This is a genomic window from Bacillus sp. T17B1, assembly GCF_026796395.1.
Classification (GTDB): domain Bacteria; phylum Bacillota; class Bacilli; order Bacillales; family Bacillaceae; genus Bacillus; species Bacillus spizizenii_A.
Map to the genome: position 1 here is coordinate 1 of NZ_JALAYA010000043.1, position 115,343 is coordinate 115,343.

The window sequence follows — 115,343 nt, forward strand, 5'->3', positions numbered from 1 at the left end:
TAGTCGGGGGTTTCCCCCTGTGAGAGTAGGACGCCGCCAAGCAATTTGAAAAAAGGGCAGCTCATATGAGCTGCTCTTTTTGTATTCGGGTTTACCGGACGGTATGGAATGGAACGAGCCACTTTAATTGAGCCGCATTCCTGTGTGTTAAATGGACAGAGCGGGCAGCAATAAAAACCTGCCGATTCTGGATTGGTGTTAGGGTCGGGGCCGATCAGACATCAGATTGCTTGTTCAAATGATGATGAAATAACTATTAAGGCTGACCGTTAGACTGAGGTTGATTGGACGTATCCGTTAATAGACAAGGGCGGAAGGCATGTGCCCATGGATTTGATGATATGTATCAGATGAAAATTAGGCCTTTCCAGCTGGCTTCTCATGGTAGTGACGATTGTTGGAACCGTAGAGGCTCGCAAATTATGGAGGACATGCCTCAGCTTTCTAAACCAATTACGGGCGAGAAAAGATATTACAGCAGTTAAAACGAATCTTATTTCTCATCGCAGCGAAATAGCTCAAACTAAGTTTGAGCCATTATTTTCTTTAGCATGCATCTTGCGTATTTGATCAAAATTTAATATGATACTCTTTGTATAATAACTCCTTGCCTCAATACAAAATACTCAACGTGTCCTCTTTTTCTCCGGTCATTTTCCTTTCATTTTCTCCCGTAAAATAAAGAAAGCTCCCAATACAACAAATACGGTGCGGATTTATTTTTAAAAAAAAGGAGTCGTTATATTTGAATAATAGTTTTACATTAAAGCAGCAATGGTTTGGAAATATCCGAAAAGACATTCTTGCTGGCATTTTAGTTGCGTTAGCATTAATACCTGAAGCAATTGGCTTTTCTATTATAGCTGGTGTTGATCCGATGGTCGGTCTTTATGCGTCATTTTGTATAGCCATTATTATTTCTATTTTTGGCGGCAGACCAGGCATGATTTCAGCGGCAACTGGCTCAATGGCAGTCGTTATGGTGTCTCTGGTTGCTGATCATGGGCTTCAATATTTATTTGCGGCTACGATTTTGACAGGAATTATTCAGGTGATTTTAGGTATCAGTAAAATTGCGAGATTAATGAAATTCATCCCGCGTTCTGTGATGATCGGGTTTGTGAATGCGCTGGCGATCCTTATCTTCTCTGCGCAGCTTCCTCAGTTTGAAGGTGCTTCTTGGAGCATGTATGCGATGCTTGCCGGGTCGTTGGTTATTATTTATGTACTGCCGAGGTTTACGACTGCGGTTCCGTCTCCGCTTGTAGCGATTATTGTAATGACGATTATTGCGGTCACTTTCCATGTGGATGTGCGGACGGTAGGGGATATGGGCAATATTTCTAGCTCATTGCCTCATTTCTTAATTCCTGATGTTCCGTTTACCTTTGAGACGCTGCAAATCATTTTTCCATATTCAATTGCTTTAGCGTTTGTTGGATTGCTGGAATCTTTGCTGACAGCACAGATTATTGATGAAATGACGGATACAGACAGTGACAAAAATAAAGAGAGCCGTGGACAAGGAATTGCAAATATCGTAACTGGGTTCTTTGGCGGCATGGCTGGCTGCGCTATGATCGGACAATCTGTCATTAATACAAAAGCAGGCGGACGCGGGCGCTTGTCAGCGTTTGTTGCCGGTGCTTTTCTGATGTTTTTAATTGCCGTCTTAAGTACTGTCGTCGTGAAAATTCCGATGGCTGCGTTGGTGGCTGTTATGGTTATGGTATCTGTTGGCACATTTGATTGGTCATCTTTAAAAGGCCTCAAAAAAGCACCGCTCACAGACTCAATTGTCATGGTTGTGACTGTGATTACGGTTGTTGTGACGGACGACTTATCTAAAGGCGTATTCGTCGGCGTTCTCTTAAGTGCCGTGTTCTTTGTGGCAAAAATCTCGAAGCTGAAAATTGTTTCTCATGCAGAGGATCAAAAACTGAGAACGTACCAAGTGAAGGGGCAAATCTTTTTTGCGTCAGTGACTGAACTTACGAATGCGTTTATTTATCAAGAGGATATTGAGCGAGTCGTGATTGATTTAACTGAGGCCCACGTATGGGATGATTCAGGAGCTGCGGCGCTTGATAAGATTGTAGCGAAGTTTAAAGAGCAAGGAATTGAAGCTGAAGTAAAGGGTTTGAACAAAGCTAGTAAAGCTCTTATGAAGCAAATGACATAAAGTGTGAAAGCCCAGATTGATGAGATCTGGGCTTTTTTATATAACATATGACTGAACAGCATTGATATAATAGAGTGAGATAGAAATATTTAATAGGAGACTTGTATATGACGCTTCAGAAGCTGAACCGTGTATTGGGGAAAGTCATGCCGCTTTTAACGCCTACTAGTGTTGTGCTGGGCGTGCTGCTGTCTCAGTTTTTAAATGGATATGAAAGCGCTGTGCCTTGGATATTTGCTTTTATTACGTTTGCTGGCAGTTTGAGCGCTAATTTTCAATCTTTGAGGCATGCATTGTCTCATCCTCTTCCTATGATTCTTGCATTATTTGTTCTTCATATTTTTATGCCGCTTTTTGCTTGGGGCAGCGGCCATCTTATCTTTAAAGGCGATCCTTTGACGATCACCGGCTTAACATTGGCTGTTGTGATTCCTACGGGGATTACAAGCTTGATTTGGGCAGCGATGTACAAAGGGAATGTCGGTTTGACACTTTCAATTATTCTAGTTGATACGGTGCTGTCGCCGTTGATCGTTCCGCTGAGCCTTTCATTGCTAGCCGGCGCTCAGGTTCATATGGATGTGTGGGGGATGATGAAAGGGCTGATTGTGATGGTTGTGATACCTTCTTTTCTGGGTATGCTGTTTAATCAGATCTCATCTCCAGAAAGAACCGCATCTGTAAGCAGTGCGCTGTCGCCTTTTTCAAAGCTTTGCCTGATGGCTGTGATTGCGATTAACAGTTCTGCGATTGCCCCTTATTTCAAAGCCGTTGATTTGAGATTCGTAGGTATAGCGGCGACGGTATTCTTTATCGCGTTAACAGGCTATGCAGCTGCTTGGCTGATCGGTAAATTGATGAAAAGACGCCAGGAGGAAATTGTATCTCTTATTTTCACGGGAGGTATGAGAAATATCAGTGCCGGCGCAGTTCTTGCCGTGACGTTCTTTCCGTCTCAGGTTGCCGTTCCGGTGGTGATCGGCATGCTGTTTCAGCAGATACTGGCTGCTTTGTTTGGCTATATGCTGAATCGTTTTGAATTAAAACCTGTATTACAGAAAGCATGAAAAAAACCGTTCAAATTTATGAGCGGTTTTTTTCTCTGTATAGCCAATCACGATGATGAACTGTTTGCAGAAGAACTTGCGGCGGTGCACTGATACTCATCTAGCAGGTTTTCGGGTTCAATACCGATCAGCGCGAGTTCAGGCAGCCTATGGTCTTGAAACAAAGAACTGATATCTTGCACGTAATCAGCAGGGTATCTCTTGCTGCAGGCTGGCTGTAGGAAGGGGGAGGTGCCGGCGTTATGCCCTGAAAGAGTTCTGTTCAATTTTTTTGCTGAAAAAGCAAATATAAAAAATAAGGTACACCGAGGATCGCCAATATGATGCCTGCAGGCACTTCCGCGGGCTGGAAAAACAGTTTTCCGGCAAAGTCTGCGCTTATCACTAGCAGCATGCCGATTAAACCGCTCAGTGGCAGGATGTCGCGGTGTTCGACACCAGCCAGTCTCCGTGAAATATGGGGAGCGATTAAGCCGACAAACGCCATGCTGCCCGCTACGGAGACACAGGCGCTGATGATTGCTACACAAGCGACGAGCAGGATCGTTTTTTCTTTATTTGATGAAATACCCAGGCTTCTGACTGTGTCTTCATCAAAACGAATAGTGTCGAGCAAGCGGGACTTGGCGATAAGGATAGGTATAAACACTAGCATCCATGGGAGAACGGCTGTGATATACGTCCAGTTGGCAGACCAGATGCTTCCGTTTTTCCACACCATGGCCATTTGATAGTCTTGCGGATCCATTTTTAATGATAAAAACAACGACAGGGCGCTGAATCCTGAATTAATTGCGATCCCTACCAGAATAATTCTTCCTGAATCTAAATTGCCTCTGTGCCATGCAAATATGTAAATCAGGATCGCCGCGATCAGTCCTCCTATCAATCCGAAGAAAGGCATTCCCATCGCCGCAGTTATGGATGTCACTTCCTTCTGGCCCTGGAACAAGAGCATAAAAGCCACAATTCCGGCTCCCGCCCCCGCGTTGATTCCGAGAATTCCCGGGTCTGCAAGTCCGTTACGTGTGATGGCTTGGATGACTGCGCCTGCAATGCCAAGACCGAGTCCGATAATAGCTGCCATGACAACCCGCGGCAGTCTTAAATCGAACAGCAAAATTTCATACTGTGGATTTGGATCAATCTGAAAAAGAGTGGAGAGCAGTTCAGCAGGACGAACAGAAAATGATCCGCTTGTTAAGCTGAAATAGCTGACAATGAGAATCAAAGTGATGAACACGGCATATTTTTTAGCCATTTTGCTCCCCTCCTTTTCGTTTAATCAAATAAAGGAAGAAAGGGACGCCGATAATGGATGTCACGACTTCAATCGGTGTTTCGAACGGATAATTGATAAATCTGCTTGCGAGATCACACAAGGTTAAAAAGATACCCCCCAAGATGCAGGAACACGGAATCAGCCTGCTGTAATCAGAGCCGACGAGAAATCGTGTGATATGAGGAACAACCAATCCGACAAACGCGATTTTTCCGGCCAGCGCTACTGCACTGCCGGTTAAAATGATGACTGAAAGCATTGCCATGATTTTAACGGTCTTTTTCTTTTGCCCCAGACTTTTAGAAATGTCGTCCCCTAATGATACGGCGGTCACCTTTTTGCTGAGAGAAATGGCCATTACAATGCCAATTAAGAAAAACGGAGCGGCTAGTTTCAGAAAATCTGGACTCATTTGGTGAAGTCTGGCACTGTACCAGAAACTGAGATCCTGTGAAATTTGAAAATATATCGACATGGCCGCTGATAAACTGCTGAGCAGCATGCTTGTGACTGTGCCGATGATGGCAAGCTGTACGGGGGAAAACCCGTTAGGCATCATGGCGGCAAGGCTGAATACCAACACAGCTCCTAGTGCTGAGCCGATAAAAGAGTAAATGATCATCTCAAACGAAGACGACTGCGGAAGCAGAACCATACAAAGCGTGATGATAAACGCGGAACCATCTGAAACGCCCATAATGGAGGGCGAAGCTAAATAATTGCGCGTAATGCCTTGCATAAGCGCTCCAGAAACAGCAAGAGCTGCCCCTATGAGCAGAGCGCCGGCAGCCCTTGGAATCCGGGAATGCCATATAATTTGATGGTCTGTGTTTCCCGGATCGAAATGAATAAGAGATGTAAAAACGATATCTGTGCTTAGATGCTTTGCGCCATATAGGATCGAAAGCAGCAGTGACAGTGCAATAGCAAATGGAGAAGTAATCAATATGATACGTGTCCACTGTTTTGAATACATACAAAAACCTACTCTGAATTAGTTTTGTGTCAATTTTTCAGCAGCCGCTTTCAGGAAGCGGACTTTGCTCCAAGCTGTGCCGCCTTGTGCAAGAGGATTTACCGAGTTGACGTACACATGATCTTCTTTGACTGCTTTCAGGCTTTTCCAGATTGGATTCTTCTCTAAGTCTTTTAAGGCATCAGGTTTATCTGCATTTTCATCATCAGAAAATTGGACGAAGATATGGTCCGGATTCATTTCACTTAATTTTTCTAATGAAATCAGTTCTTGTGCTTTTGCAGCTTTTACTTCGTCCGGCGCTTTAAGGCCTAAATCACCATAAAGTGTGGAGTTGAAGTATACCTGTTCAGGGTAAATGTAAATGTTGCCTTGTCTGATTCTGATGACCAGAGCTTTTGAATCTTTTGCTTTTTCGTTAATTTTTGTTTTCGTTTCTTTTAAATCCTGTTCATAGTCTGCAATGATTTTTTTCGCTTTTTTCTCTTTTCCAGTCAGCTGGGCAAGCAGCATCATGTTTTCCTTCCAGTTTGAAGAGATATGAGAAACTGGGATCGTTGTGCCGGCTGTGCTGATTTTTTGCAGCGTTTTTTCCGGGAACTTTGTTGAAGCAAGGATGACATCTGGCTTCATTTCAAGAATCTTTTCAATGTTTGGCTCCATTTTTTCTCCGGTTGCTTCGGCTTTATCAGTGATGTCTTTGAACATATCAGGGAATTTGCCGGAGAATGAAATCGCGCCTTGCGGATGAACGTCAAGCAGTTTCGCGTCTTCCATCGATTCTACGCTTCCCGTAATGGCAATTTTGTCTGTCGGTACAGTTACTTCATATGTTTTATCCAGGTATTCAATGTTCTTCTTCTCAGACGCTGTGCCGCTTGCCTTGCTGGAAGTCGATTCATTTTTGCTGCCGCAAGCTGCCGCCGTCAGCGCGAGAAGCAAGATTAATAAGGTAAGAGATAACTTTTTCATCTATAGAGCCTCCTGTTCAATTGATAACTATTATCAATTGGAATTATAGAGAATGAACAGGTATAACACCATGGACAAATTCCATATTTATCATGGACTATCACCGGAAAGTAAAGAAATGGTTTGCTGGACAATCCGTTTGTGCCCGCAAGCTGAGTATTCATTCCAAGGATCAAAGGATAGAAGATAAACACGGTTATTTCGTACCGCACTTAGGTTTTGCCACGCCTCTGTCTGTTGCAATTGCTGGTAATAAGCAAGGGTTTCTGGCTCTTTAAATAGAAAAAGCATGATGCAGTCAGCTTGGTCATTTGCGATATTTTCTAACGAAATAGCTTGATCTGAAGATGTTTCTTCCGTTTTTGCCGAATGAAATCCTAAATCTCCGAAGAAGACTTCGCGGACGCTTCGATTATGTGCCAGATAGAAGTTTTGCTTATGCAGCCTCAGAAAGAGAAAACGCAGCTTTTGGGCGTGCTGAAGTGTTTTTTTGCCGGCCGCTGCCTGCTGGTCATAAGCTGCGAGCCATTTTTCTGCTTCTGACTCTTCCTTTAAGAATGAGGCAGTTTGCAGAAAGTGAGTTCTCCAGCTTTCTTCTGAAGGAAGGTAAATGACTTCTGCGATGCGATTCAGGCAATTTTTTTCTGCTGGAGAAATAGAATCCATGCTGAAAATCACATCTGGTTCAGCCTGAGATAACGTGTTCAGGTTTTCTTCCCACCTTTCATTAAACCGGTATGCGCTGAGCTGGACGGGTATATCTGCCGAATAATGCTGATAGTAGTAAGATGTCCATTTCGGATGCAGCGCGGCCGCAAACGGTATGTGATTCAGGGGGATGAGATGGCCCATTGTGCCCCTTCCGTATGCGGCAATTTTTTTTCGGCGTTTTTTCATATAGCTTGTAGGTGAACAGCCTGTATGCTTTTTAAAGATTCTGCTGAAATAAAATTCATCTTGATAGCCGGTTTGGTGGGCTATTTCCTTCAATTTGCAGTTTGACCTTGCCATGAGCTGTTTTGCTCGGGTGATTCGCGTTTTTGTGATGAACTCTGTTACGCTCTGACCTGTCCATTTTTTAAAACTATCGCTGTAGTGTTTGGCACTGATTCCTGCCATTTGCGACAGCTGGGCAAGTGTCATTTTTGTATCGGCGTGGGTTTCGATGTACTGTTTTGTTTTTTCGATTGCTGAATGTGTATCCGTCTGGTTAGATAAATTGGCAGTAAAGAGGTCATAAATCAGGCTTTGAACTTCAATCACACATTTTAGCTGAGAAAGCTGAGATGATTCATTCCATAGCGCTATAAGCTCTTGAAGCCGGACTGCAAGGTTTTCGATATGTGAAACATTCACAAGCTTCAGGTTGGATAGTTCGGTTTCTGTGCAGGGTGTTAAGATATCTTGCCCGGTTTCCTTGACATAACTTTGGAGCCTGATTAGATAGGCATCTATATGCCCTTGGGCTGCGGGCGTAAAGCCAAAGGTCTCGTTAGGCGGACAAACATAAAGTGTCTTTTTTTGCAAAGGACTGATGTTTGTTCCGATTGAAATATGGCCGTTTCCTTTTAAATGAAAGATTAGCACGGATGAATCGGCTAATTGCTGTTCTGAGAAGAGATCACTTGTTTTTTTTAGATATTCAATTTGTATGGGATGATAAATCACTGTATTTTGCAAGAGTAGACCACCTTTTCAGAAACATTCAATTGATAATCATTTTCAATAAGATTGTACCAAATAAATGAAAGTTTTCCTATATAAAGCGGACGGGTTTTTGTCATAAAAAAAGCCCTTACTTAGATATAAAAGTAAGGGTCTTTTGTTCGGTAAGATAATGTTACACGTGTAACATACGATGCTTACGTCTTAATAGATAAGATATTTTTTTCTTGTTTTGCTGAATTGTTGGAGTGGTTTTTCATAGCTATTTATGATGTCTTCAATAGATGCACCGCTTTGAATTTTTGTCCTGATCCAGCCGTTGCCTGCCAGTTTATCAAATGAACCTGTTGATAGAAACTCAAAATGTTCAGGATAGAGGTCATGTATTGTTTTAATGAGTGACAGACCTGTTTTAACTGCTTCAAACTTTTCTCTGTCTGTCACATAGAGCTGCACACCGTGGCAAAGCGTTCCTTGATGTTTAGAAAACGTCGGCGTAAAGGAGGCTGCCCTGAATGTCACGCCCGGCAGATTGAGGCTGTTTAATGTTTCTTCAAGCTCTGTGCTTTTGATAAAGGGAGCTCCAATGAATTCGAATGGCTTTGTTGTACCTCGCCCTTCGGATAGATTTGTTCCTTCAATCAGCCCGGTTGCCGGATAAACAAATGTGCTCTCCACCGTCGGCATGTTAGGTGAAGGGAGAACGAAAGGCAGTCGGGTATCGTTAAAATCCATTTTTCGTTTCCAATGTTTCATTTTCACCACTGTCAGATCGGCATCGATGTCAAATTCCTTGTTGAACAGTAAAGCCAATTCGCCTATGGTCATTCCATGCTTTAACGGAATGGGGTACAGTCCGACAAATGAGGCGTATTCAGGTTCTAAGACGGGTCCTTCAATATGACTTCCCCCTTGGGGATTCGGGCGGTCCAGCACCATAAAAGGAATGCCGTTTTCTTTAGCAGCTTCCATTGCGTATGCCATTGTATAAATGTACGTGTAGTAACGGGTCCCGACATCCTGAATGTCAAAGATAAGAATATCTACATTTTTCAGCATCTCTGGAGTCGGTTTCTTCGTTTTTCCGTATAGGCTATATACGGGAATTCCGGTTTTTTCATCAATGTAAGAGCCGACTTCGTCTCCCGCCTGAGCATCGCCGCGAACGCCGTGCTCAGGGCCAAATAAAGCTGTCAGCTTAATATCTGGATTCTCGTAAAGAATATCGACACTGCTTTTCAGAGATGCGTTTACGCCGGTTGGATTGGTAATTAATCCGATTCGTTTTCCCTTGAGCTGTTTTTTATAATCCGGGAAAAGCATGTCTATGCCGGTCTGTACTTTAGGTTTTTTAGCCGTTTGATTCTTAGAATTGGGTGATGCTGAGGCCGCTGTTATCGTTCCAATCATCATGAGTACTGTGAGAAAAGTGAATATGGTTTTTCTCATGTGTCCCTCCTTATTAGAGCGGTTTTCCCGTTTTGATATTTAATCCATAGCCATATGGATAAAGGGTGTCTTCCGGTTTCGTGACTGACGGAATGTCAACTGGAAGTGTGCCTTTAGGTTTTGCCTGGCCGAATATCGCCATAACTCCAGCGGGAATATTGGGTTGAAGATAACGGCCATTCGCGTAGCCTTTGAAGCCGTAGACAGCAATGAGTGCCTTAGCTTCTTCAAAATTAGCGGCATCATATGGGTTGCGCAGGCTCATTAAGACAAATGGTTTGTTGTGCTGCAGTGCTGCTTTCATCACAGCTCTCGGAAATACGGTCGCCCATTTGCTTGTATCTGATATGGTGTCGTCAATGACACCGTCGTTGACGACAGGATCGTTTCTCACGACGTAGGAGCCGGTAATGATATGGTCAGCCTCTTTTACTTGTCTTTCATGCTCGGCATTAAATACTTGGTTGGCAAAATTCATTTTGATGAGAGACACGGGTTTGATTTTCTTTCGCTTGACGAGATCGCGAATGGTTTGTTCAATCGAAGCAGTTTGTTCTTCGTAAGGCGCGACAATTAAGATTCGGCTGTCTTTTTTAGGCTTGAACGGCAAGGTATGCTGTTCATTTTTTAATACGGTCACTGCTTTTTCAGCTATTTGTTTCTCCACTTTCAGGTGACGCTTGCTTCCTACAATTTTCTGGGCTTTGTCTATTTTTTCTTTTATGCTGTCGTCGTTTCGAGCTGGATATATACCACGTTTTATTTTCAGAGAAATGATTCGTTCAACCGATTTGTTGATTTGATGCTCAGGAATGTCTCCGTTTTTTACGGCTTCTTTTAAAGCTTGAATAACACGTGCGAATTTCTGTTCTTCTTTCAGTGAAGTGACCGAGGCTGGCATTAGTGCAATAACGACACCGGCTTTTATAGCCATGACCACCGCCTCTTCCTGGCCGAAATGATCTGCGATTGCTTTCATATTGAGAGCATCGGTAACGATGACGCCATCAAAGCCCATTTCCTGCCGAAGAAGACCTGTCATCACGTTTTTCGAGAGTGTAGCAGGAACCAAAATGTCCGATCCATCGAGTTTACTTTTGTATGTGGTGTCGTCAAAGGCAGGAAATTGAACGTGAGCTGTCATCACCATATCAGCACCAGCATCAATTGCTCTTTGAAAAGGATAGAGCTCGACCTCACGAAGCCGTTCTTGGCTATGAGAAACGAGCGGCAGTCCGTAATGGCTGTCAACGTCGGTGTCTCCATGTCCCGGGAAATGTTTGAGGGCAGAGGCGATATCTTGCCGCTGCAAACCTTTCATCGTATATAAACCGAGTCGTGCTGTCAGTTCTCGATTAGAGCTGAATGACCGTACGCCGATTACCGGATTATGAGGATTATTATTAATGTCTACGACAGGGCTGAAATCGGTGTTAATGCCTAAGGCAGAGAGCTCCTTTCCAATAATGGTGCCGGTCTGATAGGCGTTGATTCTGCTTCTGGCTGCGCCTAGCGCCATATTCCCTGGGAAATTAGTACCCTCCCCTAATCTCGTTACGATGCCGCCTTCCTGATCAATGCCCAGCATAAGCGGAATTTTGGGGCTCGCCTTTTGGTAAGCGTGAGTCAGCTGTACAGTTTGTTGTGTTGTTTTTACATTTTCTGCAAAAAGAATGACGCCGCCGAATTGATATTTATTGATAAGGCCGGCGATTTCCTCATTCATTTCTGTGAAGGCTTGTGGAGAAGACTCGCCCTCCTTTTGCCAATTTCTGAAATCAGGCATCAGCATCTGGCCGAGTTTTTCATCTAATGTCATGCGATTGACAATCTGCTTGGCATCGGCTGAGCTGCTGGATGAAGCAGCTTTAGCTTGGCTGCCGCCGAGAAAACATGAAAAAAAGAGAACGGCTGAAAGGATAAGCGGAAATACAGGTTTCATATCAACTTCCTCCTATCGTCGAATCATTCATTCCATCGCTTCATAGATCGCGGTGATGACGCTCCCGTAACTGCCTGTTGGGAATTGATCACCCTCAAACACATTTGGATTTTCCACTGGATCAGCAACTGATGAATGCTTTTTGTTTGTTAATAAAGCAATGCCTAAATTGAATGTTGGATCAATGATTGTAACTGTCCCTGTCCAGCCGGTGTGTCCGTAAGCATTTTCACTGGCATGAGGGCCAAACATCCATTCCATGCTTTTACTTCCGTTTCGACGCCAGCCAAGAGCGAATGTCGGGTCTGTTGCTGAAGATGCTGTAAATAGTTCTGCTGTTTTCTGATCAAATAAAGAAACGTTTCGATATGATCCTTTGTTTAACATGACCTGCAGCAAAATGGCCATATCATCTGCATTTGAGAACAATCCGGCATGGCCAGACACACCATCCATTGAGTAAAATGCTTTTTCGTCATGAACTTCTCCTTGCAGCGTGTGTGTACGGATGTTAGGGAAATGAATAACGCCGTCCCGTGTATTACCCATACGCTCAGTAGCTGCGAACTGTTTTGGTTTAAAGCCTTTTAGCAGCGGATTGTACAAAGTATGCTTCAGCTTCAGCGGCTTGTAAAGCTCTTCCTCTGCGTAGACATCAAGCGGTTTGCCGGTGAGTTTTTCGACAATACAGCCGAGGAGCATATAGCCGATGTCACTGTATACGTGTTTTGTCCCCGTTTCATAATCGAGCGGAATTTTCGACAAATACTCAATCGTTTTGTCTCGCTCCTGAGAATAATACATGCCGGCTTTTTCCGGCGTATAAAAGTAAAAGCTTGAGGGGAGTCCTGATTGGTGCTGGAGGACATCAATGACACGAATCTTGTCTTTTCCTTTAATCAGGTCTCCCGGCTGATCCTTGAAATCAGGCAAATATGCAGAAACCTTTTCATGTACATCGAGTTTTCCTTGGGTGACTAAGCGCTGCAATGCAAAATTCGTTGCATACATTTTTGTATTTGAGGCTAAGTCAAACATCGTGCGGGTTTTCATTTTGGCCGGGCGGCGCAGGACTGCCGATCCTTCGTACTTTTTACTGTAGCCGTATGCTTCTTTTTTTATGATGCGGCCATCCTTCACGACGACGAGAACGGCGCCTGGAAATCCTGCTGCAATATCCCGTTCTATCATCTGATCAACCTTCCTTAGTTTCTTCGGCGAGAATTGTGCAGTCTCTGCATTTATGGTTTTGGCCCCCACTTGGTAGTCTGCTGTTTGTGCGGAGGTTCCGGTTGGCAATATAGATAGAGTGAGAATGGCACTGAATAAGAACAGAAATTTTGTTTTCACTGGCTTGCTCCTTTCCGTGCTTCTATCCGTTTACTATCCCTGAAACAGAAACCATTTAATCGAACTGAGAAGCCATTTCTTCTTTATATCCGAATGCATAGGTTAATAAAAAGCCGGCCGCGTAGGAAATAAAGAGTCCGATGATATACAGAATGATTTGCGAAGATAGGACGAGAAAGGAAAGCGGCAGCCCGGAGACACCAATCGCAATGGTGGCTACCTGAAAATAAGCTTGAAAGGCGCCGCCAATTCCAGCTCCTAAGCACGCTGTTAAAAACGGACGGCCAAGTGGCAGCGTGACTCCGAAAATAAGCGGTTCACCAATACCGAGCAGCCCCGACGGAAGCCCGCCGGCGATTGCTTTTCTCAATGTTGATTTTTTCGTTTTCACAAAGATGGCAAAGGCGGCGCCTACCTGTCCTGCACCTCCCATAGCCAAAATAGGAAGCAGAGGATCATTGCCGATTGAATTGATCAGTTCCATGTGCACAGGCGTCAAGCCTTGATGCAGTCCGGTCACGACGAGAGGTAGGAAGGCAGCTCCCAGAATAAAGCCTGCAGCGATGCCGCCGATGTCCAAGATGGAAAGAAGGCCGGATGTAATAGCATCAGAAATGAAGCCTCCTAAAGGCATAAATACGACATACGTTACGATTCCGGTGATTAACAGTGAAACGGTTGGGGTGACAATGATATCGAGTGATTGAGGAATAAAACGGCGGATAAATTGTTCGGTGTAAGCAATGAATATGGCTGCGAAAAGAACTCCAATCAAACCCCCCCTGCCCGGAAGAAGCTGTTCTCCGAATAAACTGATCTTTGCGATTTCCGGATTTATAATCAAGATCCCCGCCAGAGCTCCAAGAGCGGGTGTCCCGCCAAATTCTTTCGAAGCGTTAATGCCGACGAGAATGCCGAGATAAGTGAACAATCCTGATCCGATGACTGTCAGGATAACAGCAATTTGTGATTCTGCAGAGAGCCAGCCGGCTTGAATAATTGCTTTGGTAATCCCAATGATTAAACCGGAAGCGACAAGTGCGGGAATAAGAGGGATGAAAATGCTGGCAATTTTACGTAAGAAAAGTTTAAAAGGAGTGGCGTTTTTTCGGTTTATGTCAGCTTTCTTTTTGGCCGCAGTTTCTTTGACGTCAACACCTTCTTCTGCTGACACGAGTTTTGAGAAAGCGGCTGTGACATGGTTGACGACTCCTGTGCCGAGGATGATTTGTATGGTTTCAGCTTCGACGACCCCCAATACGCCGTCAAGCTCTCTTAAAGCTTGAGCATCTGCTTTGTTTTCATCATAAGGCGTGATACGCAGGCGTGTTATACAATGCGTATACGAGGAAATATTGGATTTTCCTCCGCATAGCTCAAGGATTTTCTTTGCAAGATGATTGTAGTTATTTTCATTGCTCATCAAAACCCCTCCTCTTCCAGATGCCTTATTTTTTTCTCATAGATTGTATGGCTGCTTTCGTTTTATCAATATAGCCTGTTGTTTCTTCATACTGCTCAGCCGCCATGCCTAAAAACAAAACATCAATCATAAAAAGCTGGGCGAGGCGGGAGGAAGTGGCTGCACTTCGAATCAGGGCTTCGTTGGAGTGCGTTGTGTACAATGGGACATCAGACAGCACGGAGACGGATGTTTGGCTGAATTGTGTAAGACTGATCGTTGTAATGCCTTTTTCCTTAGCCATTGTGAGCAGTTCAATGATTTCCTGCGTCTCTCCCGAAAATGAAATCGCGAATACAATGTCATCCTTATCTGCATTTGCGATTAATGATGCCACAAGATGAGTGTCTGTGAACGCTGTTGCTTGTTTATGAATGCGAAGCCACTTTTGCTGGGCGTCCTTGGCGACAATGCTGGAAGCCCCGACGCCGATAAAATGCACGGTATGTGCTTTGAGAAGCAGAGAAACCGCTCGTTCAAGCTCTTTGTAGTCCATCAGGTCTGAAGTATCCTGAATGGCTTGAATGGCGTTGCCGGCCGCTTTTTCAGAAATAGAGGAAAGAGGTTCGCGAGGCGCAATGTCCCGATAGCCTTGTACAGCAGGTTTTGCCAGATCGCCTGCCACTCTCATTTTTAAATCTTGAAATCCCTTTAGCCCGAGTGATTTGCAGAGCCTGATGACGGCAGCGTCACTTGAATTGGCTAAGGCACTGATTTCGCTGACAGTGCTTTCTATAGCTTTGTGGGGTTGAGCTAGGATGTAATCTGCAAGTTTACGCTCGGATGGAGGGAGCTTGTGCTTCATTGATTCGATAATCGCTAGACCGCCTGTTGCCATTCTTGGTCTCTCCTTATCTTGAATGGTAATGTTCAATTGCTTTGTCTATAAAACCGTTTGTTTCGTCAATCAATTCTTTAGCTTGTTCCTGATCTGTGTTTGTTTTGAGCATAACGATTGCTGTTTTGACGTGATGATTGGCTTTTTCCAGAGTGTGTCTGGCTGTGTCGTATGAAGCGTTTGTGAGGCTTTGGATGATACTGATGGCGCGTTCTTTTAGTTTTTTGTTGCTGACATTGACGTCCACCATCAAGTTTTCATAAACCTTGCCGATTTTGACCATTACAGCAGTGGATATCATGTTTAGAATCATTTTATGAGCAGTTGCGGCTTTCATACGTGTTGATCCTGTAATGGCCTCAGGTCCGACGACAACCTCAATGCTGTGATCCGCCTCCTTGCTGATGACGGAATTTTCATTACAGGTAAGCGCGATGGTGTGTGCTCCGACTTTACGGGCGTATGTTAGGGCGCCTGCGGCATAAGGTGTGCGGCCGCTTGCTGCGATGGCAATGACGGTGTCGTTTGAAGTGAGCTGTATGTTTTTTAAATCTTCGGCTCCAGCTTTTTCACTGTCTTCAATTCCCTCTGCTGCCTGCAAAAATGCTTTAGGTCCGCCAGCCATGATTCCGATGACCTGATCTGGGTTGACGCTGTAGGTGGGAAAACATTCAACAGCATCCATGACACCGATTCTGCCGCTTGTGCCGGCGCCTGTGTATATAAGCCGGCCACCATTTTGAAACGAGTCATAGGCGCAGTCTACAGCTGTTTTGATATCGGGGAGAACCTGCTGAACGGCGGCTGCGACTTTCAAATCTTCGTTGTTGATCATTTTGAGGATGCCGAGTGTGTCTGCTTTGTGGATTTCAGCTGTTTGGCTATTGCGTGATTCCGTTGTAAGGCGGTGAAGGTTTAATGGTTTTGACATGAGGAGGCCCCCTGTTTAAAAATAATATATCTCAATATTCAGTATATTCGTTCCTGTTATGACATTTCAACTATGTTTTAAAATCTTTAAAATTCTATTTCATCCTAGACTATAAGAAGTAATGAAGGAGCAGCTGCTCTCCAATCGGTCCGATTCTTCGCCGTCCTTTATCAAGAAACCCGCTTTTCATATAAAGGTGCTTTGCACGTGTGTTCAGTTGATTAACGGCTAAAATAATTTCATCGCACCATGGGAAATAACTGCTCACAAAAGAGGGAAGCTGAAACATTGCTTTTTTTGCATAACCTTTTCCCTGATGCACTGCGTGTATAGACAGAGAGCTGAGCAGTAAAGCAAATGGATTGTTAGAATATGGAGCAAGCGTTTCTTTTGATGTATGTAAAATGAAAAAACCGACTGGCAAATCGTCTTTTAAAATGACTACTGGATACCGGTCCCGTATGCTCAGGGCCTGAGTCAGCACCTCTTTCGGGAGTGAGGTAAAGCGTTTGTCATCGTTTTTTAGCGTAAATGATTGGAGCTCCGGCAAATGTTCAGGCTTATAGAAGGATAAAGAAATGTCTTGAGTCATGTGATGCCCTCCTTACAATATGTTGTCTAGCTGGTTTTCCGAAATGACATGGTAGCCCGCTTGTTTTAACAGTGCGGCGGTCACTCCGCTGCCGGCAATTTTTTGGCTGGAGAATGTACCGTTATAGATAAAACCGCTTCCGCACGACGGACTGTTTTTCTTTTAATATGATGGTAGAGGCATTGACTTCTTTTGCGTAAGCTAATGTGTTAGCGGCGCCTTCTATATATAATTCTGTGACATCTTCTCCTGAAGCTGTCACGACTTTAGCGGTTCCATTAAGAACATCCTCGCCGGTGCCTCCGATGATTTCTGCAGGTTCTCGGGGAGTTGAGAAGCCGCCGAGAAGCTCAGGACAAGCCACAACTGCTTCATTTTCATTGATGAGTTTTCTGATTTTCTCCGATGCGGCATGAGAGCCGTTATATCTGCATTCAATGCCGCCAAGGCAAGAGCTGACAAGTATCATATTGGTTTCTCCTCTCTTAATTCGCTTGTCTCTATCATAAAAGAAATGATAAATGTTGGGAGGCTTTTTCAGTTAAAAAAGGAGTTAAAAAGTTTGAAAATAAAAAATTTAATTTTTCTCTTTACAAAGGGGGTGTAACCTGTATATAATAACTTTTGTCAGCTCGACGAGAACACAAACGGCCCGTTGGTCAAGCGGTTAAGACACCGCCCTTTCACGGCGGTAACACGGGTTCGAATCCCGTACGGGTCACCATTTGGAGGATTAGCTCAGCTGGGAGAGCATCTGCCTTACAAGCAGAGGGTCGGCGGTTCGAGCCCGTCATCCTCCACCATTTTGCCGGTGTAGCTCAATTGGTAGAGCAACTGACTTGTAATCAGTAGGTTGGGGGTTCAAGTCCTCTTGCCGGCACTCTTTTCTAACATTAATATGGAGGGGTAGCGAAGTGGCTAAACGCGGCGGACTGTAAATCCGCTCCCTCAGGGTTCGGCAGTTCGAATCTGCCCCCCTCCACCATTATTGGGCTATAGCCAAGCGGTAAGGCAACGGACTTTGACTCCGTCATGCGTTGGTTCGAATCCAGCTAGCCCAGTCACAGACACCTTTGATCAAAAGGTGTCTTTTTTTCTTTTTAAAATCATTCCAACTTCTAACTGTTCAGTCTGTATAATAATTTTAAAAATATGTTAAGGTAGTTTATTCACGAATTACCATCTACACCCTGCCAAAAATTTGATAAACTTATTTTATAAAAAACTTGAAACCTTTTGAAACGAAGCTCGTATACATACAGACCGGTGAAGGCAGAGGTTAATTAATATGGAAATAATGATTAAAAAGAGAATTAAACAAGTCAAAAAAGGCGACCAAGATGCATTTGCGGACATCGTAGATATTTACAAGGATAAAATTTATCAGCTTTGCTACCGTATGCTTGGTAATGTGCATGAGGCAGAGGATATTGCACAGGAGGCTTTCATCAGAGCGTACGTTAATATCGACAGTTTTGATATTAACCGGAAATTTTCAACATGGCTTTATCGAATCGCGACCAATTTGACGATTGACCGCATTCGCAAAAAGAAGCCGGATTATTACCTTGATGCAGAGGTGGCTGGTACGGAAGGCTTGACCATGTATTCACAAATCGCCGCAGATGGAGTTTTGCCTGAAGATGCAGTTGTGTCGCTGGAACTCTCAAACACGATTCAGCAGAAAATTTTAAAGCTTCCTGACAAATACAGAACAGTGATCGTATTAAAGTATATTGACGAACTCTCATTAATTGAAATCGGCGAGATTCTCAACATTCCTGTGGGGACTGTGAAAACGCGGATTCACAGAGGCAGAGAGGCTCTCAGAAAACAATTAAGGGATCTTTAAGTGGGGTGATGAAATGAGCTGTCCTGAACAAATTGTGCAGCTTATGCATATGCATCTTGATGGAGATATCCTTCCAAAAGATGAACACGTATTAAATGAACATCTGGAGACATGCGAGAAATGCAGAAAGCATTTTTATGAGATGGAAAAATCTATAGCGCTCGTCCGGAGCACATCGCATGTCGAAGCCCCCGCGGATTTTACCGCTAATGTCATGGCAAAATTGCCTAAGGAGAAGAAAAGAGCTTCTGTGAAAAGGTGGTTCAGAACCCATCCTGTTATCGCAGCTGCTGCGGTATTCATCATTTTGATGGGCGGAGGTTTTTTTAACAGCTGGCATAATGACCAAAATTTCAGCGTGTCCAAGCAGCCCAATCTTGTGGTCCATAACCACACTGTGACCGTGCCAGAAGGTGAGACTGTCAAAGGTGATGTTACTGTCAAAAACGGCAAGCTGATTATTAAAGGAAAAATAGACGGGGATGTAACTGTCGTAAACGGCGAAAAATATATGGCCTCTGCTGGACAAGTCACCGGTCAGATTGAAGAAATCAATCAATTATTCGATTGGACATGGTACAAGATGAAGTCTGCGGGGAAAAGTGTAGTCAATGCTTTAAATCCAAAAGGAAAAGAGTAAAGCGCGTCAGTCGCTTTGCTCTTTTTTTACGGGCTGATAGAGCAGGCACATTTCACTTGCTAAATCGATATGTGGTATAATGGGCTCGCTATGTAAAGTACATATGCGTAACACGTAAAACACAAAATGCGAAATACGAAATGACTGAAATCTTGGAGGACGAGGAAATGGCTTTTGAGGATATCCCTTTTTTGCAGTACCTCGGCAATGCCGTTGATATTCTCCTTGTTTGGTATGTGATATATAAATTGATTATGGTGATACGCGGCACGAAAGCGGTTCAGCTGTTAAAAGGAATTGTCGTGATCGTGCTTGTCCGTATGGCCAGCCAATATTTGGGCCTCAGCACGCTTCAATGGCTGATGGACCAAGCGATAACATGGGGATTTTTAGCAATTATTATTATTTTTCAGCCTGAGCTGAGAAGAGCGCTTGAACAGCTTGGCCGCGGCCGCTTTTTTTCAAGGAGCGGCACGCCTGTGGAGGAAGCGCAGCAGAAAACAATTGAAGCTATTACAAAAGCAATCAATTATATGGCGAAACGCCGTATAGGCGCCCTGCTGACCATTGAGCGGGATACCGGAATGGGAGATTATATCGAGACCGGCATACCTTTGAATGCCAAAGTCAGCTCTGAGCTGCTGATCAATATCTTTATTCCAAACACTCCGCTTCATGATGGTGCAGTAATTATGAAGAATAATGAAATTGCCGCTGCCGCCTGTTATCTGCCGCTTTCAGAAAGCCCGTTTATTTCAAAAGAACTGGGTACGCGGCATAGGGCGGCTGTCGGCATCAGTGAAGTAACAGACAGTTTGACGATTATCGTGTCTGAAGAGACCGGCAGCGTCAGTGTGGCGAAGAACGGAGACCTTCACAGAGAGCTGACGGAAGAAGCACTGAAAGAAATGCTTGAAGCCGAGTTTAAGAAAAACACCAGAGACACTTCTTCTAACCGCTGGTATTGGAGGGGCAAGAAAAATGGATAAATTCTTAAACAACCGCTGGGCTGTGAAAATGGTTGCTCTGCTTTTCGCGCTCTTGCTTTATGTGGCGGTTAACAGCAATCAAGCACCGACTCCGAAAAAACCGGGTGAATCTTTCTTTCCAACATCAACAACTGATGAAGCAACACTGACCGATATCCCGGTCAAAGCGTATTATGATGATGAAAATTACGTCGTGACAGGTGTTCCGCAAACGGTGAATGTCACGATAAAAGGCTCGACAAGCGCTGTGAAAAAGGCTAGGCAGACCAAAAATTTTGAAATATATGCCGACATGGAAAATTTAAAAACCGGCACACATAAGGTTGAGCTAAAGGCCAAAAACGTGTCGGATGGGCTGACAATCTCAATCAATCCGTCTGTTACGACAGTTACCATTCAAGAACGGACGGTCAAAAGCTTTCCCGTAGAAGTGGAGTACTACAATAAAAGCAAAATGAAAAAAGGTTATTCTCCAGAGCAACCGATTGTCAGTCCGAAAAATGTGCAGATTACCGGATCTAAAAATGTGATTGATAATATTTCTCTTGTAAAAGCTTCAGTGAATTTGGAAAATGCAGATGAAACGATTGAAAAGGAAGCGAAAGTGACTGTCTATGATAAAGACGGAAACGCGCTTCCTGTCGACGTAGAGCCCTCGGTCATCAAGATTACCGTTCCGGTAACAAGCCCGAGTAAAAAAGTGCCCTTTAAAATTGAACGGACAGGAAGCCTCCCTGACGGTGTCAGCATAGCGAAAATCGAATCCAGTCCCAGTGAGATAACGGTTTACGGCTCACAGGATGTGTTGGATTCTCTTGAATTTATTGACGGCGTCAGCTTAGATTTAAGCAAGATTAACAAGGATTCCGATATCGAGGCAGATATTCCGCTTCCTGACGGTGTCAAAAAAATCTCGCCGTCAAAGGTGACTTTGCATATAGAAGTAGATAGTGAAGCGGATCAGAAGTTTGAGAATGTCTCTATTAAGACTGTAGGGCTGAGCAGCTCGCAAAATATTGAGTTTCTAGATCCTGAATCGCAAGCGATAGACGTGACGGCTAAAGGCTCTCCCGCCAATATAAAAAAACTGAAGAAATCAGATATTGAATTGTATGTCAATGTTTCAGATTTAGATGACGGGGAGCATAGCGTGAAGCTTGAAGTAAACGGGCCTCAGAATGTAACCTGGTCCTTGGGGCAGAAAAACGCCAAAATCAAGCTGTCATCAAAAAAAAGCAATATATCAACTAATGGCAACAGCAGCAATACATCAGGAAACCAGGATGACACAGATAAGCAAACGAATGATCAAAAGAACAGCCAGAAAGAAGATACAACGAACACTGATAAAAACAGCAATGATCAAAAACAAGACGAAAATAAAGATCAAAACCAAGATCAGGATGAGGACAAATCCAATGCGGCTTCAAAATCCTCATCGGAATAAAAAAGGAGCGATTATAAAATGGGCAAGTATTTTGGAACAGACGGTGTAAGAGGTGTCGCCAATAGTGAGCTTACACCTGAGCTGGCCTTCAAAGTCGGACGTTTCGGCGGATATGTGCTGACAAAAGACAAACAACGTCCGAAAGTGCTGATAGGCCGCGATACACGCATCTCCGGTCATATGCTGGAGGGAGCCCTTGTCGCCGGACTTTTATCCATTGGCGCAGAAGTCATGCGTCTGGGTGTCATTTCTACACCTGGTGTATCTTATTTAACAAAAGCGATGGATGCAGAGGCAGGCGTCATGATTTCTGCTTCTCACAACCCAGTGCAGGATAACGGCATTAAGTTTTTCGGGGGAGACGGATTTAAGCTATCTGACGAACAGGAGGCTGAAATTGAGCGCCTGATGGACGAACCGGAGGATAAGCTGCCAAGGCCGGTCGGTGCCGATCTCGGGCTTGTAAACGACTATTTTGAAGGTGGACAAAAATATCTACAATTCTTAAAACAGACTGCTGATGAAGATTTCACAGGCATTCATGTGGCACTGGACTGCGCACATGGTGCTACATCGTCCTTGGCGACACACCTGTTTGCTGATTTAGATGCAGATGTTTCAACAATGGGGACTTCCCCGAATGGATTAAACATTAATGACGGCGTCGGATCAACTCATCCGGAAGCGCTCAGCGCGTTTGTCAAAGAGAAAAACGCCGATCTCGGCCTTGCGTTTGACGGTGACGGCGACCGCCTGATTGCTGTCGATGAAAAAGGAAATATCGTTGACGGCGACCAAATCATGTACATATGCTCAAAACACCTAAAGTTAGAAGGCCGTTTAAAGGATGATACAGTGGTTTCGACTGTAATGAGCAACCTCGGCTTCTATAAGGCGCTCGAAAAAGAAGGCATCAAAAGCGTGCAGACAGCTGTCGGTGACCGTTACGTAGTAGAAGCGATGAAGAAAGATGGCTATAATGTCGGCGGTGAGCAGTCAGGACATCTTATTTTCCTTGATTACAACACGACAGGGGACGGATTATTGTCTGCTATTATGCTGATGAATACATTGAAAGCGACAGGAAAGCCGTTGTCAGAGCTTGCTGCTGAAATGCAGAAGTTCCCGCAGCTGTTAGTCAATGTGAGAGTCACTGATAAATATAAAGTCGAAGAAAACGAAAAAGTAAAAGCTGTTATTTCTGAAATTGAAAAAGAAATGAACGGCGACGGCCGGATTTTGGTCCGTCCTTCAGGTACTGAACCGCTAGTCCGTGTTATGGCTGAAGCGAAGACGAAGGAGCTATGCGATGAGTATGTCAATCGCATTGTTGAAGTCGTCCGGTCAGAAATGGGATTAGAGTAACGAAGTCTATTATCAGAGAGTGAACAAGACAAGCGAGTTTTACATATGATAATTGTGAGACATACGGCAAAGTTGTTTAAAAAACAATTGACCGTTTTATGCCACATGCTGTAAAATCAAGCTTGTCTTGTTCTTATTTTCTCTACAGGAAAGAAGACGGGATTATTATTTCACCTATAATTATAGCGCCCGAACTAAGCGCCCGAAAAAAGGCTTAGTTGACGAGGATGGAGGTTATCGAATTTTCGGCGGATGCCTCCCGGCTGATATGCAGATCACAGCCGTAAGGATTTCTTCAAACCAGGGGGGTAACTCCTTGAACAAAGAGAAATCACATGATCTTCCAAAAACATGTAGGAGGGGACGATTGAAAGTCCCCTTGAAATTTGACTTTCTTCGTCTCCTTTTACAATCTTAGGAGGAAGAAAAATATGTGTGGAATCGTAGGTTATATCGGTCAGCTTGATGCGAAGGAAATTTTATTGAAAGGGTTAGAAAAGCTTGAGTACCGCGGATATGATTCTGCTGGTATCGCTGTTGCCAACGAACAGGGAATCCATGTGTTCAAAGAAAAAGGACGCATTGCGGATCTTCGTGAAGTTGTGGATGCCAATATAGAAGCGAAAGCTGGAATTGGCCATACTCGCTGGGCAACACACGGCGAACCAAGCTATCTGAACGCTCACCCGCATCAAAGCGCACTGGGCCGCTTTACACTTGTTCATAACGGCGTGATCGAGAACTATGTTCAGCTGAAACAAGAGTATTTACAAGGTGTAGAGCTCAAAAGTGATACCGATACAGAGGTAGTTGTTCAAGTAATTGAGCAATTTGTCAACAGAGGTCTTGATACAGAAGAAGCGTTCCGCAAAACACTTACACTGTTAAAAGGCTCTTATGCAATTGCTCTATTCGACAACGAAAACAGAGAAACGATTTTTGTAGCGAAAAACAAAAGCCCTCTATTAGTCGGTCTTGGAGATACATTCAATGTCGTAGCATCTGATGCGATGGCAATGCTTCAAGTAACCAATGAATACGTAGAGCTGATGGATAAAGAAATGGTCATCGTCACTGATGATCAAGTTGTCATCAAAAACCTTGATGGTGACGTGATTTCACGTGCTTCTTATATTGCTGAGCTGGATGCCAGCGATATCGAAAAAGGTACGTACCCTCACTACATGTTGAAAGAAACGGATGAGCAGCCTGTTGTCATGCGCAAAATCATCCAAACGTATCAAGATGAAAACGGCAAACTGTCTGTGGCTGGTGATATCGCTGCCGCTGTAGCGGAAGCGGACCGCATCTATATCATTGGCTGCGGAACAAGCTACCATGCAGGGCTTGTCGGTAAACAATATATTGAAATGTGGGCAAACGTGCCGGTTGAAGTGCATGTAGCGAGTGAATTCTCTTACAACATGCCGCTTCTGTCTAAGAAACCGCTCTTTATTTTCCTATCACAAAGCGGAGAAACAGCAGACAGCCGTGCCGTTCTTGTTCAAGTCAAAGCGCTTGGACACAAAGCGCTGACAATCACAAACGTACCGGGCTCAACGCTTTCTCGTGAAGCTGACTATACATTGCTGCTTCATGCGGGCCCTGAAATTGCTGTTGCTTCAACGAAAGCATACACGGCACAAATCGCTGTTCTTGCTATTCTTGCATCTGTAGCAGCTGATAAAAACGGCATCGATATTGGATTTGACCTTGTCAAAGAACTCGGTATCGCAGCTAACGCAATGGAAGCTCTTTGCGACCAGAAAGACGAACTGGAAATGATCGCCCGTGAATACCTGACTGTATCCAGAAACGCTTTCTTCATTGGGCGCGGCCTTGACTACTTTGTATGTGTCGAAGGCGCACTGAAGCTGAAAGAGATTTCTTACATTCAGGCAGAAGGCTTTGCCGGCGGAGAACTGAAGCACGGCACGATTGCCTTGATCGAACAAGGTACACCAGTATTTGCACTGGCAACACAAGAGCACGTAAACCTAAGCATCCGCGGAAATGTCAAAGAAGTTGCCGCTCGCGGAGCCAATACATGCATCATTTCACTGAAAGGCCTAGACGATGCGGATGACAGATTCGTACTACCGGAAGTAAACCCAGCGCTTGCTCCGTTGGTATCTGTTGTTCCATTGCAGCTGATCGCTTACTATGCTGCACTGCATCGCGGCTGTGATGTTGATAAACCGCGTAACCTTGCGAAGAGTGTTACTGTGGAGTAATGAATGTTTAACCCCTTTGGATATTAGCCAAAGGGGTTTTTTGTTAGAGTGAATTATTTGAGCAAGCTTACTTTTACTCAAATGGTAGCTATTACTTACATCTCCGTATGCTAAAAGAATTCTTCCTGCTGATACTATGATGGTGCTTGAATAGATATAGAAGATGCCCTGCTGTTGTTAGCTCCTTTTCTCATGCTAAAAAGATGATTCTTTGGTAGAGAGTTTTATAACGATACGGAAAACGAAGAAGCTATGAATGTACCGTAAATGGATTCATTGGCATTCCTCTTCGCTGAACTCTGTTGGAGTCTACATATAGTCATCAAGATCGCTATCTTCCAGATTGAGTAAGATACAAACAACAAAAGTGCAAATGATATACGCTTTATAAGGAGAACAAGATAAATGGCAGCCTCGTTATGCTAGGAAGCAAATACCCTTGCTATTTTTTTATTATACGAATACAGGAGAAACTCTAGAACATACTCTAAAGGATGAATTATATAAACAAAAACAACAAATAGTAATGGAAGGCTAGATGCGTTATTGACCGATACTAATTGATTTAAAGGAGAAGGGGTTTGCTTATGAGTAATAAAAACTTGTTGTTTGAAAAAGTGACTTTAGGTAGTACAGCTATAGACAATCGGGTAGGTGTAGCCCCAATGACACGAACGAGTGCGACACCGGATGGGTATGCAACCGAACAAATGGTTTCGTATTATACATCATTTGCCCGCGGCGGGTTTGGATTGATTATTACTGAGGGAATTTACCCGGATGATAAGTATAGTCAAGGATATTTGAATCAACCTGGTATTGTCTTCGAAGAACAAGTCAAAGCTTGGAAGAAGGTAGTAGATTCTGTTCATCAAGCTGGAGCTAAAATATTCGCACAGCTCATGCACGCAGGGGCGCTGTCACAAGGAAATCGTTTTGTGAATGAAACGATTGCACCTTCTTCTGTTCCTCCAAAAGGAGAGCAGATGGAATTTTATGGAGGTGAAGGGCCGTTCCCGATACCAAGAGAAGCGACAAAAGAAGACATAACAGAAGTGATTAAGGGGTTTATCAGTGCGGCTAAAAAAGCCAAAACAGCTGGTTTCGATGGGATTGAAATTCATGGGGCGAATGGTTATCTATTAGATCAATTCCTAACAGATTATACCAATCATCGTACGGATGAATATGGCGGTTCTACAGAAAATCGTGTGCGTTTACTGGTGGAAGTGTCGAAAGCTGTTCGGGAAGCTGTCGGACAGGATTTCACCGTTGGGATCCGGATTTCACAAGGGAAAGTTAATGACTACACACACAAATGGCAGGGTAAAGATAAGGATGCTGAAATGATCTTTGGTCAGTTAGGTCAAGCTGGTCTCGATTTTATCCATGTCACGGAGTATGAAGCATGGCAACCAGCATTTCCGGAAGGGGAAGGGACAACTGCAACCGATTCGGCTTTTGGTGATGGTGGGTCCTCAATGGCACGTTTAGCAAAAACATACAGTAATTTGACCGTAATTGCCAATGGGCATCTTGAGGATCCTGCCAAGGCTATAGAAATAATTGAAAAAAGAGAGGCAGATGTAATTACTTTAGGTAAAGGTGCTCTTGCGAATCATGACTGGGTAGAAAAAGTAAAAAACGGGGAGCGTTTAGCCGAGTTCCAGCCTGAAAAAGTATTAAGCCCGAATGCTCAAATTAAAGAATTTGAGCTATAGACGTCGCCTAAACAGCTGAAACGAAGGTTATCAGGTTCAAATTGATCTTGAGAATTTTTTTATATCCTTCCGTTCATCCTCAAGAAAATATGACGAAAATTGTCCAATATGATAAAGGTGCTTTAAAGGAAAGAGCCTTTGCGGTTTGGGCTTTATCTTCTCTGCGTTAATGGGTTATGAAGTAGTGAAGGCGCTTGAAAAATAAATAAGGGAGAAGAGAATAAGATGAACGAAATGTTTGATTTAAGTGGCAAGGCAGCAATCATTACAGGAGCAGGCAGAGGTATTGGTAGAACACTTGCTGAAGGTTTGGCTAACGCTGGAGCAGATGTTGTCCTAGTTGCTCGAACAGAAGAAGAAGTGAATAATGCGGCAAATGAAATATCTAAAAACACAGATCGTAAAACACTAGCACTGGTTTGTGATGTTACTGATGCAGAGGCTGTAAATAATACCGTGAGCACGGCGTATGAGCATTTTGGACACCTTGATATTTTAGTCAATAATGCCGGGGTAAGTGTCCGTGAAACAACATTTAATTTATCTGAAGAAAACTGGGATAAAGTGATGGACGTTAACTTTAAATCAGTTTTCTTGATGTCCAAAGCCGTTGGAAGCTATATGATGAAACAAAAATCAGGAAGAGTCATAAATGTAGCCTCAGTGGCATCTGCATTAACGTTATCATCGGGAACACCATACGGACCAAGCAAAGCAGGTGTCGTTCAATTAACTCGGCAATTGGCAAATGAGTGGGCAACACATGGGATTACGGTTAACGCGATAAGCCCTTGGTTTTTTAAAACATCATTAAATGCAAAAGTGTTAGAAAACGAGGAATTTCGTAGTCTATTAGAAAGTAGGACACCGATGAAACGTCTTGGTCAATTAGAAGAAGTCATTGCTCCCGTTGTCATGTTTTGTTCAGACCGTGCAAGTTATATTACTGGTCAGAATCTTTTTATTGACGGTGGAGTAACTAATTACGCGTTTTAACTCCAAAGAGTGGACCAGACCGTGCGATGTTATGAGACAACTGGCTGAAGTCTAACGAATGCGTATAAACGAGACTTCTATCTATCGGTTGGACTAGCTGTTGTCAATTGTTGTAGCTATATATGTTTATCAAGGAGGAACCGTATTCATTTATTTTAACTGCTCAGTTATTTGCTAAGAAAGAATATAAAATGTGGATATCTCAGCATATCAATTCATAGGGAAAGGAGGGTTTGATACTTCGTTCCTGTATTCCAAGCAGCAACATTTATTTCTATTAAATTAAAATATGAGTTTCTATTGACAACTTTTAAAATTTATCATATCTTATACATAACTAAATAATCGTACAGATGTCTATTTACACCCTTCTGCATCATGAAGCCTTTAGCATTCTTTTAATATTAATATTTTAATCTTGACGGGATGAAAAAGCATTCTAATGTAGAAAGGGAAGAATAACATTCATCCGATTTATTCTATAATTGGATTGGACTAAATTAAAGTTGTAACGATGATTCCTTTAAAGGAATTGAAAATATAGTATATAATAAATGACCAATAATAAAGGTAGCTCTTCAAAAAACTTCCCAGAAGTTAGTTGAAGTGAAACCGACAATGTTCAAGATTCAGTGATCTAACATCATCATTGAAATTTTGAGGTTGTCGGTTTTTTTGTTGGAAAAAATAGAGATACATAAAAATATGTATTAAATTATAGAAAAATATCATTGGATTTAAAGGCCTTTTGAGCAATAACGATATTTAAAAAGGGAGAATTTGAAATGTTAGTTTCACTGAATTTATCTTCATTGTTAACATTATTTTTTATTATGCTGATTGCTTCTGGGATAAGTGGACTAGTGTTTTTACATCCACGCGTACCCTTGCGTTTTGTTCGCATTCATATTGGTATCTTGGCTTTTCCGCTTTTGGTTTCTTTACTGATGCTTGCCAATAGGAGTGTGAATGGAAATGTTGGCCCTTGGCACTTCGATTCCTTAGCTGGGTTAATGACTTTCTTTGTTTTGGCAATTGGTCTAATTATTCAGCGTTTTTCTGTACGTTACTTAATGGGTGATCGGTCGTACCGAAAATATTTTACGCTTTTTACTTTCACTACAGGATCTGCTTCAGTTGCATGGTTAAGTGGCGATCTCCGCTTGATGGTTATATTTTGGGGAGCAACTCTTGCCGGTTTAACTTTACTTATAAAGTTAAACAGTGCTTGGCAAGTGGCTAGTGAAGCGGCCAAGGTTTCCGGTCGATTATTTTTGTTAAGTTGGTTTTCATTGTTTTTCGCGATGATGTGGCTTTTTCAAGCCACAGGTCAATGGCAGTTATCATTGGTTTTAACAAATGAAAGTTTAACCCAACTGGGAGGATGGGAGAAAACAGGGATTAATCTATTGATTGTATTAGCAGTGATCATTCCTGCAGCTCAATGGCCATTCCAAAGATGGTTAATTGATTCTATTGTTGCTCCAACTCCTGTTTCTGCGATTATGCACGCAGGTTTAGTAAATGCAGGCGGGATCATACTGGCTCGATTTTCTCCTCTATTTAATGGAGGTATCGCTTCGATTATTTTGCTTATGCTTGCTAGCATCTCAGTATTGATTGGAACTGGTATTAGTTTAGTTCAGGTTGACTATAAACGCCAGTTAGTAGGCTCCACGATTGGACAAATGGGGTTTATGCTCATCCAGTGTGCATTAGGAGCCTACATCGCAGCCATTATTCATCTTATTTTACATGGTTTATTCAAGGCTACGTTGTTTTTACAGGCTGGTTCGGCAGTACGGCGTCATGAAGGATCAGCTCGCGCTAATGAAGGAACATCCTATTTATGGATTATAGCTGGTCGGATTTTATCCTTAGTTATAGGCGTTGCTTTTTGGCTCGTTGCTCCTGGAGAGGGTTATCGATTCATTAGTGCCCTAATTTTAGGGTGGTCACTGTCCGTTTCTTGGACTCAGCTCGTAGCTTTTGGAAAGGGAAGAATGGGTCGAATTGCCGGCTTAACATTTTTAGGCGGAGCAGCCTTTGTATATTTTATCATTCATAACCTCTTCTATAAGTGGCTGCATACGAGCGTTTTTCAAAGTGTTCAACCTCCAATGTCAGCTGTCATCATTGTCGTCTGTCTTTTACTATTTGGCAGTGCTTTAGGTACGTGGGTTGCTCGTCATCGTTCTTCAGTTTTGTTCGCAGTACTCTATCTTCGGTTAGTACGATTAGGTGAAGCAAAACCAAAGACAGTAGAGAGTCATCCAGACTACCTTAAACAATATTTATCATAAGGAGGTAATAAGTGTTGGGCATGACATCCGTATTAACGAAAGAAAATGTAAAAAAGAAAAATACAGAGATTGATTTTCAAGATAGAGATATTAACGTTCTAATTGAATCAGCCAGCCGAGTCATTGCGCCACTTTGGCCTATTTCAACATTTGCTGCACGTAACCCGTGGATGGGACTTGAAAACCAACCTTTTGACAAGGTTGCTGGTTGGTTGAAAGATACTCGTGATGTTGATATATACCCTAGTGCGTCTATGATCCGTTCGGCAAAAAATAAAGGTGAGATTGATGAAGATTTTGTAAAAATGGGGCTGCAGCGTTGGCTTGATTCACACTCCTTTAACATCCCGCGGGACGTGGCAGAACGCTTTTGTCAGGCTGGATTAAAATTAAATCCACTTCCTTCCACCCTTTTATCATCACATAAGCTGGAACAAATGGTGAATGAATGTAGTGGACTGAATACCGATCATATCGAGAACTTTTTTATGCAGCCAATCAGTTCGTATATAGAGCATCAAGACGGAGAAAGGTTAGTTAATATACTTGATCATCATGTTATCAAGTGGTGTAAGTTATATCTGGATGACTCTCAAGCAGGTTGGAAAATGCCTAATCGTGAGGAGGGTTTCTATCGTGCCTGGCAGCAACTCATTCAATATGATTCAGCACTTAGTAAAAAGCAGCGTGAAAGGTTAAAAGGCTGGCCGCAAGAGGCACATATCGCTTTACAAGAAGCCTTATTCGCACTAGAAATCCCAGAATCAGAAATCCAGACTTATCTTGAAGGTCATTTACTTTCCTTACCTGGATGGGCAGGAATGATGCTTTGGCGTTCCCAACAATCAAGCCATGAACATGCACTCCTTACAGAATATTTAGCGGTTCGGATATCCATGGAGTGGGCCCTTATAAAGCCATTTTTACCTTTGAATAATCAACGATCTCAGAAAGAAATTTCGATTACTCCCCTTTTAGCGGCTTGGATTCATTGGGGAGGCCTTACATTAGAGGAATGGTCACAGATGTCGGCCAACGAACAAAACGAATATTTATCATTTGCCTATAGCTTTGATGAGAAGCTTCGCAGGAAACTTTGGCTAGAAGCTTGGGAACAAACACACACTGATCGATTAAGTCAGAAGATCGTCACGAAACAGCGTGAAACCAACGGTAAAAAATCTGCAATAGCTCAATTTGCATTCTGTATCGATGTACGATCAGAACCTTTTCGTCGTCAACTAGAAAAAGCAGGGCCGTTTGAAACGATTGGTGTTGCTGGTTTCTTCGGGGTGCCGATTGCAACTTGTGAACTTGGCAGTAAACACAGTCATGCCTCTTTGCCAATCATACAAAAACCGCAACATAAAATAAAAGAGTTCGCAGATGAAGATGCACTTGAAAAATACAACCAACGCAAGCAAGCATTCCATTCCGTAAGCCATACATTTAAAACGATGAAACAGAATGTACTGACGAGCTTACTTCTCCCTGAGTTAAGTGGACCTTGGCTTAGTCTGCAAATGGTGGCGCGTAGCTTTGTACCAAGAAAAGCTGATCGTTTCATTCGTCATCTCCGTGAGTCGTGGTTACGTAAACCAGATACAAAACTCTCTCTTCATGCTGATTATGTAACGGAGGCAGAAATACCTGTAGGTTTTACTGAAGAAGAGAAAGTGAACTATGCTCGGCAAGCACTAAAAATGATGGATTTAACAGAGAATTTCGCACCATTAGTCGTGATTTGCGGGCATGGCAGTCAAAGTACCAATAATCCTTATGCCGCGGCTCTTGATTGTGGTGCCTGCGGTGGAGCGGCCGGTGGATTCAATGCAAGAGTTTTAGCTGCTTTATGTAATCTTTCAGAGGTAAGAGAAGCTCTTTTAACTGAAGGTATGGAAATCCCTGAGGATACGGTTTTTGCCGCCGCTGAACATAATACAACGATGGATGAACTACATTGGATTTATGTACCAGAACTATCTGAAGCTGCTCAAGAAGCATTTAATCGAATCGAAGCCGTTATGCCGACAGTGAGCCATCATGCAAATGCAGAACGTCTAGCCCAATTACCGAATTTCCAATCGAAACTTAAAAATCCGAAGGCAGAGGCGCACCGATTTGCGGGAGATTGGAGTGAGATACGTCCGGAATGGGGATTGGCGCGTAACGCCGCTTTTATTATCGGCCAACGTGAACTAACTAAGGATTGTGATTTGGAAGGAAGAGCCTTTCTTCATAATTATGATTGGAAGCAGGATGAAAGCGGTGAGCTCCTAGCAAATATTATTGCAGGGCCTGGAACTGTGGCCCAATGGATTAATCTACAATATTACGCATCAACGGTAGCACCTCATTATTATGGCAGCGGAAGTAAAGCAACTCAAACCGTTACTTCAGGTCTCGGAGTTATGCAGGGGAATGCAAGTGACTTGTTAGCCGGACTGCCTTGGCAATCCGTCATGCAATCAGATCATGAGGCTTATCATTCTCCTCTTCGGTTGTTAATCGTCATCCAAGCACCTAAAGAATTTGTAGAACGATTATTAAATAATGATTCAGCATTTCTAGAAAAAGTTCAAAATGGATGGGTTCGACTGGCTAGTGTTGATCCAGAAGGACATTGGGAAAACTGGTAACTGCTAAAATGATTTCAAATATATTTGTTACTAAATCAAAAAGAGGTGGGCAATATGAGTGTAGATAAAAATAAAAAAGTATTATTTTTGACGGACATGGAAAACGGGCTGGAGCCCATTCTACAAGAAGTGACTCATACTCCAGCAGAAAATATGTTGACGATACAAAGCTATGGTGCCGATATCTCACATCCTTACGGAGAAATCATGAGGTCTGTTATTATTGCAATTTATCAGGAAGATGTTGAGGAGGTTTTTGTTGTAGGAACAAAAGATAAGAGAACTTCCACAGATCATGTACGAATCCAACTTGAAACAATGAAAGATAAACTACAAACACTGGATTATCTTTTTCAAAATTGCAGGCCTGAATTTTCAGGCGGTACATTCGATGAATGGCTAAATGGAAATGAAAATAGCAGTGACGCTATTGAAAAAAGTGTTGATATCATTCGTCATCATCCATTAGTGCCGTCATATGTTAAAGTTCGAGGTTTAATCGTTAATCAAAAGGATGGACAATCCTCAATTGAGGAGGTCCCTGCTATTAAAACAGCGTCAAGCGTTACCTGATCATTGCTTGTTATGATGAAATGGAAGATGTGTACCCATATATGGAATAAAAGCAGCAAGGAGAAGGTATGAACGCTAATTTAACTGATTTTGTCGCGAAAACAATAGAGGAAATGAGCTCGTTTGATCGTGAAAATACGGATTGTATGAAAGAAATTATCAGAAAAGCCATTGATTATTATCATTTAAAATCTTATGAAGAAGTTGGGGAAATCGATTTAGGAAGCGTTCAATTTTTGCATGTTCACTCTATGGTGGAAGAAAATATGTTATCCAAAATGGTAGAGGTCATAAGAAACGGTGAAACTGATTTGGATATTGAAGGTGTATATGAAGGACATGTTGTAAGAGAATATTAATGAGACGAAATAACAATAGAAGATGCTAATTTTCACCAGGAGATGTTTTATATATGAGAAAGTCGAAGGGTTCTTTTGAATCAGAGATCAGTAAGTCCATTACTCAATGGGAAAAGGATTATCTAGGGCGTGGTTCTGTATCTGTTAAGACTGATATACTGCGGGATATGATCATCGTTAATTTAAAAGGAATTTTAACACCAGCTGAATATGCAGTTTGTGGATCAAAAGAGGGGCTGTTATCTATCAAACAAACTCGTTCGGAGTTAGTTGAATCAGGGGTAGAAGGTCTTAAGGAAATTATCTTAACGATAACTGGAGAAGAAGTGAAAAGTTTCCACACCGATTTAAGCTCTCGGACAGGTGAACGAGTGATGGTGTTTAAATTAGGTAATGATCTAGAGAAAAAATTAGAAAAGATCTTATAATATAAAAATTGGAAATGCTTAAGAACACTATGATTCAAATGCCGTAAAATTCAACATTATTAACTGCCGCTTCTTTTGTTTTATAGTTATGGCATCAACTTAAGCAGCCGTAAAGAGAGATTAATTCATACGCTGTCTTGTTATTCATGAAGATTCAATGGTTCCATTTCGTATCCTTTCCATATCACGTGAAAGGAGCATCATATGAAAACATTATGGAAACTAAAGGTACAATAGTGGAGGTTGATGGGAACAAGATGAAAGTGTATGAAGAGGGAAGGATACGGTTTGTATTTATGCTCGTCGAGGATTTCTGGGCCTATATGTTAAGTATTCAAAGGCTGAACAGGTTGGCGTATTGGTTCAACATGGCAATGTTTTTATTCGTGATTGACGGAATTGAATTTGATCGAGATGAGAACAGTGAAGGGTTGGGTAAAGATTATTGACGATATATGCAGGCTGCTTGCGATTACTTATGAACTGCAGACAAATGAGAAAGGAACGGGGTTCTTGTTTTCAAAAGAGTGACCCCGCTGATGTTTTTCTTTCGCCCATAAACTCTATATAATAGGTAGAAAGAAATGGGGTGATCAGCATATGTTTAAAAAAATCATTAAAACGATCAAGCGCCTCTCAAGCAGCTCTAGCGACCGATATCGCAGACACCGGCATTACAGCAGCAGCCGGCGCAGACATTATCGCAGCTACAGCAGCAGCTCAGGCAAAAGAAGACACTACGATCGTTATGGCGGCAGTCATCGTTACAAACGCCGGAGCTACAGCAGCAGTTAATCCAAAAAAGTTCTTGTTCCGCTTTTGGGACAAGGGTTTTTTTATGTGACCGATTGAATGGCCCGGTTTAGATCCTCGCGAATAGAAGCGGTGTGCTGATACTCTTCATCAATGCCCAATAATTTTTTCAGCAGCAAGGTTACTTCTTTAGTCAGCGTTAATTCCTCCAGCCAGGTGCCGTTTTTCTTCTTTTTTCCTTTATATTGAGAGTACAGCAGGAATAACAGCGTTTCTCCGAGATCGAAGAAGTCATCCTGTTTTCTCACCTTTACTTCCTCTGTTTCTTCAGGAGTCAATTGTTTGGCAAGGCCGAAATCGATGAGGCAGAGCCTGCCGTCATTAATGATGATATTAGGCGTTCTGATGTCGCTGTGGAATATTAGGCGATCATGCAGATATTCCACAATATCAAGCAGCTGTGAAATCAACTGTAACGCCATAAGTTCTGTAAACGGCTGTTTTTGAAAAAATAATAATTCCTCTATATTTTCTCCATCAAAGAACTGCATGACATAGTAAGCCTGTCCGCCTATGATGAAATCATCCTTGAAGGCCGGGATTTGCGGGTGGTGCATGCTTTTTAGCAGTTTCATTTCCTGCTGGAACCGGACTCTTTCTTTTTCCTTCTTCGCTTTTGTCGGACGGAGCTGTTTTAAGACATAAGGTGTACGGGTATGGACATCGGTGCACAAATAAACCAAGCCATAGCCGCCCATTCCTAGGCATTCTTCGATTCTGTATTGATGATTAAGAATAACGCCATCCTTTAGAGGGCGGTCAAAAAGTAGCTTTTTTAGCTGTATGAATGCCATGTCTGCACTTCCCTTGGTTGTACTGATTATAGTTTATCAAAACAATTGCAATCTAGGCTAAGTCAATGGAAGCTAAGCATAAAAAAAGAGCTGGATCATGGAATCTGAGCCAGCTCAATATGACATTAAAACTGCTTTGTGACATCGTATTGATAATCTATTTTTGCTTTTACATTACTCATCGTCGATCTAGCAGTTGCTAATGTATTATATTTAAAACTCCATACCTTAGCGACACTGAGTTGATCTGACAATGATATGTCATAAGACCCTGACGTCGAGCTATTCACAAGTGCACGGCGCCATTCGTTATTTTCGCTCGTCATGATGAAGTGGCGTGTATTTCCCTGGCTTGGTGTTTGAGTGGCGGTTGTTTGTACTCTGGTAACAATGGCATCGCGCGGTATTCCTGATTGGTTTGTTAAATCAACCTTGATCACGCTGGAGTCAGAACCTGAGGGGCTCAGGGTAGTATTTCCTATATTTTCAGCAGCGCCGCTGAATTGGAATGTTCCGCTGCCGGATTTGATTCGGTCTTCAATTGAAAGTGTAAAATACATGTTCCCGGTATAGGTGCCGCGTGACACTTTCACATAGAAGGTATCCGTCGTGTTTTGGGCGTCAGCATTGGCATAAATAAAAGAAGAGTACGTATTAGGATTAATGACTTCTGTGCCTTGCGAAACAGGCACTCTGTTTCTATTGAAAATTTCTATTTTCATCCCTGTGTACGTGCTTTGATATGTACTTCTCACATAGACTTTTTCTCCCTTATTAGCTGTAAACGTGAAATAGGCTTCATCTTGCCCAGCTTCTAAAACCGTTGTATCGATATTCTTATATTTCCAATAACCGATTGGCGCTGCGGTATCGAATGAATTGTTTCCTGTAATCGCAGTAACCCCGGCGGCTGATGCCGAATAAGTAAAGGTGAATAAGACAGACAGTATCAACGCGAATGAGATAAGCCATTTTTTGGTCATACAAACAACCTCCTTTTATTTCCATCATACATAATAATGTTTTAAGTGTAAATAAATGTTTTTCAAGGTTAATATATACATTGGCACTGCCGATAAAAAGGGTAAGAGAGAATTGTTCAGGAGGGAACGCAATGCGTCTGAATCGGCAATTTATCCGTACTCAGCTGATGGTACAGAACATATTGAACAGAAATGCGGCTGCTACGCGCAAGAATACGTCTGAAAATAAACCAGCGGTGCTGGAAAAGGCATACAGCAGGCTTGAGTCACCATTTTCAAATGAGGGAATCAATCAGTTCAATTATTCTAAAGCCAGTGTGGCGGGAAACAGCGGGACTTTCAGCAAGGTGTATCAATCAGCGAATGATCGAACAGTGACAGATACAGGGGAGGAAACAGTGATTCAATCCCAAAACCCCTATGAATCTGAGAGTGATATCAGAAATAAAATACTAGATGAAAAATACAGCAGAATGAATGCGATTAACAAAACGAAGTCTGATCCATTAGGCTATATAAAGGATAAGTACCAAAATTCAAAGTCTCCTTATTTCAGAAGTGATCTGTCTGCTGCAGAAAGACAGGCTGCTTACGATAATGAAACAGAATGGCTATTCAAAGGAAAGGCGCAAAACTATAATCTGCAGGATGCCGCATTTCGCAATGTCACATTTCATGGGGAAGTGGAGGCTGAGAATGCGAAAGTGTATCAGCGAAGCCAGGTGAACCAGCAGCTGCAAGTGCTGTTGAATCGAAACGATATTCACATTCCGCAGGGGATAGAGCTGACATTTACGATTACGCCGGTTGACTATAAGGTACAGGTGAGCGGGACAGACGATCAGGCACTGATAGAGCAAATTGAGCAAGTGCTGCAATCTGGAGACAATAGCAAAGAGCTGTTTTTACATATTATGAAAAGCCTAAGCAGTGATTCAGCACAATTTTCCGAAGAGGCATATCAAAAGTATCAAGCTGCTCGTGAGATGTACGAAGTCACAGGCTATCATTTGAAGGATTTAGAAGTGATTGATGGGCGGTTCGTAACGCCTGATGGACGTGACTTATTAGACGTATATAAAGAAGAGCTTGAAAAAGATCCTGTGCAAAAACAAACGGCTTCTTATGCTATATCCCACTATCGTTCAGAGCTCAGTAAAATGGTGAAAGCCGGGGGGTATGATGCTATTCCGGATTTTATCCTATCGATTGATTACAGCAATGGTTCTTTGAGAGATGTTGGACAAAGCAAGAGCTATGGCACCGGAGATACCGGGTGGCTTGAAAGATTAAAGCGTCAAACTGGCGTAAATTATGAGGTAAGCTGTTCATTGTGAGCAGCTTTTTTTTATGGGAATATAAAGGAGAAAAGAATTTTAATACTCACATACTTTCATTATATTTATATAAAAGATTGTAACCAAAGTTCTGATCAAAAACTTTGAGTAAAGGTGTTTACCTGAAAAAAACATTTGTGTTTTCCAGAGAAATTTATTATGATGAAATAAGTAATTTTGGAGATTATATAACCGTTCTATGTTCGAATTTTCTGATTGTTATAACTGATTGGTGAGAAAGATATGGGGGCAAGCAGGCCTGATGCTATCTCATTTTCGAGTATTTTGGAAGAGGGGGAAGAGAAGTGGCAAATAAAGAATTAAAGAGGGGCCTGGGTGCGCGTCATATTCAGATGATCGCCTTGGGCGGTACGATCGGTGTTGGCTTGTTTATGGGTTCTGCCAGCACGATTTCATGGACTGGCCCGTCTGTCCTTTTGGCTTATGCAATATGCGGAATATTTATCTTCTTTATTATGCGTGCAATGGGTGAAATGCTGTATGTCGAACCGAGTACGGGTTCTTTTGCGACATTCGGCCATAACTATATTCATCCTCTGGCAGGTTATATGACAGCATGGAGCAACTGGTTTCAGTGGATTATCGTCGGCATGTCTGAGATTATCGCTGTCGGTTCATATATGAAGTATTGGTTCCCGGATTTGCCTGCTTGGATACCTGGTATCGTGGCAATGGTGATTCTTGGTGCCGCGAACTTAATTTCTGTTAAGTCATTTGGTGAGTTTGAGTTTTGGTTTGCGATGATTAAAATCGTGACAATTATCTTGATGATTATTGCGGGTATCGGGATTATTTTCTTCGGGTTTGGAAACGGCGGAGATGCGATCGGCTTGTCGAACCTGTGGTCTCATGGAGGATTCTTTGCAGGCGGTTTCTCTGGATTCTTCTTTGCGCTGTCTCTTGTCATTGCGGCCTATCAAGGGGTTGAACTGATCGGGATTACAGCCGGTGAAGCGAAGGACCCGCAAAACACGCTAAGAAGTGCGATTCAAAGTATTATCTGGCGTATTTTGATTTTTTATATTGGCGCTATTTTTGTGATCGTGACCGTGTATCCTTGGGATGAGCTCAACTCACTCGGAAGTCCGTTCGTATCCACGTTCTCAAAAATCGGAATTACGGCAGCGGCAGGTATTATTAACTTTGTCGTCATTACTGCGGCAATGTCCGGCTGTAACAGCGGTATTTTCAGTGCGGGACGCATGCTTTATACATTAGGCGTCAATGGACAAGCGCCGAAATTCTTTAAGAAGATTTCACGCAATGGTGTGCCGTTGTATGGGACAATTGCGGTGATGATCGGTTTGGCTGTCGGTGTTGTTCTGAACTATATCGCGCCTCCGAAGATCTTTGTCTATGTATACAGTGCAAGTGTACTCCCGGGCATGATTCCTTGGTTTATCATTTTGATCAGCCACATCGGATTCAGAAAAGCGAAGGGTGCCGCATTAGATAAACATCCATTCAAAATGCCGTTTGCTCCTTTTACTAACTATTTGACGATTGCTTTCTTGCTGATGGTTCTGGTTGGCATGTGGTTTAACGATGATACTCGTATCTCTCTGATTGTAGGCGTAATTTTCTTAGCGCTTGTGGTCATTAGTTATTATGTGTTTGGGATTGGCAAACGTACGCAGGTCAATTTGACAAAAAGCGGCCAAGCGGCTGAATAACCATAGAAAAAGAGACATTCACGGATGTCTCTTTTTTTTATTTTTCGCGTATGGATTATCTCTATTTTAGCAAGCTATAGGGTAAGGATAGCAGAAGGAAAGGTGTGCATAAAATGGATGTTACACTCGGTTATTTGCGTGAATCACTTTCGAATCATCTTGAAAATGAAGTCTGCCAGCAGATTTGCAAGAAAATGCTGGCGAAGCGGTATGTGAATGAAGAGGAATTTGTAAAAGACTTAGATGACAATGAAATGTCTTTTTTGAACCATGTATTAGAAAAAGAAATTAAGTATGCGCAGAATGAACAGGATCAAAAACGCGCCAAGGAATTAAACGAGGTGTATGAATTACTGCTTTGAAAGGCGGGGAAGAAATGGGAGCAATTGAACGAAGCGGATATACATTTCAGCCGGAGTTTAGCATCATCCGACAAAATGGAGCCATCCATGTGTACCATCACGGAGAGTTTGTGGAAGAAATCGAATTTGAATGTAATGGGGAATATCCCGATCATGATTTGATTGAAGAGCTTGTGAATCACTATTGTTTTGAGCATGATATTTAGAGCCCTGCCTATTTGCAGGGCTCCTTCATTTATGATGTAATCAGGCCATGCTTTTTCAGGATATCCACTGTGATGTTTTTGGCTTTTGTACCTGAATCATTGACATTGGTGACAAAAATATACGAGCCATGCTCTGTTTTGATGAATCCGACAAACCAGCCTAATCCCATATCTGTCAGGCGGGTTCCGGTTTTTCCGTAGAGCGTGTAGTGATCTCCTTCCTCTTGAATCATCATGCGCTTGACGGTTTTCATCACCGATTTGTCAAATGGAAGCTCCTCTTTTACAAGCTTCTCCAAAAAGGCCTCTTGTTCCAGCGGAGATATTGTTAGCGAGCTTTGCAGCCAAAACTGGTCGATCCCCCCGCTGATATCCTTATTGCCGTATGACAGAGTATGAAGCCAGGTTTTCATCCTTTCATCACCGATATCTCTCGCTAATGCTTGATAATACCAGATGGCGGATTCCCGCATGGCCGAGCCTAGCGTATGGTCGCGGTTCCATGATTCGAATTCGCGCCTGACCCCGTCCCACCGTTTGACATCGTATTCATCCCGAACAGCTTTTACCTGTAACCCGATTAAGGCGTTCACGATCTTAAAGGTGGAATGCGGAGTTTGTCTTTTGTTTGCCCGTTCTCTGTTGTAGACAAAGGTCTTGTCCTGTTGCACATCGTGAAGAATGAAGGTTCCATCCGTATCCTTGAATTCGTCATCGACATTCATTTTGCTGACATTTAGATGTTTTTCATGGGCAGACGATGATGCGTGAACGGAAAAGCCGAAGAACCCTGCAATACTCAGCATAAGCACAACATATATCCATTTCTTCATTTTGTTCTCCCCTTTGTTTTGATCAATAACCTTTTCTCTATTTCTTCAGTTCTTCCTTTAAAAAAGCTCTTATAAATGCTTAAATTTGCTTCTGTAAACAAATACTGTTATTGGGTTTATGCTCGCAAGATAACGTGAAAATAGATGGTAAAAAGGAAGGCAGGGTATGCGGATGTATGAACAGATTCCACATGACAAAAGTCTCGATAACAGTGTGGCCTTGATGCGGGAAGGATATTTGTTTATAAAGAATAGAAAAGAGTATTACCATTCAGATTTGTTTCAGGCACGTTTGCTGGGAAAAACATTTATTTGTATGAGCGGGGCAGAGGCTGCGAAGGTATTTTATGATACCGAACGATTTCAGCGGCAAGGTGCTGTCCCGAAACGAGTGCAAAAATCGCTGTTTGGCGTCAATGCGATCCAGACGATGGATGGCGATGCCCATATTCATCGGAAGCTGCTTTTTCTGTCATTAATGACACCGCCGCATCAAAAACGTTTGGCTGAGCTGATGACAGAGGAGTGGGAAGCGGCAGTCACGAGATGGGAGAAGGCAGATGAGGTTGTGTTATTTGAGGAAGCAAAAGAAATCCTATGCCGGGTAGCGTGCTATTGGGCAGGTGTTCCGCTTAAGGAAACGGAAGTCAAGGAGAGAGCGGATGACTTCATTGATATGGTTGACGCGTTCGGTGCTGTGGGGCCGCGGCATTGGAAGGGTAGAAGAGCAAGGCCGCGTGCGGAAGACTGGATTGAAAGAATGATTGAAGATGTTCGTGCCGGCTTGCTGAAAACACCTGCCGGAACAGCGCTGCATGACATGGCATTTCACATTCAAGAAGATGGCAACCAGCTGGATTCCCGGATGGCCGCCATTGAGCTGATTAATGTCCTGCGGCCTATCGTTGCCATTTCTTACTTTCTTGTGTTTTCAGCTTTGGCGCTTCATCAGTATCCGAAGTATAAGGAATGGCTGCGTTCTGGAAGCAGCCGGGAAAGAGAAATGTTTGTGCAGGAGGTCCGCAGATATTATCCGTTCGGCCCGTTTTTAGGGGCGCTTGTTAAAAAGGATTTTGAATGGAATAATTATGAATTTAAGAAGGGCACATCTGTACTGCTTGATATATATGGAACAAATCATGATCCTCGCTTATGGGACAACCCTGATGAATTTCGGCCTGAACGATTTGAGGAGCGGGAGGACGATCCATTTGATTTGATTCCTCAAGGTGGAGGTCACGCGGAGAAAGGGCATCGCTGTCCAGGGGAAGGCATTACGATTGAAGTCATGAAAGCAAGCCTGGATTTTCTCGTCAATCAGATTGAGTACGACGTTCCGGAACAATCACTGCATTACAGTCTCGCAAGAATGCCGTCATTGCCTGAAAGCGGCTTTGTGATGAGTGAAATCAGACGGAAAAGGTAACATATAAAAGCTCTCTTCCTGATGAAAGAGAGCTTTTTGGTCACTTCTTTTTTTCATCGTAGTATTGGACGGGATACATGGAGCCTTCTGATACCATTTTGTTATCCTCGATATCTTGCGGGTGCGGGTGGCCGGCTTTATCGACTGGGAACGTTTCCATGTCCGGCTGTTTGGTCATTTTCATTTTCATGCTGTGAATGAATTCTCTAGCTTTTTGGCGATTTGACGGGTCTTTTAATAGATAAGAAGTGATGCCGACAGTTGAAACAGCGAGACCTGAAAGTAAGAGCTTTTGTTTCATGTTGATACTCCTTTCTATTTTAAGAGTGGTGTTTCCTGTATCATTCCCGTTTTGATTATGGCTAAACCTTTGCTGATTGTCTGCCCGTTATTCTCTGCGGCTGGTATACTGAAAGCTCTATGGGAAAGAATAACTGTGATGAGAAAACCTTGCGCTATCACGCAAGGTTTTTTGTAGTCGATTGGTCATGTTCATCGAGGAAATGTTACATCAATGTAAATATATAATAGGGCCATAAGACTTATTGTTAAGTTATTGTAAATTAAGCGGATGTTTTATTTACAATCATCTGAACTTGAAACATAATCGAATAGAGTTTGCGGAATAATGTCTAAACAGAGGTGAACATGTTGGCGATTGATATACAAACATTACTGTTCGAATTTCTCGGGGGTCTCGGTATTTTCCTGATTGGGATTAAGTTCATGGGAGACGGACTTCAGAAATCGGCTGGAGATAGATTAAGAAATATTTTAGACCGTTTTACAAGCAATCCGCTAATGGGCGTATTGGCGGGGATTATTGTGACGGTTTTGATTCAAAGCAGTTCCGGAACCACGGTTATCACCGTTGGGCTTGTCAGTGCGGGCTTTATGACGCTTCGCCAGGCCATTGGCGTCATTATGGGAGCCAATATTGGAACGACGGTTACCGCGTTTATTATCGGAATCGACATAGGGGCCTATGCGTTGCCGATTATTGCTGTTGGCGGATTTCTACTGTTTTTCTTCAAACATAAAAATATACAAAATGCTGGTCAGATTGTGTTTGGATTCGGGGCCCTGTTTTATGGGCTGGAGTTAATGAGCGGCGGCATGAAACCGCTCCGTTCACTTGAAGCGTTTCATGATTTAACGGTTAGTATGAGCAACAATCCGGTTCTAGGTGTTGTCATTGGGACTTTGTTTACGGTACTCGTGCAAAGCTCCAGCGCCACGATTGGCATCCTGCAAGGTTTATTTTCAGATGGTCTGATTGATATTAACGGTGCGCTGCCGGTGTTATTCGGTGACAATATTGGAACAACGATTACCGCGATTCTTGCGTCTCTAGGGGCATCTGTTGCCGCGAGACGTGCTGCGGCTACTCATGTGCTGTTTAACCTTATCGGGACAGCGATTTTCCTGATTTTGCTTAAGCCGTTTACTTCTTTGATCTTATGGTTGCAGGCTTCAATAGGGCTTGATCCAAAAATGACGATTGCCTTTGCGCATGGAATTTTTAATACGTCCAATACACTCATACAGCTTCCTTTTGTGGGGATATTGGCTTTGATCGTAACAAAACTGATTCCCGGCAAGGATTCAATGGTTGAATACAAGTCGCACCTTGATCCGATTTTTATTGAGCAATCTCCATCTATTGCTCTCGGACAAGCAAAAGAAGAAGTCCTGCAAATGGGGAACTTTGCGGTACAGGGTTTGGAGGTTACAAAACAGTTTCTAGTGACAAAACAGCCAAAATACGCGGCAAATGCTTATCAGATAGAGGATGCGGTTAACAATCTTGATCGGAAAATTACCGATTATTTGATCGAGCTTTCTTCAAGTTCTCTTTCAGAGCACGAGTCTGAGGAGCATCATATGCTGATGGATACAGTCAGGGATATTGAAAGAATCGGCGACCACTTCGAAAATGTGATTGAACTGATTGAATATCAGCAGGCGCATCGTGTGGTTATTACTGAATCTGCCATGTCGGATTTAACGGAAATGATGGATTTGACGATTTCTACTGTGAAGGCGTCCATGGATGCATTGCACCACAATGATGTGAAGATAGCTGAACAAGTCATTGAAAAAGAAGATGAAATTGACAAAATGGAACGGAAGCTTCGCAAAAAGCATATTATCCGTCTGAATGAAGGGCTGTGCACTGGACAAGCGGGCATCGTCTTTGTTGATATGATCAGTAACCTGGAGCGTATCGGCGATCATGCGGTGAATATTGCAGAAGCTGTTATTGGTGAAAATCAATGAGAAAAAGCTGAGAATCTTAAGATTCTCAGCTTTTTTTGTAGTCTTTTTTAACGTGCTGGAAGATATCAGGGTAATTTGTGAACACTCCTGTCACTCCCCAGTCTAGCAGGCGGCGCATATCTGCTTCTGCATTGACTGTATAAGGATGAAGCAGGAGGCCGTGGCTGCGGATCATGCTGACGTTTTCGGCATTCAGCGCTTTGTAATCGGGACCCGCACCGACAGCGTATGTTTTGATCTCTTCTAGATCAGCATCTGTCATTGACGCTATTTGTTTAGCTTGCAGTAATTGAACGGTTGGCAGGTTTGGCTGTAATTGATGGATTTTCACTAGACTTTCTTTGCTGAATGATTGAATCATCACTTGACCGCGCTTAGCATGTTTGCCTAGTAGTTTATGTTTCTGTAAAGAAGCGATCAGTTTTTCTTCCATGCCTGGGTAGGTGTCAGGCGATTTTGTTTCAATATAGTAGTTTGCGTGTTTTCCGAACCGGTCTAATACTTCGTCTAATGTAGGAACCTTAAGGCCAGCGTACTGCGGCTTTGCTTTCTCCGGATAGGCTTTATTAAACCAAGAACCGGCATCAAGTTTCTTAATGTCTGCGAGCGTATGGTCTTTCACCCAGCCCGTTCCGTTTGTGGTACGGTCCAGTTTTTCATCGTGCATGACAATCAATTTGCCGTCTTTTGTCATTTGCAGATCCAATTCAATATAATCTGCTTTCATTTTCTGAGCGGTTTCGTAAGAAAGGATCGTGTGCTCAGGCACATATCCGGAAGCCCCTCTGTGCGCGACCGTCAGGATACGGTCAGGTGACAGCAGATTCCCTTTTGACACTGCCGACACTGGTGTTACCATAAATGAGAGTAAGCTCAGCGACAGAAGCACCAAGGCTAGTATTCTATTTATTTGCATGATTTCTCCTCCTTATAGATAAGCAGTACCTACCTGTCTTTTATATTAAAAAAATGATGTAAACGACGTGTTGAAAAAAGATTAATCTTTTATGTTTCTTTCTTAAACGTGCTCCGCCCGTTTTCCTGTATTCCACGTCAGAGCCAAGAAGACGATAGCAAGAATGCAGGAGGTAATCAGCATGATAAAGCCGCCGTTCCAATCAAACCGGTCTACGACAAAGCCCATAATGGCGTTTGCGAAAGCAGATCCACCGATATATCCGAAAAATCCGGTTAAACCGGCAGCAGTTCCTGCCGCTTTTTTCGGTGCGAGATCAATTGCTTGCAGGCCGATCAGCATAACAGGCCCGTAAATTAGAAAGCCAATGCTGATCAGGGCGATGTTGTCTACGAGCGGATGGCCCGCGGGATTCAGCCAGTACACCAATACGGCAACGAATACGCCCGCCATAAACAAGACGCCTGCCGGTGCCCGGCGGCTTTTGAAGAATCGGTCACTGATCCAGCCGCACAGGATCGTTCCCGGTATGCCGGCGTATTCGTAGAGAAAATACGACCAGCGTGAATCTTCAGGAGAAAAGCCTTTTGCTTCTGTTAAGTAAGTAGGCGCCCAGTCCACTACGCCGTATCGCACGAAATAAACAAATACATTAGCAAACGCGATGTACCAAAGAAATTTATTGTTCAGCACATACTGAAAAAGAATTTCTTTTGTTGTTAATTCTTTTTCCTGATTTTTAAAAGCATGTTTTGGATAGTCATTCCGATAATCTTCAATTGGCGGGAGGCCGCAAGATTGGGGCGTATCGCGAACCAATAAAACAATCAAAAATGAAATGATAATGGCAATGATGGCTGGGAAGAAAAACACGCTTTTCCAAGTTACGAACATCGCAATGCCAAGAGTAACAAGCGGTGCTAGAATCCCGCCGCCTATGTTATGGGCGACATTCCAGATCGACATTTTGGTGCCCCGTTCACTAATGGAAAACCAATGGGCCATCGTCCTTCCGCATGGCGGCCAGCCCATTCCTTGAAACCATCCGTTGATAAACATAAAGATAAACATGATGGTAACGCTCGAAGTCACCCAAGGCATTGAAACGAAAAGAATATTAACGATTGCTGATAGAAACAGGCCTGTCGCGAGGAAATATCTCGGATTGCAGCGGTCAGATACCATGCCCATAATGAATTTGCTGAAGCCGTATGCAATGGACACAGCGGCCAGCACCAATCCCAGTTCCGTTTTTGAAAACCCCTGTTCCTGAAGATAAGGAATGGCAAAGGCAAAGTTTTTTCGCAGCAGGTAGTAGCCTGCGTAGCCAATGAAAATACCAATGAATACTTGCAGCCTGAGCCGTTTGTAAGCCGCATCCATCTTTGAATCATCCAGCCTCTCAATGTGACGAGCCGGTCTAAATATATTAAGCATCAACATTATCCCCCTTTGCTGTTTGTGCTGAATGTGTGGCGTGCCTCCTTTCTGAAAAACAAAAAGAGCCAGAAAACCCCCTTGTCAAAAAGGGGTTGGATTCCTGGCTCTCCTAATCTCCATCCAAGATATTAACTTAACATGATAGCGGTTTCTTAAATTATCATAAGCCGGAATGAATGTAAACGGGTCATTTCAAAAAAATGAAACTAGAAAAAAGTGAATATTATCCTTTTCATATTGCAGTTATGTTTTTTTACGAGCCGCATAAAAATCTGGAGGGAGGCTGTTGCAGATGGATGAATTAGAAATCGCATTCGGTATTTTGCCGTTAGGAATTATAGTGTTATCGGTTGCCGGGACGTGTATTTGTAAAAACGTGTATCTGATGCCAGTGCTTAGTTTGATTATTTCGCTAGTGTTCACTTTTTTCATTTTTAACGAATCATTTTTAGGATGGGTTGTTGTCTATAGCTTGGTTTCACTGGCTTTATCCTATATCACATTGATTGTGATCAGGAAAAGGAAAGCATCAGGAAAATAAAAATGCCCCACTTTCCAACTTATAATTGACTATGGCAACTATACCTGATTATAATTGGCTTAATCAGCGATATAAGAAAGTGGGGATGAGTTTGAAGATTAGTGAATCAACTGTCGGATTAAAATTCAGAAAGTTCAATCGATTTTACACGAATGTCCTTGGTTTCCTTAATGAGCACATTTACGACAGCCCGTTTTCCTTAACCGAAACACGGATTTTATTTGAGATTTATAATACGCCTCAATGTACAGCAAAAACCCTTCAGGATAAGCTAGGGCTAGATCGGGGATATGTCAGCAGGATTTTGAAGCAGTTTGAAAAAGAACATTTGATCTATAAACAGAAGAGCAAAGATGATGCTCGCCACCATTATATTTATGTCACGGAAATGGGGAAAACGATTTATAAAAAGCTGGAGGAGAAAGCCAACGAACAAGTAGAACGGATGCTGAAGGAAATTGACCAAAAGGATCAGCACAATCTTGCGGAGGCGATGGCAGAAATTGAGGCAATCCTTTCACAGTCGCTTTCTTCCAGAACGTCAGACATATCGATTAGAGATTATTTTCTTTCGGATGATCTTCAGCTTCTCATTGAAAAACAGAGACACTTTTATGCGGAGGCTCATGGCTGGGACGACACGTTTATAGCTTATCTTCATGAGACCTTTGATGCTGAAATCGAAAACATATGGATTGCAGAAAGCGGAGGGAAATTTGCCGGCTCTGTCGGGTTGGTCAAACATGATGAAAAGACAGTGCAGCTCAGATGGTTTCTTGTGGATGCCGCTTTTCGAGGAAGGGGGCTCGGCACTCAATTGCTGGAGCATCTGGTTGCATACTGCCGGGACATGAAGTTTGAACGCGTTTTCCTTTGGACGGTGAGCACTATGGCTGAGGCTCGTCCGCTCTACGAAAAATTTGGATTCAGGGTAAGTGAAGTGAAAGAAGAAGCGCCATTATGGGGACAGCGTTTGACAGAAGAACGGTGGGATTTGGAGCTGTCATGAAAAGACTGCACTATGCTTGGATCATCGTGTCCGTCACCTTTTTGATCTTATTGGCTGTTCAGGGGGTGCGCCTGTCGTTTGGTGCGTTTGTGGAGCCGTGGGAACGGCAGTTTTCAATGGATAGAGGCACCATCTCGCTGATTTCTACGATAAGCTTTATTGTCTATGGCATATCACAGCCTGTGATCGGGCAGCTTGTGGACAAATGGGGTGCTCGGGCTGTTTTGTCATGGAGTGCGTTACTGACAGGAGTCAGCATTTTCTTAACATACTTTGTCACCTCGCCTTGGCAGCTGTTTCTGCTTTACGGGTTGGGCGTCTCGCTTGGAGTGGGCGGAGCATCGAATGTGGCAGCAAGCGTGTTGGTTGTCAATTGGTTCAGCAAAAAGAGGGGACTAGCTTTTGGGATCATGGAAGCAGGCTTTGGCGCTGGGCAAATGCTTCTCGTTCCCGGCTCACTCATGCTGATCCATTGGTTTAGCTGGAAGCTGACGGTTGTGGTGTTGGGCTTGCTGTTAATCGTGATTGTCTTTCCGGCTGCACTGTTGATGCTGCGGAACAATCCTTCAGAAAAGAATGCAGAGCCGATCGGCGGTCTGGCTGCTGCGGAAAAAGAAACAGCACCCAAAACAACTGCTCTTTCTGTGACCGGAATGTTTAGGATGAGGCAATTTTGGTTTTTGATTTTGCCGTTTTTGATCTGCGGGTTTACGACCGTGGGACTGATGGATACCCATTTAATTCCGTTTTCTCACGATCACGGCTTTTCAACGACAGTCACAAGTGCCGCTGTCAGTCTGCTTGCCGGCTTTAATATTGCTGGCATCTTACTGTCTGGAATTGTAGCTGACCGGTGGAGCAGCCGGAAAATCCTGTGCTTTTTATATGCGGTGCGCGCGCTGTCGATCGTGATTTTGATTTACAGCCACGAGCCTTACTTGCTTTTAGCCTTTGCGATTCTGTTTGGATTAGTGGACTTCGCCACGGTAGCGCCGACTCAAATGCTCGCTACCCAGTACTTTCAAAACTACTCGATCGGCCTCATGATCGGCTGGCTTTCGCTTGCCCATCAAATCGGATCGGCACTCGGCGCGTATGTGCCTGGCGTCATCTATACGGTAACGGGTGAGTATACACTGGCTTTTTATTTGTCGATTGGGATGCTTGTGCTGGCGAGTGTGATGAATGTAATGCTGAGGGAGCCCGCGGCGGTCACGCGTGACAGTGCGGCTGTGATTGGGAAGGGATGAGAGCAGAGAGTGAGCATCTCTGATTTCGGGATTATTCAGAGATGCTTTTTTTGTATTTTTGTTCTAATACGAAGTCGATCATTCCGACAATGCGGGCGTTTTCGGATTTTTGTTTGAAGCGCTCAGAAATTTGAACTTTTCTTGAAAATGGGAAAACACCAAATACCCAGATAAGGCCAATTAACACAAAAAACATTTGTACACCCATCTCTATTAAATCATTATAATGAGAACTGAAAAAATAAATATATAACGTTATTAATGTCACTGTAAATACGATTTTGACAGTGTGTTTGAATGTGAGCTGTGGTTCAATTAAACACACTTTCATTTGGTTGAGTGTGAAAGAGTCTTGTTTCATTAGGTAAGAAAGTAAATCATTGTCGTTTTGACTGATAGGGTACAAGTCGGTTTCTATTTTTTTTGTGATCTCCTGATACTTATGTATATTACTTTTCATACAGTATCCCCCCTTTTTTAGAAGAACTCCATGAATCCCTAAAGGACTCATGGAGAAACAATATTATTTAAAAAGTGCTAAAAATGTACGGAAGAGTACTGCAGCAGCTCCCATTTCAGGGCCTACCGTTAATACTAATGCACCAATACCAGCAACAATCAAGATACCTGTACCTGCCACAACCATGTTGTTGACAATAGTATCCCAATTCGGTGAATATACTTCCTCAGTATCTGGCAAAGTAAAGTGCTTCTGTTTTATTTTAAACGTAATCGTAGTCGTAAGTCCAGTTGTAGCACTGTCACCTACTGGAATATCAGGCGTATAGATTTTAACTTGAATGTTTAACGATTGAGCAGTTGGGTTTACATAAATCTCCAAGTATCCGTTGCGTACTGATAAGCTGAGACTGTTTAAAAGGTTTTGGTAAGAGTCGATTTGTGACGCAGTGAGAGACGTTTGGGTGTCGCCTAATAAGCCTGTGATATAGGCACCTGGTTTACCATTTGTAATGGTAATTGTGTTTGGTGAACCTTCACTTGGTATGGTTGCCAGAAGTGAAGTTGATAGAATAATATCCAACTCAGGTGATGTAAAAATGGTTTCTGTCGTATCAAATTCAAACATAGCGTTCGCAAGACTTGATAGATTTTCTAAAGCCGGAATGGTAGATAAAATGTCTGTCAGTGTACGCAGTCTTGCATCATATACCGGATCAGATGGCGGATTCACGTGGCTTACGCCTGAGTCTCTTCCTGAAAAGCCGTCTTTATCAATCCCGATGCTTCCAGAGCCGCTTCCGATTGTTCCCTCATAAAATTGATCAAAGGCCCAGTTGTTTGGCATCGGATAGCCGAGATTGCCGCTAAATCCAGTTGACATATTTGCCACAAAACTATATTTTGTCAGTCCTGCTTCTGAAGTGCGGATACAAATATTTCTCGGTCCGTAAACCCCTATTTCATACTTAGGTGCGGTTGAAAATGTCTGCATTTTAGTAAATGCTGACTTAATCTCTTGGAAATAAGGGATGATTTTATCGGTTACTTCATAATCGTAGGCATCAAAATCGACGGCGAAATAAATGGTCGTGCCTGACGGGAAACCTAATCTTCGAGCCGCAGAAGCAGCACTGTATGCATCTTTTGTGCCTTGATCTTTGATAAAATAAGAAGATTCATAGCCGCCGTCTTGATAAATCGGAAAGACCTTTAATCGCGCATCAAAAATAACTGATAGTTCCTCAGACGTCATAGCTTTTGAAGTAAGGCCGCTGCTTGTCCGCACATTCCCGGTCAAATATCTTCCAACCGTTTTATAACCGTTATTCCGCAGGGTTTGAGCTTTTTCTGCCGTTATAATTGTAGCAGTGTCACAAGCTGAAGCGGCGCGTGCTGTATCTCCTGAGCTTGATAATAAAGCTTTAATGGTCGGCATATCTGCATAACCTGTTTGAGGCAGACACATGAATTCTTGAAATGCTTTAACGGCTGAAACAACACCCACACCATATTTGCCGTCAAATGCACCAGGATCGAATGATTTCCCGTTGCAATAAAGAGCGTACTGAACAATTAAAACAAAGCCGGTTCTTGAATCCCCGGGAGTTAAGGTAGGACATAAACTTGTTGTGCCGTTTCCGAAAAATCCATTGGCAACACTTGTGCTCATGCCTTCTTCTTTTTGCAGGGCATAAATAAGGGCTTTGTTTGTATCGCGGGCATACAGTCCGTCACATGGCATTAGCCGATGTAGTCATTGTAGTCCCGGTTTAAATTTTGTTGAATCTGGCGGATTCTTGAATCACCCCCAGATACCAGCTTAAAAGCGCTCATGTCTAATAAAGCTTTCATAATCAACGTGGTTTCTGGAATTCCTTCACCGCATTTTCTGTTTTTTCATAAAAGACGCCTGTAAAACCACCGGGATTAAAGCCTTTGCACCATAATGCACCTTGCAAAATAAAATTCATGTTGCTTGGTTTTGAATTTGGATCTTGTTTTTTAAGAGGCTTAAATAAGCGCTGTGTTGTCGGCCCGAAGTTATCAGCTGGTTCTGAGATACCCAGTTCAATTTGAAGCGCCCGAGTCAGACCGTAGATCGTATCCCACCCAGTTTTCCTGCTCTCTTCTACTGGGTTATACCCATGCTTTCCGCTGTACGTTTCGTTCAGCCATTGCTGTGTGATTAAGACCATTTCATCAACCATTTCGATTCCTCCTTCTTTAGATCTCGTTCATTTATAGGTGGCAAACGTAGGACAAAATAAAAAATAGATGCCGTTAAGCATCCATAGTACTTCCGTTCCCCATCAGCTTCGCTTTCGGTTTCAGTTCTGAAATGTAGAGGCCTAGAAGCGTAAGTGCACCTCCTAGAAGAGCGATCCATGTCATGTTTTCGTGCAGGATCAGGATGGAGGCTGTGATTGTGATGACCGGGACCATGTAAATATACGCACTGGATTTGACGGCGCCTAGCACGCCGACTGAGTAATTCCATGTGGCGAAACACAGAGCGGAAGCACCGATGCCGAGGAAGAGCATGTTGAGTACATTTGAAGCGGATGAAAATCGGCTCAGGTCAAAATGGAAGTCGAACAAAAATAAAGCGGGAATCATAAACAACAAACCGTATAAAAACACTCTCTGTGTCAGCTCGATGATGTGATAATCGTAAGCGCTTAATTTTTTCATGAAAATCGAGTAGCCTCCAAACACGAGAGCGGCCCCGACTGCCATGATGTCTCCGAACGGATTCATCCGCAGTACGACATTGCCGTTGAACGTAATCAATAAAAGCCCGATCAGTGCTGCCCCAAATCCAATGAAAAAAGTCAGCCGCAGTTTTTCGCCTTCAAGCAGAAAATGGGCCAGCACCGCAGTGATCATCGGAATTATGGATACGATCATGCCGACATTGGATGCATATGTATAGGTGAGAGCTATATTTTCTAATAGAAAGTATAAGGTTACGCCAAATAAACCTGCCCCGACAAATAACAGCTCCTGCCGCCAATTTTTGAACGGAATTATTTTGGGACGTACGAGAATAAGCGCAATATAGCCCATCAAAAACCGATAAAATAATATTTCCATTGGAGTGAAGTCAGCCAGAAGAATCTTTGTCGAAATAAAGGTCGTCCCCCAAATCAGAATGGTCACAATGGCTGCGATATGCCCGGCCGATTCTCTTTGTGTGCTCATTTTTGAAGCTCCTTTTCAAAAATCTTCATGTATTGCTTCGGCGTCAGCCCCACCTGCCGTTTGAAAAACTTCGTCATATGGCTCTGATCGCTGAATCCTGTCTGACATGCCGCATCAATCGGTCTAACCCCTTGTTCAAGGAGTTTTTTCGCTTGATTAATCCGGATTGTCTCCAGGTAGCTATTAGGCGTAATTCCTTTTTGTTTTGTAAATGAACGCAATAAATGATACTTGCTCCAGCCTGTTAGTTCACTCAAATCGTTGAGCGTAACGTTCTGGGCATAATGCTCTTCTAAAAATTCGCAAACCATTTTGACTTCGTCGGATGGTTCGGGAATGCTGCTGAGGAATGTGACGTCAGAATAATGGCGGATCAGCTCTTCTAGAAGATGAAGAAACAGCTCCTCTTTGCGCAAAGCCTGTTTTTCCTTGGATATCAAAATATGCAATTCCTGCAGGCTGGTTGTCAGCTCGTGGCGGAATAACACATGCTGGGAGAAATATGGGAGATGCCCGGCACCAGTAATCTCTTTCACCGCCTTCTCCATAACATCCGGCATCACATTGATACACCGATAATCAAGCGTCCGCCCGTCAATCTGCTCACAACTATGCGTGTCACGGGGGTTAAAGAGGAGAAGATCACCTGGATTAATAATATATTCTTGATCCTGACAGGCCAGATACCGTTGCCCTTTTTCAATAAAGCCAATCACATAATAATCGTGAAAGTGGTTCGGGAATTTTTGCATAATCCCTTTGAAACGGTAGGCTTCTATATTAAGGTGCGGATCAAGCTGCAGTGTTCGGGTTTCGTTTTGCATGGGATGCCTCCTGTCGGTGTGGTGTCTTGGGTTAAGTGTAGCATGATTTTTGGGGATTTCTTGTATGATGTTGCTGTTTAGGGAATAGAGAAAGCAGACCGTTATTGTTTACTTTCGTTTAAGAATTTAAAAAATTTGCTTCTTCAATAATAATTTTATTTTATCTATTTTAATAAAAATTTATTTTTCAAATATTTCAGTTATAATGGTTGGGAAGCAGATAGGAGGGGCAAAGATGTATCAATCAAAGAAGGTTTTATTATTAGGTTCAGGTGAGTTAGGTAAAGAAGTAGTGATTGAAGCCCAGCGTCTTGGGGTACAGACGGTGGCGGTTGACAGTTACGCGTATGCTCCGGCGATGCAGGTTGCGCATAACAGCTATGTCGTTGATATGCTGGACAGCGAGCAGATCAGAAGCGTCATTGAGAAAGAAAAACCGGATTTGATTGTGCCTGAGGTGGAGGCAATTGCGACGGATGAATTGCTGAAGCTTGAAGAGGAAGGGTTTCATGTCATCCCGAATGCACGTGCGGCAAAGCTGACGATGGATCGGGAAGGCATCAGGCGGCTTGCGGCAGAAACGCTCGGACTTACGACGGCTGGCTATGAATTTGCGAATACATATGACGAATTTGTCCAAGCGGCAGCTCATATTGGCTTTCCTTGTGTCGTTAAACCTTTAATGAGTTCATCTGGAAAAGGCCAAAGCGTGTGCCGCTCTGAAGCGGATTTAGAGAGCTGCTGGGAGACAGCGATGGAAGGCGGACGGGTGAAAAACGGCCGCGTGATCGTAGAGGAGTTTATTCCATTTGAATCAGAAATTACGCTTTTAACTGTTCGTGCAGTCAACGGCACGACTTTCTGTGAACCGATCGGACATGTGCAAAAGGACGGAGATTATATCGAATCTTGGCAGCCGCATCATATGACGGAGCAGCAAATGGAAGAAGCCAGGCATATCGCAAAAACCATTACCGATGAGCTTGGCGGGTACGGCCTGTTTGGCGTGGAGCTGTTTCTTGCGAAGGATAAGGTGTATTTCAGTGAGGTGTCTCCTCGTCCGCATGATACGGGCCTTGTCACGCTGGTGACGCAAAATTTGTCGGAATTCGCGCTGCATGTCCGGGCAATTCTCGGTTTTCCGATTACAGAAATCATACAGCTTTCTCCTGGCGCCAGCCGGCCCCTCAAAGCACCGGAAGAATCAGCGGATTACACTGTAGAAGGACTGGAACACGCACTGGCAGTGCCGAAGACACAAGTTCGCGTCTTTGGTAAGCCAATCACGAAAGCCGGTCGCCGTATGGCGGTTGCGCTTTCTGCGGCTGATACAGTTGAAACAGCGAGAGAGAATGCAAAGAATGCCTTGGATCAGCTATCTATAAAATAGAGTTTAAGCGGGCCTTGTTATGGTACAAGGTCCGTTTTTTCATCCCCTATAAAAGTTTTATCATAAGAATCAAAAACCTGATTATAATGTAAAAGTCTTCCATGTGAATGAGTGGTTGACACAATAGGAGGGAGATGACAGAATGAAATTAGTTCCAACATTCAGAAAACAATGTGCCGCTTGCTTTATGGTTTTATGCTTGGCGATGGCAGCGGCGGTATCTTTTGCTGTACCGGCAAAGGCGGCAGAGAATCCGCAAACTTCTGTATCAAATACAGGTAAAGAAGCTGATGCCACGAAAAACCAAACGTCAAAAGAAGAACAGGTTTCCGCCCCTTATGAGGGAACCGGAAAAACAAGTAAATCGCTATACGGCGGGCAAACGGAACTGGAAAAAAACATTCAAACCTTACAGCCTTCAAGTATCATCGGAACCGATGAACGCATCAGAATCTCCAGCACTACGTCTTTTCCTTATAGAGCAACTGTTCAACTTTCAATTAAGTATCCCAACACCTCTAGCACTTATGGATGTACCGGATTTTTAGTCAATCCGAATACTGTCGTAACGGCTGGACATTGTGTGTACAGCCAGGAGCACGGATGGGCTTCGACGATAACCGCAGCGCCGGGCCGCAATGGTTCTTCATATCCATACGGTACTTATTCAGGCACGATGTTTTACTCCGTCAAAGGATGGACGGAGAGCAATAACACCAATTATGATTACGGAGCGATTAAATTAAACGGTTCTCCTGGAAACACGGTTGGCTGGTACGGCTACCGGACAACAAACAGCAGCAGTCCCGCGGGCCTTTCCTCGTCAGTGACAGGATTCCCGTGTGACAAAACCTTTGGCACGATGTGGTCGGATACAAAGCCGATTCGATCCGCTGAAACGTATAAGCTGACCTATACAACTGATACGTACGGCTGCCAAAGCGGCTCGCCTGTTTACCGAAACTATAGTGATACAGGGCAGACAGCTATTGCTATTCACACGAACGGGGGATCGTCATATAACTTGGGAACAAGGGTGACGAACGATGTATTCAACAATATTCAATATTGGGCAAATCAATAAATACAGCAAATTAGCTATTTTCATGTTTATTATGTTTTTATGCGGATGCAGCTCACAAACGCAATCTGCTCAGAAAGAAACGGCTATCCCTGTTACTCTTCATGTGGAGGATGCCAAGGGGCTGCCCGTCGAAGGGGTTCAAATTACGATTGTCAAAGCGCCAGTCTCAGACCAGAAGCCAAGTACAGAGATTGGCGAGATACTTGGTCAAACAGATAAAAACGGAGACATCAAATGGGCAGGCAAAAAAGGTGACTACTCAGTTGCATTGACGAAGGGTGAAACATCAGTAACCCATGACATCTCATTTACAGAGGATAAAAAAGATAAGGTCATTCTATTAGTTTTCAAAGAATAGGCGGTTTCTCTGATTTCGAGGGAAACTGCCTTTTTTATGTATCACAGGAAGCCAAACTATATACTGGAAATTTATAATATGAGATAATGAGAAATAGGTATTTTTTCTTATGAGACAAAAGGGGCGTTACCCTTTATTTTATATCAATCAAACCCGGAGGAAAAAGAAGAAGATGACACAAGATTCGATGCAGCTCGCCGTGGCTGAGAGCGGTCTCCGCTTTTACCAGGCATATGATAAAAGCCTTTCTTTGTGGCCGATTGAGTCGGAAGCATTCTATGTTTCTACTCGTTTTGGAAAAACACATATCATGGCAAGTGGGCCAAAGGACGCACCTTCGCTCATTTTGCTTCACGGGGGGCTCTTCAGCTCTGCTATGTGGTATCCGAATATCGCGGAGTGGAGCAGTCAATATCGTACATATGCAGTCGATATAATAGGAGACAAAAATAAAAGTATCCCATCAGCTCCTCTGGATACGAGAGCTGATTGCGCAGAATGGCTGAAAGATGTCTTTGATTCTCTTGGACTTGAGACAGCACACCTGGCAGGCCTTTCGCTTGGAGGATCCCATATCGTAAATTTCTTGCTCCGAGTCCCTGAAAGAGTAGAGCGGGCGGTTGTTATGAGTCCCGCCGAAGCATTTATTTCATTTCATCCGGATGTCTATAAATACGTTGCAGGGCTTACGGGATCAAGAGGAGCTCATGCATATATGAAGTGGATTACCGATAGCCGTTATGATCTACATCCTGTACTGCAAAGACAAATTGTAACGGGTGTGGAATGGCAGGACGAACAAAGAAGCCTGAAGCCGACAGAAAATGGCTTTCCGTACGTGTTCACAGACCGGGAATTGAGATCGATAACGGTCCCGATACTCCTGATGTTTGGTGAGTACGAGGTCAGGTACCATCAGCAAATGGCTTTAGAACGGGCTTCAGTATTGGTGCCGGGGATTCAGGCTGAAATCGTGAAGAACACCGGACATCTGTTATCTCTGGAGCGGCCAGAGTACGTCAATCAACGCGTCTTGTCCTTTTTGAGCGGGAAATAATATAGTAAGAAACATGAAAAGATTGGCATTCATTGTTCAAAAGATAACAAATGTTGTATAATAAAAGAATTTGAGTGCTGCTTTTTTGGGGGCATTCTATGTTATCATGCTTAATAGAGAAAATTTTTCCTGTAACGCTATTCGATGCATATCGTCGAATGAGATAGATGGTTTTACAATTGGAGGTTTGGTTACACTGTGAATTATATCCCCTGTATGATTACGATAGGAAACTTTACTTGCGGAATGCTGGCGATTCATTCGTTGTTATATCACAACATTCATTCCGCAGTGCTTTTCATTTTTACCGGCATGTTTCTTGATTTCTTTGACGGGATGGCAGCACGTAAACTGAATGCCGTTTCTGATATGGGAAAAGAACTGGATTCATTTGCTGATCTAGTGACGTTTGGTGTGGCTCCTTCTATGCTTGCGTACAGTGTCTCATTATACGCCCTTCCGTTTATCGGGATTTTATGCGCATTGACGTACAGCATTTGTGGAATGCTTCGCCTCTCTAAATTTAACATTGAGCAAAGCAAGCTTCCGACCTTTATCGGGATGCCGATTCCATTTGCGGGCATGTGTCTCGTTATTCTAAGCTTTGTCTATAACCCGATCCTGCTGGCAATCGGCACTTGCGGACTTTCCTATTTAATGGTGAGTAAAATAAAATTTCCTCACTTTAAAAAACATGCGGCAGAAAACCTGGAGTCTGAGAGATGGAATTAGTTCAGCAGCTTATAGCGGATTACGGTTATATCGCTATTTTTTTGATGCTGGTTCTAGGGATTGTTGGACTGCCGATTCCAGATGAAGTAATGATGACCGTCGTTGGTTACTTCACGCATACTGACGTGCTGAATTATGAGCTTTCGATTTTGATCAGCTTTGTCGGGGCTTTGTTAGGTATGGTGATCAGCTACATGATCGGCAGAAAAGCTGGGCGCCCGTTTATCGACAAGTACGGCAAGTGGATCGGATTAAAAGAAAAGAGAATGATGAAAGTAGAAAAATGGATGAATAAATACGGTCCATATTCTCTTATTTTAGGATATTTCATTCCAGGCGTCAGACATATGACGTGTTATTTTTCGGGAATCGGCAAAATGAACTTGAAAACGTATATTGCGTTTGCGGCAATCGGCGCCTTTTTATGGTGCTTTATTTTTATTACAATCGGAAGGGTTATAGGGATTATTCATGTTTAATACGGCTGTAAAGATTCTGTATCGATCATTGATAGAGCTGACGAATCATCGTCTGTCATCCTATCTGATTAAAGGATTTTGCGAGTCTAAAATCAGCAAACCGGTCATTCCGCTTTTTTCAAAACATTTTCGGCTAAATTGGGATGATGTAGACGGTTCGGCCGCTGATTACGGTTCGCTGTCCGAATTGTTCATTCGACATATTAATTTGGAGCGGCGCCCTGTTTCAAAAGAGGCGCACGCGGTGGTTAGCCCTGTTGACGGTGTGGTTCAGACGGTAGGAACAATCAACCCGAATCAAACCTTTACAGTAAAGGGAAAAGATTACTCTTTCGCTGAGCTGACCGGCTGTAAAAGCGCAGACCATCAATACAACGGCGGATACTTCATCGTGCTGTATCTAAGCCCGCGGCATTATCATCGTTTCCATTCTCCGATCAGCTGCAGGTATCAAAAGCTGGCCGAGCTTGGAAATCGTTCTTACCCTGTAAATCAATTAGGGTTAAAATACGGGAAAGACGTGCTGTCGAAAAATTACCGGTTTGTGTACGAGCTGAATGGCGGCACTCGAAATATCCTGATGATTCCCGTCGGCGCGATGAATATTAACTCTATCGTGCAGACGAGTACACGGGACGTGCTGGAGATCGGCGAGGAGCTTGGATATTTTTCATTTGGCTCAACCGTCATATTGATTTTTGAAAGAGACGCGTTCCAGCCGTCAGCCAATTTAACAGAAGGCCAAGAAGTCCAAGTCGGAGAATTGATAGGATACGAAGAACAAAAAGAGGAGCTCGTATAAGCGCAGCGCCTCTTTTTTTTGAAGAAAGGTGATACTCATGGAGAAACAAATCATCAGCTGGATCAAAGATTATCAGAACACCGGAGATGAAGCCGTCCTGCGGCAAGTGCGGGAAGCGTGCTGGCCAATTGTTGAAGCGGTTCTGCAAGAGAAGGCAACAGATGAAGAGCAAGCGAGTGATTTTCGCGAGAAAGGAATCGAACGGTTTCCATTCATCATCAGCAAATACCAAGCGGATGTACAGCTTCCGGTTGAAACATTTTTACGAAATACGTATCGGTTTTACTTTCATCAGGTGATGAGAGGATCCAGCTAAGGCTTCTTTCAATAGAGAAGCTTTTTTTGTTGGTGAAAAAAGGAAACTTTTTCTGTATCAATCTCGTAATTACTAGAGCATTTTACAGAAAAGGAGAGATAGAATTGAGACAAATGATAGTGAAAACAGCTCTGCCGCTGCTGATTGTCTGTTTGGCGTTTACTTCTTTTTCAGCCTCCGCCCGAGCTGCTTCTGAGGAAAAACATTGGAATTGGTGGATTGAACGACATGCACATCCACTACATTCTTCCGATACCTCAAACAAAGACCTTCGATTTCTGAAGAAGGTGCTGAAAGGAAAACGAATTGTTCAGTTAGGAGAAACCACACACGGCGCTGGCGAAATCAATGCAACAAAGGTCCGCATGATCAAATACCTCCACGAAGAACTGGGGTACGATGTATTGGCCTTTGAGTCTGGCTTTACCGATACAAATGCATCCTACCTTAATATGGATCAACTTACCTCTAAAAGCACGATGAAAAAATCCATATATCCCGTTTGGCACACAGAAGATGTTGTTGAGCTGTTTGCTTACATGAAAGAGCAAAAAGAGAAAGGCGATCCGCTTATCCTTACGGGTTTTGATATTCAAAGCATGAAGAATTCATTCAATGACGCTGCAAACCAATGGGTCAAAGCAGTGGACCCTGAAAAAGCAGAGCTGCTCTCCCAATCAGAAAATGACTTTTCAACATTGGTGACTAACAGCAACACGTTTGATGAATTTGCGCAAAAGAAAGAAACGCTTGCGAAAAACTATCAAGAGCTGATCAAGTTCGCTGAAACACATGCTTCAGAGCTAAAAGCACACCTTCCGAAAGAGCCGAAAGCTTATGAGATGTTTATGCATTCCCTTCAGCTGAGAATTGACGTAATGGAAACGTATATGCTGGAAGAAATGAAAGAAAAACTAAAGGATTATCCGGATAATATTGAGGATTTTTCATTCTATATGAGAGACCGCATGATGGCTGAACAATTTCAGAGGGTTGCGGAAACCCTTTATCCGAAAAAAAAGATCATTGTCTGGGCCCACAATTACCATCTTCGCAAACAGAATACCAAAATGATAAAGGACTGGGTAGAGCTAAACGGTCCTAACATGGGTGATTATTTGCCGGAGCGGCTGAAAAAACAAACATATACGATTGGCATTTATGCATATTCAGGCGCCAGTCTCGATAGCGATAATAAGACCGTTACGCCGGTCACAAGCCCGCCGCCGTCTGGAAGTCTTGAAGCTTTGCTGAAAGCTGCGAACCATCCAGCTGTCTTTGTTGATTTTCTCCATACAAAAAACAAGAAAGGCACTTCGTGGATGTACACCCCGCGGACAGCACTCTATTGGGGGATTACGGAAGAGCAGATGATCTTGAAGGAACAATATGACGGTGTCATTTGGCTGGAGCATATCACGCCATCAGTTATTATCAAGTGAGTAGTGTCCCCCCCTGTTATAGTACAGGGGGTTTTTACATATCGCAAAAAAAATCAAAACATATAAGCTGTGATCCATTATTCTAAAACAGAAAGGAGATTGAAGCGTGATATGTATTATGAAAAAGCTATCCAGAAAACAATCGATTGGATTGAATCACATTTACATGAGCAAATATCAAGTGAGGATATTGTAAACGTTTCAGGCTTTTCAAAATTCCATTTTCATCGGATCTTTCAAAAAGAAGTCGGTATGTCGGTTGCTTCTTATATTCGTTTAAGACGTCTTGCTACAGCAGCGGCAGCATTGCTTTATACCGATTTTCGTATTATGGATATTGCTTTGCATTATCAGTTTGAATCTCAAGAAGCATTTACGAGGACGTTCAAAAAGCTGTATCACATGCCGCCTGGAGCATATCGAACATTTATGAAGCGATTGACTGCAAAAAAGGAGGAATCTCGCATGGGGAAAAAAATGAAGGGCTGGTTATTGAACGGGAGCCATCCATTCCAATACGAAATGGGGGTTGACCGGGAAAATGTACATCAGGGAAAAGCTTCAGGGTATTTAAAATCAACGATGGTGCAGGGCAACGGTGAATTTGCGACGATGATGCAGCAATTTAAGGCAGATCGCTATCTAGGAAAAAGGCTTCGGCTATCAAGTTTTATCAAAACAAGAGGAGTGAAGCATTTTGCCTCACTTTGGATGCGGGTTGACAGTGCTGCTGACGATGTTCTCCAATTTGACAATATGAGCAACAGGCCTATTACCGGGACAACCAATTGGAATCATTATGCTATTGTTTTAGATGTCCCTGAAAAGAGTGCTGTGATATCTTTTGGTGTCCTATTATCTGGGCCGGGTCAGATGTGGATGGATCATGTTGTTTTTGAAGAGGTAGATGAAAGCATCCCTTCAACAAATCTTGAAATGCCGGGAGAACTTTTAGATGAGCCGATAAATTTATCTTTTGAAGAGGAACTATAAAATAGTTTTCAGATAACTACTTTAATTAGTAATTTAATGGAAAATGCCATAGTATATTAATGAACCCATGTGCCGCTTGGGTTTGTAAGAGCTTGGATATTTTTATCAGTCTGGGCGGATCTGTTCATCTTTGCGTCATTTTCCTGTATGATATAGTAAGTGTGTGCATAACAACTAACTATAATCGAACAGGGTGTTTAAATCATGGAAAAACAATACAGAGTATTACTTTACTATAAATATGTTACGATTGAAGATCCAGAGGCGTTCAGAGAGCAGCATCTGGCTTTTTGTAAGGAGCTTGGTTTGTTAGGCCGTATCCTTGTTTCTTCTGAAGGAATTAACGGTACGGTATCAGGTACGGTTGAGCAGACTGAAAAATATATGGAAACAATGAAAGCTGACCCTCGTTTTGCGGATATGGTATTTAAAATTGATGAAGAAGAGGACCATGCGTTCAAAAAAATCTTCGTCCGTCATAAAAAAGAGCTTGTGACGCTTCGTCTTGAAGATGATGTGGATCCGAATCAAACAACAGGACAGCATTTGAAGCCTGCAGAATTTTATGAGAAAATGCAGGATCCAAACACAATTGTAATTGACGCGCGTAATGATTACGAGTATGATCTTGGCCATTTTAGAGGAGCAGTCCGTCCTGACATCGAAGCCTTCCGTGAATTGCCTGAATGGATCGAAGAACACAAAGACATGCTTGAAGGCAAAAAGATTTTAACATACTGCACGGGCGGCGTGCGCTGCGAAAAATTCTCCGGCTGGCTGGTGAAGCAAGGCTTTGAAGATGTAGCACAGCTTGACGGCGGAATTGTGACATATGGAAAAGATCCTGAGGTGCAAGGCAAGCTGTGGGACGGCCAGTGCTACGTCTTCGATGAAAGAATCAGCGTGCCTGTCAACCGTGTCGAGCATGTGGTTGTCGGAAAAGACTACTTTACAGGTGAACCGTGTGAGCGTTATGTGAACTGCGCAAATCCATCTTGCAACAAAAAAATGATTTGCACACCGGAAAATGAGTATAAATATATGCGCAGCTGCAGCCACGAATGCCGTACGAACCCAAGAAACCTGTATGTTTCAGAGCACAATATGACAGAAGAAGAAGTAAACGCAAGACTGGCAGCGATTGAAAAAGAAGATCACGTTGCTGCTGAATAATCGAAAGAACACCTCGGGAATGAGGTGTTCTTTTTTATACGCTATCGGTTTGTCCGTTTGCAGAGGCCCATTCTTTTTCGCGGAAGGCCTTTTCCCATTTTGACACCACGATGCAGGCCATCGCATGCCCCGGTACGTTCACGCCTGTTCTCGCCATGTCCATGACACGGTCAACGCCCGCTATTATGGCGACGCCTTCAGCAGGAAGCCCTACAGCATTGGCAGTTGCCAGAAGAACAACAAGCGAGCCTGACGGAACAGCTGCAATGCCTTTACTAGTCATGACAAGCACAAGCATCATCAGCAGCTGCTGGGACAATGTCATGTCTACATGAAAGGCCTGCGCCAGAAAAATACAGGAAACTGATAAATATAAACTGGAGCCGTCGCAGTTCAGTGACAAGCCAGAGGGAACGACAAATGATACCACTCGTTTTGGGCAGCCGTATTTCTCCATTCTGTCCATCAGCTGAGGGAGTATGGTTTCGGTGCTGGTGGTGGAAAACGCGATCAAAAACAGATCCCATATCATTTTTAACACTTCGAAATACTTAATATGAAAGATGAGACCGACAAGCGGAAAGAGGACAAAGAGGATCAGGAACAGACCAAGGAACACCGTGCCAACCAGTTTAAACATAGGGAGGAGGAGTTCGATGCCATATTGGCCCACAGAGGCTGCCATCAAGGCTAGCACGCCAATAGGAGCAGTCACCATGACGATTTGCGTGAGTTTGAACATAATTTGAGCGGTGGATTCAAAGAAATTCATCACTGGTTCAGAGGCTTTGCCAATGCCGGCCGCGGCGACACCAAACAAAATCGCAAAGAAGATAACGGCGAGCAAATCATTTCTGGCCATGACATCAATAATATTTGTAGGAATAATATCAAGGATCATTTGTTTAAAATCAACAACTTTGTCTGTGTAGCCGGAAAGTTCATTGATATCTTTTTTCGCCAAATGGGAGAGGTCAAGCCCGACACCGGGTTTTAAGACATTCGCTAATACAAGTCCAAGCGCCAATACCATCGTGGTAATCACTTCAAACCAAATGATCGTCTTAATCCCGAGACTGCCCATTTTTTTCATGCTTCCGCTTCCTGCAGCTCCGATGACAATAGTAGAAAACACAATTGGCACGACAATCATTTTAATCAAACGAATAAACCCATCTCCGACAGGCCTCAATGCCATCCCAAAATCAGGGAAAAAATGGCCGACTGCTGCGCCGACAGCCAAAGCGATTAAAATTTGGAACGCGATCAATTTTTTCAAACGAATCCCCCTTTTCATGATGATAGGACGAGGCATATTCATATCTTGGTAAATTACATGAAAACACCTTATTTCAAATTTTATTTTGATAGCGCTTTCATTATGTTGGCAAAAAAGTCCTTCGCTTCAGGGGGGACTATCTTACTTCATTTGCATAAAATGGTTATAACTTTGCGGATGAGACGGAGAGAGACCAGCGTATTCATCCAAATTAAATGTAGTAACCTTTGAAAAATCGATTTCGCCTGCCTGATAGTCTGAAACCAGCTGCTTGTACAAGCCGACCGGCGTGCTTCCTGTTGCCAGGCCGAGAACGGCATCTTTCTTAGCCTGTATCTGTTCTTTCATCATGTTAGCGCTTAACTTACAAAGTTCTTCATAGTGCTCGGCGATTATAATCTTCATGTGACACCCCCTCAAAGAGATAGACAAGCACCATATTTGTTATAACCAATTTAAGATGGTTGTCATTACGAATTTAGCGCCACCGTAATCAAACTTTCAATATTAATTTCTGAAAATTTGTTATAAAAGAAGGATACAAATCTTTCATATGAGGCTGGCAAGTGATATTATGGTCTCAATCAAAAAGAACGGTTGCATACAGAATGGGGAGAATGAAATGACAGCTTTATATTCTGTTATCAAGTTTAAAATCATTGAATTAATGAAGTCGGGCAAGTATCAGGCGAATGATCAGCTGCCGACGGAGAGCTAGTTTTGCGAATAATATGATGTCAGCAGAACAACTGTGAGACTGGCCCTGCAGCAGCTTGAGCTTGAGAGGTATATTAAAAGAATTCAAGGGAAAGGAACATTTGTATCGGCTGCAAAATACAAACGCCGATTCCGCATAAGATTACAAGCTTTGCAGAACAAATGAGGGGTCTGCGTTCTGAATCAAAAGTACTTGAACTCGTGGTGATACCTGATCACTCCATTGCCGAGCTTTTGAAAATGAGAGAGAATGACCCTGTCAACAAGCTTGTCAGGGTCAGATACGCCGAGGGGGAGCCCTTGCAGTATCACACCTCCTATATTCCCTGGAGAGCCGCACCGGGGCTGGCACAGGAAGAGTGCACAGGCTCGCTGTTTGAACTGTTAAGGACAAAATACAATATTGAAATCAGCAGAGGCACAGAATCAATCGAGCCGATTTTAACCGATGAAACGATCAGCGGCCACTTGTTAACCAATGTCGGAGCACCGGCATTTTTATCAGAATCTCTCACCTATGATAAAAATGAAGAAGCAGTAGAATATGCGCAAATTATTACGTGAGGAGACCGAACGAAATTCACCGTAGAACAGTCATATCATTCATAAAGTGATGCGTGACGATGAAAGGGATGGTGGTTCTATGTTTCTATTGATGAATGGAAAGGCGCTGTGGGGGGCTGTGATTGCTGCTTTCATCCTTTCAATCGTGTTTTACCCATTTCTTCCGGCGGAGATGCCGATTCACTATGATGGAACGAACAGCCCGGATCTGACGGTGAACAAGCTGGCGGGGACTGTAATACTGCCCGTTATGATGGTTGTGTTTGCATGGGCGCGGAAGATCAATTGGCAATTTGTGATTGCAGTATATATTTTGCTGATTTGCCATATTGTCGTCCTGTATTTAGCAGTCTAAAATGAGGCAGCCGAATTGAATCTGGCTGTTTTGGCGTGCCGGCAAACTCTTGCACTCGTCGTCAGCCGGCACGTTGGTGCTCACCAGTTATGAAAGAAACGGCGACTAATTGCTCTGGTGTCCTGCCTAATGCCGCCGTCATCACATTTTGTGAGAGCACCTTTAATGCTCGTCCTTCCTAGACTTCAAGGGTTTTCAATCACACTGAAAAAAGATAACAAAAGCCTAAAACGGGCAGTTTTTCTTTTATTTCATCTTCATTTGACAAAGAATGTGGTGTATAATAGCTGATGATCATAAAGAATATTCTGAAATTTGTAGGTGTGGAGCGGCGTATAATCAAAGAAGAGGCTGTATACTTTTTTAATTTTAAAAAGACTGAATATTTCAACAATTATGCTGTGAAAGGTGTGCTGATCAGATTGAATAAGCTTATTGAACGAGAAAAAACTGCATTTCATAAGGAAAAGCCCGACCCTTCATCCTTGGAATTCGGGAAATATTTTACAGATTATATGTTTGTGATGGATTATGAAGAGGGAATGGGCTGGTACCATCCGAGAATTGAGCCGTACGCGCCGCTTACGCTTGATCCGTCTTCATCTGTTTTTCACTACGGCCAGGCTGTCTTTGAAGGATTAAAAGCGTACAGAACAGAAGATGGCAGAGTGCTGCTGTTCCGTCCGGATCAAAACATCAAACGGCTGAACAGATCGTGTGAGCGCATGAGTATGCCGCCTTTAGACGAAGAGCTGGTGCTTGAGGCATTGATGCAATTAGTTGAGCTGGAGAAGGATTGGGTTCCAAAGGAAAAGGGTACGTCACTGTATATACGTCCGTTTGTCATTGCCACAGAACCAAGTCTCGGTGTGAAGGCATCCAAGAGCTATACATTCATGATCGTGCTTTCGCCTGTCGGCTCCTATTATGGCGACGATCAGCTGAAGCCAGTTAGAATCTACGTCGAAGATGAGTACGTGCGGGCGGTGAACGGCGGAGTCGGATGTGCAAAAACGTCCGGAAATTACGCGGCCAGCCTTCAGGCGCAGCAGAAAGCGAATGAGCTGGGCTATGACCAGGTGCTGTGGCTGGATGCCATTGAAAAGAAATACGTGGAAGAAGTAGGGAGCATGAACATCTTTTTCGTTATGAACGGGGAAGCTGTCACACCGGCATTAAGCGGAAGTATTTTAAGCGGAATTACACGTGCGTCTGCGATTGAGCTGATTCGGAGCTGGGGCATTCCGGTTCGAGAAGAGAGAATTTCGATTGACGAGATTTACGCGGCTTCTGCACGCGGAGAATTGACAGAGGTCTTCGGCACGGGAACTGCAGCAGTCGTTTCGCCTGTCGGTGAACTCAATATTCATGGGAAAACGGTGATTGTAGGCGACGGGCAAATCGGGGATATCTCGAAAAAGCTGTATGAAACGATAACAAATATTCAGCTTGGAAAAGTGAAGGGGCCGTTCAACTGGACGGTGGAAGTTTGAAGATGAAACAGAACCTGCTCGGAGGCAGGTTCTGTTTATTTTGAATGAGTGATATCAGCAGTCGGCTGGCTTATGCGGTTTTTCGCATAATATGCTGCATAACAGATGGCCATAAACGGGATGCCGCAATACAGTGCGATTCGTTGATTCGGATCAAAGGCTATGCCGATGACGGAAGCCAGGCATAATAGGAACGCGGCAATCGGCACGAACGGATACAAAGGGGTCCGGTATGTCAAATCGGCTACCTTGTTTCCAGCTTCTACATAACGTTTTCTGAACATGAATTGAGAAGCGGCGATACCCATCCACACGACAACAACCGCAAACCCGGAAATCGACACGAGCACAACGTATACAGTGTCTGGCGCAAATACGCTGGACAGCAATGACAGAATGCCGCCGATCATACTGAATACCAGCGCGTTAAACGGGGTTCCTTTTGACGTCAGCTTTGCAAATGTAGGGTGAAGCGTTTTTTCTTTTGATAAAGACCACAGCATCCGGGAAGAAGCGTAAAGTCCGGAATTAGCAGCTGACAGAATCGCTGTCAGGATGACAAAGTTCATGATATCGGCTGCATACGGGACACCGACTCTGTCAAAGACAGCGACAAACGGGCTTTTGATAACGCCTGCATCTTGTATCGGAATCAGCCCTGACAGCACGAATATCGTTCCGACAAAAAAGAGTGATAGACGCCAGACCGTTGTTTTAATTGCTTTTGGTATCGTCTTGTCGGGATCAACGCTTTCTCCGGCGGCGATTCCGATCAGTTCAGTTCCCGAGAAGGCAAAATTAACGGAAAGCATTGTCATCAAAATCGGGACAAATCCATTGGGAAAGAGCCCGCCTTCCGCCGTGAAGTTGGACAGCATCGGAGCGGTTTCTCCGCCTTGAATCGGGAGGATGCCGAACATGGCAGAGCCGCCTAAAAGAATAAACAATATAATGGCTAATACTTTAATGCTGGAAAACCAAAATTCTGATTCAGCGAAAAACTTGACTGAAAATGCGTTCAGCAAGAAAATGAACAGTGCAAAGACGGCACTCCACATCCAAACGGACGTATGGGGGAACCAGCGCTGCATTAACAGGCCGGCTGCAGTGAATTCTGATCCCAATGCCACGGTCCATGTCAGCCAGTACAGCCAAGCAACCGTGAACCCGGTGCCCGGCCCTATGTATTTCGCAGCATAGGTGTGAAAGGCGCCCGTGACAGGCATGGCCACTGACAGCTCACCGAGGCACAGCATGACCAAATAGACGATTCCGGCGCCGACTAAGTAGGCGAGTATCGTTCCCGCGGGGCCTGCTTGCTGAATGGTATAGCCAGAGCTTAAAAACAGCCCGGTTCCGATGACACCCCCTAAGGAAAGCATAAAGAGGTGCCGGCTTTTCATACTTCTCTGAAAGTTTGTCTCATTCTTGTTGTGAGCAGATTTCATCTTTTTCCAACTTTCTATCGGCGATTTATTTCATTCCTAATAAAAAATCTCATGTCAGCGAGTGACACGAGACTCCGGCGAACCGGCTTTTAGATAGAATATACAAACAATTCAGATAAGTCAAGTTGTTTTTAAAGCGTGCGCCCATGTTGCAATTTCTTTGATATCTTCAGGTTTTGTCCGGCAGCAGCCGCCAATCAGCTTTGCTCCTTTTTCATGCCACATGCGTGCGCTTTGTCCGTATGGTTCTGCGCATGCTGCGCCGTTCCACGTTTTTGTCTCCGGATCATATTGCTCGCCTGAATTTGGGTAGACGATGATCGGTTTTGATGTGTGCTTTTTTAACTCTTCTATTAAAGAAGGGATGTGCTGAAGCGGCGTGCAGTTGATGCCGAGCGCTGCAACTTGGCGGTGCTCATCAAGCCATGACGCGCAGTCAGCGGCAAGTGTTCCGTCACTGATATGCAGGCCGTCTTTTGCACTGAAGCTGATCCACGCATACGTTTCGGGAAATTCCTTCAACAGCCGGACAATCGCTTTTGCTTCGGTCAGACACGGAATTGTCTCGCATGCCAAAACATCAGCTCCGGCTTCGATCAGTGCTTTCATACGGGGCCGATGAAATTCAACAAGCTCATCCTCTGTAATTCCGTAGTGACCCCGATACTCAGACCCGTCTGCAAGATATGCGCCATAAGGGCCTACAGAAGCCGCAATGATTGGTTTTGGCCGATTCAGACGGTTCTCTTCAAGTGCCCAAAATTCATCACGCGCTACAGCTGCGATGCTGACGGACATCTCGATGAGCCGGCGTGCTTTCGCTTCGCTCAGCCCGCGTGCGGCAAAGCCTTCAAATGTAGACTGGTAGCTGGCGGTAATCGCACAGTCAGCGCCTGCCGCGAAATAATCAGTATGAACTTGTTTAATCAGGTCCGGCTCTTCCATCAGGATTTTTGCCGACCAAAGACTGTCGTTCAAATCACAGCCCTTGCGTTCAAGCTCGGTCGCCATGGCGCCGTCTAGCACAATAAGCGGGTATGTATCTAGTATATGTTGGATAGGGTTCATAGAATGTATCGATGCCTTCTTTCAGATTTTTTGAAAAGATATGAAAATCGTAATGGAGGCTTACGTGTTTGTCAATAAACGCAAAAGAAAAGGGTGCTCAGCCCGTATGTCTGAACACCCTTCTTTTACGAAATTTGTTTGTTGTGTTTGTCAGTCTGTGTGTCAGAAAGCGGCCAGCATTCAATGCCATTGTGGTTTTTGAGCACACTTTTATAAAAGACCGGGTCTTTGCCTGCTTTTTTCTGGCGTGTATAGTCTTGGAGTGCCGCAAAAACGACCTTTGATAATAAGAAAATTGCAATTAAATTCACGACGACCATCAAGCCCATAAACAAATCAGCCAGATCCCAGACGAGCTGGACTTTGGCAACACAGCCAAACACAATCATAGCAAGCACGCCGATACGGTAGACAAAAATCAGTTTTTTGCTTTTGTTCAAAAAGCCGATATTGGTTTCGCCATAATAATAGTTTCCGATTAAAGCACAGAATCCGAATAACAAAATCAGAATGGCGAGAAAACCTGATGCCCATGATCCGACATGGGAGCTGAGAGAAGCTTGTGTCAACGCGATCCCGCTCAGTCCCGGAGTATGGTAGGCATCCGAAAACAGGATGATAAAGGCGGTGCTTGTACAAATGACTAGCGTATCTGACAGCACACCAAGCGCTTGAATCAGTCCCTGTTTGACAGGATGGCTTGTCGTTGCGGTGGCAGCTGCATTCGGTGCACTTCCCATTCCCGCTTCGTTTGAAAAGATCCCACGTCTGACACCCTGCATTAAGGCTGCACCTAAAGTGCCGCCAGCGGCCTGGTCAAAACCAAATGCATTTTTCACGATCAGTGCAATCACGTCCGGCAGCTGGGTAATGTTAGTGAGAATTACGAAAAACGCAACTCCGATATACAGGACAGCCAATACGACGACAATGGATTCAGCCAGCTTCGCAATGCGCTTTACGCCGCCGAAAATAATCGTGCCGAACACAGCAATTAAAATGAGTCCCAATGTCAGACGGTTTGTGCCGAACGCATTTTCAAAGGCGAGACTGACTGTATTTGATTGGACCGAGTTAAAGACAATACCGAACGATAAGGTAATTAACACAGCGAAAAGCGCGCCCATCCACCTTTTGTTCAGTCCTTTTTCCATGTAATAAGCCGGCCCGCCGCGGAAGCCGTTTGCATCTTTTACTTTATAAATCTGTGCCAGTGTGCTTTCCACAAAGCTTGATGCTGATCCGATAATGGCGATCATCCACATCCAGAAGATTGCACCTGGCCCGCCTAGTGCAATGGCGATGGCAATGCCCGTAATATTTCCTGTTCCGACACGGGCCGCCATGCTGATGCAAAACGCTTGGAACGGAGAAATGGTATTTTTCGACCGGGAAGCAGCACCTTCTCTTAATACCCTGACCATTTCTTTCAGCATGCGAACCTGTAAAAACTTAAGCCTGAACGTAAAATAAATTCCCAGCGAAAGGAGCAAAACAATTAATAGCTTTGACCACAATAGATCATTTGCGACACCGACGATATGTTCCAGGATTTGCTGCATACAATCACCTCTTTTTTATGTTTAAAAAATGCTGAGCTCCCACTCCTGCGCCATATGTTTCAGCAGCATACCGCCAGTGAGGCTGTTGCCGTATTCGTCAATAGCAGGCCCGTAAATGCCGATACCACACCCGGATTGAAAAGGCTGTTCTCTTCTGGCACTTGGAGGAACGAGAGCCATGATGCCGCCGGAGACGCCGCTTTTGGCCGGCACGCCGACAAACGCCGCATACTTGCCTGAAGCGTTGTACATACCGCACGTCAGCATTAACGCCTTGGCCAATTTTGCCACGTCTTTAGGGATCACTTGCTGTTGGCGAATCGGATGATAGCCGTCATGGGCAAGGATCAGGCCGATCAATGCAATGTCTTCTGTCGTGCTCTCCATAGCGCATTGCTTCAAATACACCTCGAGTGTTTCTTCTACATCTGCTTCTAAAAAGTTTGTTTCTTTTAAATAGTAGGCCAGCGCCCTGTTGCGGTGGGCGGTTTCCCATTCAGACTGAAACACTTCCTCATGAATTTTCGGCCGTTTTCCTACCAAGGTTTCCATCACCGAGTAAAGAAACTCGAGCTTATCATGTGCCGATTCTCCGGGAAGAATCGAAGCGATAGTAAGGGCACCCGCGTTAATCATAGGATTAAACGGCTTTCCCGGCTTGTTGATTTCGAGCCGAATGATTGAATTAAAGGCGTCACCTGTCGGCTCGACATCTACACGGTCCAACACATAGGGAATGCCGCGGCTCATGCAGGCGGCGATAAAGCTGATCACTTTTGAAATGCTTTGCAGGGTAAAAGGGACGTTCCAATCGCCGGCATGTATCATCGTTCCGTCAGACTCCAATATACAAATGCCGAGCTGTGAGTCATTGACTTTTCCTAAAGCGGGGATATAGTTTGCACTTTGTCCATTGGCGGCAAAGGGACGATAGCGCTCCACCCAATCATGCAGCTGAGACGCTGTATCTATTTCTATTTGGGGCTCTTTTATCAATTCTTTCATCGAATTCCTCCTCACTGTTTTTCTTTTTTAGGACTGAGGTTTATCAAAACGAAGGCTGAAGGGGCATTAAACGCTTTCATAAAAGCCGAAGGTATATTTACTGTATAATGGCGACTACAGAATCATACAAAATACGACAAAAATGACTTGAAAATAAGCCGTAAGATTTATAAAAACCTCATGTTCTAGGCCAAAAGAAATTTGCAGGTTTCCTGCCAGTTCCCCAAAATAGAATCGAGGATGTGATTATCATAAAACTGAAGCGTTTCTTTGAAAAAGACGGATATATACTGGCTCTCATGCTGATTACGGTGCCGCTGGCTGGTGAACTGAAATTTTATCCTCTCAATGAAGAATTCAGGGTCAGCTTTGGCGCACCGGTTTTTTTCTTCTTTTTATTGTTGCTGAGGCATGTGCCTGCTGTGCTGCCGGGTTTTCTGACTGGAGCGGCGGTTTTCGTCTTTCGCGTCTTTCTGGAATTATGGGGCGGGGGACACAATGGACTGACTCCAATACTGTATGACCAAGCGTCTGGCTTTTTCTTTTATATGACTTACGCCTGTCTATTTTCCGTATTAAAGGCTAATCGTTTCTGTGAACGGCCCGTTATGCTCGGTTTTATCGGGTTTATGATTGAAATTGTGTCAGATTGTGTCGAGTTGGCCGTGCAGTTTCTCATTTTCCATACGGTTGTCACGCCTGCGAAAGTTACGGATATCGCGGTAATTGCGATTTCTCACACATTTATCGTAATGAGCTTTTATACTGTGCTGAAGCTGTATGAAACGCAGTCGAGAGAAAAACAAACAAGGCAGCAGCATGAGCACATGCTGATGATCGTTTCCAATTTATATGAGGAAACGGTGCATTTAAAAAAGACATTGAAAACGACAGAGAAAGTGACAAACGATTCGTATCAGCTCTATCGGGAAGTGAAGGGCAAGGATGATCATCTCAGCGGAAGAATTCTAAGGCTGGCCGGAGAAATTCATGAAGTGAAAAAGGACAACCAGCGAATATTCGCAGGGCTTTCAAAACTGATTTCTAATGAGAGCTTAAGAGATTATATGAGGGCTTCTGATTTGCTGCAGCTTGTGATTCGAATGAATGAAAAGTACGCTGAAGCACTAGGGAAACAGATTGATTTTCAATGCTCGATAGAAGGGGAGCATGACGATTATCACGTATTTATTGTGCTTTCGATTGTGAATAATCTAACGTCAAATGCGGTTGAAGCAATGGGAAAAGAGGGAATGATCAGCCTGAGGCTCCGTAAGCCAAATGAGAGTATGGTAGAATTCCAAGTGGAAGACAATGGTCCCGGTATTTCTGAAAAAATAGGAGACATTGTGTTTGACCCGGGCTTTACTTCAAAATATGACGAATTTGGCACGCCATCTACGGGAATCGGACTTTCCTACGTGAAGGAAATCGTGACTGAACTAGATGGGGATATTACGTTTGATAATCAGCAGCGGGGAGTGGTGTTTGCCATCAGGCTGCCTGTCCGGCATTTGATTCAGAAAGGATGAACCGAAAGCTATGCGTTTTTTTATCGCTGATGATGACCGTGCAGTACGGTCAATTTTAAGGCAGATCATTGAGGATGAGGATCTCGGGGAAGCTGCTGGTGAAGCGGACGACGGGAGCCAGGTGGAAGGGCATATGCTGCAATTCAAACAGATTGATATTTTATTAATTGATCTGTTAATGCCCGGGAGAGACGGCATTGAGACAATTCGCCAGCTCCACAATACGTACTCCGGCAAAATCGTGATGATCTCTCAAGTGGAAGCGAAGGAAATGGTCGGAGAAGCGTACTCGCTCGGCATCGAATATTTTATCCATAAGCCGATTAACCGCATTGAAATTGTGACGGTTCTTCAAAAGGTGAAGGAGCGGATCGAGCTTGAGCAATCGATTGGGGCTATTCAGCACTCTCTAAGCCGGCTTGTCAATCGGACTGAACAGAAAGCGCGTCCCCAGCAGCACAGTGACAAAGGCTTAAAAGAAGCAGGAACATTCCTGTTGTCCGAGCTGGGCATGATGGGGGAAGGCGGTGCACATGATCTCATGGCGGTGCTGCAGTATTTAGCAGAACATGAGCAATCTGAGCCTTATGATAAACATATCCCTTCGCTCAAACAGATCTTCACCCAAGTAGCAGAACGGAAGCTGGGGGCGGGTGCATCCGAAACGGAAGTCAATCGAGAAATAAAAGCCTCTGAGCAGCGCATCCGCAGAGCGATTATCCATTCACTGCACCATTTTGCTTCATTGGGCACAACTGATTTTTCAAATCCGAAATTTGAAACCTATGCATCGAAATTTTTTGATTTTCCGGTTGTCAGCCAGAAAATGAAAGAACTCCAATCCAAGGATGCAAAACCTCTCGCCCCTGCAAGAGTGAATATGAAAAAATTCATCCACGTGTTCTTTTTAGAAGCGAAGCTTTTGCACGAGACGATGAAACAAAGAAGGGTTTAAACCAAAACAGCCGGCTGTTCCGGCTGTTTTTTTGTTGCGCCAGAACCGCGGTGGGACAGCGATTCCCTGTTTTTTTATAAAATATTAGAAAATAAAGATATTGACTTATTGTTTATTTGTCTTACAATTAAACAAAAAGATATAGGGAAGGAGCGGATGCGAAACCAAACAATAAAGCGCTTTCAGTTAGGGGCTGTATAAACAAATAACAGGAGGTTATGTTGATGAGCCGTATGAGAAAAGCACCCGCTGGAATCTTAGGTTTTCCGGTTGCACCTTTTAACACACAAGGAAAACTGGAGGAAGAAGCTCTTTTTCAAAATATCGAGTTTTTGCTGGAAGAAGGCTTGGAAGCGATTTTTATCGCTTGCGGGTCTGGTGAATTTCAATCTCTCAGCCAGAAAGAATACGAGCAAATGGTAGAAGTCGCAATCTCAGCAGCCGGAGGAAAGGTTCCGGTTTACACAGGGGTGGGCGGTAACCTCAGCACAGCGCTTGAATGGGCGCAGCTGTCGGAGAAAAAAGGCGCCGACGGCTACTTGATCCTGCCTCCGTATTTGGTGCATGGCGAACAGGAGGGGCTGTATCAGTATGCGAAAACGATTATTGAAAGCACCGATCTCAATGCGATTCTTTATCAGCGCGATAATGCCATTCTCTCTCTTGAACAGATCAAGCGGCTGACCGAGTTTGAACAGCTTGTCGGTGTGAAGGACGGTGTGGGAAATATGGATATGAATATTAACCTCGTCTATACGCTTGGCGACCGTTTAGAATGGCTTAACGGAATGCCGATGGCTGAAGTGACGATGCCGGCTTACCTGCCGATCGGGTTTCACTCCTATTCTTCAGCGATTTCAAATTATATCCCGCATATTTCCCGAATGTTCTATGACGCATTGAAAAACGGAAATGACGAGCTGGTGAAGGAGCTCTATCAGCATGTGATTCTTCCGATCAACGACATTCGCAAACAACGAAAAGGATATGCCGTATCTTTAATTAAAGCGGGCATGGAGATCATGGGATTGAACGTGAGAAACACAGCCAGACCGCCTGTCGGCCCGGTTGAGAAAGAGCACTATCAGCAATTAGAAGCGATTTTGAAGCAGGCGGCTGACCGTTTTCCAAAAAAAGCCGCGTCGGTTTGATGAACATGAAACATGAAAGGGGAATGAGCATGTCTGTGATCACGGAACAAAACACGTATCTCAACTTTATTAATGGAGAGTGGGTTAAGTCTCAATCAGGCGATATGGTCAAGGTCGAAAACCCTGCGAATGTGAATGATATTGTCGGCTATGTACAGAATTCAACGACAGAAGATGTGGAACGGGCTGTCGCGGCTGCCAATGAAGCCAAAACGGCTTGGAGAAAGCTGACGGGAGCCGAGCGGGGCCAATTCTTATACAAAACAGCGGATATTATGGAGCAGCACTTAGAGGAAATCGCCGCCTGCGCAACGCGTGAGATGGGAAAAACACTGCCCGAAGCGAAAGGGGAAACAGCCCGCGGAATTGCGATTCTGCGCTATTACGCCGGAGAGGGCATGCGCAAAACGGGTGACGTTATTCCGTCTACTGACAAAGACGCGCTTATGTTCACCACCCGTGTTCCGCTCGGTGTGGTCGGCGTGATTTCTCCGTGGAACTTCCCGGTGGCGATTCCGATTTGGAAAATGGCACCGGCATTGGTATACGGCAATACCGTTGTCATCAAACCTGCGACAGAAACAGCCGTTACATGCGCAAAAATCATCGCCTGCTTTGAAGAAGCCGGGCTTCCTGCAGGAGTCATCAATTTGGTGACAGGCCCGGGTTCTGTTGTCGGACAGGGACTTGCTGAGCATGAAGGTGTAAACGCCATTACGTTTACTGGTTCAAATCAAGTCGGGAAAATCATCGGGCAAGCCGCTTTAGCGAGAGGAGCCAAATATCAGCTAGAAATGGGCGGCAAAAACCCTGTCATCGTAGCCAATGACGCTGACCTTGAAGCTGCGGCAGAAGCCGTCATTACGGGTGCCTTCCGTTCAACCGGCCAGAAGTGCACCGCGACAAGCCGCGTCATCGTGCAAAGCGGAATTTACGACCGTTTTAAAGAAAAACTGCTCCAGCACACAAAGGATATTACGATCGGAGACAGCTTAAAAGAGGATGTCTGGTTAGGACCGATTGCCAGCAAGAATCAGCTGGATAACTGCTTGTCGTTCATTGAGAAAGGCAAACAGGAGGGTGCTTCCCTTTTGATAGGAGGAGAAAAGCTGGAGGACGGCAAATATCAAAACGGCTATTATGTTCAGCCTGCCATTTTTGACAATGTGACATCTGAGATGACGATTGCCCAAGAAGAAATTTTCGGTCCGGTGATTGCCCTGATCAAGGTTGACTCGATGGAGGACGCGCTGGACATTGCCAATGATGTGAAGTTCGGCTTAAGCGCATCCATTTTCACACAAAACATCGGCCGAATGCTTTCATTTATTGACGGAATTGAAGCCGGGCTTGTCCGGATTAACGCGGAAAGTGCGGGTGTTGAGCTTCAGGCGCCTTTTGGCGGCATGAAGCAGTCGAGCTCCCACTCCCGTGAACAGGGTGAGGCAGCGAAGGACTTTTTCACTGCGATCAAAACCGTTTTTGTGAAGCCGTAATGATGCTGGAAAGAGGCGGACGTGTCTCTTTCCTAGCTTTATCACAGCCAGCATATGATTCTCTACTTTGAAAAGGAGAAGATACTATGAAAAAAGAATATGCGAATGTTTCACCGGCGGACAAAAAAACGTCTGTGCGCTGGTTCATCGTTTTTATGCTGTTTCTTGTGACCTCTATTAACTACGCGGATCGGGCGACGCTTTCCATCACGGGAGACTCTGTCCAGCACGATCTGGGATTGAACTCGGTCGCCATGGGATATGTCTTTTCTGCTTTTGGCTGGGCCTATGTCATCGGGCAGCTTCCGGGCGGCTGGCTGCTTGACCGGTTTGGTTCAAAGACTGTTATTGCATTAAGCATCTTTTTCTGGTCGTTTTTCACGCTGCTGCAAGGGGCGATTGGTTTTTTCACTGCCGGCACAGCGATTATCCTGCTGTTTGCACTGCGTTTTCTGGTCGGCTTGTCCGAAGCGCCTTCATTTCCCGGAAACGGCAGAGTTGTTGCCTCATGGTTCCCAAGCTCCGAGCGCGGGACAGCTTCAGCCTTTTTTAATTCAGCTCAATACTTCGCAATCGTCATTTTTTCTCCTTTAATGGGCTGGCTCACCCACTCTTTCGGCTGGCATTCTGTCTTCGTTGTCATGGGTGCCGCGGGCATTCTTCTGGCTGTTATCTGGCTAAAAACGGTGTATGAACCGAAAAAACATCCGAAGGTCAATGAAGCCGAGCTTGCGTACATCGAACAGGGTGGCGGCCTGATTTCCATGGATGACAGCAAAAGTAAGCAAGAAACGGAATCGAAATGGCCGTATATTAAACAGCTGTTAACGAACCGCATGCTGATTGGCGTGTACATCGCGCAATATTGTATTACGACTCTCACCTATTTCTTTCTTACATGGTTTCCGGTATATTTGGTTCAGGCCCGCGGCATGTCGATTCTTGAAGCAGGGTTTGTCGCTTCCCTTCCGGCGCTGTGCGGATTTGCCGGCGGCGTGCTTGGGGGCATTGTGTCAGATATCTTACTGAAAAAAGGCCGTTCGCTGACCTTTGCAAGAAAAGCGCCGATCATTCTCGGCATGCTGCTGTCTTGCAGTATGATTGTCTGTAACTATACAGATTCAGCGTGGCTCGTCGTCGTCATTATGTCACTTGCGTTTTTCGGAAAAGGCTTCGGCGCATTGGGCTGGGCTGTCGTGTCGGACACGTCTCCGAAAGAGTGTGCAGGATTAAGCGGCGGTTTGTTCAACACGTTCGGAAATATTGCCTCAATTACAACACCGATTATTATCGGCTACATCGTGAATGCGACAGGATCCTTTAATGGCGCGCTCGTGTTTGTCGGCGCTAACGCGGTTGCGGCGATTCTCAGCTATTTGCTGCTGGTCGGGCCGATCAAACGGGTCGTGTTAAAGAAACAAGAGCAGGACCCCGACCAGTCATTGCCTGTCTAATACTTATGAAAGCGCTTTATAAGAGGAGGAAAATAGATGAGTTCACCCATACAAGAGCAGGTTCAAAAAGAAAAGAGATCGAATATTCCTACAATTTGTGAGATGAAGGTGATCCCTGTTGCGGGACATGACAGCATGCTGCTGAATCTAAGCGGCGCACACAGCCCATTCTTCACCCGGAATATCGTGATATTAACCGATACAAGCGGAAATCAGGGAGTCGGGGAGGTGCCTGGCGGAGAACACATTCGCCGCACACTGGAGCTGGCTGTGCCGCTTGTAATCGGAAAGTCCATTGGCGCATACCAGTCGATATTGCAAGCGGTCAGAAAGCAGTTTGGCGATCAGGACAGGGGAGGACGCGGCATCCAGACGTTTGATTTGCGCACAACTGTTCATGCCGTCACAGCACTGGAAGCAGCTTTGTTAGATTTGCTCGGAACGTTTCTTCAGGAACCGGTCGCGGCATTGCTGGGCGAAGGGAAGCAGCGTGATGAAGTGAAAATGCTAGGCTACCTCTTTTACATCGGCGATCGAAAGCGGACGACTCTGCCGTACCAAAGCGATGAGCAGTCAGATTGTGGGTGGTTCCGTCTCCGCCATGAAGAAGCGCTGACCAAAGAGGCCATTGTACGTCTTGCTGAATCCGCGCAGGAGCGCTATGGCTTTCAGGATTTCAAGCTGAAAGGCGGGGTACTGCGGGGAGAGGATGAAATCGAAGCTGTCACTGCATTGGCGAAACGTTTTCCGGAGGCAAGGATTACTCTTGATCCGAACGGGGCATGGTCATTAGAGGAAGCGATTGCATTTTGCAAAGGAAAGCATGATGTGCTTGCATATGCAGAAGATCCGTGCGGGGATGAGAATGGCTACTCCGCCCGAGAAGTAATGGCTGAATTCCGCCGTGCGACAGGGCTTCCAACTGCGACAAATATGATTGCGACCGACTGGCGGGAAATGGGTCATGCGATCCAGCTTCATGCGGTGGATATTCCGCTGGCTGATCCTCATTTCTGGACGATGCAGGGTTCGGTGCGGGTTGCGCAAATGTGCCATGATTGGGGCTTGACATGGGGCTCCCACTCCAACAACCACTTTGATATCTCGCTTGCGATGTTTACCCATGTGGCAGCAGCGGCTCCGGGACGCATCACGGCGATTGATACCCATTGGATCTGGCAGGACGGGCAGCGTTTAACGAAACAGCCTTTTGAGATTTCTGATGGCTGCGTCAAGGTGCCGACTAAGCCTGGTCTTGGCGTTGACATTGATATGGAACAAGTGGAAAAAGCGCATGAACTCTATCGAAAAATGAATTTAGGCGCACGGAATGACGCGATCCCTATGCAGTATCTGATCAGGAATTGGGAGTTTGACCGGAAACGACCGTGTCTTGTGCGATAAGTTTGATTGCAAATATTGTCATACCGGCTATTTTGTCTTACAATTGAACAACTGAAGGGAGAGTTGTTCGTGTACGAAGGGTTAGAAGATTTGAAAGTCGATACAGTCAATCGGAAAACATTAGCCAAGCAGGTCATTGAACGGATTGTCCATTTATTGTCGAGCGGACAGTTAAAGGCTGGAGACAAATTGCCGACTGAAATGGAACTGATGGATATTTTGCATGTCAGCAGGCCGGTGCTTCGCGAGGCTTTGAGTTCACTTGAAACACTGGGCGTCATTACGAGAAAAACCCGCGGCGGTACGTATTTCAACGATAAAATAGGCATGCAGCCATTTTCCGTCATGCTTGCCTTGGCCACTGATAATCTTCCGGCTATCATTGAGGCGCGGATGGCGTTAGAACTCGGGCTTGTGACGATTGCCGCGGAAAAAATCAATGAGGATGAGCTTCAGCGTTTGCAGAAGACAATCGACGACATCGCCAGCAGCACTGACAATCTTTATGGTGAAGCAGATAAAGAATTCCATCGCATTATTGCATTAAGTGCCAATAACCCCGTTGTTGAAGGGATGATTCAGTCCCTCTTGATCACACATGCGAAAATTGATACTCAGATTCCGTACAGGGAGAGAGATGTAACGGTCGAATATCACAAAAAAATCTACGATGCTCTTGCGAAAAGAGACCCCTACAAAGCGCATTACCACATGTATGAGCATCTGAAATTTGTCCGTGACAAAATTTTAAAGGGCATGGATGAGATATAAATAATTGACAGCCGCAGTTGAAACGGATGAGCTGCGGCTTTTTTGAAACCGATTTAGAAAACGCTTACTATGATATGAGGAGTGATTTTCAGATGGCGATGAACCTCAGAAAGAACCAAGCGCCCCTTTACATCAAAGTGAATGAAAAAGATAACACGGCGATTATTGTTAATGACGGAGGACTGCCAAAGGGCACTGTTTTTTCATGCGGGCTCGTACTTGAAGAGGATGTCCCTCAAGGCCATAAGGTGGCCTTAACCGACCTGAATCAAGGAGATGAGATTGTGCGTTACGGGGAGGTAATTGGATTTGCCGATGAGACGATCAAACGCGGGAGCTGGGTAAGGGAAGCTCTCGTAAGAATGCCCGCTCCTCCGGCTTTAGACGATCTTCCTCTCGCGAACAGAGTGCCCAAACCGGTTCCACCTCTTGAAGGCTACACGTTTGAAGGGTATCGAAATGCGGACGGCAGTGCGGGGACGAAAAATATTCTCGGTATCACCACAAGTGTTCAATGTGTCGTTGGCGTTTTGGATTATGCAGTCAAAAGGATAAAAGAAGAGCTGCTGCCGAAATATCCAAATGTCGATGATGTCATACCGCTGCATCATCAATACGGCTGCGGTGTGGCGATCAATGCACCGGATGCCGTCATTCCCATTCGTACGATTCAAAATCTCGCGAAGCATCCGAATTTCGGCGGGGAAGTAATGGTGATCGGATTAGGATGTGAAAAGCTCCTTCCGGCAAGAATTGCTGCTGAGAATCAGGATGACATTCTGTCACTTCAGGATCACCAAGGTTTTGCGGCAATGATTCAGTCCATTTTGGATATGGCGGAAGAACGGTTAGTCAGGCTGAACAGCAGAACCCGTGTGACCTGCCCTGTTTCTGATCTTGTCATCGGCCTGCAATGCGGCGGCAGTGATGCGTTTTCCGGCGTGACAGCCAATCCTGCGGTGGGGTATGCCGCTGATTTATTGGTTCGCGCAGGTGCAACTGTTTTGTTTTCTGAGGTGACAGAGGTGCGGGATGCGATTCATTTATTAACGCCGCGGGCTGAGAGTGAAGAGATTGGACATTCGCTGATTGAAGAGATGAAATGGTATGACAGCTATCTCCGGCGGGGGGAAGCGGACCGAAGCGCGAACCCGTCACCAGGCAATAAAAAAGGCGGGTTATCCAATGTGGTGGAAAAAGCGTTAGGCTCGGTAGCGAAATCAGGCACAAGCCCTATCTCCGGCGTGCTCGGCCCAGGTGAAAAGGCGGAGCAAAAAGGTCTGCTGTTCGCGGCGACACCAGCAAGCGATTTCGTGTGCGGAACCCTTCAGCTGGCGGCAGGCATGAATCTGCAGGTTTTTACGACAGGAAGGGGAACACCGTACGGCTTGGCCGCTGCACCGGTGCTGAAAGTAGCGACACGACATTCATTATCAGAACATTGGGAGGACTTAATTGATATCAATGCCGGGCGAATCGCGACAGGAGAGGCAAGTATCGAAGATGTAGGCTGGGAAATCTTCAGGACGATTCTGGATGTGGCAAGCGGCCGCAAACAAACGTGGGCGGACCGTTGGGGCCTTCATAATGATTTGTGCTTGTTTAATCCTGCCCCAGTGACTTGATTCATTGTTCTAGCGAATCAGAAATGGAATATGATGAAAGTGATAACCAACAACCTACAAAGAACGGCCGCATATGGGCGGTAATGCAGGAACACATCTCAGAGATGCATCGCTGGAAGTTGCCAAGTTTGCTCCAGACACAGCAGGAGGAGCACATCAAAATGACGCTGGAAGCACTTGGGTAAAATCGGATTATGATTGACTTCTTTAAATTAACAGAGTATTATAAATCTTGTTAACAAAAGAACGGATCAACAATCGTGAGGAAGAGTAAGTACGCAGCAGTGTGGAGGTTCAGAGAGTCGGTGGCAGGTGTGAACCGGCCCTCCCCTGATGCCGAATGGGCTTCTGAATTGCTTTGCTGAACGGTTAGTAGGTGAAGCCGGGATTCTCTCCCCGTTACCAAGAGAGGAGTATCGAAACGGATGTTTTCTGTACTGAGAGTGAACAGCTGTATAGCTGTTAATAAAGGTGGTACCGCGAGACCCTCGTCCTTTGCATAGGACGGGGGTTTTTGTGTTTTCTAAAGGAGGTGACGGCCAATGGATGATGGCTGGTGGATGCATAATAAATCAATAGAAAAGGAGGATGTCAAATGGTCATAGCAACTGATGATTTAGAGGTCCCGTGCCCTGAATGTGATAGAACAGGAGAGAGCAAAGGGAAACCTTGTCCGGCATGCGGCGGGAAGGGTGTCATTCTGACTGCTCAAGGAAATACGCTGCTGCATTTTATACAAAAGCATTTGAACAAGTAAAGGAGAAAAGCTGAGCTGAGATGAGTTTAGAAGAGCAGAGTAAGATTCACAAACCCGCAGCAGGTACGGTTTTTTTGCTGATCGGGACGGTCTGTTTTGCGTCTAAATCGATTTGGATGAAATGGGCATATGAAATGGGTGCTAAGCCAGACGCGGTATTGTTATACAGACAGCTGTTTGCTGTTCCGCTGTTTTGGGTGATTTTTTGGTTATACCGTCCTACAATGCCGAACGGTATAAAAAAAGGAGACCGATGGAGAGCTTGTGCCGCAGGCGTGTTTTGTTTTTTTCTGTCCCCTTTGCTTGATTTTATTGGGCTGAACCATGTATCCGCAATGGTTGAACGTATATTACTGATGAGCTATCCGTTGTTTGTGTTAGGATTCACTGCGTGTCGTGACCGGAAAATGAATTCAATACAAGACCTTTTCGCAATGCTGGCAGTCATGTTTGGTCTTTTCCTTGCGCTGGGTGGCTGGGATACTGAACTCTTTCGGGCGAATAGGATTGGATCTGTATTCATTTTGTTATCCTCAGCCGTCTATGCTGGTTATCTTGTCCTTTCCGGGCCGCTCGTCCATCAAATCGGAAGTATCCGTCTTAATGCGTACGGGATGACAGCTGCCGGAGCGGCCATGATGCTTTACATAGGCATCAAATCGACAATCGGTATAAATATACCAATAGCAGCATATCCGCTTGCTCTATACGGTTTGTTTGTGTTAATCGCAGTCGTGACCACTGTGATTCCATTTGTGCTAATACTTGAAGGCATTAAGCGAATCGGAGCACAGCGAGCCGCCGCCATTTCAATGGCGGGGCCTGTCCTGACAATTTTTTTTGGGGCTTTATTTCTCGGTGAACAGCTCCAGCCTATTCAAGCCATTGGATGCGGTACTGTTTTCTTTGTCATTACAGGCATGGAATATCGAAAGCTAAAAACAGGAAAAAATAAATAATTTTTGTAAAACACACACGTTTTTCAATTACAATAAGTGTAATCACGTGTGTGTTTTTTGATTTTGCAAAGGTTAGGTGAGAAGATGCAGCGCATATTGCTTGTGGAGGACGACCATTCCATCAGTGAAATGGTTAATATGGCGGTTTTCGCTTTTGGCGCCGCTGGAACCAGTTTAGTTCCCATCTTTTTTGGGATGCGTAAACACTCGGTTCCGGCAACCATCATATCATCCGTAGTAATTGTGATGCTCATCAGTTCAACAAACCCTGGTTTCTCCATCTCGTCTGTTGTTTATATCCCATTAGCTTTGGCAGCTTTCGGGTTGATTTTTTCCTACATGGCGATCAGAAACGCGGACAAGCAGGATGCATAAACAAAGGCGCCCAATATGAATATGTAAAAAGGCCGATGCTGTCAGCACCGGCCCTCTCGTTATGAATCTGATCTTGTTTCAAGATAATGCTTCTTGCCAATCTCTTTGCTCATCATATAGAAATGGAAGCAATATTCACCGATTGCCATGGCGATCGCGCCGAATAAAGCCGCCAATGCAACTTCACCGCCAGTCATCCCCAAAGAAAGCGGCATGCCCATCAGCCAAATGACAAGGAAGGCCAAACCGAAATCGGCCAAAGTCGCAATCATATTATTCCATCTCGGCAATACATATAGATCGCCCAGCAAGTAAGAAATAATCCCTAACACAAGCGTCATTAAGAGCGTATCACCAAACGTGAAACCAAAGCCCAGACCTAGCACTAGATAAAGCACAATAATCGTCATAATACCTTTAATCGCGAGTGCTTTCACATGTGTCATTCCAAAGTTCCTCCTTCTATTATTTTGATTTGTTATGTATGATTCCTCAAATTGCTAAAGTTAAACCTATTATTGTGTTTTTTTACAGTCCATGTAGAGGGAGTGGTTGTTTATATGAAAGGAAAGATGCTCACAGTGCTTCTGCTATTTATGCTTTGCGGGGGAGGCTACAAACCTGTTGAAGAACCGGCATCATCTGCTCGATCACCTTTCCCACCTGATTCTGCAAATACCAAAGCCTACAATATTCATAAGGGTTTTATTGAAGCGGAGCGTAGATTCGGAACCAAGTTGTTTCAAAACATGTTAGATAAAGACGGATTAACGGACAATCTGCTGATCTCACCATACAGCTTACAGCAGGTGCTGATGATGGCTGCAAATGGAGCGGAGGGAGATACATTAAGGGAAATCAAAGCTGGCTTATATTTGTCCGACCTTGATGACAGTACCATAAATGAGTCATCGTACGCGCTCGTGAAAAGGTTTGAGTCTTTGTCTGAAGGTGATCTGCTGACGGCTAATGCCGTATGGTCAAGGCTTGAAGCCAAGCCAGACTTTAAACAAACAATTAAACAATTCTTCTCGGGCAGTGTCTTTCAAATTGATGGCAATATTCAGAGCGCTAAAAACTCGATTAATCAGTGGACGGCTCACCAAACGAAAGGGCATATTGACGACATCGCGGATCATGCTTCGCCGAAAGCTGTTTCCCTTTTGGTAAATACAGTCTATTTTCGAGAAAAGTGGGGGCTGCCGTTTGACCAGAATGTGACCGCTGATGAACATTTTTTTCTCCCTGACGGCTCTGCCAAAAAACAGCTGATGATGAAGCAGACTGAACGCCTTGCTTACTTAGAAAATGAACTGTTCCAAGCAGTCAAGCTTCCATATGAAGATCAACAACTTTCTTTCACTTTATTTCTGCCGAAGAAAAAGCCGGCTTCTTTCATGTCTCTTCTCACAAATCAAAACATAAAAGCATGGGACAGCGCATTTCAGCCAAAAACTGTGGAGCTGAGTATGCCCCGTTTTACACTGAAAGGGCAGTATAACGTAAAACGCGCTCTTTACGAAATGGGGATGAAACCCGTCTTTTCCGATGCCGACTTTTCCAGAATGTTTACTGAAGGCCGCGGTGTATCAATCGATAATGTAAATCACCACACATTTATCAAAGTGGATGAATCAGGAACCGAGGCCGCGGCTGCCTCGTCAGTGGAAATTGTTGAGTCTGCAATCGCGCCAGACCATACGTTGACGGCCAACCGCCCATTTTTCTTTGTTATCACAGATGAACAAACAACAAGCCTTTTATTTTTAGGCTATGTCGCAAATCCAAATGAATAAATTTAAATTCTCTCCTGTCCCTCCGTCATCACTTTTGAAGTACTAAAATATGATGAAAGGAGATCAAGGGGAGGTGACGTGATGGCGGTCGTGAAAGCAACGAGTGCGGATGTCGATTTGCTGGCAAGGCTGCTCAGAGCTGAAGCGGAAGGCGAAGGTAAGCAGGGGATGCTGCTTGTCGGCAACGTGGGAATTAATCGGCTGCGGGCGAATTGCTCAGATTTTAAAGGCCTCCGTACTATCAGGCAGATGATTTATCAGCCGCACGCGTTTGAGGCAGTGACGCACGGATATTTTTACCAAAGGGCGCGAGATAGCGAGCGTGCCCTTGCACGCCGGTCAATTAACGGTGAAAGGCGCTGGCCTGCAAAATTTAGTTTGTGGTACTTCAGGCCGGAGGGAAACTGTCCGCCCCAGTGGTATAACCAGCCATTTGTGGCCAGATACAAGTCACACTGCTTTTATCAGCCGACGGGGGAAACGTGTGAAAATGTATATAACACTTTTTAAAGACAGGGCGCCGTTCAAATTGAACGGTGTTTTTCATTGATCCTGCTTACTGAATGGCCATTTGGCTGAAAGAAGCCAAGGAAAAATGGATTGTGTAAGAGAAGAAGAGCCTCATCCTGAAAAGCCGTAAAGAATAAACTTTTTCAGCAGATTATTTTCCAAATAACCGATTGCACTGAGTCATTCTGCGAAATGGCTCGGTGTTTTTGTTTTTTTAAGATCGTGTGAAGAAAAATAGTCCGAATGGGCGGCTTGCAAACGACAGGATATGCAGAAAACGCGCCATTTAGTCAGCTTTCGGCACGTATCAGCGGCAGAATTGTGAATGAAGACCTGTTTCTGAAGTTCAGTGCTTACAATCGGTTCACACTTCTTCACAGCCGTTTAACAATGATTTTCTATAATGGAGGCGATCAATGAGAAGAGAGGGGATCACGAATGGCATACGACAATCGTTTTGATGAATGGGTACAGAAACTGAAAGAGGAAAGCTTTCAAAACAATACGTTTGACCGCCGCAAATTTATTCAAGGAGCGGGGAAGATTGCAGGACTTTCTCTTGGGCTGACCATTGCTCAATCAGTTGGTGCATTTGAAGTAAATGCCGCGCCTAAGTTCTCGAGCTATCCGTTTACGTTAGGGGTTGCGTCTGGAGATCCGCTTTCTGACAGTGTCGTGCTGTGGACGCGCCTGGCACCAGATCCGCTCAACGGTGGGGGAATGCCGAATCAGGCGGTGCCTGTCAAATGGGAAGTCGCAAAGGATGAGCATTTCCGCAAGATTGTGAGAAAGGGCACTGAAATGGCCAAACCGAATCTCGCTCACTCAATTCATGTGGAAGCGGACGGGCTTGAGCCGAACAAAGTGTACTATTACCGTTTCAAAACCGGACATGAACTAAGCCCTGTCGGAAAAACAAAAACGCTGCCTGCCCCTGGCGTCAATGTGCCGCAAATGACCTTTGCGTTCGCTTCCTGTCAGCAATATGAGCATGGATATTATACGGCCTACAAGCATATGGCGAAGGAAAAGCTTGATTTAGTCTTCCATCTCGGTGATTACATATATGAGCATGGTCCAAATGAATATGTATCAAAAACAGGCAATGTCCGCACGCACAACAGCGCAGAAATCATTACGCTGCAAGACTATCGGAACCGCCATGCCCAATACCGTTCTGACGCCAATCTAAAAGCTGCCCATGCGGCGTTCCCTTGGGTTGTGACGTGGGATGACCATGAAGTCGAAAACAACTATGCCAATAAAATACCGGAAAAAGGACAATCAGTTGAAGCATTTGTACTCCGCCGTGCGGCAGCGTATCAGGCGTACTATGAGCATATGCCGCTCCGCATCTCCTCTCTGCCGAATGGACCGGATATGCAGCTGTATCGGCACTTTACGTATGGAAACCTAGCGTCCTTCAATGTGCTTGATACACGCCAGTACAGGGACGACCAAGCCAATAACGACGGTAATAAGCCGCCTTCTGATGAATCGCGCAATCCGAATCGGACCCTGTTAGGAACAGAACAGGAACAGTGGCTCTTCAACAATTTGAGCAGCTCGACAGCCCACTGGAATGTGCTGGCGCAGCAGATTTTCTTTGCGAAGTGGAATTTCGGGACAAGCACAAGCCCGATCTACAGCATGGATTCGTGGGATGGCTACCCTGCTCAGCGCGAACGGGTTATCAATTTCATTAAAGGTAAAAATCTGAATAACGTTGTCGTGCTGACAGGTGATGTACACGCAAGCTGGGCATCGAATTTGCATGTTGACTTTGAGAAGACAAGTTCAAAAATCTTCGGAGCTGAATTTGTCGGAACCTCGATCACCTCTGGAGGAAACGGCGCGGATAAACGGGCGGACACAGACAAAATTTTAAAGGAAAATCCGCATATCAAGTTCTTTAATGACTATCGCGGATATGTCCGCTGCACAGTGACGCCTCACCAGTGGAAAGCTGATTATCGCGTGATGCCGTTTGTGACAGAACCTGGCGCCGCCATTTCGACACGGGCTTCATTCGTCTATGAAAAAGACCAAACAGGGTTGAGAAAGGTTTCATCCACAACGATTCAAGGTGGGGTGAAGCAGTCCAATGAGGTTGAAGAGGATCGTTTCATTGCACACAATAAAGCCCACGAAAAACAAATGATGAAGAAACGGGCAAAAATTACGAATTAAGGAGTGAAAAAACATGTTTTCAAACATTGGTATACCAGGCTTGATTCTGATCTTTGTCATCGCCCTCATTATTTTTGGCCCTTCCAAGCTGCCGGAAATCGGGCGTGCCGCCGGACGGACACTGCTGGAATTTAAAAGCGCCACAAAATCACTTGTGTCTGGTGATGAAAAAGAAGAAAAATCAGCTGAGCTGACAGCGGTAAAGCAGGACAAAAACGCGGGCTGAGTGCTGATGAGGCAGACACCGGGTCTGCCTCTTTTTTTATGAAAGGGAGGGCTTTTTTGAATGGATAAAAAAGAAACCCATCTAATCGGGCATTTAGAAGAGCTTCGCCGCCGGATTATTATAACTCTCGCGGCATTTCTTCTATTTCTCATCACGGCTTTTTTGTTCGTGCAAGACATTTATGACTGGCTGATCAAGGATTTGGACGGAAAGCTGGCTGTGCTTGGCCCGAGTGAAATCCTTTGGGTGTATATGATGCTTGCCGGCATTTGTGCCATTGCGGCTTCCATCCCTGTTGCCGCGTACCAGCTGTGGCGTTTCGTTGCCCCGGCGCTCACAAAAACGGAGCGCAAGGTGACGCTCATGTACATACCCGGGTTATTTGCATTATTTTTGGCTGGCATCTCTTTCGGATATTTTGTCTTGTTTCCGATCGTGCTCAGCTTTTTGACTCATTTGTCTGCCGGCCATTTTGAAACAATGTTTACGGCTGACCGCTATTTCAGGTTTATGGTGAATTTGAGCCTGCCGTTTGGTTTTCTGTTTGAAATGCCTTTAGTGGTGATGTTTTTAACAAGGCTGGGCGTCCTAAATCCCTATCGGCTGGCCAAAGCGAGAAAACTGTCCTATTTTCTGCTGATCGTTGTGTCTGTATTAATCACACCACCTGATTTCATTTCTGATTTTCTCGTCATGATCCCATTGCTTGTCCTGTTTGAAGTAAGTGTCACCCTATCAGCGTTTGTCTACAAAAAGAGACTGACAAGCGAAACGGCGGCAGCTTAGTGCAGTGTACCGCCCGGTGTCTTCAAATCCTCATCATATTGTGCGGCCGTAACAGCGGCGATTCTCAATGCCCGGACAATCGTGTCCAGGCTGAGGCTCGGCGCTGTTTTGTCGATTGTTTGCTCTGGGATGAAAGGAATATGAATAAACCCGCCGCGAATGTGCGGGGCTGTCCGGCTAATGTGATCCATTAATCCGTAGAACAAATAGTTGCATACAAATGTGCCCGCTGTATAAGAAACCGCGGCTGGAATTCCGTTTTCCTTCATCTTTGCAGTCATTCGTTTCACGGGAAGTCCCGTCCAGTAAGCGGCGGGCCCTCTTGGAGAAATCTCTTCATCAATCGGCTGATGTCCTTCGTTATCGGGGATGCGCGCATCTGAAAGATTGATTGCCACTCGTTCCGGCGTAATCTGCATCCGCCCTCCGGCTTGGCCGACACAGATCACGATATCCGGCTGATGCTTCTGAATGGCTTGCCGCAAAGTGTCCAGAGCGGTTCTAAAGACAGTCGGAATTTGCTCTGCTTTAATGATTGCTTCATCCGTCTCTAAGCCATTCAGCTGTTTTGCCGCTTCCCATGATGGATTGACGGTTTCTTTGTCAAAAGGGTCAAAGCCTGTGATCAACACTTTTTTTCTCATCTTCCCATCTCCTTTTTCCTTTTATACTATTGTTTATTTTTGGGTTTTTCATCAAAATAATGAAAAGGAGTGAATCACAATGGAGCATTTGCCGCAGCAGTATCGCCAGCTGTTCCCAACTGTGCAGACACATACGATGCTTGCCAGCTGTTCTCAGAGCGCGTTGGCAGAGCCTGTATCAAGGGCGATCAGAGACTATCATGACAGCCTGCTGCATAGGGGGACGAACTGGAATGAAGCGATCGAAAAAACAGAGAGTGCGAGAAATGAGTTTGCAAAGCTGATAGGAGCTGAACCGGATGAAATTGCGATTGTGCCGTCAGTTTCTGATGCGCTTGTTTCGTAGCATCGTCCTTATCTGTTTTTGGAAAGAAGCATGTTGTGTATACAGAGATGGATTTTCCGGCAGTATCTCAAGTTTGGCAGGCACAATCCGATTATACCGTATCCGTCATTCCATCAATAGACGGTGGGCTGCCGCTTGAACAATATGAAACATATATTATGGATGAAACAGTGCTGACATGTGTTCCGCACGTTCATTATCGGGACGGCTTTGTCCAGGATGTAAAAGCAATCGCTGAGATTACTCATAGAAAGGGTTCTTTGGTATTTGTGGATGCATATCAATCAGCGGGGCACATTCCCATTGATGTAAAAGAGTGGGGTGTTGATATGCTGGCGGCAGGCACCCGGAAGTATTTGCTTGGCATACCGGGAATGGCGTTTCTTTATGCGAGAAAGGAGCTGGCGGATGCACTGAAGCCGAAAACATCAGCTTGGTTTGGCCGGGAGAGCGGGTTTGATGCGGCTTATGCGAAAGGGGCACGTCGTTTTCAAACAGGCACTCCTGCTTTTGTCAGCATTTACGCAGCGGCAGCGGCTTTATCCCTGTTAAATCATATTGGCGTTTCTCATATCCGGGATCATGTGAAAACGATCTGTGCCGAGGCATGTCAATATGCTGCTGAAAAAGGCCTGCAGCTGGCGGCACCAGCAGGAGAGCAGCCGGGCATGGTTGCGGTCTGGGATGAGCGGGCATCGGAAACGGCGGCGCTGCTGAAGAAGAAAAAAGTGATTTGCGCGCCGCGGGGCACTGCCATCCGTCTTGCTCCTCACTTTTACAACACGAAGGATGAATTGCGTCATGCGATTGATGAAATCGCGCTCCGTATGTAAACATAAAAAAGCCCCTGAACACATTGTCAGGGGCTTTTCATATTAATGATCTACTTTAACTCGCTTCAAGAAGAAAGCGCCAATTAAACCGATAACAGCAACAATCATCGCAAACACAAACGCGTGCTGCACGCCCGCTGTCAAAGCCTGCGGGATGACTGCCGGATCGGCAGGATTTTTGGCTGTGCTCATATAATCATGCTGGCCTGCAGCCATAATGCTGACCGCAACCGCTGTTCCGATAGCGCCGGCCATTTGCTGGAGCGTGTTCATAATGGCGGTGCCGTCTGGATAAAACTCGCGCGGAAGTTGGTTTAAACCATTTGTCTGCGCAGGCATCATAATCATAGAGATCCCAATCATCAAGCAGGTGTGCAAGATGATAATCATCACAGCCGTTGAAGTGGTTGTGACGTTTGAGAAGAGCCAAAGGACAACAGTAACAATCACAAATCCCGGAATCACAAGCCATTTCGGCCCGTATTTGTCGAACAGACGGCCTGTAACAGGAGACATTAAACCGTTTAAAATGCCGCCCGGCAAGAGAATGAGACCAGCAGCAAATGCCGTCAGGACTAAGCCGCCTTGCAGATACATCGGCAGAAGCAGCATAGATGACAGGATGACCATCATGCAAATGAACACCATGAGCACGCCCAAAATAAACATCGGGTATTTGAACGCACGGAGGTTCATCATCGGCTGCTTCATCGTGAGCTGGCGGATTGAAAATAGGATAAGACCGACAACGCCGACAATCAGTGAGACGATAACAGTCGGGCTGGACCATCCGCCAGAGCCTTCACCCGCGTTGCTGAATCCGAACACAATGCCGCCGAAGCCAATCGTCGACAGGATGATAGACAATACATCAATTTTCGGCTTTGTAATCTCAGATACATTTTGCATGTATACCATACCGAAAACAAGTGCCAGCACAAGGAACGGAAGAGAGATCCAGAAAATCCAGTGCCAGTTGAGATGCTCCAGAACCAATCCGGAGAAAGTCGGGCCGATGGCGGGCGCAAACATAATGACAAGCCCGATCGTCCCCATCGCCGCGCCTCGTTTATGCGGCGGGAAAATCACCAAAATCGTGTTAAACATCAGCGGCAGTAAAAGCCCCGTCCCAATAGCCTGAACGATTCTCGCCGCTAATAAAAACGGAAAGCTTGGCGCAAGCGCCGCAATTAAGGTGCCTAAAATTGAAAAGATAAGTGATACGGTAAAAAGCTGTCTTGTTGTGAACCACTGCAATAGCAATCCTGATACAGGAACGAGGATACCGAGTACAAGCAGGTAGCCCGTCGTTAACCATTGAACGGTTGCCGCTGTAATGTTCAATTCCTTCATAAGATCAGTTAAAGCGATATTCAGCGCTGTTTCACTGAACATGCCGATAAAACCGGCCAACAGCAAGGAAATCATAATCGGCATCACTTTGTATTGCTGAGATGCTTTAGCTGCTGTTTCCAAAAGTCATTTCCCCTCTCTATTACGAACGTAGTATAAGTATGTCTTATTTTTATCTCTTCAGCAGGTCAGGAATGCAGCTGGAGATATGAAGAAGCGGTGTGCTGTTTTTTGCCGTCAAAGATAAAAGAATACCGCCTTCAATCATGGCGTTAATCACAGTGCTGACTTCCTTAGCATGGCTTTCACTGCAGCCTGCAAGCCGCAGTTTTTCCTCATACACAGAGGCCCACTCTTTGTAGGCTTCATGGCAGGCTTCCCGCAACGGTTCGCTTTCCAATGACGTCTCAGCCGCAAGCAAGCCGACAGGCAAGCCTTCAATGTCTTCTGCACATGAAAATTGGCAGGAGACCTCCTTCAAAAAGGCTTGAATGCCTTCCGCTGGATCGGTGTAGGCTTCCATGCAGTCCGAGATTTTCTGGCGGATATATTCCTTCATCTCATTCACCGCTTCGATCGCCAGCTGTTCTTTGCCGCCGGGAAAGTGGTAGTACAAAGAGCCTTTAGGCGCGCCGCTTTCCTTAATAATCTGGTTCAGCCCCGTGCCGTAATATCCCTGCAGCTGAAATAGCCTGGTTGCAGCTGAAAGAATTTTCTCACGGGAATCTCCATAACTCATAACATTCCCACCTTACTGAATTGCAATCAAAAATATAGTGACTGGTCTATTATCTTGATTCGACCATCGGTTGTCAAGAAAAATTGACTGATGAAAAACAGAAAAGCATTCATAGGGAAGGACTCTGGATCTTTGGCTTTCTTTTTCCTTGAATTGCAAGTCAAATATATTTCAGCATCAAATTTTATTTTAATATTGGTCTTTCACCAAGATATTTTAGCTATATTCTTCCTTTATCTTTTTATTAGCCACAGGATATTTCACGGCATTCACTAAACCCAAAGACTAAATATAACGAAATAAAATAGGGGGAAAGGATGACTCCATTTCTTTTTTTTTTGCCTTTTCCAGCCCGAACAAAATATTCATTAATAATTTCGCTGTCTATCTAGTTTTTTCTTAGTTCAATCCAAAACAAAAACTAGGAAAAGTAATGCGAAATCTATGTTTCCTAGAGAAAATGTTGCGCCAAAACTTAATTATTATACTTGCTAGTTCAACACCGTAAAATAATCAAAAACTAATCAAGATCGTTTGGATGGACAAAAAACGCCTTTAACCTTAAAATTTCTTTAAAATAAGTAAAAATTACCCTTTACTTAATTAATTTGGTAATGTAATATAATTTACGAATTTGTTACAAAAAAGGAGGATATTATGAAATTTGTAAAAAGTAAGTTTATTGCACTTGTAACAGTTTTGGTGCTGTCAGTCACGTCGTTGTTTGCGATGCAGCCGCCAGCAAAAGCCGCGGAACACAATCCAGTTGTTATGGTACATGGTATTGGAGGAGCATCATTCAATTTTATGAGTATTAAGAGCTATCTCGCATCTCAAGGCTGGTCGCGGGACAAGCTGTATGCAGTGGACTTTTGGGACAAGACAGGCGCAAATTATAACAATGGCCCGGTATTATCAAAATTTGTGAAAAAGGTTTTGGATGAAACGGGTGCGAAAAAAGTGGATATTGTCGCTCACAGCATGGGGGGCGCGAACACACTTTACTACATAAAAAATCTGGACGGCGGAGATAAAATTGGAAACGTCGTAACGCTTGGCGGCGCGAATCGTTTGACGACAAACAAGGCGCTCCCAGGAACAGATCCAAATCAAAAGATTTTATACACTTCCATTTACAGCAGTGCCGATATGATTGTCATGAATTATTTATCAAAATTAGACGGTGCCAAAAATGTTCAAATCCATGGTGTAGGCCACATCGGTTTATTGTCAAATAGCCAAGTGAACAGCCTGATTAAAGAAGGATTGAACGGCGGAGGCCAAAATACGAATTAACGAGAAACATAACCTTGAAGAATTCTATTCTTCAAGGTTATTCTGCTTTCAGCACGATTGTTTTTGCAGCCATATCATGAACGGCTTGTTTTTTCTTCGTAAATGCGGCTGTCAAATAGATCAAACGAGAGAACACATGCACCCATGCTATCATGTAACGGACGATAGCCTGTGGGAGAGATATATTTTCGTATGTTTCGTCTCTCACGATTTGCAGCCCGATGATTTTTTTGCCCAGTGTACCTCTCCAATTTGTCAGCGGCATTAGCAAAGGATACACAAGCAGCATCAATATAGCGACAATAATGACGCCGGCGGACCCGTCACCAAACGTAAATCCGGCTGCCAAAATCACTGCTGCGGCAATGATGACATCAAGTACTAGAGCGCAGGCGCGCAGCATAAAACCAGCTAGTTCCAACATAAACACTCCTTGAAATTTTAGATAAACACCTAATGATTGTAAATAAGAAGGGCCTAAAGTGGGAATAGGTTATAAGCCTTAAATCACATAAGTCGGTGATAATGTCATAGGTAAATTGACATAATCAGCCATCTTATTATATTGCCAAATTCTTTTTTAGCCCGAAACCAAGCCCTCAGAAGTTATTTTTGTTAAAATAGAAAAGTTACAACAGAATTCGGAGGGTTTATTGTGGGAAAAGTGAAACGAAATGCCCCATGCCCATGTGGCAGCGGCAAGAAATATAAAAAATGCTGCGGAAGCAAAGTTGTCGACTTCCCGACAGAACTAGCAGCAAAAGAAGCAAAACAAATTCAGGAAGACTTAGTGGAGTATGCCTTCACAGTACATAGAGAAAGCATTTCAGGCTTTATCAACCAGCATGAATTTCTTTCTGCTATGGACAGACAGACGAAAGACATCAGCGTATTTAACTTAGGGATCTGGGGAATCTTCTTCCATCCGCTTGCTGGTGAAAAGACAATCTTCGAAGAGTACCTGCAGAAAAAAGGCGATTCGATTACTCGCCCGAAAACACGTGAGATCGTTGCATCATGGAAGAGCATGACGCCAGCCTTATTGCTGCTGCAAGACCTGAAAGAAGGTGTCATTCACTTTGAGGATGTCATTACGACAAAACAATTCGAAGTGGAAATGGACGCCAACAATCAAGACCTCCCGCCAGTGGGAAGCCTGATTCTCGGATATCCTATCCATGAAGCAGAAAAAGCAGAGTTCTTTATGCAGTTCACGATCTTCCCGGTGAAGAGAACAGAAGCGCTGATCAGCAAAGTGAAGAAATATGCGGATGCCGCTGTGAAGAATGGCAAAACGCCGGAAGACTTCATGAAGCAAGAATTCAACAACGTTCTGTTCGCGCTGTTAGCGGAGAAAGATGAAGAGCCGCAAGCAGAGGCAGCGGAAGAAAGCAGTATTGAGTGGGCAAACGACATGGAGAAAGAAACAGCTGCGGCTATCGAAGAAGGCATGGGCGGAGATGAGTATCCGACTGAATTGATTCCGGCTGTCATAGACATCTGGAAAACATTCTGTGAGAAAAAATCACCCGTCATCAGAAAACCGGAAGCTTTTGCTGCGGCAGTTGAATATTATGTAAATGCGATTTCTCTTAACGGTGCGTCCGTTTCTCAAGCCAAACTGGCGAAAAAATACGGCGTCAGCGCATCAACGATTTCCAGCCGGTACAAAGAAATTGAAAGCACGCTGCAAGACGAAGCAGATCGTTTTGCACAAGCGCTATCCTCATAATGAAAAAAACCTTGAAAAGCCGGGCTTTTCAAGGTTTTTTTATTTCTGAAACGAATGTCTAAAAACGGGGTGGCGTATTTTTGAATGATATAGGCACCCATGCCTTCTTGGGCGCCGCTTATCGTTTGACACGGCCAAATGATTGATACAGTGCATCGAGCACTTTTGGGTCCATGCCGGGCGTGCTGACTTCGCACATCAGCACATAAAGCCCGCTTTATGTCTCTCATCGTCTTTCTGCCTGTGCTCCTGATGATTTTCATCTTCAGCAAGGACCGAACCAATTTGACTTGTCATACTTTCTCATCCTGTTTCTGAACCTGCACGCTTTGTGTAAACCGCTTTGTTCGGGATGATTGACCCGGCTGCCATTTGTTCACGTCAGGAGCCTGTTTCTTAAAAGCCAAATGGGTTCTGCCAAAATAAACTTGCAAAAGGAGAAATACACTTTCTCCTTTTTGTATATCCTGAAAAAAGAAGGAAAATAGAAAAAGGATATCTAATACAGAAAGTAACCCTGCACTATTTTTCATCAAAATTGGTATCAAAGGAGAAAGAACAATGGATCAAACACGTACACTTGGCAAGACGAAGCTGCAGGTGAAGCGGATCGGATTCGGTGCGAATGCGGTCGGCGGGCATAATCTATTTCCGAACCTGAATGATGAAACAGGGAAAGATTTGGTGCGCACGGCATTGGATGGCGGCGTGAACTTTATTGATACCGCCTTTATATACGGACTGGGACGTTCTGAGGAATTAATCGGCGAAGTTGTACAAGAACGCGGCGTGCGACATGAGCTCATTATTGCCACCAAAGGGGCTCATAAAGAAGTGAACGGCGGTATTGAATTAGACAACAGCCGGGAATTTCTCCGGGGCGAGGTGGAAAAGAGTCTGAAGCGGCTGAAAACAGATTACATTGATTTGTATTATGTTCATTTCCCTGATGGGAAAACGCCTCTCGCTGAAGTGGCGGGCACGCTGAAGGAGCTGAAGGATGAGGGGAAAATCAAAGCGATCGGCGCTTCGAACCTCGATTATCAGCAATTGCAGGAGTTTAATGCCGACGGTTATTTGGAGGTCTTCCAAGCTGAATATTCTCTCATTCAGCGCGATGCCGAGAAGGAGCTGCTTCCGTACTGTGAAAAACACGGCATTTCCTTTATTCCCTATTTTCCGCTCGCGTCCGGGCTGCTGACAGGAAAATTCACGGAAGATACGGCCTTTGATGACTTCAGAAAGGATAAGCCGCAATTTCAGGGAGAAGCGTTTATATACAATCTCAAAAAAGTAGATAAGCTGAAAGCGGTAGCGGAGGAAAAGCAAGCGGAGACGGCACATGTTGCCTTGGCGTGGCTGTTAACAAGACCGGCGATAGACGCTATCATTCCAGGCGCTAAACGCCCTGAGCAGTTGAAAAATAACTTGAACACCTTGAACCTTGAACTAACCGAAGATGAAGTGAACTTCATCAGCGGAATCTTCACATAAAAAGGAAATAGCTTTAGATGCTATTTCCTTTTGGTGTTTTATTCTTTAATGAATGCTTCGACTAATTCTGCTGCTCTGTAGTCGTCCATATCAAGCTGCCATTGGTCGATGTCATTTTTCTTCATTTTTACTTCAACTGTTTTTTCAGTTGAAGCAGGTCCTAGCTTTTTGAATTCTTCAGGATAGACTTGAAGCGCGTATTTCACAGCATCGTCATAGCTGGCGCCAGAATTTTTGCTGTAGTAGTCTTTCATCCTGTCTTCGATGCGGTCTGAGAGTGAAGATGCATCTATCGGTTTAATGGTGGCTTCAACAATGGCTTCGTCTTTTGAGATTGAAGTTGTTTTCGCTTGGATGGAAGAGTTTTTGCTTAATCCCTCTTTAATGCCATTCACGATATTATCAAGGGCTTTGCTGTCGGCATATGTGCTGGAAAGGCCGGAAGCTGAGAGATAGCCGTCTTTGGCTGATTCGTTGAAATCACTTACGATTTTATTTTTATTGTCCCCGGTAATTTTTTCGAAATCAGCGTTGTCTTTACCGAAAAGAAGGACATCAACATAAGCTGATAATGCTTTTGCAGAGTCTTGCAGCTGGTCTGCTGTCGCAAGGATTTTTTTGTCTTTTCCGTCAATTTTGAAAGTAACTGATTTTGGTTTTTTATCACCATAAGATTCCGGCGTATAGGTAAGCTCGTAATTCTCGCCTTTATCTACAACGTAGAAGAGGCTGCCTTCAACCGATTTGTCAGCATTAATCGTGCTGCTGCGCAGCTTTTCGTTATAATCCTCGGGATCTGTGTCAGACATCTTAGTATCATTTTGATACAAAGTGAAATCCATACTGTCCACATTCAGCGGTTCTTTCCCTGTGTTTTTTACAGCGACATTGACTTTTAACACAAGCTGGTCATCTGAAGTGGACTTATCATATTTGGATGGCAGTGTATAAGAGACATCCTTGACTTTGACTTTGGCTATATCTGAGCTTTTTTCTGTTTCTAAATTTTTCTTCTCCGCGCTTGTTTTGCTTCCGGTACAAGCAGCTGTAAACATCATCAGCAGAAGAATTAGGAAAACAGCGTACGTTTTTTTCTGAAACATTCATTTTTCCTCCTCAAATGGTTTAGGAAAGGGGAGTCTTTTGTCTTTGAGAAATGGATTTTCTTGAATGGATTAGCATAATATAACAAAAAAATCAGTGCTTTTCTCACGGTATTCACCGGATTTTCTGGAAACTCCGCCCTTCTTTGTCATGGATGGACCTATAAAAAGTGACAACGGAATTCATTTTAAGATTATTAGCTGTTATATTGAATAGGTTTATCATACTATTTTTGGTGAAAAATGTTCTGGAAAAACTGGTAAACTCAGAAATTTGTGTATTTTAGACTATTACTTTTTGATTAGTTGAAGAGGACATAAGAACGATGAAAGGGGCCATCTTGGTGAAGAAAGAGGAACTGAAACAAAAAGCACTGAAAATCGGCCGGGTGCCGACACACTTAAAACTGGAAATTGAAGATTATGGTGATGATAAGAAAAGAGCACATTTTTGTTGGATAGATCCTCAGGATGAACACATCGGCATTATCGTGGAACTTGGGCCGGATGGAGAACTGGAATCCCTTTCCCGTGATAAGCCTGAAAGCGAAGAGAGGTTGTCTGAGGAACAATTAGAGGATATCATGCGCCAGTTTGTAGAGACTCATTATCCCGGGGCGCTGTCAGTCTTTGTGCGTGAAGAAAATGACCGTACATACGACGATAAAGTGAGATTTTCATATGTTCAAAAAGAAGCCGGGCTTCCTCTTCCCATGAGCGGATTTATGGCTGAAGTTTCCTTATCGGGTGAGATCATTTCCTTTCGCTATTACGGCAAAGCGGGCAGCATCATTAAGCCAAAGAGGGTCGCGGATCATGAAGAGGCATTTGCCTTCATCAAGAAGGACGTGGAGTTCGACCTTTTGTTTGAGGTTCTCCATCATTCTGTTTACAAAAACGGGGACGATCAACCGCATTTGGTGTATGAGCCTGAATGCAGGGCTGTTACCGTGCCTGCCGATTTGGTGAAAGAAGAACAAGCACTTGATGATGACGATGACAGGGAGCCGGAAAGCTTTCCTCTCCCTTTATTCGAAGGCATTCAAGAAAAGGCTGAACTCGGCAGTATGATCGGAATGAATAAAGGGTTTGTCAAAGAGCGGGAAGCTGATATAGGAAACGGGAGAATCGGGACCGTTTGGCGGAATCCGGATGATCCCGTGTATCAGCCGGCGGATAAAAGCATTGACAGCTGGTTTAGAGGCCGGGTTCATCAAGCGCTGAAAACCATTCATAACAAAGAGACTGGAAAACTTGAAGGCGTCATGTCATTTATGGAGAAAAAAGGGCCGTTGACAGTAACTGAGGCAGAGTGCGAAAAAAGGGCGCTTCGTTTTCTATTTGCTTTATTTCCAAATGCTGATCAATATTTTAAGATCAAATATGACGAACCCGGTGAAGAAGAAAACGCAGTCGCTGGTTTTACATTTGAAGCTCACTGTCACGGGGTTCCGCTCCGGTTTGGGCAGGCCAGAATCTGCGTCAGCCGCCAGACAGGGCACATTACCGTTTATATGGCGCCAGATATTGACCCGAAGGAGCTGGAAGCCATTCATCCCGTTCCGGCTATTTCAGCAGAACAAGCGAAGTCTATCTTTTGGCAGCATTTTAAAGTTGAGCTAGGCTGGGAGAGAGAATACCGTGATGATGAAGAACACAGCTACCGGCTCGTCTATAAGCCGGTGTATCCGCGTTTTATCGAAGCCCATACAGGAGAGCCCGTTTTCAGTTCATGGTAAAACAGCCAAAAGTCACGCAAATGCCGCAGATAGATAAGGTGAGATGTGATGAAAGTAACAGGAAGGATATCAGAAAACAACGACATTAATAGAAAAGGACCTTTCTTCACTTTAAAAGAGGAAAGGCCTTTTTATATAATAAACAGGATTCTCTTTGTCGTAGACTCTTTGAAAGGATGACTTCATTGGTTAATAAACAGCTGAAAAAGAAGGCGCAAGAGATCGGGAATGTACCGCCGCATTATGAGCTTGAGATAGAAGATTACGAGCAAAATCAAAAGAAGAAGGGGCAGGCATACTTCATCTGGAAGGACCCTGAAGATTCGGAAAAGCGCATTACAGTTGAACTCCGACATGACGGCGCTTTGCTCACCTTTTCAACAACCGCCTGCTCAGAGACAGATAAAAAACTTCCAGATGCCGAGTTGAAGCTGATGGCTCTTCAGTTTGCTGCTGCCAATCATCCCGGCACATTTATGAAATTTCACTTTCAAGGGAAGGAAGAACGGGGACACCATATCCGGTTTATCTATACCAAATTGGAACTGGAGCTTCCGCTTCCCAATTCAGGCTTTTTAATTGATATAACACGCAGCGGACAAATTGTCCATTTCTTATATTACGGAGAAGGGTATAAAGCCGAGGTTCCAAAGGAATTTGTAGCAAAAGAGAAGGTTTTGTCCCATTACTTAAATACAATGTCTTTACAGCTGATGTACGATGTCATAGATGGCGAACAGGCACCCAGGCTTGTGTATGAACCGATACTGCCGGGATACAGCTATCCCGCGGATGTAGACGAAATCGTGCCTGACCAGCATATCGCAGATGAAAGAATAGAAAACGGGGCGCCCCTGCCGCCGCTTCAGAACAGAGAAGAGACCAATATATATGCCATGCTGGGCCTCACCTCTGATATGCAGAAAGTCAGTGAAAAGGATTTTGGGGAAGAAATAGGAAGCACGTGGCGAAAAGGCACTGCGCCGGAGCGTAAGGATTTAAGCATAGGGAGTTATTTTGAAACGAGAAATAAAAACACAATCAAAATATTGACGGATAAAAAAACCGGGAAATTAAAAGCAGCGCTTTCTTTTTTGGACCAGCGGAACAACCGCCGATGCTCAACGGAAGAATGCCAAAGAATAGCACTTCAATTTTTATATGCCCTCTATCCGAGAGCAGCTGAGTTTTTTAGAGCGAATCCTGTCCGAATTGATGAAAGAGGGAGGGTCCGCAATCACTTTTCTGTCTGGTATAAAGGAGTGCCGCTGCGGTTCGGCGCTGCCCGCATCATTGTCAATCCGGAAAAGGGAATGATTGACGCTTTTATGGCACCGGATATTGATCCGGAAAAACTGGAAACAATCAATCACAGGCCGGATGTTTCTGCTGAAGAAGCGAAAGAAACGTTTTTGGGCGCATTTGACGTGAAGCTGGAGTGGCAGCCTGATTCTACAGCAGGCAGCGATCAGCATTACAAACTTGTCTATAAGCCTGTTTACCCTTCCTATATTGATGCGCAAATAAGGAAAAAGAAAAGGCTGTGATGGTGTCTAGTCAGGAATCATCTCCAAGTGGGGGTAGTCCTTGAATCGTTTCCAGTCCCCGCCCCACTCAAAGCCGAGTTTCTTAGCAATCTCGACAACCTCCAGCCAATCTGATTTTCCGTTTTGATTGCCGTCATATTCCATATCCCATATGATGCTGCCATCTTTTTTTTGAAGGGCAAAATCAATAGCTAAACCATAGTTATGATACGATTCCCCTCCTTTTGCATAGGTGATAATATTCCCTTTTTTTGTACGTCCCTGTTTATATAATTCGTCTTGTTCCTTAAATGACCTGAATCCTTCTGTAATGATGACGGTAATGCCTTTATTTGCTGCTGCGGCCTTGAGGGCATCGGCATTCTGCTGTACAACCGGATGAAGATCCGAAGGGACAGGCATATCCTGCAGGGCATATTGAGAATGCCATTCGTGCCGTATATAACTAAAACACAGGTCAAGAAGAAACAGAATACTTAAGATAGCAGATGTTTTTGCGAATAATTTCATTTATCGGTCTCACTTTCTCATGATGTGCCAAATGTTAACGCTTATACGATTGACTCTCTCTAAAAGCGAACAGCTATGATAAAATATAACATAAATAGGAGCAGGAGGAAGGAGGCAGACCATGAGAGCAAAGATTCCATCTGAGGAAGTGGCAGTAAAGCTAAACGAATGGTACAAGCTCATTCGCGCATTTGAAGCAGATCAAGCAGAAGCGTTAAAGCAGGAGATTGAACGCGATTTGGAAGACATGGAAGAGAATCAGGACTTGCTTTTATATTTTTCTTTGATGGAATTCCGTCATCGCATCATGCTTGATAAGCTGATGCCGGTGAAAGACAGCGACACCAAGCCTCCGTTCTCTGATATGCTGAACGAAATTGAAAGCAATCAGCAAAAACTCACAGGCTTATTGGAATACTACTTTTATTATTTCAGAGGGATGTACGAATTTAAGCAGAAAAATTTCATATTAGCGATTGACCATTATAAACATGCCGAGGAAAAGCTCGAGTATGTCGAGGATGAGATCGAAAAAGCTGAGTTTCTTTTTAAGGTTGCAGAAGTGTATTATCACATCAAACAAACGTACTTTTCAATGAATTATGCCAGCCAGGCGCTTGATATCTATACGAGATATGAATTGTACGGGCGCCGCCGCGTGCAGTGTGAATTTATCATCGCCGGAAATTTGACCGATGTTTATCATCATGAAAAAGCGCTGACACACTTGTGCAGCGCCTTAGATCATGCAAGGCAGCTTGAGGAGGCATATATGATCGCCGCTGCCCATTATAATGTCGGACACTGTAAGTACAGTCTGGGCGATTACAGTGAAGCGGAGGGCTATTTCAAAACAGCCGCCGCCATTTTTGAGGAGCACAACTTTCAGCAGGCCGTTCAAGCCGTTTTTTCACTGACCCATATGTATTGTAAAGAGGGGAAATACGACAAAGCGGCAGAGACGTATGGCCGTGGGGTAAAGAGCGCCGCTGAATGGGAAGATGACATGTATTTGACGAAATTCCGCCTCATTCATGAGCTGTATCTTGGAAGCGGCGACCGGAACGTGCTTAAAGAATGCTTTGACCTGCTGGAATCCCGCCAGCTTCTTGCAGATGCTGAGGATCTGCTGCATGATACAGCGGAACGCTTCAATCAGCAGGAACGCTACGAGTCCGCCGCTTTCTTTTACCGCAGGCTGATGAATATTAAAAAGAAGCTGGCTGAACAGCGTTTTCAATAGGTGACGGCAGAGAACATAATCGGTTCTCTGCTTTTTTTATGCTGTTTTTAACCCGAAGAAATAGGGTATTTTCCACTGCATAATGGAAAATCAGAGGAGGATATCGTTTATGTATAAAGATTTAACTGGAAAAACAGCGATTGTGACAGGTTCTTCAAAAGGGATCGGTAAAGCCATTGCGGAACGGTTTGGACAGGAGAAAATGAATGTTGTTGTGAACTATCACAGCGACCCATCTGGAGCCGATGAAACTGTAGACATCATTAAGCATAGCGGAGGGAAAGCCGTCGCAGTTGAAGCGGACGTGTCGAAAGAAGCAGGGATTCAGGCGCTCTTGGACGCTGCTTTAGAGCACTTCGGCACACTTGATGTGATGGTGAACAACTCCGGCTTTAACGGCGCGGAGGCCATGCCGCATGAAATGAGTTTAGAAGATTGGCAGAGGGTCATTGATGTCAACATCACCGGAACGTTTATGGGGGCAAAAGCAGCGCTTAACCACATGATGAAAAACAACATCAAAGGCAATGTGCTGAATATCTCGAGCGTTCACCAGCAGATTCCGCGCCCCGCCAACGTTCAGTATTCCACGTCCAAAGGCGGAATGAAGATGATGACAGAAACGCTGGCACTCAACTATGCGGATAAGGGAATCCGCGTCAACGCAATAGCGCCCGGCACCATTGCCACAGAATCAAATGTTGATACGAAAAAAGAAGAGAACAGACAAGAACAATTGAAAAAAATTCCGATGAAAACCTTCGGAAAGCCGGAAGAAGTGGCAGCAGCAGCGGCTTGGATCGTATCTGAGGAAGCGAGCTATGTGACGGGCACAACACTATTCGTCGACGGCGGAATGACACTTTATCCATCTCAGCTTGAATAGAACACAAAACAGGGGGATTGCGGGATGAAAACAGATTGGTGGAAAGATGCGGTGGTGTATCAAATTTATCCGAGAAGCTTTCAGGACAGCAATGGAGATGGAATTGGAGATTTGCGGGGGATCATCTCCCGTCTTGACTACATAAAGGAACTCGGGGCAAATGTGATTTGGATTTGTCCAATCTATCCTTCTCCGAATGTTGATTACGGCTATGATGTGACGGATCATAAGACGATTATGGATTCCTACGGAACGATGGATGATTTTCACGAGCTGCTTGATCAGGTGCACCAGCGCGGATTAAAGCTGGTGATGGATTTTGTGTTAAATCACACCTCCGTCGAGCATCCGTGGTTTAAAGAAGCGGAGCTGGACAAAAACAGTAAATACCGCAGCTATTACCTTTGGCGACCCGGCACAAAGAACGGCCCTCCGACGGACTGGGTGTCTGACTATGGATGCTCGGTCTGGCAATACGAGGAGCACACGGGTGAATATTATCTCCACATGAATGCCGTCAAACAAGCTGATTTAAATTGGGAACATCCTGAGGTGCGCCAAGCGGTGTTTGACATGATGAGGTTTTGGCTCGATAAAGGGGTGGACGGCTTGCGCATTGATCAGCTCCATCTCATTTCTAAAAATGAATATCTTCCTTCGTATGAGGACTATATCAATCAGCAGGCAGAGCCGAAGCCTTTTCAGCCAAACGGCGATCAAATTCATGACTATTTAAAAGAAATGACAGATGAAGTATTTTGCCGATACGATGTGATGTCTGTCGGCGAGGTTGGAAGTGTCACACCGGAGGAAGGGTTGAAGTATACGGGAACCGATAAGCATGAACTGAATATGATTTTTCACTTTCAGCATATGGAGCTTGATCAGCAGCCTGGAAAAGAACATTGGGATTTGAAGCCTCTTGAGCTTTCTGATTTAAAAGCGGTTTTGACAAATTGGCAAAAAAAGCTTGAACATCAAGGCTGGAATACGTTGTATTGGTGCAATCACGACCAGCCCCGGATTGTGTCCAGGTTCGGAGACGATGGGGAATACCGCAAAGCATCTGCGAAAATGCTGGCCACCGTTCTGTATCTCATGAAAGGAACGCCATATATTTATCAGGGAGAAGAAATCGGGATGACAAACGCGCCGTTTACCCGGATTGAGGACTACAAAGATATTCAAACGATCAATATGTATCATAAACGGGTGTTTGAGAAAGGCTATGATCCAGAAGAGGTGATGAGATCGATCTTGGCCAAAAGCCGGGATCACGCCCGGACGCCGATGCAGTGGAGCAGCGGAAAGAATGCCGGATTTACTGACGGCACGCCTTGGCTGAAGGTCAACCCGAACTTCACGTCCATCAATGTGGAGCAGGCACAGACAGACCCCGATTCGATTCTAACTTATTACAAAAAACTGATCAGGCTAAGAAAGCAGTACGCTGATCTTATCAAAGGAAGCTATGAACTATTGCATCCGGATGATCCGCAGCTGTTTGTATACATGAGACAAAATGGCAAACAACAGCTTTTGTCGGTGAATAACTTTTCAAAAGAGCAAGCTGTTTTCAGGTGGCCTAAGAACTGCGGCAAGGATCAGTCATCTCTGCTTCTCTGCAATTATAAAAACAACGGTGACCTTGCTGATGAAATGGTGTTTCAGCCTTATGAGAGCAGGGTGTATCTTCTGGACAATTCAATTTAATGACTCAGCCCGGCATTTTAACCGGGTTTTTTTTAGTACATATATTTACGTGATAGACGTTAAGAATAAAATCATAAAAATTAATCTTGCAAAACGTAATGACTTCGGTTTATTATGATATAGAATTACAAAATCGTTATCATTTTGATTTATGTGAATATGAAAAAGAGGGGATATAAGATATGTTTAAAAAATGGAGCGGCTTGTTTGTGATGGCAGCATGCTTTTTATTGGTAGCAGCATGCGGCAATTCCTCGTCATCAAAAGGGGCGGAGGATTCAAAGAGTGATAAACTGCACATTGTCACAACGTTCTATCCGATGTATGAATTTACAAAACAAATTGTAAAAGACAAAGGCGATGTGGATTTGTTAATTCCATCTTCTGTCGAACCTCATGATTGGGAACCGACGCCGAAAGATATTGCCAACATTCAGGATGCTGATTTGTTCGTTTATAACAGTGAATACATGGAGACATGGGTTCCATCAACTGAAAAAAGCATGGGCCAAGGCCATGCCGTTTTCGTCAATGCGAGCAAAGGCATTGATTTAATGGAAGGCTCTGAAGAAGAACATGAAGAGCACGGAGACCACGAGGAGCATGAGCACAGTCACAGCCATGAAATGGACCCTCACGTATGGCTCAGCCCTGTTCTGGCGCAGAAGGAAGTTAAAAATATTACAGCGCAAATCGTAAAGCAGGACCCGGATAATAAAGAATACTATGAGAAAAATAGTGCAGAATATATTGCAAAACTGCAAGATCTTGATAAACTATATCGTACAACCGTAAAAAAAGCGGCGAAGAAAGAATTCATCACGCAGCATACAGCTTTCGGCTATTTGGCAAAAGAATACGGCCTGACTCAGGTTCCGATTGCAGGGATTTCTCCTAACCAAGAGCCAAGCGCAGCCGACTTGGCAAAGCTGAAAACATATGCGAAAGAACATAACATAAAAGTGATTTACTTTGAAGAAATTGCATCCTCAAAGGTCGCAGAAACGCTTGCCAATGAAATCGGCGCGAAGACAGAAGTGCTTGATACACTGGAAGGCGTAAGCAAAGAAGAACAGGATAAAGGTATAGGGTATATCGACATTATGAAACAAAACCTCGATGCCCTGAAAGATTCACTATTGGATAAATCATAAGATAGTGTGCGCCGGAGGGTGCACACTATTTCTTTGTGAGAAAGGAAGATTGACATGAATCTCGTCTCATTGAAAGATATCGTTTTCGGTTATTCCCACACGCCTGTGTTGGATAAGGTTTCACTTGATATTGAAAGCGGTGAATTCGTCGGCATTACAGGACCAAACGGCGCCTCTAAATCGACGCTCATGAAGGTGATGCTCGGCATGCTGAAACCGTGGGAAGGCACAGTGACGATCAGTAAAAAGAATACAGAGGGAAAACGCCTGACGATAGGGTACGTTCCGCAGCAAATTTCTTCATTTAATGCCGGCTTTCCGAGCACGGTGCTGGAGCTTGTTCAGTCAGGCCGCTACACAAAAGGGAAATGGTTTAAACGTTTAAATGAAGAAGATCATCTCGAAGTGGAAAAAGCACTGAAAATGGTGGAAATGTGGGAGCTCCGCCACCGGAAAATCGGCGATTTATCAGGCGGACAGAAGCAGAAAATCTGTATTGCCAGAATGCTTGCCAGCAACCCAGATCTCTTAATGCTGGACGAACCGACAACAGCCGTTGACTACGACAGCAGAAAAGGATTTTATGAATTTATGCACCATCTTGTCAAAAATCACAACCGAACAGTTGTGATGGTCACTCATGAACAAAATGAAGTACAGCAATTTTTAGATAAAGTGATTCGATTAGAGAGAGGAGAAAAAGGCGGATGGAAATGTTTGACTTGGAATTCATGCGACGAGCTTTTCTAGCAGGCGGCATGATTGCCATCATGGCCCCGATACTAGGGGTGTATCTCGTTCTCAGAAGACAGGCCTTAATGGCTGACACACTTTCACATATTTCATTGTCGGGTGTTGCCATCGGCTTTTTCCTCAGCACCAATATTACCGCGGCGAGCATAGTCGTCGTGACAGTCGGCGCAATCGGGATTGAATACATGCGGCGGGCATATCGAACGTATTCAGAAGTGTCCATTGCTATTTTAATGGCAGCAGGTTTGTCCTTCGCGATGTTTTTAATCAGCCTTTCGAATGGCGCCGCCAATATGAGTATTGATCAGTACTTATTTGGATCGCTCGTGACGGTTAATCAGCAGCAACTCTATATTATCGGCATCATTACATTGCTGATCCTCCTTTACTTTATCGTACTGAAAAGACCGCTCTACCTGCTGACGTTTGATGAAGCAACAGCAAAAACATCAGGAATCAATACTAACGTCCTGTCGATGTCCTTCAGTATCGTCACAGGCCTTGCAATCTCAGTTATTATCCCGATCATCGGGGTTCTTCTGGTATCAGCGCTGCTCGTATTGCCGGCAGCATTCGCCATCAGAATTGCAAAAGGCTTTAAGATGGTATTTATTACAGCCATACTCATTTCATTATTCAGCGTATTTATGGGGCTGACTTCGTCCTATCAGCTCGGAACGCCGCCAGGGCCGTCCATTACCCTGCTTTTGATCGTTTTGCTTTTGATTGGATTTGTGGCTCAGGGAGTTTGGACATTTATCAAAAAAGAAGCCCTGCGTAAAAAAGGGCGCCGGTAACATAAAAAGCAGTTTTCCAAAGGGAAAACTGCTTTTTTTATAGAAACATCCCGGCAAGACGCTCATACGATTCTTTTTTAGTCTCAAAATCAAACACATTACACAGAACCATGATTTCATTTGTTTCATAGCGTTCTGTAAGCTCTAAAAGCTGCTGTTTTACAGCGCTTGGAGAACCGATGACCATACGCTTTCTGTTTTCTTGTATTTGGTTTTTATCTGATTCAGTATAGTGGTATGCTTTTGCTTCCTCAATGCTTGGCACCCTGCTGTCCAAGCCTTTTCCGACACGGAGAAGCCATAGATCCTGGCTCAAGGCGAGCTCTTCTGCTTCTTCATCTGTTTTTGCGCAAATGACAAAGATCGTAAACAGTGCCGTTGGAGACGAGAAATGAGTTGATGGCCGAAAACTTTCCCGGTAGACACGAAACGCATTTTCTCCTCGTTCGGGGTTAATGAAATGTCCAAACACATAACCAACTCCCTGGTGTGCCGCGCGTCTTGCGCTGTTTTCACCGAGACCGAGCACCCATAGCTCTGGTGCAGTGTCAATTAGGGGCGCCGCTTTAATCCCGGCATATGGATGCCCGGCAGGAAGCGAATCTGTGAGAAAATAAGAGACGTCCTGCAGCTGTCTGTTAAATTCGGTTAAGCTTTTTTTGACCCCGTCTGTTAGCGCAAGACGGGTTTTTGTCGTGCCGCCGGGAGAACGCCCGACACCTAGGTCAATCCGATTCGGATACAGTGCTTCAAGCTGGCGAAAGGTTTCAGCTACTTTAAACGGACTGTACTGGGGCAGCAGCACGCCGCCTGACCCGACACGAATCGTGCTCGTTTGTGCTGCAATGCGAGCAATCATGATTTCAGGCGCTGTGCTTGCCAGTCCTTTCGTGCTGTGATGTTCGGCAAACCAATAACGCCTATATCCCCACTGTTCGCTTAATTGGGCAAGCTCAAGTGAATACTGAAGAGTTGTCACAGGGCTTTCTCCTTTAGAAATAGGTGCCTGATCAAGTATGCTTAAATGAATCAAAAGGCCGCTTCCTTTCTGTCTGTTTTTAGCAGGTGACACAAGAATAGGCAAAATGACTCGCTTACGTCAAATGGTTTGTTTAAGGTGCATACTTCATAGCATTTGCAAAACATATATCAAATATGGGAGTTTTTTTCGAGGATTTTCGTCAATTATTCTTAACTTTTATGAAACTTTGATATAATAACAAACGTATATATTAATAATTTACAGCTTATTTTCATTGTGAGCGTAAAAATAAATGTGACTATCTTCACATTTTGATGAGTAGGAGTGAATCGTGTGGCAATTTCTTTAGAAAAAGGTCAGCGAATTGATTTAACAAAAGGAAAAGCCGGTCTGTCAAAATTGATGGTCGGTCTCGGCTGGGACCCGGTGTCCTCAGGCGGAGGATTCTTCAGCAAACTGCTTGGCGGAGGCGGTCCGAATATAGATTGTGACGCTTCAGTGCTCATGCTTGAAAACGGTAAATTCACCGATAAGAAAAATATCATTTATTTCGGCAACCTGAAAAGCCCCTGCGGCAGTGTAAGGCATACAGGCGACAACCTGACAGGCGACGGTGCGGGCGATGACGAGCAAATTATGATAGATTTGGAAAAAGTGCCTGCAAACATCGATAAGCTTGTATTTGTGGTAAATATTTATGATTGTGTCAGAAGGAAACAAGATTTTGGCATGATTCAAAATGCGTTTATTCGTGTAATTGATCAATCTAATCATGAAGAAATGCTCAAATACAATTTGAGAGACAATTATGCAGGCAGAACAAGCCTGATTACAGCAGAAATCTACCGCAGCGGCAGCGAGTGGAAGTTTGCGGCGATTGGTGAAGGCACAAACGACACGAGATTAGAAGATATTATCAGCCGGTACGTATAAAAGAAAAGGAGTGGATGAAACATGGCAATTTCATTGGCAAAAGACAAAAGGTAGATTTAACAAAAACAAATCCGGGTCTTTCAAAGGTTGTTGTCGGTTTAGGCTGGGATACGAATAAGTATGACGGCGGGCACGACTTTGACCTTGACTCAAGTGTGTTTCTGCTAGACGCTGCAGGCAAATGCGCGTCTCCAAACGATTTTATTTTCTACAACCAGCTTGAAGGCGGCAACGGTTCAGTCGTTCATTCAGGCGATAACCTGACTGGTGCTGGCGAAGGCGACGATGAGAATGTCAAAGTGAATCTCAGCGCTGTGCCTGCCAATATTGATAAAATCTCATTTGTTATCACCATTCACGAAGCGGAAGCACGCAGCCAAAACTTTGGACAAGTATCAAACGCGTTCGTTCGCATTGTAAATGAAGAAACAAATGAAGAGCTCATCCGTTACGACCTTGCCGAAGATTTCTCCATTGAAACGGCAATCATTGCAGGGGAGCTGTACAGACATAACGGCGAGTGGAAATTCTCCGCTATCGGCTCAGGCTACCAAGGCGGCCTTGCCCGCATCGCAACGGACTACGGTTTACAAGTCGGTTAAGACAAATACGAAGAGCAGAAAGGAGAGAGGCATTATGGCCATTCAATTATCAAAAGGACAGCGTATTGACTTAACGAAAACAAATCCGGGACTCGCAAAAGCGGTGATCGGCTTAGGCTGGGATACAAACAAGTACTCCGGCGGACACGATTTTGACCTGGATGCTTCAGCCTTTTTAGTTGATGCGCATGATAACTGCGTGAATGATCTCGATTTCGTCTTCTATAATAACCTGGAGCATCCGAGCGGCGGTGTCATCCATACGGGTGACAACCGCACAGGTGAGGGTGATGGAGATGATGAGCAGATTATCGTTGATTTCTCAAAGATCCCTGCACACATTGAGAAAATCGGCATCACAGTGACCATTCACGACGCTGAGGCGCGCAGCCAAAACTTTGGACAAGTTTCCAATGCGTTTGTGCGTGTTGTGGACGAAGAGACGCAGGATGAGCTTCTTCGCTTCGACTTGGGAGAAGATTTCTCTATTGAGACAGCTGTTGTCGTTTGTGAGCTTTACAGACACGGCGGCGAGTGGAAATTCAATGCAATTGGCAGTGGTTTTTCCGGCGGGCTGGCTGCATTGTGCCGGAACTACGGTTTGCAAGTGTAAGCGGGTGACAGATAGAGAAGTCACCGTTTCAAATTAATAGGAGGAAAAAACTTGGACTTTTTACATCATATCATGTCTACGTATGCTTCATTTTTCGATTGGAAAATGTGGGGGGAAGTGCTTTCAGATCCTGTTTCATGGGGTCTGATCGGTTCCCTTGTTGTTCTGGAAGGCCTTTTATCGGCCGATAACGCGCTTGTTCTTGCGGTGATGGTCAAACACCTGCCGGAAAAACAGCGGAAAAAAGCGTTAACGTATGGTTTGTTTGGAGCTTATATTTTCAGGTTTATTTTCATCGGGCTCGGTATGCTCCTCATTAAGTTTTGGTGGATCAAGGTGCTTGGCGCGCTTTATCTCGCTTGGCTCGTCATTAAACACTTCTGGATTGGCGAAAAAGAAGAG

The 115,343-nt window shown here is 44.3% G+C and carries 100 protein-coding genes, 5 tRNA genes, 16 pseudogenes and 1 other annotated feature (1 of these 122 running past the window's edge); of the genes and pseudogenes, 81 read left to right on the forward strand and 40 right to left on the reverse strand.

Annotated features, from left to right (window positions below):
• Positions 1 to 76: 76 nt before the first annotated feature.
• From MOF34_RS21070 to MOF34_RS17530, 3 genes and pseudogenes are all read left to right on the forward strand, one after another.
• Positions 77 to 570, forward strand: a pseudogene (locus MOF34_RS21070) (hypothetical protein); the annotation flags it as partial.
• Positions 571 to 745: 175 nt separating this feature from the next.
• On the forward strand, positions 746 to 2,182 hold the full coding sequence (locus tag MOF34_RS17525) for a SulP family inorganic anion transporter (RefSeq protein ID WP_268401129.1): 1,437 nt from the start codon (positions 746 to 748) through the stop codon (positions 2,180 to 2,182).
• A 146-nt stretch (positions 2,183 to 2,328) separates the two neighbouring features.
• Complete coding sequence (locus MOF34_RS17530) at positions 2,329 to 3,249, forward strand: bile acid:sodium symporter family protein (protein WP_080010221.1); 921 nt, start codon at positions 2,329 to 2,331, stop codon at positions 3,247 to 3,249.
• A 71-nt stretch (positions 3,250 to 3,320) separates the two neighbouring features.
• On the opposite strand, the pseudogene MOF34_RS21075 reads toward MOF34_RS17530, so the two are convergent.
• From MOF34_RS21075 to MOF34_RS17595, 13 genes and pseudogenes are all read right to left on the reverse strand, one after another.
• Positions 3,321 to 3,515: pseudogene (locus MOF34_RS21075) on the reverse strand (alpha/beta hydrolase); the annotation flags it as partial.
• Entirely contained in the window at positions 3,512 to 4,510 is a 999-nt protein-coding gene (feuC, locus tag MOF34_RS17540; RefSeq protein WP_268401130.1) for an iron ABC transporter permease FeuC, read from the reverse strand. The pseudogene MOF34_RS21075 and the gene feuC, both read right to left, overlap by 4 nt.
• Entirely contained in the window at positions 4,503 to 5,507 is a 1,005-nt protein-coding gene (locus MOF34_RS17545; RefSeq protein WP_019713140.1) for a FecCD family ABC transporter permease, read from the reverse strand. Before MOF34_RS17545 ends, feuC begins: the two co-directional genes overlap by 8 nt.
• 18 nt (positions 5,508 to 5,525) lie before the next feature.
• Positions 5,526 to 6,479, reverse strand: coding sequence for an iron ABC transporter substrate-binding protein FeuA (gene feuA / locus MOF34_RS17550; RefSeq protein WP_268401131.1), 954 nt, complete (start codon positions 6,477 to 6,479; stop codon positions 5,526 to 5,528).
• 90 nt (positions 6,480 to 6,569) lie between these two features.
• Entirely contained in the window at positions 6,570 to 8,159 is a 1,590-nt protein-coding gene (locus MOF34_RS17555) for an AraC family transcriptional regulator (protein ID WP_268401132.1), read from the reverse strand.
• Positions 8,160 to 8,348: 189 nt separating this feature from the next.
• Positions 8,349 to 9,593 carry an exo-beta-N-acetylmuramidase NamZ domain-containing protein gene (locus tag MOF34_RS17560; RefSeq protein WP_019713144.1) on the reverse strand — a complete coding sequence of 415 codons (1,245 nt, stop codon included), beginning with the start codon at positions 9,591 to 9,593 and terminating at the stop codon, positions 8,349 to 8,351.
• Positions 9,594 to 9,606: 13 nt separating this feature from the next.
• Complete coding sequence (locus MOF34_RS17565; RefSeq protein WP_268401133.1) at positions 9,607 to 11,535, reverse strand: glycoside hydrolase family 3 protein; 1,929 nt, start codon at positions 11,533 to 11,535, stop codon at positions 9,607 to 9,609.
• A 27-nt stretch (positions 11,536 to 11,562) separates the two neighbouring features.
• Complete coding sequence (pbp4b, locus tag MOF34_RS17570) at positions 11,563 to 12,885, reverse strand: penicillin binding protein PBP4B (RefSeq protein WP_268401134.1); 1,323 nt, start codon at positions 12,883 to 12,885, stop codon at positions 11,563 to 11,565.
• 55 nt (positions 12,886 to 12,940) lie between these two features.
• A complete protein-coding gene (locus MOF34_RS17575) occupies positions 12,941 to 14,308 on the reverse strand; it encodes a PTS transporter subunit EIIC (RefSeq protein WP_268401135.1) in 1,368 nt (455 codons plus the stop codon).
• Between the two features lie 25 nt (positions 14,309 to 14,333).
• Complete coding sequence (locus tag MOF34_RS17580) at positions 14,334 to 15,185, reverse strand: MurR/RpiR family transcriptional regulator (RefSeq protein WP_019713148.1); 852 nt, start codon at positions 15,183 to 15,185, stop codon at positions 14,334 to 14,336.
• 13 nt (positions 15,186 to 15,198) lie between these two features.
• Complete coding sequence (murQ, locus tag MOF34_RS17585) at positions 15,199 to 16,116, reverse strand: N-acetylmuramic acid 6-phosphate etherase (protein WP_268401136.1); 918 nt, start codon at positions 16,114 to 16,116, stop codon at positions 15,199 to 15,201.
• Between the two features lie 109 nt (positions 16,117 to 16,225).
• A complete protein-coding gene (locus MOF34_RS17590) occupies positions 16,226 to 16,708 on the reverse strand; it encodes a GNAT family N-acetyltransferase (protein WP_268401137.1) in 483 nt (160 codons plus the stop codon).
• Positions 16,709 to 16,720: 12 nt separating this feature from the next.
• Positions 16,721 to 17,177, reverse strand: a pseudogene (locus MOF34_RS17595) (DUF523 domain-containing protein).
• Positions 17,178 to 17,357: 180 nt separating this feature from the next.
• Here MOF34_RS17595 and MOF34_RS17600 point away from each other — a divergent pair.
• From MOF34_RS17600 to MOF34_RS17695, 20 genes and pseudogenes are all read left to right on the forward strand, one after another.
• Positions 17,358 to 17,432: transfer RNA gene (locus MOF34_RS17600), tRNA-Glu, on the forward strand.
• A gap of 3 nt (positions 17,433 to 17,435) precedes the next feature.
• Positions 17,436 to 17,511 (forward strand) — tRNA-Val (locus tag MOF34_RS17605).
• Between the two features lie 4 nt (positions 17,512 to 17,515).
• Positions 17,516 to 17,588 (forward strand) — tRNA-Thr (locus MOF34_RS17610).
• Between the two features lie 20 nt (positions 17,589 to 17,608).
• Positions 17,609 to 17,693 (forward strand) — tRNA-Tyr (locus MOF34_RS17615).
• A gap of 4 nt (positions 17,694 to 17,697) precedes the next feature.
• Positions 17,698 to 17,769 (forward strand) — tRNA-Gln (locus MOF34_RS17620).
• A 227-nt stretch (positions 17,770 to 17,996) separates the two neighbouring features.
• Positions 17,997 to 18,560, forward strand: coding sequence for an RNA polymerase sigma factor SigW (gene sigW / locus MOF34_RS17625; RefSeq protein ID WP_019713152.1), 564 nt, complete (start codon positions 17,997 to 17,999; stop codon positions 18,558 to 18,560).
• Between the two features lie 13 nt (positions 18,561 to 18,573).
• Positions 18,574 to 19,200: an anti-sigma-W factor RsiW gene (gene rsiW, locus MOF34_RS17630; protein WP_003223647.1), complete on the forward strand. Its 627-nt coding sequence runs from the start codon at positions 18,574 to 18,576 to the stop codon at positions 19,198 to 19,200.
• 167 nt (positions 19,201 to 19,367) lie between these two features.
• A complete protein-coding gene (gene cdaA / locus MOF34_RS17635; RefSeq protein WP_019713153.1) occupies positions 19,368 to 20,189 on the forward strand; it encodes a diadenylate cyclase CdaA in 822 nt (273 codons plus the stop codon).
• Entirely contained in the window at positions 20,182 to 21,636 is a 1,455-nt protein-coding gene (cdaR, locus tag MOF34_RS17640; RefSeq protein ID WP_268401138.1) for a CdaA regulatory protein CdaR, read from the forward strand. The genes cdaA and cdaR overlap by 8 nt, the downstream gene beginning before the upstream one ends.
• Before the next feature lie 18 nt (positions 21,637 to 21,654).
• The gene (glmM, locus tag MOF34_RS17645) at positions 21,655 to 23,001 is read left to right on the forward strand and encodes a phosphoglucosamine mutase (RefSeq protein WP_268401139.1); all 1,347 of its coding nucleotides are present in this window, start codon (positions 21,655 to 21,657) and stop codon (positions 22,999 to 23,001) included.
• Positions 23,002 to 23,432: 431 nt separating this feature from the next.
• Positions 23,433 to 25,235 carry a glutamine--fructose-6-phosphate transaminase (isomerizing) gene (gene glmS, locus MOF34_RS17650; protein ID WP_268401140.1) on the forward strand — a complete coding sequence of 601 codons (1,803 nt, stop codon included), beginning with the start codon at positions 23,433 to 23,435 and terminating at the stop codon, positions 25,233 to 25,235.
• Between the two features lie 587 nt (positions 25,236 to 25,822).
• Positions 25,823 to 26,956: an NADH:flavin oxidoreductase gene (locus MOF34_RS17655; protein WP_268401141.1), complete on the forward strand. Its 1,134-nt coding sequence runs from the start codon at positions 25,823 to 25,825 to the stop codon at positions 26,954 to 26,956.
• 225 nt (positions 26,957 to 27,181) lie between these two features.
• Positions 27,182 to 27,952, forward strand: a complete 771-nt coding sequence (locus MOF34_RS17660; RefSeq protein ID WP_268401142.1) for a glucose 1-dehydrogenase — start codon at positions 27,182 to 27,184, stop codon at positions 27,950 to 27,952.
• A gap of 785 nt (positions 27,953 to 28,737) precedes the next feature.
• Entirely contained in the window at positions 28,738 to 30,255 is a 1,518-nt protein-coding gene (locus tag MOF34_RS17665) for an NADH dehydrogenase subunit 5 (RefSeq protein WP_268401143.1), read from the forward strand.
• Between the two features lie 14 nt (positions 30,256 to 30,269).
• Positions 30,270 to 32,894 (forward strand): YbcC family protein, encoded by a 2,625-nt coding sequence (locus MOF34_RS17670; RefSeq protein WP_268401144.1) that lies wholly within the window; start codon positions 30,270 to 30,272, stop codon positions 32,892 to 32,894.
• A 54-nt stretch (positions 32,895 to 32,948) separates the two neighbouring features.
• Positions 32,949 to 33,483: pseudogene (locus MOF34_RS17675) on the forward strand (carbonic anhydrase).
• A gap of 52 nt (positions 33,484 to 33,535) precedes the next feature.
• Positions 33,536 to 33,826, forward strand: a complete 291-nt coding sequence (locus MOF34_RS17680; protein ID WP_268401145.1) for a DUF6407 family protein — start codon at positions 33,536 to 33,538, stop codon at positions 33,824 to 33,826.
• A gap of 53 nt (positions 33,827 to 33,879) precedes the next feature.
• The gene (locus MOF34_RS17685) at positions 33,880 to 34,254 is read left to right on the forward strand and encodes a DUF2294 domain-containing protein (RefSeq protein WP_019713162.1); all 375 of its coding nucleotides are present in this window, start codon (positions 33,880 to 33,882) and stop codon (positions 34,252 to 34,254) included.
• Between the two features lie 257 nt (positions 34,255 to 34,511).
• Positions 34,512 to 34,703, forward strand: coding sequence for a hypothetical protein (locus MOF34_RS21080; RefSeq protein WP_284440101.1), 192 nt, complete (start codon positions 34,512 to 34,514; stop codon positions 34,701 to 34,703).
• A gap of 140 nt (positions 34,704 to 34,843) precedes the next feature.
• Positions 34,844 to 35,106 (forward strand): annotated as a pseudogene (locus tag MOF34_RS17695) (hypothetical protein).
• Here MOF34_RS17695 and MOF34_RS17700 read toward each other — a convergent pair.
• A complete protein-coding gene (locus tag MOF34_RS17700; RefSeq protein ID WP_268401146.1) occupies positions 35,091 to 35,861 on the reverse strand; it encodes a protein kinase domain-containing protein in 771 nt (256 codons plus the stop codon). The pseudogene MOF34_RS17695 and the gene MOF34_RS17700 sit on opposite strands and share 16 nt — an antisense overlap.
• A gap of 125 nt (positions 35,862 to 35,986) precedes the next feature.
• On the reverse strand, positions 35,987 to 36,844 hold the full coding sequence (locus tag MOF34_RS17705) for a hypothetical protein (RefSeq protein ID WP_019713165.1): 858 nt from the start codon (positions 36,842 to 36,844) through the stop codon (positions 35,987 to 35,989).
• 131 nt (positions 36,845 to 36,975) lie between these two features.
• On the opposite strand from MOF34_RS17705, the gene MOF34_RS17710 reads away from it, so the two are divergent.
• The 4 genes from MOF34_RS17710 to MOF34_RS17725 all read left to right on the forward strand — a co-directional run bounded on the left by MOF34_RS17710 (position 36,976) and on the right by MOF34_RS17725 (position 40,443).
• Complete coding sequence (locus tag MOF34_RS17710) at positions 36,976 to 38,181, forward strand: DUF4885 domain-containing protein (protein ID WP_268401147.1); 1,206 nt, start codon at positions 36,976 to 36,978, stop codon at positions 38,179 to 38,181.
• A gap of 305 nt (positions 38,182 to 38,486) precedes the next feature.
• Entirely contained in the window at positions 38,487 to 39,875 is a 1,389-nt protein-coding gene (locus MOF34_RS17715) for an amino acid permease (RefSeq protein WP_268401148.1), read from the forward strand.
• A 113-nt stretch (positions 39,876 to 39,988) separates the two neighbouring features.
• Entirely contained in the window at positions 39,989 to 40,237 is a 249-nt protein-coding gene (csgA, locus tag MOF34_RS17720) for a sigma-G-dependent sporulation-specific acid-soluble spore protein CsgA (RefSeq protein WP_014112471.1), read from the forward strand.
• Between the two features lie 14 nt (positions 40,238 to 40,251).
• Positions 40,252 to 40,443 carry a YbxH family protein gene (locus MOF34_RS17725; protein ID WP_268401150.1) on the forward strand — a complete coding sequence of 64 codons (192 nt, stop codon included), beginning with the start codon at positions 40,252 to 40,254 and terminating at the stop codon, positions 40,441 to 40,443.
• Between the two features lie 29 nt (positions 40,444 to 40,472).
• On the opposite strand, the gene blaOXA is transcribed toward MOF34_RS17725, so the two are convergent.
• Positions 40,473 to 41,276 (reverse strand): class D beta-lactamase, encoded by an 804-nt coding sequence (blaOXA, locus tag MOF34_RS17730; RefSeq protein WP_268401151.1) that lies wholly within the window; start codon positions 41,274 to 41,276, stop codon positions 40,473 to 40,475.
• Positions 41,277 to 41,448: 172 nt separating this feature from the next.
• Between blaOXA and MOF34_RS17735 the strand changes: the two genes are divergently transcribed.
• The gene (locus tag MOF34_RS17735) at positions 41,449 to 42,702 is read left to right on the forward strand and encodes a cytochrome P450 (protein WP_268401210.1); all 1,254 of its coding nucleotides are present in this window, start codon (positions 41,449 to 41,451) and stop codon (positions 42,700 to 42,702) included.
• 40 nt (positions 42,703 to 42,742) lie between these two features.
• Here the strand turns inward: MOF34_RS17735 and MOF34_RS17740 are convergent, their stop codons facing one another.
• Positions 42,743 to 43,003 (reverse strand): hypothetical protein, encoded by a 261-nt coding sequence (locus tag MOF34_RS17740; protein WP_014112476.1) that lies wholly within the window; start codon positions 43,001 to 43,003, stop codon positions 42,743 to 42,745.
• Between the two features lie 350 nt (positions 43,004 to 43,353).
• On the opposite strand from MOF34_RS17740, the gene MOF34_RS17745 reads away from it, so the two are divergent.
• Positions 43,354 to 44,982, forward strand: a complete 1,629-nt coding sequence (locus tag MOF34_RS17745) for a Na/Pi cotransporter family protein (RefSeq protein WP_419901038.1) — start codon at positions 43,354 to 43,356, stop codon at positions 44,980 to 44,982.
• 25 nt (positions 44,983 to 45,007) lie between these two features.
• Here the strand turns inward: MOF34_RS17745 and MOF34_RS17750 are convergent, their stop codons facing one another.
• Entirely contained in the window at positions 45,008 to 45,898 is an 891-nt protein-coding gene (locus MOF34_RS17750; RefSeq protein ID WP_268401154.1) for a glycerophosphodiester phosphodiesterase, read from the reverse strand.
• 102 nt (positions 45,899 to 46,000) lie between these two features.
• Positions 46,001 to 47,335, reverse strand: a complete 1,335-nt coding sequence (gene glpT / locus MOF34_RS17755; protein ID WP_268401155.1) for a glycerol-3-phosphate transporter — start codon at positions 47,333 to 47,335, stop codon at positions 46,001 to 46,003.
• A 295-nt stretch (positions 47,336 to 47,630) separates the two neighbouring features.
• Here glpT and MOF34_RS17760 point away from each other — a divergent pair, with 295 nt between their 5' ends.
• From MOF34_RS17760 to MOF34_RS17770, 3 genes are all read left to right on the forward strand, one after another.
• Positions 47,631 to 47,879 carry a YbeF family protein gene (locus MOF34_RS17760; RefSeq protein WP_268401156.1) on the forward strand — a complete coding sequence of 83 codons (249 nt, stop codon included), beginning with the start codon at positions 47,631 to 47,633 and terminating at the stop codon, positions 47,877 to 47,879.
• A 91-nt stretch (positions 47,880 to 47,970) separates the two neighbouring features.
• Positions 47,971 to 48,888 (forward strand): helix-turn-helix domain-containing GNAT family N-acetyltransferase, encoded by a 918-nt coding sequence (locus MOF34_RS17765; protein WP_268401157.1) that lies wholly within the window; start codon positions 47,971 to 47,973, stop codon positions 48,886 to 48,888.
• On the forward strand, positions 48,885 to 50,138 hold the full coding sequence (locus MOF34_RS17770; RefSeq protein ID WP_268401211.1) for an MFS transporter: 1,254 nt from the start codon (positions 48,885 to 48,887) through the stop codon (positions 50,136 to 50,138). Before MOF34_RS17765 ends, MOF34_RS17770 begins: the two co-directional genes overlap by 4 nt.
• A 31-nt stretch (positions 50,139 to 50,169) precedes the next feature.
• Here MOF34_RS17770 and MOF34_RS17775 read toward each other — a convergent pair whose 3' ends face one another.
• The 4 genes and pseudogenes from MOF34_RS17775 to MOF34_RS17790 form a co-directional block, all read right to left on the reverse strand.
• Entirely contained in the window at positions 50,170 to 50,598 is a 429-nt protein-coding gene (locus tag MOF34_RS17775) for a hypothetical protein (protein ID WP_014112484.1), read from the reverse strand.
• A gap of 63 nt (positions 50,599 to 50,661) precedes the next feature.
• A pseudogene (locus tag MOF34_RS17780) lies at positions 50,662 to 52,807 on the reverse strand (glycoside hydrolase domain-containing protein).
• Between the two features lie 73 nt (positions 52,808 to 52,880).
• Positions 52,881 to 53,801: a DMT family transporter gene (locus MOF34_RS17785; protein WP_268401158.1), complete on the reverse strand. Its 921-nt coding sequence runs from the start codon at positions 53,799 to 53,801 to the stop codon at positions 52,881 to 52,883.
• Entirely contained in the window at positions 53,798 to 54,625 is an 828-nt protein-coding gene (locus tag MOF34_RS17790; RefSeq protein WP_268401159.1) for an AraC family transcriptional regulator, read from the reverse strand. The genes MOF34_RS17785 and MOF34_RS17790 overlap by 4 nt, the downstream gene beginning before the upstream one ends.
• 235 nt (positions 54,626 to 54,860) lie before the next feature.
• Here MOF34_RS17790 and purT point away from each other — a divergent pair, with 235 nt between their 5' ends.
• From purT to MOF34_RS17845, 11 genes are all read left to right on the forward strand, one after another.
• Positions 54,861 to 56,015, forward strand: coding sequence for a phosphoribosylglycinamide formyltransferase 2 (gene purT, locus MOF34_RS17795; protein ID WP_268401160.1), 1,155 nt, complete (start codon positions 54,861 to 54,863; stop codon positions 56,013 to 56,015).
• A gap of 142 nt (positions 56,016 to 56,157) precedes the next feature.
• Positions 56,158 to 57,099, forward strand: coding sequence for an extracellular metalloprotease Mpr (mpr, locus tag MOF34_RS17800; protein ID WP_019713180.1), 942 nt, complete (start codon positions 56,158 to 56,160; stop codon positions 57,097 to 57,099).
• Entirely contained in the window at positions 57,062 to 57,457 is a 396-nt protein-coding gene (locus MOF34_RS17805) for a DUF2606 family protein (protein WP_019713181.1), read from the forward strand. The genes mpr and MOF34_RS17805 overlap by 38 nt, the downstream gene beginning before the upstream one ends.
• Before the next feature lie 172 nt (positions 57,458 to 57,629).
• Positions 57,630 to 58,514: an alpha/beta fold hydrolase gene (locus MOF34_RS17810; RefSeq protein ID WP_268401161.1), complete on the forward strand. Its 885-nt coding sequence runs from the start codon at positions 57,630 to 57,632 to the stop codon at positions 58,512 to 58,514.
• 198 nt (positions 58,515 to 58,712) lie between these two features.
• Positions 58,713 to 59,246 (forward strand): CDP-diacylglycerol--serine O-phosphatidyltransferase, encoded by a 534-nt coding sequence (gene pssA / locus MOF34_RS17815; protein ID WP_019713182.1) that lies wholly within the window; start codon positions 58,713 to 58,715, stop codon positions 59,244 to 59,246.
• Positions 59,237 to 59,725, forward strand: coding sequence for a DedA family protein (locus MOF34_RS17820; protein WP_268401162.1), 489 nt, complete (start codon positions 59,237 to 59,239; stop codon positions 59,723 to 59,725). Before pssA ends, MOF34_RS17820 begins: the two co-directional genes overlap by 10 nt.
• Positions 59,718 to 60,527: a phosphatidylserine decarboxylase gene (locus tag MOF34_RS17825; RefSeq protein WP_268401163.1), complete on the forward strand. Its 810-nt coding sequence runs from the start codon at positions 59,718 to 59,720 to the stop codon at positions 60,525 to 60,527. Before MOF34_RS17820 ends, MOF34_RS17825 begins: the two co-directional genes overlap by 8 nt.
• Positions 60,528 to 60,564: 37 nt before the next feature.
• The gene (locus MOF34_RS17830) at positions 60,565 to 60,843 is read left to right on the forward strand and encodes a hypothetical protein (protein ID WP_268401164.1); all 279 of its coding nucleotides are present in this window, start codon (positions 60,565 to 60,567) and stop codon (positions 60,841 to 60,843) included.
• 104 nt (positions 60,844 to 60,947) lie between these two features.
• Positions 60,948 to 62,285, forward strand: a complete 1,338-nt coding sequence (locus MOF34_RS17835; protein WP_268401165.1) for an erythromycin esterase family protein — start codon at positions 60,948 to 60,950, stop codon at positions 62,283 to 62,285.
• Between the two features lie 111 nt (positions 62,286 to 62,396).
• Positions 62,397 to 63,278 carry a helix-turn-helix domain-containing protein gene (locus MOF34_RS17840; protein WP_268401166.1) on the forward strand — a complete coding sequence of 294 codons (882 nt, stop codon included), beginning with the start codon at positions 62,397 to 62,399 and terminating at the stop codon, positions 63,276 to 63,278.
• A gap of 204 nt (positions 63,279 to 63,482) precedes the next feature.
• Positions 63,483 to 64,451: a rhodanese-related sulfurtransferase gene (locus tag MOF34_RS17845; protein ID WP_019713187.1), complete on the forward strand. Its 969-nt coding sequence runs from the start codon at positions 63,483 to 63,485 to the stop codon at positions 64,449 to 64,451.
• A gap of 34 nt (positions 64,452 to 64,485) precedes the next feature.
• Here the strand turns inward: MOF34_RS17845 and gltP are convergent, their stop codons facing one another.
• Positions 64,486 to 65,730 carry a glutamate-aspartate/proton symporter GltP gene (gltP, locus tag MOF34_RS17850; protein ID WP_019713188.1) on the reverse strand — a complete coding sequence of 415 codons (1,245 nt, stop codon included), beginning with the start codon at positions 65,728 to 65,730 and terminating at the stop codon, positions 64,486 to 64,488.
• 153 nt (positions 65,731 to 65,883) lie between these two features.
• A pseudogene (locus MOF34_RS17855) lies at positions 65,884 to 66,135 on the reverse strand (6-phosphogluconolactonase); the annotation flags it as partial.
• Between the two features lie 217 nt (positions 66,136 to 66,352).
• On the opposite strand from MOF34_RS17855, the pseudogene gamR reads away from it, so the two are divergent.
• The 3 genes and pseudogenes from gamR to MOF34_RS17870 all read left to right on the forward strand — a co-directional run bounded on the left by gamR (position 66,353) and on the right by MOF34_RS17870 (position 68,859).
• Positions 66,353 to 67,011: pseudogene (gene gamR, locus MOF34_RS17860) on the forward strand (transcriptional regulator GamR).
• A 79-nt stretch (positions 67,012 to 67,090) separates the two neighbouring features.
• Complete coding sequence (locus MOF34_RS17865; RefSeq protein ID WP_019713189.1) at positions 67,091 to 67,366, forward strand: DUF1648 domain-containing protein; 276 nt, start codon at positions 67,091 to 67,093, stop codon at positions 67,364 to 67,366.
• A gap of 422 nt (positions 67,367 to 67,788) precedes the next feature.
• On the forward strand, positions 67,789 to 68,859 hold the full coding sequence (locus MOF34_RS17870; RefSeq protein WP_268401212.1) for a branched-chain amino acid aminotransferase: 1,071 nt from the start codon (positions 67,789 to 67,791) through the stop codon (positions 68,857 to 68,859).
• Positions 68,860 to 68,894: 35 nt separating this feature from the next.
• On the opposite strand, the gene mmuP is transcribed toward MOF34_RS17870, so the two are convergent.
• The 4 genes from mmuP to MOF34_RS17890 form a co-directional block, all read right to left on the reverse strand.
• Entirely contained in the window at positions 68,895 to 70,307 is a 1,413-nt protein-coding gene (gene mmuP, locus MOF34_RS17875) for an S-methylmethionine permease (RefSeq protein WP_268401167.1), read from the reverse strand.
• 120 nt (positions 70,308 to 70,427) lie between these two features.
• Positions 70,428 to 71,375 (reverse strand): homocysteine S-methyltransferase, encoded by a 948-nt coding sequence (gene mmuM / locus MOF34_RS17880; protein ID WP_019713193.1) that lies wholly within the window; start codon positions 71,373 to 71,375, stop codon positions 70,428 to 70,430.
• A gap of 125 nt (positions 71,376 to 71,500) precedes the next feature.
• Positions 71,501 to 72,937 carry an alanine/glycine:cation symporter family protein gene (locus tag MOF34_RS17885; protein WP_268401168.1) on the reverse strand — a complete coding sequence of 479 codons (1,437 nt, stop codon included), beginning with the start codon at positions 72,935 to 72,937 and terminating at the stop codon, positions 71,501 to 71,503.
• A gap of 21 nt (positions 72,938 to 72,958) precedes the next feature.
• Positions 72,959 to 73,942: a glutaminase gene (locus MOF34_RS17890; protein WP_268401169.1), complete on the reverse strand. Its 984-nt coding sequence runs from the start codon at positions 73,940 to 73,942 to the stop codon at positions 72,959 to 72,961.
• 299 nt (positions 73,943 to 74,241) lie between these two features.
• On the opposite strand from MOF34_RS17890, the gene glnK reads away from it, so the two are divergent.
• The 12 genes and pseudogenes from glnK to MOF34_RS17950 form a co-directional block, all read left to right on the forward strand.
• A complete protein-coding gene (glnK, locus tag MOF34_RS17895; RefSeq protein WP_268401213.1) occupies positions 74,242 to 75,474 on the forward strand; it encodes a two-component system sensor histidine kinase GlnK in 1,233 nt (410 codons plus the stop codon).
• A gap of 10 nt (positions 75,475 to 75,484) precedes the next feature.
• On the forward strand, positions 75,485 to 76,429 hold the full coding sequence (glnL, locus tag MOF34_RS17900) for a glutamine utilization two-component system response regulator GlnL (RefSeq protein ID WP_268401170.1): 945 nt from the start codon (positions 75,485 to 75,487) through the stop codon (positions 76,427 to 76,429).
• 224 nt (positions 76,430 to 76,653) lie between these two features.
• On the forward strand, positions 76,654 to 77,580 hold the full coding sequence (gene kdgD, locus MOF34_RS17905; protein WP_268401171.1) for a 5-dehydro-4-deoxyglucarate dehydratase: 927 nt from the start codon (positions 76,654 to 76,656) through the stop codon (positions 77,578 to 77,580).
• 29 nt (positions 77,581 to 77,609) lie between these two features.
• Positions 77,610 to 79,076, forward strand: coding sequence for an alpha-ketoglutaric semialdehyde dehydrogenase GucD (gene gucD, locus MOF34_RS17910; RefSeq protein ID WP_019713198.1), 1,467 nt, complete (start codon positions 77,610 to 77,612; stop codon positions 79,074 to 79,076).
• A gap of 86 nt (positions 79,077 to 79,162) precedes the next feature.
• Positions 79,163 to 80,530, forward strand: a complete 1,368-nt coding sequence (gene gudP / locus MOF34_RS17915) for a glucarate transporter GudP (RefSeq protein ID WP_268401173.1) — start codon at positions 79,163 to 79,165, stop codon at positions 80,528 to 80,530.
• A 36-nt stretch (positions 80,531 to 80,566) separates the two neighbouring features.
• Positions 80,567 to 81,934, forward strand: coding sequence for a glucarate dehydratase (gudD, locus tag MOF34_RS17920; RefSeq protein WP_268401175.1), 1,368 nt, complete (start codon positions 80,567 to 80,569; stop codon positions 81,932 to 81,934).
• 69 nt (positions 81,935 to 82,003) lie between these two features.
• On the forward strand, positions 82,004 to 82,705 hold the full coding sequence (locus MOF34_RS17925) for a FadR/GntR family transcriptional regulator (protein ID WP_268401176.1): 702 nt from the start codon (positions 82,004 to 82,006) through the stop codon (positions 82,703 to 82,705).
• 92 nt (positions 82,706 to 82,797) lie between these two features.
• Positions 82,798 to 84,330: a galactarate dehydratase gene (gene garD / locus MOF34_RS17930; RefSeq protein ID WP_268401177.1), complete on the forward strand. Its 1,533-nt coding sequence runs from the start codon at positions 82,798 to 82,800 to the stop codon at positions 84,328 to 84,330.
• A gap of 65 nt (positions 84,331 to 84,395) precedes the next feature.
• Positions 84,396 to 84,515: pseudogene (locus MOF34_RS20905) on the forward strand (hypothetical protein); the annotation flags it as partial.
• A 66-nt stretch (positions 84,516 to 84,581) separates the two neighbouring features.
• Positions 84,582 to 84,829: a binding site (T-box leader), on the forward strand.
• A 96-nt stretch (positions 84,830 to 84,925) separates the two neighbouring features.
• Positions 84,926 to 85,087: a tryptophan RNA-binding attenuation protein gene (locus MOF34_RS17940; RefSeq protein WP_268401178.1), complete on the forward strand. Its 162-nt coding sequence runs from the start codon at positions 84,926 to 84,928 to the stop codon at positions 85,085 to 85,087.
• A 20-nt stretch (positions 85,088 to 85,107) separates the two neighbouring features.
• Complete coding sequence (locus tag MOF34_RS17945) at positions 85,108 to 86,046, forward strand: DMT family transporter (protein ID WP_268401179.1); 939 nt, start codon at positions 85,108 to 85,110, stop codon at positions 86,044 to 86,046.
• A 126-nt stretch (positions 86,047 to 86,172) separates the two neighbouring features.
• Positions 86,173 to 86,421 (forward strand): annotated as a pseudogene (locus MOF34_RS17950) (ABC transporter permease); the annotation flags it as partial.
• On the opposite strand, the pseudogene MOF34_RS17955 reads toward MOF34_RS17950, so the two are convergent.
• Both MOF34_RS17955 and MOF34_RS17960 read right to left on the reverse strand, forming a co-directional pair.
• Positions 86,382 to 86,521 (reverse strand): annotated as a pseudogene (locus tag MOF34_RS17955) (hypothetical protein). The pseudogenes MOF34_RS17950 and MOF34_RS17955 overlap by 40 nt on opposite strands.
• Positions 86,481 to 86,867 carry a YndM family protein gene (locus MOF34_RS17960; RefSeq protein ID WP_019713206.1) on the reverse strand — a complete coding sequence of 129 codons (387 nt, stop codon included), beginning with the start codon at positions 86,865 to 86,867 and terminating at the stop codon, positions 86,481 to 86,483. The pseudogene MOF34_RS17955 and the gene MOF34_RS17960 overlap by 41 nt, the downstream one beginning before the upstream one ends.
• A gap of 114 nt (positions 86,868 to 86,981) precedes the next feature.
• On the opposite strand from MOF34_RS17960, the gene MOF34_RS17965 reads away from it, so the two are divergent.
• The 6 genes from MOF34_RS17965 to tatC all read left to right on the forward strand — a co-directional run bounded on the left by MOF34_RS17965 (position 86,982) and on the right by tatC (position 91,929).
• Positions 86,982 to 88,217: a serpin family protein gene (locus MOF34_RS17965; RefSeq protein ID WP_268401180.1), complete on the forward strand. Its 1,236-nt coding sequence runs from the start codon at positions 86,982 to 86,984 to the stop codon at positions 88,215 to 88,217.
• Positions 88,218 to 88,298: 81 nt separating this feature from the next.
• On the forward strand, positions 88,299 to 88,727 hold the full coding sequence (gene cwlJ, locus MOF34_RS17970; RefSeq protein WP_019713208.1) for a cell wall hydrolase CwlJ: 429 nt from the start codon (positions 88,299 to 88,301) through the stop codon (positions 88,725 to 88,727).
• Between the two features lie 243 nt (positions 88,728 to 88,970).
• Positions 88,971 to 89,147 (forward strand): hypothetical protein, encoded by a 177-nt coding sequence (locus MOF34_RS17975; RefSeq protein ID WP_268401181.1) that lies wholly within the window; start codon positions 88,971 to 88,973, stop codon positions 89,145 to 89,147.
• Between the two features lie 18 nt (positions 89,148 to 89,165).
• Positions 89,166 to 90,917, forward strand: a complete 1,752-nt coding sequence (gene phoD / locus MOF34_RS17980) for an alkaline phosphatase PhoD (protein WP_268401182.1) — start codon at positions 89,166 to 89,168, stop codon at positions 90,915 to 90,917.
• A 13-nt stretch (positions 90,918 to 90,930) separates the two neighbouring features.
• Complete coding sequence (tatAD, locus tag MOF34_RS17985) at positions 90,931 to 91,143, forward strand: sec-independent protein translocase protein TatAD (protein ID WP_003223835.1); 213 nt, start codon at positions 90,931 to 90,933, stop codon at positions 91,141 to 91,143.
• 60 nt (positions 91,144 to 91,203) lie between these two features.
• Complete coding sequence (gene tatC / locus MOF34_RS17990; protein ID WP_019713212.1) at positions 91,204 to 91,929, forward strand: twin-arginine translocase subunit TatC; 726 nt, start codon at positions 91,204 to 91,206, stop codon at positions 91,927 to 91,929.
• On the opposite strand, the gene pcp is transcribed toward tatC, so the two are convergent.
• Complete coding sequence (gene pcp / locus MOF34_RS17995; RefSeq protein WP_268401183.1) at positions 91,926 to 92,573, reverse strand: pyroglutamyl-peptidase I; 648 nt, start codon at positions 92,571 to 92,573, stop codon at positions 91,926 to 91,928. The two genes, tatC and pcp, sit on opposite strands and share 4 nt — an antisense overlap.
• 79 nt (positions 92,574 to 92,652) lie before the next feature.
• Here pcp and MOF34_RS18000 point away from each other — a divergent pair.
• Positions 92,653 to 93,752 (forward strand): annotated as a pseudogene (locus MOF34_RS18000) (aminotransferase class V-fold PLP-dependent enzyme).
• A 42-nt stretch (positions 93,753 to 93,794) separates the two neighbouring features.
• Here MOF34_RS18000 and lmr(B) read toward each other — a convergent pair.
• Entirely contained in the window at positions 93,795 to 95,228 is a 1,434-nt protein-coding gene (gene lmr(B) / locus MOF34_RS18005; RefSeq protein WP_019713215.1) for a lincomycin efflux MFS transporter Lmr(B), read from the reverse strand.
• 49 nt (positions 95,229 to 95,277) lie between these two features.
• Positions 95,278 to 95,844, reverse strand: a complete 567-nt coding sequence (lmrA, locus tag MOF34_RS18010; protein ID WP_019713216.1) for a transcriptional regulator LmrA — start codon at positions 95,842 to 95,844, stop codon at positions 95,278 to 95,280.
• 657 nt (positions 95,845 to 96,501) lie between these two features.
• Here lmrA and MOF34_RS18015 point away from each other — a divergent pair.
• Entirely contained in the window at positions 96,502 to 97,140 is a 639-nt protein-coding gene (locus MOF34_RS18015; RefSeq protein ID WP_268401184.1) for an esterase/lipase family protein, read from the forward strand.
• A gap of 37 nt (positions 97,141 to 97,177) precedes the next feature.
• On the opposite strand, the gene MOF34_RS18020 is transcribed toward MOF34_RS18015, so the two are convergent.
• Entirely contained in the window at positions 97,178 to 97,561 is a 384-nt protein-coding gene (locus MOF34_RS18020) for an RDD family protein (RefSeq protein WP_268401185.1), read from the reverse strand.
• A gap of 234 nt (positions 97,562 to 97,795) precedes the next feature.
• On the opposite strand from MOF34_RS18020, the gene MOF34_RS18025 reads away from it, so the two are divergent.
• Entirely contained in the window at positions 97,796 to 98,872 is a 1,077-nt protein-coding gene (locus MOF34_RS18025) for a helix-turn-helix domain-containing protein (RefSeq protein ID WP_268401186.1), read from the forward strand.
• A 77-nt stretch (positions 98,873 to 98,949) separates the two neighbouring features.
• On the opposite strand, the pseudogene MOF34_RS20910 reads toward MOF34_RS18025, so the two are convergent.
• A pseudogene (locus tag MOF34_RS20910) lies at positions 98,950 to 99,089 on the reverse strand (ATP-binding protein); the annotation flags it as partial.
• Here MOF34_RS20910 and MOF34_RS21085 point away from each other — a divergent pair.
• Both MOF34_RS21085 and MOF34_RS18035 read left to right on the forward strand, forming a co-directional pair.
• Positions 99,089 to 99,298, forward strand: a pseudogene (locus tag MOF34_RS21085) (protein natB); the annotation flags it as partial. The pseudogenes MOF34_RS20910 and MOF34_RS21085 sit on opposite strands and share 1 nt — an antisense overlap.
• 135 nt (positions 99,299 to 99,433) lie before the next feature.
• Positions 99,434 to 100,366 carry an aldo/keto reductase gene (locus tag MOF34_RS18035; RefSeq protein WP_268401187.1) on the forward strand — a complete coding sequence of 311 codons (933 nt, stop codon included), beginning with the start codon at positions 99,434 to 99,436 and terminating at the stop codon, positions 100,364 to 100,366.
• 38 nt (positions 100,367 to 100,404) lie between these two features.
• Here the strand turns inward: MOF34_RS18035 and MOF34_RS18040 are convergent, their stop codons facing one another.
• Together MOF34_RS18040 and MOF34_RS18045 are read right to left on the reverse strand one after the other, a co-directional pair.
• Positions 100,405 to 101,469, reverse strand: a complete 1,065-nt coding sequence (locus MOF34_RS18040) for a DUF4352 domain-containing protein (RefSeq protein ID WP_268401188.1) — start codon at positions 101,467 to 101,469, stop codon at positions 100,405 to 100,407.
• Between the two features lie 22 nt (positions 101,470 to 101,491).
• Positions 101,492 to 101,622 (reverse strand): annotated as a pseudogene (locus tag MOF34_RS18045) (hypothetical protein).
• A 173-nt stretch (positions 101,623 to 101,795) separates the two neighbouring features.
• On the opposite strand from MOF34_RS18045, the gene MOF34_RS18050 reads away from it, so the two are divergent.
• Together MOF34_RS18050 and MOF34_RS18055 are read left to right on the forward strand one after the other, a co-directional pair.
• Complete coding sequence (locus MOF34_RS18050; RefSeq protein ID WP_268401189.1) at positions 101,796 to 103,208, forward strand: YcdB/YcdC domain-containing protein; 1,413 nt, start codon at positions 101,796 to 101,798, stop codon at positions 103,206 to 103,208.
• A 185-nt stretch (positions 103,209 to 103,393) separates the two neighbouring features.
• Positions 103,394 to 104,755: a YcdB/YcdC domain-containing protein gene (locus MOF34_RS18055; RefSeq protein ID WP_268401190.1), complete on the forward strand. Its 1,362-nt coding sequence runs from the start codon at positions 103,394 to 103,396 to the stop codon at positions 104,753 to 104,755.
• A 6-nt stretch (positions 104,756 to 104,761) separates the two neighbouring features.
• On the opposite strand, the gene MOF34_RS18060 is transcribed toward MOF34_RS18055, so the two are convergent.
• Positions 104,762 to 105,265, reverse strand: a complete 504-nt coding sequence (locus MOF34_RS18060; protein ID WP_268401191.1) for a M15 family metallopeptidase — start codon at positions 105,263 to 105,265, stop codon at positions 104,762 to 104,764.
• Between the two features lie 121 nt (positions 105,266 to 105,386).
• Between MOF34_RS18060 and rapJ the strand changes: the two genes are divergently transcribed.
• The 6 genes from rapJ (at position 105,387) to znuB (ending at position 111,811) form a co-directional block, all read left to right on the forward strand.
• Entirely contained in the window at positions 105,387 to 106,508 is a 1,122-nt protein-coding gene (rapJ, locus tag MOF34_RS18065) for a response regulator aspartate phosphatase RapJ (RefSeq protein WP_268401192.1), read from the forward strand.
• Positions 106,509 to 106,617: 109 nt separating this feature from the next.
• On the forward strand, positions 106,618 to 107,394 hold the full coding sequence (locus tag MOF34_RS18070; protein WP_019713227.1) for an SDR family oxidoreductase: 777 nt from the start codon (positions 106,618 to 106,620) through the stop codon (positions 107,392 to 107,394).
• 24 nt (positions 107,395 to 107,418) lie between these two features.
• Entirely contained in the window at positions 107,419 to 109,107 is a 1,689-nt protein-coding gene (locus tag MOF34_RS18075; RefSeq protein WP_268401193.1) for a glycoside hydrolase family 13 protein, read from the forward strand.
• Positions 109,108 to 109,289: 182 nt separating this feature from the next.
• Positions 109,290 to 110,261: a metal ABC transporter substrate-binding protein gene (locus MOF34_RS18080; RefSeq protein ID WP_268401194.1), complete on the forward strand. Its 972-nt coding sequence runs from the start codon at positions 109,290 to 109,292 to the stop codon at positions 110,259 to 110,261.
• Between the two features lie 54 nt (positions 110,262 to 110,315).
• Positions 110,316 to 111,011 carry a zinc ABC transporter ATP-binding protein ZnuC gene (gene znuC / locus MOF34_RS18085; RefSeq protein WP_268401195.1) on the forward strand — a complete coding sequence of 232 codons (696 nt, stop codon included), beginning with the start codon at positions 110,316 to 110,318 and terminating at the stop codon, positions 111,009 to 111,011.
• Positions 110,969 to 111,811 carry a zinc ABC transporter permease ZnuB gene (gene znuB / locus MOF34_RS18090; protein WP_268401196.1) on the forward strand — a complete coding sequence of 281 codons (843 nt, stop codon included), beginning with the start codon at positions 110,969 to 110,971 and terminating at the stop codon, positions 111,809 to 111,811. The genes znuC and znuB overlap by 43 nt, the downstream gene beginning before the upstream one ends.
• A 37-nt stretch (positions 111,812 to 111,848) precedes the next feature.
• Here the strand turns inward: znuB and MOF34_RS18095 are convergent, their stop codons facing one another.
• A complete protein-coding gene (locus tag MOF34_RS18095; RefSeq protein WP_268401197.1) occupies positions 111,849 to 112,844 on the reverse strand; it encodes an LLM class flavin-dependent oxidoreductase in 996 nt (331 codons plus the stop codon).
• 282 nt (positions 112,845 to 113,126) lie between these two features.
• Between MOF34_RS18095 and MOF34_RS18100 the strand changes: the two genes are divergently transcribed.
• From MOF34_RS18100 to MOF34_RS18115, 4 genes and pseudogenes are all read left to right on the forward strand, one after another.
• A complete protein-coding gene (locus tag MOF34_RS18100; RefSeq protein WP_019713233.1) occupies positions 113,127 to 113,726 on the forward strand; it encodes a TerD family protein in 600 nt (199 codons plus the stop codon).
• 21 nt (positions 113,727 to 113,747) lie between these two features.
• Positions 113,748 to 114,328: pseudogene (locus MOF34_RS18105) on the forward strand (TerD family protein).
• A 34-nt stretch (positions 114,329 to 114,362) separates the two neighbouring features.
• Positions 114,363 to 114,941 carry a TerD family protein gene (locus tag MOF34_RS18110; protein ID WP_003224764.1) on the forward strand — a complete coding sequence of 193 codons (579 nt, stop codon included), beginning with the start codon at positions 114,363 to 114,365 and terminating at the stop codon, positions 114,939 to 114,941.
• 51 nt (positions 114,942 to 114,992) lie between these two features.
• Positions 114,993 to 115,343, forward strand: the start of a protein-coding gene (locus MOF34_RS18115; protein ID WP_019713234.1) for a TerC family protein. 423 nt of this gene lie beyond the right edge of the window; 351 of the gene's 774 nt are visible here — the first part of the coding sequence; the start codon lies at positions 114,993 to 114,995; its stop codon lies beyond the right edge, outside the window.

Bases quoted from the DNA above. Each gene is read 5' to 3' on its own strand.
- MOF34_RS17740 (WP_014112476.1), bottom strand. From the start codon at position 43,003: ATGAAACAAAAGCTCTTACTTTCAGGTCTCGCTGTTTCAACTGTCGGC.
- znuB (WP_268401196.1), top strand. From the start codon at position 110,969: ATGGAAATGTTTGACTTGGAATTCATGCGACGAGCTTTTCTAGCAGGC.
- MOF34_RS18035 (WP_268401187.1), top strand. From the start codon at position 99,434: ATGGATCAAACACGTACACTTGGCAAGACGAAGCTGCAGGTGAAGCGG.
- MOF34_RS17805 (WP_019713181.1), top strand. From the start codon at position 57,062: ATGTATTCAACAATATTCAATATTGGGCAAATCAATAAATACAGCAAA.
- garD (WP_268401177.1), top strand. From the start codon at position 82,798: ATGGCGATGAACCTCAGAAAGAACCAAGCGCCCCTTTACATCAAAGTG.
- MOF34_RS17590 (WP_268401137.1), bottom strand. From the start codon at position 16,708: ATGACTCAAGACATTTCTTTATCCTTCTATAAGCCTGAACATTTGCCG.
- MOF34_RS17545 (WP_019713140.1), bottom strand. From the start codon at position 5,507: ATGTATTCAAAACAGTGGACACGTATCATATTGATTACTTCTCCATTT.
- MOF34_RS18110 (WP_003224764.1), top strand. From the start codon at position 114,363: ATGGCCATTCAATTATCAAAAGGACAGCGTATTGACTTAACGAAAACA.
- MOF34_RS17845 (WP_019713187.1), top strand. From the start codon at position 63,483: ATGGAAAAACAATACAGAGTATTACTTTACTATAAATATGTTACGATT.
- MOF34_RS18080 (WP_268401194.1), top strand. From the start codon at position 109,290: ATGTTTAAAAAATGGAGCGGCTTGTTTGTGATGGCAGCATGCTTTTTA.
- cwlJ (WP_019713208.1), top strand. From the start codon at position 88,299: ATGGCGGTCGTGAAAGCAACGAGTGCGGATGTCGATTTGCTGGCAAGG.
- cdaR (WP_268401138.1), top strand. From the start codon at position 20,182: ATGGATAAATTCTTAAACAACCGCTGGGCTGTGAAAATGGTTGCTCTG.
- MOF34_RS17965 (WP_268401180.1), top strand. From the start codon at position 86,982: ATGAAAGGAAAGATGCTCACAGTGCTTCTGCTATTTATGCTTTGCGGG.
- MOF34_RS17580 (WP_019713148.1), bottom strand. From the start codon at position 15,185: ATGGCAACAGGCGGTCTAGCGATTATCGAATCAATGAAGCACAAGCTC.
- pcp (WP_268401183.1), bottom strand. From the start codon at position 92,573: ATGAGAAAAAAAGTGTTGATCACAGGCTTTGACCCTTTTGACAAAGAA.
- mmuP (WP_268401167.1), bottom strand. From the start codon at position 70,307: ATGAAATCTGCTCACAACAAGAATGAGACAAACTTTCAGAGAAGTATG.
- MOF34_RS17940 (WP_268401178.1), top strand. From the start codon at position 84,926: ATGGTCATAGCAACTGATGATTTAGAGGTCCCGTGCCCTGAATGTGAT.
- MOF34_RS18050 (WP_268401189.1), top strand. From the start codon at position 101,796: ATGAAAGGGGCCATCTTGGTGAAGAAAGAGGAACTGAAACAAAAAGCA.
- MOF34_RS17735 (WP_268401210.1), top strand. From the start codon at position 41,449: ATGTATGAACAGATTCCACATGACAAAAGTCTCGATAACAGTGTGGCC.
- MOF34_RS17725 (WP_268401150.1), top strand. From the start codon at position 40,252: ATGGGAGCAATTGAACGAAGCGGATATACATTTCAGCCGGAGTTTAGC.
- rsiW (WP_003223647.1), top strand. From the start codon at position 18,574: ATGAGCTGTCCTGAACAAATTGTGCAGCTTATGCATATGCATCTTGAT.
- MOF34_RS17665 (WP_268401143.1), top strand. From the start codon at position 28,738: ATGTTAGTTTCACTGAATTTATCTTCATTGTTAACATTATTTTTTATT.
- tatAD (WP_003223835.1), top strand. From the start codon at position 90,931: ATGTTTTCAAACATTGGTATACCAGGCTTGATTCTGATCTTTGTCATC.
- MOF34_RS21080 (WP_284440101.1), top strand. From the start codon at position 34,512: ATGAAAGTGTATGAAGAGGGAAGGATACGGTTTGTATTTATGCTCGTC.
- feuA (WP_268401131.1), bottom strand. From the start codon at position 6,479: ATGAAAAAGTTATCTCTTACCTTATTAATCTTGCTTCTCGCGCTGACG.
- purT (WP_268401160.1), top strand. From the start codon at position 54,861: ATGTATCAATCAAAGAAGGTTTTATTATTAGGTTCAGGTGAGTTAGGT.
- MOF34_RS17890 (WP_268401169.1), bottom strand. From the start codon at position 73,942: ATGAAAGAATTGATAAAAGAGCCCCAAATAGAAATAGATACAGCGTCT.
- MOF34_RS17945 (WP_268401179.1), top strand. From the start codon at position 85,108: ATGAGTTTAGAAGAGCAGAGTAAGATTCACAAACCCGCAGCAGGTACG.
- glnK (WP_268401213.1), top strand. From the start codon at position 74,242: ATGCTGATTACGGTGCCGCTGGCTGGTGAACTGAAATTTTATCCTCTC.
- sigW (WP_019713152.1), top strand. From the start codon at position 17,997: ATGGAAATAATGATTAAAAAGAGAATTAAACAAGTCAAAAAAGGCGAC.
- MOF34_RS17710 (WP_268401147.1), top strand. From the start codon at position 36,976: ATGCGTCTGAATCGGCAATTTATCCGTACTCAGCTGATGGTACAGAAC.
- gudD (WP_268401175.1), top strand. From the start codon at position 80,567: ATGAGTTCACCCATACAAGAGCAGGTTCAAAAAGAAAAGAGATCGAAT.
- murQ (WP_268401136.1), bottom strand. From the start codon at position 16,116: ATGTCAAAACCATTAAACCTTCACCGCCTTACAACGGAATCACGCAAT.
- MOF34_RS17655 (WP_268401141.1), top strand. From the start codon at position 25,823: ATGAGTAATAAAAACTTGTTGTTTGAAAAAGTGACTTTAGGTAGTACA.
- MOF34_RS18015 (WP_268401184.1), top strand. From the start codon at position 96,502: ATGAAATTTGTAAAAAGTAAGTTTATTGCACTTGTAACAGTTTTGGTG.
- phoD (WP_268401182.1), top strand. From the start codon at position 89,166: ATGGCATACGACAATCGTTTTGATGAATGGGTACAGAAACTGAAAGAG.
- MOF34_RS17785 (WP_268401158.1), bottom strand. From the start codon at position 53,801: ATGAGCACACAAAGAGAATCGGCCGGGCATATCGCAGCCATTGTGACC.
- tatC (WP_019713212.1), top strand. From the start codon at position 91,204: ATGGATAAAAAAGAAACCCATCTAATCGGGCATTTAGAAGAGCTTCGC.
- MOF34_RS17960 (WP_019713206.1), bottom strand. From the start codon at position 86,867: ATGACACATGTGAAAGCACTCGCGATTAAAGGTATTATGACGATTATT.
- MOF34_RS18075 (WP_268401193.1), top strand. From the start codon at position 107,419: ATGAAAACAGATTGGTGGAAAGATGCGGTGGTGTATCAAATTTATCCG.
- MOF34_RS17820 (WP_268401162.1), top strand. From the start codon at position 59,237: ATGGAATTAGTTCAGCAGCTTATAGCGGATTACGGTTATATCGCTATT.
- znuC (WP_268401195.1), top strand. From the start codon at position 110,316: ATGAATCTCGTCTCATTGAAAGATATCGTTTTCGGTTATTCCCACACG.
- MOF34_RS17975 (WP_268401181.1), top strand. From the start codon at position 88,971: ATGGGCGGCTTGCAAACGACAGGATATGCAGAAAACGCGCCATTTAGT.
- MOF34_RS17565 (WP_268401133.1), bottom strand. From the start codon at position 11,535: ATGAAACCTGTATTTCCGCTTATCCTTTCAGCCGTTCTCTTTTTTTCA.
- MOF34_RS17825 (WP_268401163.1), top strand. From the start codon at position 59,718: ATGTTTAATACGGCTGTAAAGATTCTGTATCGATCATTGATAGAGCTG.
- MOF34_RS18060 (WP_268401191.1), bottom strand. From the start codon at position 105,265: ATGAAATTATTCGCAAAAACATCTGCTATCTTAAGTATTCTGTTTCTT.
- MOF34_RS17810 (WP_268401161.1), top strand. From the start codon at position 57,630: ATGACACAAGATTCGATGCAGCTCGCCGTGGCTGAGAGCGGTCTCCGC.
- mpr (WP_019713180.1), top strand. From the start codon at position 56,158: ATGAAATTAGTTCCAACATTCAGAAAACAATGTGCCGCTTGCTTTATG.
- kdgD (WP_268401171.1), top strand. From the start codon at position 76,654: ATGAGCCGTATGAGAAAAGCACCCGCTGGAATCTTAGGTTTTCCGGTT.
- MOF34_RS17775 (WP_014112484.1), bottom strand. From the start codon at position 50,598: ATGAAAAGTAATATACATAAGTATCAGGAGATCACAAAAAAAATAGAA.
- glpT (WP_268401155.1), bottom strand. From the start codon at position 47,335: ATGCTTAATATATTTAGACCGGCTCGTCACATTGAGAGGCTGGATGAT.
- blaOXA (WP_268401151.1), bottom strand. From the start codon at position 41,276: ATGAAGAAATGGATATATGTTGTGCTTATGCTGAGTATTGCAGGGTTC.
- glmS (WP_268401140.1), top strand. From the start codon at position 23,433: ATGTGTGGAATCGTAGGTTATATCGGTCAGCTTGATGCGAAGGAAATT.
- MOF34_RS17705 (WP_019713165.1), bottom strand. From the start codon at position 36,844: ATGACCAAAAAATGGCTTATCTCATTCGCGTTGATACTGTCTGTCTTA.
- mmuM (WP_019713193.1), bottom strand. From the start codon at position 71,375: ATGAACCCTATCCAACATATACTAGATACATACCCGCTTATTGTGCTA.
- rapJ (WP_268401192.1), top strand. From the start codon at position 105,387: ATGAGAGCAAAGATTCCATCTGAGGAAGTGGCAGTAAAGCTAAACGAA.
- MOF34_RS17530 (WP_080010221.1), top strand. From the start codon at position 2,329: ATGCCGCTTTTAACGCCTACTAGTGTTGTGCTGGGCGTGCTGCTGTCT.
- MOF34_RS17885 (WP_268401168.1), bottom strand. From the start codon at position 72,937: ATGCAGCAAATCCTGGAACATATCGTCGGTGTCGCAAATGATCTATTG.
- MOF34_RS17830 (WP_268401164.1), top strand. From the start codon at position 60,565: ATGGAGAAACAAATCATCAGCTGGATCAAAGATTATCAGAACACCGGA.
- gudP (WP_268401173.1), top strand. From the start codon at position 79,163: ATGAAAAAAGAATATGCGAATGTTTCACCGGCGGACAAAAAAACGTCT.
- MOF34_RS17685 (WP_019713162.1), top strand. From the start codon at position 33,880: ATGAGAAAGTCGAAGGGTTCTTTTGAATCAGAGATCAGTAAGTCCATT.
- MOF34_RS17700 (WP_268401146.1), bottom strand. From the start codon at position 35,861: ATGGCATTCATACAGCTAAAAAAGCTACTTTTTGACCGCCCTCTAAAG.
- MOF34_RS17865 (WP_019713189.1), top strand. From the start codon at position 67,091: ATGTTTCTATTGATGAATGGAAAGGCGCTGTGGGGGGCTGTGATTGCT.
- cdaA (WP_019713153.1), top strand. From the start codon at position 19,368: ATGGCTTTTGAGGATATCCCTTTTTTGCAGTACCTCGGCAATGCCGTT.
- MOF34_RS17790 (WP_268401159.1), bottom strand. From the start codon at position 54,625: ATGCAAAACGAAACCCGAACACTGCAGCTTGATCCGCACCTTAATATA.
- gucD (WP_019713198.1), top strand. From the start codon at position 77,610: ATGTCTGTGATCACGGAACAAAACACGTATCTCAACTTTATTAATGGA.
- glmM (WP_268401139.1), top strand. From the start codon at position 21,655: ATGGGCAAGTATTTTGGAACAGACGGTGTAAGAGGTGTCGCCAATAGT.
- MOF34_RS17750 (WP_268401154.1), bottom strand. From the start codon at position 45,898: ATGCAAATAAATAGAATACTAGCCTTGGTGCTTCTGTCGCTGAGCTTA.
- MOF34_RS17575 (WP_268401135.1), bottom strand. From the start codon at position 14,308: ATGAGCAATGAAAATAACTACAATCATCTTGCAAAGAAAATCCTTGAG.
- lmrA (WP_019713216.1), bottom strand. From the start codon at position 95,844: ATGAGTTATGGAGATTCCCGTGAGAAAATTCTTTCAGCTGCAACCAGG.
- glnL (WP_268401170.1), top strand. From the start codon at position 75,485: ATGCGTTTTTTTATCGCTGATGATGACCGTGCAGTACGGTCAATTTTA.
- MOF34_RS18070 (WP_019713227.1), top strand. From the start codon at position 106,618: ATGTATAAAGATTTAACTGGAAAAACAGCGATTGTGACAGGTTCTTCA.
- feuC (WP_268401130.1), bottom strand. From the start codon at position 4,510: ATGGCTAAAAAATATGCCGTGTTCATCACTTTGATTCTCATTGTCAGC.
- csgA (WP_014112471.1), top strand. From the start codon at position 39,989: ATGGATGTTACACTCGGTTATTTGCGTGAATCACTTTCGAATCATCTT.
- MOF34_RS18040 (WP_268401188.1), bottom strand. From the start codon at position 101,469: ATGTTTCAGAAAAAAACGTACGCTGTTTTCCTAATTCTTCTGCTGATG.
- MOF34_RS17840 (WP_268401166.1), top strand. From the start codon at position 62,397: ATGTATTATGAAAAAGCTATCCAGAAAACAATCGATTGGATTGAATCA.
- MOF34_RS17680 (WP_268401145.1), top strand. From the start codon at position 33,536: ATGAACGCTAATTTAACTGATTTTGTCGCGAAAACAATAGAGGAAATG.
- MOF34_RS17560 (WP_019713144.1), bottom strand. From the start codon at position 9,593: ATGAGAAAAACCATATTCACTTTTCTCACAGTACTCATGATGATTGGA.
- MOF34_RS17770 (WP_268401211.1), top strand. From the start codon at position 48,885: ATGAAAAGACTGCACTATGCTTGGATCATCGTGTCCGTCACCTTTTTG.
- MOF34_RS17660 (WP_268401142.1), top strand. From the start codon at position 27,182: ATGAACGAAATGTTTGATTTAAGTGGCAAGGCAGCAATCATTACAGGA.
- MOF34_RS17760 (WP_268401156.1), top strand. From the start codon at position 47,631: ATGGATGAATTAGAAATCGCATTCGGTATTTTGCCGTTAGGAATTATA.